This window comes from Pseudomonas sp. TE3895, from assembly GCF_056278855.1.
The window spans coordinates 172,664-284,991 of sequence record NZ_JBWBQE010000001.1; the positions used below are offsets into that span (position 1 = coordinate 172,664).

At 62.4% G+C, this 112,328-nt stretch carries 107 protein-coding genes and 1 pseudogene (2 of these 108 running past the window's edge); 57 read left to right on the forward strand and 51 right to left on the reverse strand.

Translation table 11 applies throughout. The annotated features are described in order from the left end of the window. Nucleotides 1–129, reverse strand: partial view of a DUF6515 family protein gene (locus tag ACZ889_RS00750; RefSeq protein WP_004576861.1) — the 5' end (the start) only. The gene continues 708 nt to the left of window position 1, outside the view; 129 of the gene's 837 nt are visible here — the first part of the coding sequence; the start codon lies at nt 127–129; its stop codon lies beyond the left edge, outside the window. Nucleotides 130–524: 395 nt separating this feature from the next. Here ACZ889_RS00750 and ACZ889_RS00755 point away from each other — a divergent pair, with 395 nt between their 5' ends. Together ACZ889_RS00755 and ACZ889_RS00760 are read left to right on the forward strand one after the other, a co-directional pair. Next, nucleotides 525–1,001 (forward strand): Lrp/AsnC family transcriptional regulator, encoded by a 477-nt coding sequence (locus tag ACZ889_RS00755; RefSeq protein WP_003249795.1) that lies wholly within the window; start codon nt 525–527, stop codon nt 999–1,001. Nucleotides 1,002–1,054: 53 nt separating this feature from the next. Continuing rightward, nucleotides 1,055–1,258 carry a DUF2788 domain-containing protein gene (locus ACZ889_RS00760; protein ID WP_003249787.1) on the forward strand — a complete coding sequence of 68 codons (204 nt, stop codon included), beginning with the start codon at nt 1,055–1,057 and terminating at the stop codon, nt 1,256–1,258. A 51-nt stretch (nt 1,259–1,309) separates the two neighbouring features. Here the strand turns inward: ACZ889_RS00760 and ACZ889_RS00765 are convergent, their stop codons facing one another. The 4 genes and pseudogenes from ACZ889_RS00765 to ACZ889_RS00780 form a co-directional block, all read right to left on the reverse strand. Further along, nucleotides 1,310–1,942, reverse strand: coding sequence for a pseudouridine synthase (locus ACZ889_RS00765; protein ID WP_476257120.1), 633 nt, complete (start codon nt 1,940–1,942; stop codon nt 1,310–1,312). A 6-nt stretch (nt 1,943–1,948) separates the two neighbouring features. Continuing rightward, entirely contained in the window at nt 1,949–3,412 is a 1,464-nt protein-coding gene (gene amn / locus ACZ889_RS00770) for an AMP nucleosidase (RefSeq protein ID WP_003249782.1), read from the reverse strand. Nucleotides 3,413–3,517: 105 nt separating this feature from the next. Then, entirely contained in the window at nt 3,518–5,170 is a 1,653-nt protein-coding gene (locus tag ACZ889_RS00775; RefSeq protein ID WP_144000449.1) for an acyl-CoA dehydrogenase family protein, read from the reverse strand. A 210-nt stretch (nt 5,171–5,380) separates the two neighbouring features. Beyond that, nucleotides 5,381–7,370, reverse strand: a pseudogene (locus tag ACZ889_RS00780) (sensor histidine kinase). Between the two features lie 265 nt (nt 7,371–7,635). Between ACZ889_RS00780 and ACZ889_RS00785 the strand changes: the two are divergent. From ACZ889_RS00785 to ACZ889_RS00800, 4 genes are all read left to right on the forward strand, one after another. Next, on the forward strand, nt 7,636–8,433 hold the full coding sequence (locus ACZ889_RS00785; protein WP_003249777.1) for a hydroxymethylpyrimidine/phosphomethylpyrimidine kinase: 798 nt from the start codon (nt 7,636–7,638) through the stop codon (nt 8,431–8,433). Between the two features lie 13 nt (nt 8,434–8,446). Beyond that, entirely contained in the window at nt 8,447–9,070 is a 624-nt protein-coding gene (gene thiE, locus ACZ889_RS00790; protein WP_004576913.1) for a thiamine phosphate synthase, read from the forward strand. Between the two features lie 16 nt (nt 9,071–9,086). Further along, nucleotides 9,087–10,370, forward strand: coding sequence for a glutamate-1-semialdehyde 2,1-aminomutase (gene hemL, locus ACZ889_RS00795; protein WP_003249773.1), 1,284 nt, complete (start codon nt 9,087–9,089; stop codon nt 10,368–10,370). Between the two features lie 244 nt (nt 10,371–10,614). Next, nucleotides 10,615–11,160, forward strand: a complete 546-nt coding sequence (locus ACZ889_RS00800) for a tetratricopeptide repeat protein (protein ID WP_014592525.1) — start codon at nt 10,615–10,617, stop codon at nt 11,158–11,160. Between the two features lie 3 nt (nt 11,161–11,163). Here ACZ889_RS00800 and ACZ889_RS00805 read toward each other — a convergent pair whose 3' ends face one another. Next, the gene (locus ACZ889_RS00805) at nt 11,164–11,490 is read right to left on the reverse strand and encodes a DUF1820 family protein (protein WP_003249769.1); all 327 of its coding nucleotides are present in this window, start codon (nt 11,488–11,490) and stop codon (nt 11,164–11,166) included. A gap of 231 nt (nt 11,491–11,721) precedes the next feature. Here ACZ889_RS00805 and ACZ889_RS00810 point away from each other — a divergent pair, with 231 nt between their 5' ends. Genes ACZ889_RS00810 through lnt form a run of 4 tightly spaced genes read left to right on the forward strand, consistent with a single transcriptional unit; the run spans nt 11,722 to nt 15,577 of the window. Further along, nucleotides 11,722–12,720, forward strand: coding sequence for a PhoH family protein (locus ACZ889_RS00810; RefSeq protein ID WP_014592526.1), 999 nt, complete (start codon nt 11,722–11,724; stop codon nt 12,718–12,720). Beyond that, nucleotides 12,713–13,186, forward strand: coding sequence for an rRNA maturation RNase YbeY (gene ybeY / locus ACZ889_RS00815; RefSeq protein ID WP_047604689.1), 474 nt, complete (start codon nt 12,713–12,715; stop codon nt 13,184–13,186). Before ACZ889_RS00810 ends, ybeY begins: the two co-directional genes overlap by 8 nt. Nucleotides 13,187–13,211: 25 nt before the next feature. Then, entirely contained in the window at nt 13,212–14,051 is an 840-nt protein-coding gene (locus ACZ889_RS00820; protein WP_003249762.1) for an HlyC/CorC family transporter, read from the forward strand. An 8-nt stretch (nt 14,052–14,059) separates the two neighbouring features. After that, nucleotides 14,060–15,577 (forward strand): apolipoprotein N-acyltransferase, encoded by a 1,518-nt coding sequence (gene lnt / locus ACZ889_RS00825; RefSeq protein WP_110160098.1) that lies wholly within the window; start codon nt 14,060–14,062, stop codon nt 15,575–15,577. A 145-nt stretch (nt 15,578–15,722) separates the two neighbouring features. Here the strand turns inward: lnt and ACZ889_RS00830 are convergent, their stop codons facing one another. After that, nucleotides 15,723–16,484: a YdcF family protein gene (locus ACZ889_RS00830; protein ID WP_409282846.1), complete on the reverse strand. Its 762-nt coding sequence runs from the start codon at nt 16,482–16,484 to the stop codon at nt 15,723–15,725. Nucleotides 16,485–16,618: 134 nt separating this feature from the next. Continuing rightward, nucleotides 16,619–16,933, reverse strand: coding sequence for a hypothetical protein (locus ACZ889_RS00835; protein WP_010955411.1), 315 nt, complete (start codon nt 16,931–16,933; stop codon nt 16,619–16,621). A gap of 227 nt (nt 16,934–17,160) precedes the next feature. Between ACZ889_RS00835 and leuS the strand changes: the two genes are divergently transcribed. From leuS to ACZ889_RS00860, 5 genes are all read left to right on the forward strand, one after another. Beyond that, on the forward strand, nt 17,161–19,767 hold the full coding sequence (leuS, locus tag ACZ889_RS00840; protein WP_476257121.1) for a leucine--tRNA ligase: 2,607 nt from the start codon (nt 17,161–17,163) through the stop codon (nt 19,765–19,767). 61 nt (nt 19,768–19,828) lie between these two features. Beyond that, complete coding sequence (locus ACZ889_RS00845; RefSeq protein ID WP_014592529.1) at nt 19,829–20,434, forward strand: LPS-assembly lipoprotein LptE; 606 nt, start codon at nt 19,829–19,831, stop codon at nt 20,432–20,434. A gap of 39 nt (nt 20,435–20,473) precedes the next feature. Beyond that, nucleotides 20,474–21,511, forward strand: coding sequence for a DNA polymerase III subunit delta (gene holA, locus ACZ889_RS00850; RefSeq protein ID WP_003249749.1), 1,038 nt, complete (start codon nt 20,474–20,476; stop codon nt 21,509–21,511). Between the two features lie 483 nt (nt 21,512–21,994). After that, the gene (gene arfA / locus ACZ889_RS00855) at nt 21,995–22,159 is read left to right on the forward strand and encodes an alternative ribosome rescue factor ArfA (RefSeq protein ID WP_180689202.1); all 165 of its coding nucleotides are present in this window, start codon (nt 21,995–21,997) and stop codon (nt 22,157–22,159) included. A gap of 60 nt (nt 22,160–22,219) precedes the next feature. Then, nucleotides 22,220–23,536, forward strand: a complete 1,317-nt coding sequence (locus tag ACZ889_RS00860; RefSeq protein WP_121784115.1) for a lytic murein transglycosylase — start codon at nt 22,220–22,222, stop codon at nt 23,534–23,536. A 33-nt stretch (nt 23,537–23,569) separates the two neighbouring features. Here ACZ889_RS00860 and ACZ889_RS00865 read toward each other — a convergent pair whose 3' ends face one another. The 13 genes from ACZ889_RS00865 to ACZ889_RS00925 form a co-directional block, all read right to left on the reverse strand. Next, a complete protein-coding gene (locus ACZ889_RS00865) occupies nt 23,570–24,508 on the reverse strand; it encodes a S66 peptidase family protein (RefSeq protein WP_476257122.1) in 939 nt (312 codons plus the stop codon). A 98-nt stretch (nt 24,509–24,606) separates the two neighbouring features. After that, nucleotides 24,607–25,623, reverse strand: a complete 1,017-nt coding sequence (gene lipA, locus ACZ889_RS00870; protein ID WP_003249742.1) for a lipoyl synthase — start codon at nt 25,621–25,623, stop codon at nt 24,607–24,609. 2 nt (nt 25,624–25,625) lie between these two features. Next, on the reverse strand, nt 25,626–26,273 hold the full coding sequence (gene lipB, locus ACZ889_RS00875; RefSeq protein WP_003249738.1) for a lipoyl(octanoyl) transferase LipB: 648 nt from the start codon (nt 26,271–26,273) through the stop codon (nt 25,626–25,628). Continuing rightward, on the reverse strand, nt 26,273–26,548 hold the full coding sequence (locus tag ACZ889_RS00880; RefSeq protein WP_003249736.1) for a DUF493 domain-containing protein: 276 nt from the start codon (nt 26,546–26,548) through the stop codon (nt 26,273–26,275). The genes lipB and ACZ889_RS00880 overlap by 1 nt, the downstream gene beginning before the upstream one ends. Before the next feature lie 73 nt (nt 26,549–26,621). Continuing rightward, the gene (locus tag ACZ889_RS00885) at nt 26,622–27,782 is read right to left on the reverse strand and encodes a D-alanyl-D-alanine carboxypeptidase family protein (RefSeq protein WP_003249733.1); all 1,161 of its coding nucleotides are present in this window, start codon (nt 27,780–27,782) and stop codon (nt 26,622–26,624) included. Nucleotides 27,783–28,002: 220 nt separating this feature from the next. Next, nucleotides 28,003–29,004 carry a septal ring lytic transglycosylase RlpA family protein gene (locus ACZ889_RS00890; RefSeq protein WP_180689201.1) on the reverse strand — a complete coding sequence of 334 codons (1,002 nt, stop codon included), beginning with the start codon at nt 29,002–29,004 and terminating at the stop codon, nt 28,003–28,005. Next, nucleotides 29,004–30,014, reverse strand: coding sequence for a lytic murein transglycosylase B (gene mltB, locus ACZ889_RS00895; RefSeq protein WP_476257123.1), 1,011 nt, complete (start codon nt 30,012–30,014; stop codon nt 29,004–29,006). Before mltB ends, ACZ889_RS00890 begins: the two co-directional genes overlap by 1 nt. 17 nt (nt 30,015–30,031) lie before the next feature. Beyond that, complete coding sequence (gene rodA / locus ACZ889_RS00900; RefSeq protein WP_003249727.1) at nt 30,032–31,135, reverse strand: rod shape-determining protein RodA; 1,104 nt, start codon at nt 31,133–31,135, stop codon at nt 30,032–30,034. Nucleotides 31,136–31,173: 38 nt separating this feature from the next. Continuing rightward, nucleotides 31,174–33,063, reverse strand: a complete 1,890-nt coding sequence (gene mrdA, locus ACZ889_RS00905; protein ID WP_003249725.1) for a penicillin-binding protein 2 — start codon at nt 33,061–33,063, stop codon at nt 31,174–31,176. A 16-nt stretch (nt 33,064–33,079) separates the two neighbouring features. Next, a complete protein-coding gene (gene rlmH, locus ACZ889_RS00910) occupies nt 33,080–33,547 on the reverse strand; it encodes a 23S rRNA (pseudouridine(1915)-N(3))-methyltransferase RlmH (protein ID WP_003249722.1) in 468 nt (155 codons plus the stop codon). A 10-nt stretch (nt 33,548–33,557) separates the two neighbouring features. Further along, on the reverse strand, nt 33,558–33,977 hold the full coding sequence (gene rsfS, locus ACZ889_RS00915; RefSeq protein WP_009685825.1) for a ribosome silencing factor: 420 nt from the start codon (nt 33,975–33,977) through the stop codon (nt 33,558–33,560). Nucleotides 33,978–34,020: 43 nt separating this feature from the next. Then, on the reverse strand, nt 34,021–34,713 hold the full coding sequence (nadD, locus tag ACZ889_RS00920) for a nicotinate-nucleotide adenylyltransferase (RefSeq protein ID WP_100773459.1): 693 nt from the start codon (nt 34,711–34,713) through the stop codon (nt 34,021–34,023). Next, complete coding sequence (locus ACZ889_RS00925) at nt 34,682–35,953, reverse strand: glutamate-5-semialdehyde dehydrogenase (protein ID WP_004576854.1); 1,272 nt, start codon at nt 35,951–35,953, stop codon at nt 34,682–34,684. The genes nadD and ACZ889_RS00925 overlap by 32 nt, the downstream gene beginning before the upstream one ends. A 329-nt stretch (nt 35,954–36,282) precedes the next feature. On the opposite strand from ACZ889_RS00925, the gene ACZ889_RS00930 reads away from it, so the two are divergent. Further along, on the forward strand, nt 36,283–36,951 hold the full coding sequence (locus ACZ889_RS00930; protein ID WP_180689200.1) for a DNA-3-methyladenine glycosylase: 669 nt from the start codon (nt 36,283–36,285) through the stop codon (nt 36,949–36,951). 2 nt (nt 36,952–36,953) lie between these two features. After that, entirely contained in the window at nt 36,954–38,270 is a 1,317-nt protein-coding gene (locus ACZ889_RS00935; RefSeq protein ID WP_180689199.1) for a bifunctional DedA family/phosphatase PAP2 family protein, read from the forward strand. A 111-nt stretch (nt 38,271–38,381) separates the two neighbouring features. Here the strand turns inward: ACZ889_RS00935 and ACZ889_RS00940 are convergent, their stop codons facing one another. Genes ACZ889_RS00940 through ACZ889_RS00950 form a run of 3 tightly spaced genes read right to left on the reverse strand, consistent with a single transcriptional unit; the run spans nt 38,382 to nt 40,057 of the window. After that, on the reverse strand, nt 38,382–38,972 hold the full coding sequence (locus ACZ889_RS00940; protein WP_003249708.1) for an LON peptidase substrate-binding domain-containing protein: 591 nt from the start codon (nt 38,970–38,972) through the stop codon (nt 38,382–38,384). 9 nt (nt 38,973–38,981) lie between these two features. Further along, the gene (locus tag ACZ889_RS00945) at nt 38,982–39,698 is read right to left on the reverse strand and encodes an LrgB family protein (RefSeq protein WP_004576852.1); all 717 of its coding nucleotides are present in this window, start codon (nt 39,696–39,698) and stop codon (nt 38,982–38,984) included. Further along, on the reverse strand, nt 39,695–40,057 hold the full coding sequence (locus ACZ889_RS00950) for a CidA/LrgA family protein (protein ID WP_012053815.1): 363 nt from the start codon (nt 40,055–40,057) through the stop codon (nt 39,695–39,697). Before ACZ889_RS00950 ends, ACZ889_RS00945 begins: the two co-directional genes overlap by 4 nt. Nucleotides 40,058–40,200: 143 nt before the next feature. On the opposite strand from ACZ889_RS00950, the gene ACZ889_RS00955 reads away from it, so the two are divergent. The 9 genes from ACZ889_RS00955 to ACZ889_RS00995 all read left to right on the forward strand — a co-directional run bounded on the left by ACZ889_RS00955 (nt 40,201) and on the right by ACZ889_RS00995 (nt 51,287). Next, nucleotides 40,201–40,656 carry a MaoC family dehydratase gene (locus ACZ889_RS00955; RefSeq protein ID WP_003249703.1) on the forward strand — a complete coding sequence of 152 codons (456 nt, stop codon included), beginning with the start codon at nt 40,201–40,203 and terminating at the stop codon, nt 40,654–40,656. Nucleotides 40,657–40,772: 116 nt separating this feature from the next. Next, on the forward strand, nt 40,773–41,651 hold the full coding sequence (gene prmA / locus ACZ889_RS00960; protein WP_003249700.1) for a 50S ribosomal protein L11 methyltransferase: 879 nt from the start codon (nt 40,773–40,775) through the stop codon (nt 41,649–41,651). Between the two features lie 42 nt (nt 41,652–41,693). Then, a complete protein-coding gene (locus tag ACZ889_RS00965; RefSeq protein ID WP_180689198.1) occupies nt 41,694–43,049 on the forward strand; it encodes a DUF3426 domain-containing protein in 1,356 nt (451 codons plus the stop codon). Nucleotides 43,050–43,256: 207 nt separating this feature from the next. After that, nucleotides 43,257–44,270, forward strand: coding sequence for a tRNA dihydrouridine synthase DusB (dusB, locus tag ACZ889_RS00970; RefSeq protein ID WP_047604682.1), 1,014 nt, complete (start codon nt 43,257–43,259; stop codon nt 44,268–44,270). Next, the gene (gene fis / locus ACZ889_RS00975) at nt 44,267–44,587 is read left to right on the forward strand and encodes a DNA-binding transcriptional regulator Fis (protein ID WP_003249693.1); all 321 of its coding nucleotides are present in this window, start codon (nt 44,267–44,269) and stop codon (nt 44,585–44,587) included. Before dusB ends, fis begins: the two co-directional genes overlap by 4 nt. A gap of 81 nt (nt 44,588–44,668) precedes the next feature. Further along, complete coding sequence (purH, locus tag ACZ889_RS00980) at nt 44,669–46,276, forward strand: bifunctional phosphoribosylaminoimidazolecarboxamide formyltransferase/IMP cyclohydrolase (RefSeq protein ID WP_003249687.1); 1,608 nt, start codon at nt 44,669–44,671, stop codon at nt 46,274–46,276. A 136-nt stretch (nt 46,277–46,412) separates the two neighbouring features. Further along, on the forward strand, nt 46,413–47,708 hold the full coding sequence (gene purD / locus ACZ889_RS00985; RefSeq protein ID WP_070096416.1) for a phosphoribosylamine--glycine ligase: 1,296 nt from the start codon (nt 46,413–46,415) through the stop codon (nt 47,706–47,708). Nucleotides 47,709–47,843: 135 nt separating this feature from the next. Next, nucleotides 47,844–50,615 carry a hybrid sensor histidine kinase/response regulator gene (locus ACZ889_RS00990; protein ID WP_010955433.1) on the forward strand — a complete coding sequence of 924 codons (2,772 nt, stop codon included), beginning with the start codon at nt 47,844–47,846 and terminating at the stop codon, nt 50,613–50,615. 75 nt (nt 50,616–50,690) lie between these two features. Next, a complete protein-coding gene (locus tag ACZ889_RS00995; RefSeq protein WP_012053820.1) occupies nt 50,691–51,287 on the forward strand; it encodes a MarC family protein in 597 nt (198 codons plus the stop codon). Between the two features lie 9 nt (nt 51,288–51,296). On the opposite strand, the gene ACZ889_RS01000 is transcribed toward ACZ889_RS00995, so the two are convergent. The 7 genes from ACZ889_RS01000 to cobG all read right to left on the reverse strand — a co-directional run bounded on the left by ACZ889_RS01000 (nt 51,297) and on the right by cobG (nt 57,793). Beyond that, complete coding sequence (locus tag ACZ889_RS01000; RefSeq protein ID WP_476257124.1) at nt 51,297–51,908, reverse strand: hypothetical protein; 612 nt, start codon at nt 51,906–51,908, stop codon at nt 51,297–51,299. After that, the gene (locus tag ACZ889_RS01005; protein WP_012053822.1) at nt 51,905–52,594 is read right to left on the reverse strand and encodes a hypothetical protein; all 690 of its coding nucleotides are present in this window, start codon (nt 52,592–52,594) and stop codon (nt 51,905–51,907) included. Before ACZ889_RS01005 ends, ACZ889_RS01000 begins: the two co-directional genes overlap by 4 nt. 59 nt (nt 52,595–52,653) lie before the next feature. Beyond that, nucleotides 52,654–53,334, reverse strand: a complete 681-nt coding sequence (locus tag ACZ889_RS01010) for a hypothetical protein (RefSeq protein WP_012053823.1) — start codon at nt 53,332–53,334, stop codon at nt 52,654–52,656. A gap of 92 nt (nt 53,335–53,426) precedes the next feature. Continuing rightward, nucleotides 53,427–55,124, reverse strand: coding sequence for a precorrin-3B C(17)-methyltransferase (cobJ, locus tag ACZ889_RS01015; protein WP_180689197.1), 1,698 nt, complete (start codon nt 55,122–55,124; stop codon nt 53,427–53,429). Next, on the reverse strand, nt 55,112–55,843 hold the full coding sequence (locus tag ACZ889_RS01020; RefSeq protein WP_047604704.1) for a precorrin-2 C(20)-methyltransferase: 732 nt from the start codon (nt 55,841–55,843) through the stop codon (nt 55,112–55,114). The genes cobJ and ACZ889_RS01020 overlap by 13 nt, the downstream gene beginning before the upstream one ends. After that, a complete protein-coding gene (locus ACZ889_RS01025; RefSeq protein WP_476257125.1) occupies nt 55,843–56,469 on the reverse strand; it encodes a precorrin-8X methylmutase in 627 nt (208 codons plus the stop codon). Before ACZ889_RS01025 ends, ACZ889_RS01020 begins: the two co-directional genes overlap by 1 nt. After that, complete coding sequence (gene cobG, locus ACZ889_RS01030; RefSeq protein WP_476258007.1) at nt 56,462–57,793, reverse strand: precorrin-3B synthase; 1,332 nt, start codon at nt 57,791–57,793, stop codon at nt 56,462–56,464. Before cobG ends, ACZ889_RS01025 begins: the two co-directional genes overlap by 8 nt. A gap of 243 nt (nt 57,794–58,036) precedes the next feature. Between cobG and ACZ889_RS01035 the strand changes: the two genes are divergently transcribed. From ACZ889_RS01035 to ACZ889_RS01120, 18 genes are all read left to right on the forward strand, one after another. Then, entirely contained in the window at nt 58,037–59,248 is a 1,212-nt protein-coding gene (locus ACZ889_RS01035; RefSeq protein ID WP_014861027.1) for a bifunctional cobalt-precorrin-7 (C(5))-methyltransferase/cobalt-precorrin-6B (C(15))-methyltransferase, read from the forward strand. Continuing rightward, entirely contained in the window at nt 59,241–60,335 is a 1,095-nt protein-coding gene (locus tag ACZ889_RS01040) for a cobalt-precorrin-5B (C(1))-methyltransferase (RefSeq protein ID WP_014754589.1), read from the forward strand. The genes ACZ889_RS01035 and ACZ889_RS01040 overlap by 8 nt, the downstream gene beginning before the upstream one ends. Beyond that, a complete protein-coding gene (locus tag ACZ889_RS01045) occupies nt 60,332–61,051 on the forward strand; it encodes a cobalt-precorrin-6A reductase (RefSeq protein ID WP_180689196.1) in 720 nt (239 codons plus the stop codon). Before ACZ889_RS01040 ends, ACZ889_RS01045 begins: the two co-directional genes overlap by 4 nt. Nucleotides 61,052–61,179: 128 nt before the next feature. Beyond that, nucleotides 61,180–61,617 (forward strand): NfeD family protein, encoded by a 438-nt coding sequence (locus ACZ889_RS01050; protein WP_003249659.1) that lies wholly within the window; start codon nt 61,180–61,182, stop codon nt 61,615–61,617. Between the two features lie 26 nt (nt 61,618–61,643). Then, nucleotides 61,644–62,498: an SPFH domain-containing protein gene (locus ACZ889_RS01055; protein WP_012053830.1), complete on the forward strand. Its 855-nt coding sequence runs from the start codon at nt 61,644–61,646 to the stop codon at nt 62,496–62,498. Between the two features lie 222 nt (nt 62,499–62,720). Next, nucleotides 62,721–63,110: a DUF2946 domain-containing protein gene (locus tag ACZ889_RS01060; RefSeq protein ID WP_476257126.1), complete on the forward strand. Its 390-nt coding sequence runs from the start codon at nt 62,721–62,723 to the stop codon at nt 63,108–63,110. 47 nt (nt 63,111–63,157) lie between these two features. Next, nucleotides 63,158–63,643, forward strand: a complete 486-nt coding sequence (locus tag ACZ889_RS01065) for a copper chaperone PCu(A)C (RefSeq protein WP_003249653.1) — start codon at nt 63,158–63,160, stop codon at nt 63,641–63,643. A 22-nt stretch (nt 63,644–63,665) separates the two neighbouring features. Beyond that, entirely contained in the window at nt 63,666–64,097 is a 432-nt protein-coding gene (locus ACZ889_RS01070) for a DUF2946 domain-containing protein (RefSeq protein ID WP_476257127.1), read from the forward strand. A 66-nt stretch (nt 64,098–64,163) separates the two neighbouring features. After that, complete coding sequence (locus ACZ889_RS01075; RefSeq protein ID WP_185279933.1) at nt 64,164–66,230, forward strand: TonB-dependent copper receptor; 2,067 nt, start codon at nt 64,164–64,166, stop codon at nt 66,228–66,230. 56 nt (nt 66,231–66,286) lie between these two features. Continuing rightward, nucleotides 66,287–67,654: a PepSY-associated TM helix domain-containing protein gene (locus ACZ889_RS01080; RefSeq protein WP_185279932.1), complete on the forward strand. Its 1,368-nt coding sequence runs from the start codon at nt 66,287–66,289 to the stop codon at nt 67,652–67,654. Nucleotides 67,655–67,875: 221 nt separating this feature from the next. Next, complete coding sequence (gene cycA, locus ACZ889_RS01085; RefSeq protein WP_003249645.1) at nt 67,876–69,282, forward strand: D-serine/D-alanine/glycine transporter; 1,407 nt, start codon at nt 67,876–67,878, stop codon at nt 69,280–69,282. Between the two features lie 94 nt (nt 69,283–69,376). After that, nucleotides 69,377–70,731, forward strand: a protein-coding gene (locus ACZ889_RS01090) for an IS3 family transposase (protein ID WP_374222554.1) whose coding sequence is annotated in 2 segments (ribosomal slippage) — nt 69,377–69,850 and nt 69,853–70,731 — 1,353 coding nt in all. Because the reading frame shifts where the segments join, the coding sequence is not laid out codon by codon here. A 235-nt stretch (nt 70,732–70,966) separates the two neighbouring features. Continuing rightward, entirely contained in the window at nt 70,967–72,232 is a 1,266-nt protein-coding gene (gene urtA / locus ACZ889_RS01095) for an urea ABC transporter substrate-binding protein (protein ID WP_003249642.1), read from the forward strand. Between the two features lie 140 nt (nt 72,233–72,372). Continuing rightward, nucleotides 72,373–73,860: an urea ABC transporter permease subunit UrtB gene (gene urtB / locus ACZ889_RS01100; RefSeq protein ID WP_476257128.1), complete on the forward strand. Its 1,488-nt coding sequence runs from the start codon at nt 72,373–72,375 to the stop codon at nt 73,858–73,860. Further along, nucleotides 73,860–74,939 (forward strand): urea ABC transporter permease subunit UrtC, encoded by a 1,080-nt coding sequence (urtC, locus tag ACZ889_RS01105; protein ID WP_004576470.1) that lies wholly within the window; start codon nt 73,860–73,862, stop codon nt 74,937–74,939. The genes urtB and urtC overlap by 1 nt, the downstream gene beginning before the upstream one ends. After that, entirely contained in the window at nt 74,936–75,793 is an 858-nt protein-coding gene (urtD, locus tag ACZ889_RS01110) for an urea ABC transporter ATP-binding protein UrtD (RefSeq protein ID WP_003249637.1), read from the forward strand. Before urtC ends, urtD begins: the two co-directional genes overlap by 4 nt. A gap of 153 nt (nt 75,794–75,946) precedes the next feature. Then, nucleotides 75,947–76,645, forward strand: a complete 699-nt coding sequence (gene urtE, locus ACZ889_RS01115) for an urea ABC transporter ATP-binding subunit UrtE (RefSeq protein WP_003249634.1) — start codon at nt 75,947–75,949, stop codon at nt 76,643–76,645. A 31-nt stretch (nt 76,646–76,676) separates the two neighbouring features. Continuing rightward, entirely contained in the window at nt 76,677–77,192 is a 516-nt protein-coding gene (locus ACZ889_RS01120; RefSeq protein ID WP_180689190.1) for a GNAT family N-acetyltransferase, read from the forward strand. Nucleotides 77,193–77,396: 204 nt separating this feature from the next. On the opposite strand, the gene ACZ889_RS01125 is transcribed toward ACZ889_RS01120, so the two are convergent. From ACZ889_RS01125 to cbpA, 3 genes are all read right to left on the reverse strand, one after another. Beyond that, nucleotides 77,397–78,751, reverse strand: a protein-coding gene (locus ACZ889_RS01125) for an IS3 family transposase (RefSeq protein ID WP_085983016.1) whose coding sequence is annotated in 2 segments (ribosomal slippage) — nt 77,397–78,275 and nt 78,278–78,751 — 1,353 coding nt in all. Because the reading frame shifts where the segments join, the coding sequence is not laid out codon by codon here. 274 nt (nt 78,752–79,025) lie between these two features. After that, nucleotides 79,026–79,331 carry a chaperone modulator CbpM gene (locus tag ACZ889_RS01130; RefSeq protein WP_003249630.1) on the reverse strand — a complete coding sequence of 102 codons (306 nt, stop codon included), beginning with the start codon at nt 79,329–79,331 and terminating at the stop codon, nt 79,026–79,028. Nucleotides 79,332–79,333: 2 nt separating this feature from the next. After that, nucleotides 79,334–80,293, reverse strand: coding sequence for a curved DNA-binding protein (cbpA, locus tag ACZ889_RS01135; protein ID WP_476257129.1), 960 nt, complete (start codon nt 80,291–80,293; stop codon nt 79,334–79,336). A 164-nt stretch (nt 80,294–80,457) separates the two neighbouring features. Between cbpA and ACZ889_RS01140 the strand changes: the two genes are divergently transcribed. After that, nucleotides 80,458–81,729 (forward strand): Hsp70 family protein, encoded by a 1,272-nt coding sequence (locus ACZ889_RS01140; protein ID WP_012053839.1) that lies wholly within the window; start codon nt 80,458–80,460, stop codon nt 81,727–81,729. Between the two features lie 502 nt (nt 81,730–82,231). On the opposite strand, the gene ACZ889_RS01145 is transcribed toward ACZ889_RS01140, so the two are convergent. From ACZ889_RS01145 to ACZ889_RS01155, 3 genes are all read right to left on the reverse strand, one after another. Further along, nucleotides 82,232–83,239 carry an AI-2E family transporter gene (locus ACZ889_RS01145; protein WP_014592570.1) on the reverse strand — a complete coding sequence of 336 codons (1,008 nt, stop codon included), beginning with the start codon at nt 83,237–83,239 and terminating at the stop codon, nt 82,232–82,234. Between the two features lie 69 nt (nt 83,240–83,308). Beyond that, nucleotides 83,309–83,596: a PsiF family protein gene (locus ACZ889_RS01150; protein WP_014592571.1), complete on the reverse strand. Its 288-nt coding sequence runs from the start codon at nt 83,594–83,596 to the stop codon at nt 83,309–83,311. Between the two features lie 63 nt (nt 83,597–83,659). Beyond that, nucleotides 83,660–84,448: an AraC family transcriptional regulator gene (locus tag ACZ889_RS01155; RefSeq protein WP_014861699.1), complete on the reverse strand. Its 789-nt coding sequence runs from the start codon at nt 84,446–84,448 to the stop codon at nt 83,660–83,662. 226 nt (nt 84,449–84,674) lie between these two features. On the opposite strand from ACZ889_RS01155, the gene ACZ889_RS01160 reads away from it, so the two are divergent. Further along, complete coding sequence (locus ACZ889_RS01160) at nt 84,675–85,556, forward strand: DMT family transporter (protein ID WP_010955459.1); 882 nt, start codon at nt 84,675–84,677, stop codon at nt 85,554–85,556. A gap of 1 nt (nt 85,557) precedes the next feature. Here the strand turns inward: ACZ889_RS01160 and ACZ889_RS01165 are convergent, their stop codons facing one another. Further along, a complete protein-coding gene (locus tag ACZ889_RS01165; RefSeq protein ID WP_180689187.1) occupies nt 85,558–86,448 on the reverse strand; it encodes an esterase/lipase family protein in 891 nt (296 codons plus the stop codon). A 123-nt stretch (nt 86,449–86,571) separates the two neighbouring features. Here ACZ889_RS01165 and osmE point away from each other — a divergent pair, with 123 nt between their 5' ends. Together osmE and ACZ889_RS01175 are read left to right on the forward strand one after the other, a co-directional pair. Beyond that, complete coding sequence (osmE, locus tag ACZ889_RS01170; RefSeq protein WP_003249613.1) at nt 86,572–86,913, forward strand: osmotically-inducible lipoprotein OsmE; 342 nt, start codon at nt 86,572–86,574, stop codon at nt 86,911–86,913. A gap of 42 nt (nt 86,914–86,955) precedes the next feature. Next, nucleotides 86,956–87,486: a ferritin-like domain-containing protein gene (locus ACZ889_RS01175; RefSeq protein WP_004576962.1), complete on the forward strand. Its 531-nt coding sequence runs from the start codon at nt 86,956–86,958 to the stop codon at nt 87,484–87,486. A gap of 38 nt (nt 87,487–87,524) precedes the next feature. Here the strand turns inward: ACZ889_RS01175 and ACZ889_RS01180 are convergent, their stop codons facing one another. Beyond that, nucleotides 87,525–89,591: an AsmA family protein gene (locus tag ACZ889_RS01180; protein ID WP_180689186.1), complete on the reverse strand. Its 2,067-nt coding sequence runs from the start codon at nt 89,589–89,591 to the stop codon at nt 87,525–87,527. A 340-nt stretch (nt 89,592–89,931) separates the two neighbouring features. Between ACZ889_RS01180 and ACZ889_RS01185 the strand changes: the two genes are divergently transcribed. From ACZ889_RS01185 to ACZ889_RS01200, 4 genes are all read left to right on the forward strand, one after another. Next, nucleotides 89,932–90,429: a phage infection protein gene (locus ACZ889_RS01185; protein WP_180689185.1), complete on the forward strand. Its 498-nt coding sequence runs from the start codon at nt 89,932–89,934 to the stop codon at nt 90,427–90,429. A 122-nt stretch (nt 90,430–90,551) separates the two neighbouring features. Further along, on the forward strand, nt 90,552–91,187 hold the full coding sequence (locus ACZ889_RS01190; RefSeq protein ID WP_003249603.1) for a TetR family transcriptional regulator: 636 nt from the start codon (nt 90,552–90,554) through the stop codon (nt 91,185–91,187). A 52-nt stretch (nt 91,188–91,239) separates the two neighbouring features. Next, nucleotides 91,240–92,340 carry an AGE family epimerase/isomerase gene (locus ACZ889_RS01195; protein WP_476257130.1) on the forward strand — a complete coding sequence of 367 codons (1,101 nt, stop codon included), beginning with the start codon at nt 91,240–91,242 and terminating at the stop codon, nt 92,338–92,340. A 105-nt stretch (nt 92,341–92,445) separates the two neighbouring features. Beyond that, nucleotides 92,446–92,694 carry a hypothetical protein gene (locus ACZ889_RS01200; protein WP_010955465.1) on the forward strand — a complete coding sequence of 83 codons (249 nt, stop codon included), beginning with the start codon at nt 92,446–92,448 and terminating at the stop codon, nt 92,692–92,694. 49 nt (nt 92,695–92,743) lie between these two features. Here the strand turns inward: ACZ889_RS01200 and ACZ889_RS01205 are convergent, their stop codons facing one another. From ACZ889_RS01205 to ACZ889_RS01230, 6 genes are all read right to left on the reverse strand, one after another. Continuing rightward, entirely contained in the window at nt 92,744–93,508 is a 765-nt protein-coding gene (locus ACZ889_RS01205) for an SDR family oxidoreductase (RefSeq protein WP_003249597.1), read from the reverse strand. Nucleotides 93,509–94,100: 592 nt separating this feature from the next. Further along, nucleotides 94,101–94,817, reverse strand: coding sequence for an ABC transporter ATP-binding protein (locus ACZ889_RS01210; RefSeq protein WP_004576969.1), 717 nt, complete (start codon nt 94,815–94,817; stop codon nt 94,101–94,103). After that, nucleotides 94,814–95,689 (reverse strand): ATP-binding cassette domain-containing protein, encoded by an 876-nt coding sequence (locus ACZ889_RS01215; protein WP_010955466.1) that lies wholly within the window; start codon nt 95,687–95,689, stop codon nt 94,814–94,816. The genes ACZ889_RS01210 and ACZ889_RS01215 overlap by 4 nt, the downstream gene beginning before the upstream one ends. Beyond that, nucleotides 95,686–96,987: a high-affinity branched-chain amino acid ABC transporter permease LivM gene (gene livM / locus ACZ889_RS01220; protein ID WP_180689182.1), complete on the reverse strand. Its 1,302-nt coding sequence runs from the start codon at nt 96,985–96,987 to the stop codon at nt 95,686–95,688. Before livM ends, ACZ889_RS01215 begins: the two co-directional genes overlap by 4 nt. Before the next feature lie 2 nt (nt 96,988–96,989). Continuing rightward, nucleotides 96,990–97,904, reverse strand: a complete 915-nt coding sequence (locus ACZ889_RS01225; protein ID WP_003249590.1) for an ABC transporter permease subunit — start codon at nt 97,902–97,904, stop codon at nt 96,990–96,992. 154 nt (nt 97,905–98,058) lie between these two features. After that, nucleotides 98,059–99,195, reverse strand: a complete 1,137-nt coding sequence (locus ACZ889_RS01230; protein ID WP_014860425.1) for a branched-chain amino acid ABC transporter substrate-binding protein — start codon at nt 99,193–99,195, stop codon at nt 98,059–98,061. Nucleotides 99,196–99,707: 512 nt separating this feature from the next. Between ACZ889_RS01230 and pncB the strand changes: the two genes are divergently transcribed. Together pncB and nadE are read left to right on the forward strand one after the other, a co-directional pair. Further along, a complete protein-coding gene (pncB, locus tag ACZ889_RS01235; protein WP_180689181.1) occupies nt 99,708–100,913 on the forward strand; it encodes a nicotinate phosphoribosyltransferase in 1,206 nt (401 codons plus the stop codon). A 3-nt stretch (nt 100,914–100,916) separates the two neighbouring features. Beyond that, nucleotides 100,917–101,744 carry an ammonia-dependent NAD(+) synthetase gene (gene nadE / locus ACZ889_RS01240; protein WP_003249583.1) on the forward strand — a complete coding sequence of 276 codons (828 nt, stop codon included), beginning with the start codon at nt 100,917–100,919 and terminating at the stop codon, nt 101,742–101,744. 102 nt (nt 101,745–101,846) lie between these two features. Here the strand turns inward: nadE and azu are convergent, their stop codons facing one another. Further along, the gene (gene azu, locus ACZ889_RS01245; protein WP_003249580.1) at nt 101,847–102,296 is read right to left on the reverse strand and encodes an azurin; all 450 of its coding nucleotides are present in this window, start codon (nt 102,294–102,296) and stop codon (nt 101,847–101,849) included. Nucleotides 102,297–102,645: 349 nt separating this feature from the next. Between azu and ACZ889_RS01250 the strand changes: the two genes are divergently transcribed. Further along, nucleotides 102,646–103,233, forward strand: a complete 588-nt coding sequence (locus ACZ889_RS01250) for an LOG family protein (protein WP_003249578.1) — start codon at nt 102,646–102,648, stop codon at nt 103,231–103,233. A gap of 137 nt (nt 103,234–103,370) precedes the next feature. On the opposite strand, the gene ACZ889_RS01255 is transcribed toward ACZ889_RS01250, so the two are convergent. Together ACZ889_RS01255 and ACZ889_RS01260 are read right to left on the reverse strand one after the other, a co-directional pair. Next, nucleotides 103,371–105,671 (reverse strand): YgiQ family radical SAM protein, encoded by a 2,301-nt coding sequence (locus ACZ889_RS01255; protein WP_088513281.1) that lies wholly within the window; start codon nt 105,669–105,671, stop codon nt 103,371–103,373. Between the two features lie 284 nt (nt 105,672–105,955). Further along, nucleotides 105,956–106,171, reverse strand: coding sequence for a DUF3077 domain-containing protein (locus tag ACZ889_RS01260; protein WP_019438726.1), 216 nt, complete (start codon nt 106,169–106,171; stop codon nt 105,956–105,958). A gap of 627 nt (nt 106,172–106,798) precedes the next feature. Between ACZ889_RS01260 and ACZ889_RS01265 the strand changes: the two genes are divergently transcribed. Beyond that, nucleotides 106,799–107,953: a YcaO-like family protein gene (locus tag ACZ889_RS01265; protein ID WP_476257131.1), complete on the forward strand. Its 1,155-nt coding sequence runs from the start codon at nt 106,799–106,801 to the stop codon at nt 107,951–107,953. Between the two features lies 1 nt (nt 107,954). Beyond that, nucleotides 107,955–109,610, forward strand: coding sequence for an ATP-binding cassette domain-containing protein (locus ACZ889_RS01270; RefSeq protein WP_180689179.1), 1,656 nt, complete (start codon nt 107,955–107,957; stop codon nt 109,608–109,610). A gap of 24 nt (nt 109,611–109,634) precedes the next feature. Here ACZ889_RS01270 and dnaB read toward each other — a convergent pair whose 3' ends face one another. From dnaB to ACZ889_RS01285, 3 genes are all read right to left on the reverse strand, one after another. Continuing rightward, entirely contained in the window at nt 109,635–111,032 is a 1,398-nt protein-coding gene (gene dnaB / locus ACZ889_RS01275; protein WP_003249571.1) for a replicative DNA helicase, read from the reverse strand. Nucleotides 111,033–111,145: 113 nt separating this feature from the next. Beyond that, nucleotides 111,146–111,592: a 50S ribosomal protein L9 gene (gene rplI, locus ACZ889_RS01280; protein ID WP_003249568.1), complete on the reverse strand. Its 447-nt coding sequence runs from the start codon at nt 111,590–111,592 to the stop codon at nt 111,146–111,148. A 20-nt stretch (nt 111,593–111,612) separates the two neighbouring features. Next, a protein-coding gene (locus tag ACZ889_RS01285) for a hypothetical protein (protein WP_003249565.1) crosses the window boundary here: on the reverse strand, nt 111,613–112,328 show its 3' portion. Its footprint extends 148 nt past the window's final position; the window shows 716 of its 864 coding nt (coding positions 149–864); the start codon falls outside the window, past its right edge; its stop codon occupies nt 111,613–111,615.

The following is a 112,328-nucleotide window of genomic DNA, read 5'->3' on the forward strand; positions in this document are numbered from 1 at the left end:
CCCACCCTCACCTTGCACCTGCTGACCACGTTCACCGGGCCCTTCGCCGGGCCCTTCAGCCAAGGCCCCAAGGCTGATGCTCAAACCCAGTAAACCAACACCTGCCAACTGCCAGATGCGCGACGTCATGGTGTTCCTCTCGGTAGAAAAAACTGCAACCAACGCCAGTCTACCGTGCCCACCACACAGGCCAATTAAAATTCCCGACATGAAAAAAGGGAGGCCACAGGGCCTCCCTTCAGGAATTGTCGTCCGTGCTCGGCACTTGTGGCGCCGGCTCACCTCACACCGTCTTCTGAAGGGTGTGTAGCCCGGGGGCCTGCAGATCCTGTTGGATGGCTGGCCGCGACCGCCCGCCTAGGGCGCGTCGCCGTGGACTGATGTCCGGGCAGTGATTCTGGTGATAAAGATACCGGACGGGTTGCGACAGAGGATTGCGAAGATTGCTCAGATAAATAGCACTTGCGCAATTTTTCACCCTGGATTGATAATTCGCAGCAATCCGAACAGAAAAGGCAAATGCCATGAGCAAACTTGACCGCTACGACCTGAGCATCCTCGCCGAATTGCAGCGCGATGCGCGCATTTCCAACCAGGAACTGGCCGAACGCATCGGCCTGTCGCCATCGCCATGCTCGCGTCGGGTCAAGCAACTGGAGGACGACGGCTATATCTCGCGCCAGGTGGCCCTGCTCGACCGCAAGAAGCTGGGCCTGAGCCTGACCGCCTATGTGTTGATAGGCATGGACCGCCACACCCCGGAGCGCTTTGAAACATTCGAGGCCGCCATCCGCAACCTGCCACAGGTGCTCGAGTGCAGCCTGGTCACCGGTATGGATGCCGACTATCAGTTGAAAGTGGTGGTGCCGGACATGGACCACTACCAGAAACTGCTTCTAGGCAGCCTGACCCGTATCGAAGGCGTCACCAGCGTGCGCTCGAGCTTCGTGCTCAACCAGGTGTTGGCCAGCACCGAGCTGCCATTGACCCACCTGCGTTAATTGCTTACCCAGCCGACGTATAATCGGACGCTCAACCCGCCTGGAGAACACCGATGGATCCCGCCGTATTCGAAGAATGGATGATGATCATTCTGGTCACCGTGTTGATCGGTTTCATGGGCTTCATCGTCTGGGACCTGGCAAAAAAGTCCAAGGCGGGTAAGTTCGGGACGCTGATCCTGTTCTTCGTGCTGGGCCTGGGGGTGCTGGCCTTCATCATCAAAAGCGTGGTGGTGGGGTTTCTGGAAGGCGTATAAAACATTTCGGGGCCATTTGCGGGCGTGCCCGCGAACAGGCCCTGACCTGAACTAAAGCTTGGCAGGGACCTCCCGCCAGCAACCCTGCTCCAGCCCATCCAGCGCCCAGTCACCAATCCGCACGCGCACCAGGCGCAAGGTCGGCAAGCCCACTGCGGCCGTCATCCGCCGCACCTGGCGGTTACGCCCTTCGCGAATCACCAGCTCCAGCCAGCTGGTCGGCACACTTTTGCGAAAGCGTACCGGCGGGTTGCGCGGCCACAGCTCGGGTTCTTCCAGGCGCCGCGCCTCGGCCGGCAAGGTCGGCCCATCGTTCAGCTCCACGCCATCACGCAAGCGCTGCAACTGCTCGTCACTCGGCTCACCCTCCACCTGCACCCAGTAGGTCTTGGCCAGCTTGTGCCTCGGATCGGCAATCCGCGCCTGCAACCCGCCATCGTTGGTCAGCAACAGCAAGCCTTCACTGTCACGGTCCAGCCGCCCGGCCGGATATACGCCCGGGATGTCGATGAAGTCCTTGAGCGTCGCGCGCCCTTCACCGTCGCTGAACTGGGTCAGCACGTCGAACGGTTTGTTGAACAGGATCAGGCGCGGCTCGGCGGGTGGCGCCTTGGCCTGGCGACGCGGGCCGGCGGCAGGCCGCGCCTGGGGGCGGCGCGGCTTGTTACGGGGTGGCAGTGACATGGATCCTCAGCGGAACGGCGGCTCATCGAAGCTGCGCAGTTTACGCGAGTGCAGCGAGTTCAGCTCGGTGCGCAGCAGGTCGAGGGCAGCAATGCCGATCTTCAGGTGCTGGCTGACCGCTCGGTTGTAGAAGGCGTTGGCCGAACCTGGCAGTTTGATCTCGCTGTGCAGCGGCTTGTCGGACACACACAGCAAGGTGCCGTAAGGCACGCGCAAACGGTAGCCCTGGGCAGCAATGGTGCCGCTTTCCATGTCCACCGCCACGGCACGCGACAGGTTGATCAGCGGGCGTTCCTGGGCCCAGCGCAACTCCCAGTTGCGGTCGTCGTAGGTCAGCACGGTGCCGGTGCGCAGGCGCTTTTTCAACTGCTCGCCACGCTCGCCAGTGACCTGTGCGGCAGCCTCCTGCAAGGCCATCTGCACTTCGGCCAGGGCCGGGATCGGGATATTCGGCGGCACGACCCGGTCGAGAATGCCGTCACGGCGCATGTAGGCGTGTGCCAGCACGTAGTCGCCGATGGTCTGCGACTGCCGCAGGCCGCCGCAGTGGCCGATCATCAGCCAGCAATGCGGGCGCAGCACGGCCAGGTGATCGGTGATGTTCTTGGCGTTGGACGGGCCGACACCAATGTTGACCAAGGTAACGCCATTGCCGTCGGCGGCGATCAGGTGGTAGGCCGGCATCTGGAAGCGGTGCCAGACCACGCTGGCCACCAGAGCCTGGGTTTCGCCATGGTCCATGCCCTTTTCGATCACGACGTTGCCCGGCAGCACCATACGCACGAAGCGCGAGTCGTCACGCAGCTGTTCCAGGCCATGGCTGATGAACTGGTCGACATAGCGGTGGTAGTTGGTCAGCAGGATCCACGGCTGTACATGGCGCCAGTCGCTGCCGGTGTAGTGCACCAGGCGGCGCAGCGAGAAGTCGACCCGCGCGGCATCGAACAATGCCAGTGGCATGATTTCAGCATGGTCCCAGTCGTACAGGCCATCAGCGATGTTGTCGGTGGCCGCCGACAGGTCGGTGCTGGGGAACACCCGCGCCAACTGCGCAGCAGTAATGCCGCTGCCAGCCAATTCGTCGCCCTGGTCGACCACATAGGGGTAAGGGATGTTCTGCTCGCTGACGCCGACTTCTACCGTAACGGTGTAGTCATGCATCAGCGGGCGCAGTTGCTCCAGCAGGTAGCCACGGAACGCAGCGGGCTGAGTGACGGTGACGCTGTAGGTGCCGGCAACCTGGACCTTGGCATAAGCGCGGGTGGTGGCGGCGACTTCGCCATGGCTGTAGTAGGTCAGGCGCAGTGCCGGGTAGCGGAACAGGTCGCGCTCATCGGTATCGGGCTCGGTACGGTCCTTCAGGTAACGCTTCAGGGCCTGACTCAGGGCACCTGTGGCCTGTTCATGCAAGGCCGCCAGACGGTCGACGGCCTGTTCGGGGGTATCAACGACTACAAAAGCGTGGCTCACACTGTGCTTCCTGTCTGGACATGCATGTGATCCATCTTGCCTGCCTTCTTGGTTAAATACACCCCCATTGATCGGTGTTGGGTGCATTCGCGGGCAAGCCCGCTGCTACAGCGGCCAGGCAGGCGTAGCCCTGGTTACCAATGCCATCACATCCACACCTCGCGGCAGCGCCCCGTACACCCGGCCACCACCGGCCAAGCGGCTGCCGATAAACGCATCACTGACCTCCGTATTCCCCGCCTCCAGCAGCAGCTTGGCCTGCAACGCCAGGGCAATATCCTCGGTCAGTTGCCGCGCGCGGTACTGCATGTCACCGGTGTCGGCAAATGCCCCCTTGAGGTTGCCGATATGCGCTGCCAGGCGCGGGTCGCCATGCCCGTCACCCAGCTCGACAAACAGTGCATCGAGTACGCCCGGCTCCTTGGACAAGGCCCGCAGCACATCCAGGCACTGCACGTTGCCCGAGCCCTCCCAGGTCGAGTTGACCGGTGCCTCGCGGTACAGCCGTGGCAGAATGCTGTCTTCCACATAACCCGCGCCACCCAGGCATTCGGCGGCCTCGTTGATCATGGCCGGCGCACGTTTGCAGATCCAGTACTTGCCCACCGCCGTGACCAGCCGGGCGAAATGCGCCTGCTGCGGGTCGTCCAGTTGCTCCAGCGCCTGGCCCATGCGCAAGCTCAGGGCAAGCGCAGCCTCGCTTTCCAGGGCCAGGTCGGCCAGCACGTTCTGCATCAGAGGTTGCTCATTGAGCACCCGCCCGCCGACCTTGCGATGCGCGCAATGGTGGGCCGCCTGCGTCAACGCCTGGCGCATCAGTGCGCTGGAGCCGACCATGCAGTCGAACCGGGTCATGGCGACCATCTCGATGATGGTCGGCACGCCGCGTCCCTCTTCGCCAATCATCCACGCAAGCGCACCGCGGAACTCCACCTCGCTGGAGGCGTTGGAGCTGTTGCCCAGCTTGTTCTTCAGGCGCTGGATATAGAACTGGTTGCGGTTGTCATCGGGGCGGTGGCGCGGCAGCAGGAAGCAGCTCAGGCCTTTTTCGGTTTGCGCCAAGGTCAGGAAAGCGTCGCACATCGGCGCCGAGCAGAACCACTTGTGGCCAACCAGCTCATAGGCCTGCCCCGGGCCCGGCGCACCGACCGGATAGGCCCGGGTAGTGTTGGCGCGCACATCGGTGCCGCCCTGCTTTTCGGTCATGGCCATGCCCAGGGTGACCCCGGCCTTGTGCCGGTCGCCAATGTTGCGCGGGTCATATTCGCAGGCAAGGACCTTCGGCAGCCAGTATTCAGCCAGCTCAGGCTGCAGGCGCAATGCCGGCACGGCGGCAAAGGTCATGGTCAGCGGGCAGCCGGTGCCGGCCTCGGCCTGGCTGTGCAGGTAGGTCATCGAAGCCCGTGCAACATGGGCGCCAGCACGGGGCTCGGCCCATGGCAAAGAAGGCAGGCCATGTTCGACGGCGGTACGCATCAGCTCATGGTAGGCCGGGTGGAACTCGACCAGGTCGATGCGATGGCCATAGCGGTCGTGGCTGCTGAACTCGGGTTTGTGCGCGTTGGCCAGGAAGCCTGCCTGCATCAGCGGGCCGCCGGCCAGGGCACCATAGGCGTCGATCCGCGACTCGGCCCAGCCCGCGCCAAAACGCCTTGACCATTCTTGCAATGGCAGGTCGAGGCGGTACAGGTTGGCACCGTCGAGCGGCGGCGGCTGGTTGGTGACTTCGTGGGTTTCAGCGTACTGGTGCAGGCTCATCGGGGGCTCCTGGATCCGGGTAGGCTTGAAAGACCCAGTGAAGCACTGCTTGCGGGGTAGTCAAAGGGGTATTAATGACTAAACGTGTGGTTGCTGGCGTGCGCGCGCGCGTAGGAGCGGGTTTACCCGCGAATACGGTGGTGGCGGCAACGGTGAACGGCGGGTGGATATTGGCCAGCAGACCCGGCCCTTTCGCGGGTGAACCCGCTCCTACAACGAGCGCCGCGCCTGCAACATGTGCGGGCTCATCTGCGCCTGCGAAATCGCCATGTTCAAACTCAACTCGAAGCGGCTACCCAACCCGCGCGTCGATTCATGTGCCAATCTGGCCCCCAGCAACTCTCCCATCTGCCGGCAAATCGACAACCCAATCCCCAAACCGCCATACCGCCGGGTCATCGAACCGTCGACCTGGAAGAACCGCTGGTACAGGGTCGACTGCTCCAGATCATCGAAACCGATACCGCTGTCGCTGACGGTAAAGGTCAACGCCAGATCATCCGGCCCCACCCGGCGGCCGCGCACCTGGATCATCACACCGCCCTGATGGGTGAACTTCAAACCGTTGTCCACCAGGCAACCCAGGCAGTGCGCCAGCTTCTGCCCGTCACCGAGCAACCCGTCCGGCAGGTCGGCCGGAATGTCCAGGCTCAGGTACAGGCCTTTGCCCAGCGCCTGCCCCGCATAACCGGCGCGCAAGCCCTGCAACAGGCTGCGTAGGCTGAACGGTGCCGGCTGCGCCCGCAGGCGGCCGGCCTGCAGTTCGGACAGGGTAAGAATGGCATTGACCATATCCATCATGCCTTGGGCAGACCCCACTGCCGTGTGATGGTACTGAGCCATTTCGGTATCCATCGGCAGGGTGTGCATCAGCTCGAGCGAGCCAATCACTCCGTTCATCGGGGTACGCAGCTCATGAGTCACGCTGGCGAGGAACTCGTCCTTCAGGCGATTGCTCCTGGCCAGTTGCAGGTTCAGTTGCTCCAGCGTACGCCCAGTGTCGCGCAAGGTCTGCGCCTGCTGCTCGCGCAGGCTGTTGATGCGGTCGGCCAACGCCAGCGACAGCAAAGCCACTTCCAAGGCCGAACCCAGCTGGCTGGCATACATGGTGATGAACACGTTCGGCAGGTAGCCCAGCACCATCAAGGTGTTGACCAGGCCACCCAGCAGGAACGCCGTCCAGGCGATGATGAACCAGCGCGCCACTCGCAAGCCGCGCCACCAGGCATACAGGCCGGCGCTGAAGACGCTTATGGTGAACAGCAGCGCCAGCAGCGTCGCCATGCGCAGCGCAATGCCGTAGGGCATGCTCACCGCCAGTACCATGACCAGCGCGCCACCCAGCATCAGCAGTTGCAACAGGCGGTCGAAACCACGGTTGATGCTGCCCAATTGCAGGAAGTGCCGGGCGAACTGGCAACCGAACAGGCCGGCAGCACCGATGAACAATGGCGTGGAGGCATTCGCCCACCAAGGGCTGTCTGGCCAGAAATAGGCTACACCGGCGCCATTCACCGAGACCTGGTAAAGGCCGAACGAAGCGATGTAAAGGATGTAATAGAGGTAGCTGACGTCACGCACGCTGAGGTAGATGAACAGGTTGTACACCAGCATCACCAGCAACACGCCGTAGATCATCCCCAGCACATACAGGCGCGTGGGCTGCTCTTCCAGATAGGCTTCAGGGGACCACAGCGCCAGCGGCGCTTGCACCGAACCCTGGCTTTGCAGCCGCAGGTACGCAGTGGTCACCTTGCCAGGTGGCAGTTGCAGTTCGAACAAGTAGTTGTTCTGCCGGATCTGCCGGCTGTCGTAGGGCAAGGCATCGCCCGTGCGCTGCGCCAGGCGGTACAAGCCGCTGCTGTCAGGCAAATACAGTTCGAGGTGATCCAGTGGCGGATAGGCCAACTCCAGCAGCCATTGCCGCGGGGCTGCGCTGGGCGCGGCAACGGGGCGCAGTTCGACCTTGAGCCAGAACACCGAGGTGGAGTAACCGGCGTTCAGCACATCCTCATGGTGGGGCTGAAAGTATTTGGCAAACCCGGGGGCACTGACCTGAGCGATGCTGGCATTGCCATCGGGGTCTTCATAAACCTGCATGGCCTTGCCCAGTGGGAGATGCCGGGTAGCGTCGTCGAAATCGACCGCTCCGGCCAGCACGGGCAGCAAAACCCATAAGCACAATCAGCAAATAGCGCATACAGCCCCAGCATGGCCTGCCCGGTCGCGTCGCGGTAGCCTCCAATCCGTTTGAGACGACGTGATCCTGCAGCACCCGTTTGTCGAGTTATCCGAGCACTCTAGCATAGCCTCACAACCTGGCAATCGGCCACATAAAAACACAAAGAAAAGGCTCTAAATCAATGCTTTCAATAGAAAAACAAACGACAACCTGACCGATCGATCAGTAAAACTCGTTTGTCGGACGATCCGCCCAAACAGGTTTGGTGGTAAGCTCGCCGACCATGAATACCTACAGCTCCCGCCCCGTTGTCCTCTGTCTCTCCGGCCACGACCCCAGTGGCGGCGCCGGCTTGCAGGCAGATATCGAAGCCCTGATCGCCCAAGGCTGCCACGCTGCACCTGCAGTGACCGCCCTGACCGTGCAGGATACCGTCAACGTTTCCGACTTCCGCGTGCTCGACCGCGAGTGGGTGCTGGCCCAGGCCAACGCCGTGCTGGCCGACTCCACGGTGGCCGCCGTCAAGTTGGGCATGCTCGGCTCGATCGAGATGGTCGACACCGTCGCCGAACTGCTGGCCGCCCACCCCCACCTGCCGCTGGTCTGCGACCCGGTGCTGCGTGCCGGTGGCGGTGGCCGCCTGGGCAAGGACGAAGTGGGCTATGCCCTGCGCGAACGCCTGCTGCCGCTGGCGACCATCGCCACGCCGAACCTGCCCGAAGCACGCATCCTCGCCGAACTGCCCGAAGGCAGCGCTGACGAATGTGCCGAGAAACTGTTGCCGTTCTGTAGACACCTGCTGATTACCGGCGGTCACGGCGACGAAGACGAAATCCACAACCGCCTGTACACCCAGGACGGCCAGCACTTCACCTGGACTTGCCAGCGCCTGCCAGGCAGCTACCACGGCTCGGGCTGCACCCTGGCCAGCGCCCTGGCCGGCCGCCTGGCGCTCGGCGAGCAGCTGGAAAGCGCCGTGCGCACCGCCCTGGACTACACCTGGCGCACCCTGCGTGACGCCGAGCAACTGGGCAAGGGCCAATACGTGCCGCGCCGCCTGCCCCTGGACTTCTGCTCCTGATACGAGGCCTTCAATGAAGCTACGCGGTCTGTACGCCATCACCGACAGCCAGCTGCTCGCCGGCCGTTTCCTGTCCCATGTCGAGGCGGCCCTGGAAGGCGGCGTGTGCCTGCTGCAGTACCGCGACAAGAGCGACGATGCAGCGCGCCGCCTGCGTGAAGCCGAAGGGCTGATGAAGCTCTGCGAGCGTTACGGCACCCAGTTGCTGATCAACGATGACGCCGAACTGGCCGCCCGCCTGGGTGTCGGCGTGCACCTGGGCCAGACCGACGGCCCGCTGACCCCGGCCCGCGCACTGCTCGGCCGTCAGGCAATCATCGGCTCCACCTGCCACGCCAGCCTCGAACTGGCCGCCCAGGCGGCCAGCGAAGGCGCCAGCTACGTGGCCTTTGGCCGCTTCTTCAATTCTGTCACCAAGCCGGGCGCGCCCGCTGCCAACGTCGGCCTGCTGGAGCAGGCCCGCGCCCAGGTGAAACTGCCGATCGCCGTGATCGGCGGCATCACCCTCGACAACGCCGCCCCGTTGGTCGCCCACGGCGCCGACCTGCTGGCGGTGATCCACGGCTTGTTCGGTGCCGACAGCGCGCAGGAAGTCACCCGCCGCGCCCGCGCCTTCAACGCCTTGTTCGCATCCTGATTCGAGAGATACTTCCATGTCCCGTTCCGAAGCCCTGTTCGCCCAAGCCCAGAAGCACATCCCTGGCGGCGTCAACTCGCCAGTCCGCGCTTTCAAGAGCGTTGGCGGCACGCCGCTGTTCTTCAAGCATGCCGAAGGCGCCTATGTCGTTGACGAGGACGACAAACGCTACGTCGACTACGTCGGCTCCTGGGGCCCGATGATCCTCGGCCACGGCCACCCGGACGTGCTGGACTCGGTACGCAAGCAGCTGGAGCACGGCCTGTCCTACGGCGCGCCGACCGCCATGGAAACCGAGATGGCCGACCTGGTCTGCTCGATCGTACCGTCGATGGAAATGGTGCGCATGGTCAGCTCGGGCACTGAAGCCACCATGAGTGCCATCCGTCTGGCCCGTGGCTACACTGGCCGTGACGCCATCATCAAGTTCGAAGGCTGCTACCACGGCCACTCCGACAGCCTGCTGGTAAAAGCCGGCTCCGGCTTGCTGACCCAAGGCGTGCCAAGCTCGGCAGGCGTGCCAGCGGACTTCGCCAAGCACACCCTGACCCTGCCGTTCAACGACATCGCCGCCGTCGAGAAGACCCTGGCCGAAGTTGGCCAGACCGTGGCCTGCATCATCGTGGAGCCAGTGGCCGGCAACATGAACTGCGTACCACCGGCACCGGGTTTCCTCGAAGGCCTGCGCGAGCAATGCGACAAGCATGGCGTGGTGCTGATCTTCGACGAAGTGATGACCGGTTTCCGCGTCTCGCTCGGCGGCGCCCAGGGCCATTACGGCATCAAGCCGGACCTGTCGACCTTCGGCAAGATCGTCGGTGGCGGCATGCCGGTAGGCTGTTTCGGCGGCAAGCGTGAAATCATGGGCTGCATCGCCCCGCTCGGCCCGGTCTACCAGGCCGGCACCCTGTCGGGCAATCCGCTGGCCATGGCCGCCGGCCTGACCACCCTCAAGCTGATCAGCCGCCCAGGCTTCCACGCCGAGCTGACCGACTACACCAGCCGCATGCTTGACGGCCTGCAGCAACGCGCCGATGCCGCTGGCGTGCCATTCGTCACCACCCAGGCCGGTGCCATGTTCGGCCTGTACTTCAGCGGCGCCGACGATATCGTCACCTTCGAAGACGTGATGGCCAGCGATGCCGAGCGCTTCAAGCGCTTCTTCCACCTGATGCTCGACGGTGGTGTATACCTGGCACCGAGCGCATTCGAGGCGGGCTTCACCTCCATCGCCCATGGCGACAAAGAGCTGCAGATCACCCTGGATGCGGCTGAGAAAGCCTTTGCTGCCCTGAAGTGATGGCCAGCCTGTACCGGCCTCTTCGCGAGCAACCCCACGCCTACACTCATGAAAGCGACACCCCCTTGTAGGCGCGGGTTCACCCGCGAAGAGGCCGGCACAGGCAATAATTACGCACGCACAATCAGCTGACTTCCCCAACCAAGCAGAAATTCGAGTAAAACTTTGTAAGGTTGGCGCTGCTTATCCCATAATGTGCCACCAGAGACATTGGCCGCAGCTTTGCAGAGGTAAGTCGATCCCCATGAACCGCACCGGCCGCGCCCTGACCCTGGGCTGCCTGTTGCTTCTTCAGCCCCTGCTAGCCCTGGCGGAGGGCGGTAACTCGTTGCTGATTCCGGCGGCGGGCCGCTGCACCTTGAACGTTCAGCCTGAAGACCTGGCAAACGCCCTCAAGGCCTGCGAGCAGACGGCGACTGCGGGGGATGCCCAGGCGCAATTCGAACTGGGCGAGTATTACTACACGCAAACGCCAAAAAACCTGGGCAAAGCCCTGGACTGGTTCCAGAAGGCATCGCTGCAAGGCCAAGCCGACGCCCAATACCGTCTGGGTGCCATGTTCTTCCATGGCGAAGGGGTCAAGGCCAACAACGTGCAGGCCTACATCCTGCTGAAAATGGCTGCGGTCAATGGCGCCGAAGATGCGCTGGACATGGCCGACGAAGTGACCGAGCAAATGCCCCGTGACGAACTGGAGCATGCCACCCAGGTGCTCGGCCAGATTTTCCGCAAGTACCTGCTCGAACTGCAGAACGCCGAAGGGCGCACGCCGTTCTCGCCGCTTCCCTGAAGGTCACTTTTCCGGCATTGGCATCGGGAACGGCATCACATTGCCGCCGCCCTTGGCCTCGCTGATCTTCGCCGTGCCCAGGCGCTCCACCTCATCGATGCGCACAATCGAGTGCATCGGCACGAAACTGCGGACCACTCCGTCGAACTGGCTCTTGAGCTTCTCCTCACTCGGGTCCACGACCAGTTGCGAGCGCTCTCCGAACACGAACTCCTCGATTTCCAGAAAACCCCACAGGTCACTCTGGTAGATCTGCTTGGCGTACATCTCGAAGACCTGACCCTGGTTCAGGAAGATCACTTTATAGATGGCGGGTTCGCGTTTGCTCATGTTCGGCCAGATAACACATGCGTAAGAAAAGGTGGGCATGATACCTGTTCTGGCCTGTTCACGGGTGAACCCGCGCCCACAGGATCCCCACCGGCCTTGCAGGAGCGGGTTGGCCAGGGGGAAGCCAGAACAGCCCGTACATACCGTTGAACGTTTCAGTGCTTTCGCCACTGCCATTCAAGGGTTATTCTTGAGTTCAACTCCATCGCCGTCGAGCGGCTAAAAACGACCTTGAACGCACCCATAGAACCCCATCGTTTCATCCTCGAACCCTTCGAGGCCCACCGTTTCGCCAACTTGTGCGGCCAGTTCGACGAGCACCTGCGCCTGATCGAACAGCGCCTGGCCATCGAGATCCGCAACCGCGGCAATCAGTTCGAACTGATCGGCGAACCCAGGACCACCTCCGCTGCCGAACAGCTGCTGCGCCGTCTCTATCGCGAGACCAAGGCCACCGACCTGTCACCGGAAACCGTGCACCTGTACCTGCAGGAGTCGGCTGTCGAAAACATCGACAACCCGGCCGTCAACGAGGTCAGCGTGTCGCTGCGCACGCGCAAGGGCAACATCCGCCCGCGCGGGCTCAACCAGCAGCGCTACGTCAAGGAAATCCTGGCCAACGACATCAATTTCGGCATCGGCCCGGCCGGTACCGGCAAGACCTACCTGGCCGTAGCCTGCGCCGTGGACGCGCTGGAGCGCGAACAGGTGCGCCGCATCCTGCTGGTGCGCCCGGCGGTCGAGGCGGGTGAAAAGCTCGGTTTCCTGCCCGGCGACCTGGCACAGAAAATCGACCCGTACCTGCGCCCGCTGTACGACGCCCTGTACGAAATGCTTGGCTTCGAACACGTGGCCAAGCTGATCGAACGCCAGGTGATCGAAATCGCCCCTCTGGCCTACATGCGTGGCCGTACCCTGAACAACAGCTTCATCATCCTCGACGAAAGCCAGAACACCACGCTCGAGCAGATGAAGATGTTCCTGACCCGCATCGGTTTCGGCTCTACCGCGGTGATCACCGGTGACATCACCCAAGTCGACCTGCCCCGTGGCACCAAGTCGGGCCTGGCGCACGTCATCGAGGTGCTGAAGGACGTTCCGGGGATCAGCTTTACCCATTTCCAACCCAAGGATGTGGTTCGTCACCCACTGGTTCAGCGTATCGTCGAAGCCTACGACCGCTTCGAAGCCCGCCAGCCCAAGCCCGAGGCGCCCGGCAAAGATGCTTGAACTTGATATCCAACGGGCCACGGATGCTGCCACTCCAGAAGACGCCGCCTTGCGCCGCTGGTGCGAATTGGCGTTGCGCCAGCGCAGCGCCGACTCGGAAATGACCATTCGCCTGGTCGACGAAGCCGAAGGCCGCGAGCTGAACCACACCTACCGGCACAAGGACTACGCGACCAATGTGTTGTCGTTCCCGGCCGATGTGCCCGATGACCTGCTCGATATCCCGCTGCTGGGCGACCTGGTCATCTGTGTAGCGGTGGTCGAGCGCGAAGCGGCCGAACAAGGCAAATCGCTGGAAGCGCACTGGGCGCACCTGGTCATCCACGGTTGCCTGCACTTGCTCGGCTATGACCACATCGAGGATGAGGAGGCCGAGGAAATGGAAAGCCTGGAACGGGAATTGCTGGCAGAACTGGGTCACCCTGACCCGTATGCCGATGATGAAACCGACTCAATCACACACTGATACACGAAGGATCACGAGAACCGCCATGAGCGAAGATCGATCGAGCAACGGGCAGAAGTCCTGGCTGGGTAAACTGACCCAGGCTTTTGCCCATGAGCCGAAAAACCGCCAGGAGCTGCTTGAGCTGCTGCGCGAAGCCCATCAGAACAAATTGCTGGACAGCGAAGCGCTGACCATCGTCGAAGGCGCCATTCAGGTCGCCGACCTGCAGGTTCGCGACATCATGGTGCCGCGCTCGCAGATGAACAGCATCAAGGCCGGCCAGTCGCCTCGCGAGTTCCTGCCGGCGGTGATCGACGCCGCGCACTCGCGCTACCCGGTAATCGGCGAAAGCCATGACGATGTGCTCGGGATCCTGCTCGCCAAAGACTTGCTGCCGTTGATCCTCAAGGAGAACGGCGACAGCTTCAACATCAAGGACCTGCTGCGCCCGGCCACCTTCGTGCCCGAGTCCAAGCGCCTGAACGTGTTGCTGCGTGAATTCCGCGCCAACCACAACCACATGGCCATCGTCATCGACGAATATGGCGGCGTGGCGGGCCTGGTCACCATCGAGGACGTGCTGGAACAGATCGTCGGCGATATCGAAGACGAGCACGACGTCGAGGAAGACAGCTACATCAAACCACTGCCCAGCGGTGATTTCCTGGTCAAAGCGCTTACCCCGATCGAGAACTTCAACGAGTTCTTCGACAGCGAGTTCTCCGATGACGAGTTCGACACGGTCGGCGGCCTGGTGATGAGCGCCTTTGGCCACCTGCCCAAGCGCAACGAAACCACTGAGATCGGGTCTTACAAGTTCCGTATTCTCAACGCCGACAGCCGGCGGATACACTTGCTGCGCCTGACCCCGATCACCCGTTAAGGACAAACATGCGTTGGATCACCCGCCCCGGCTGGCCCGGTAACCTGCTGGCCCTGGCGGCCGGTGCTTCCACCCTCCTGGCCCTGGCGCCGTTCGACATCTGGCCGTTGGCGGTGCTGTCCATCGCGGTGCTCTACCTTGGCCTGCGCGAGCTCAGCCCGCGCCAGGCCATGTGGCGTGGCTGGTGGTTTGGGTTCGGCCTGTATGGCGCCGGCACCTGGTGGATCTACGTCAGCATGAACACCTACGGCGGCGCCTCGCCGCTGCTGGCAATCGTGTTGTTGCTGGCGTTCTTCGCCGCACTGGCCTGGTTCTTCGCCCTGCCCACCTGGCTGTGGGCGCGCTGGCTACGGCGCAACGAAGCACCACTGGCCGACGCCCTGTGCTTCGCCGCCCTCTGGCTACTGCAAGAGGCCTTCCGCGGCTGGTTCCTGACCGGCTTCCCCTGGCTCTACGCCGGCTATAGCCAACTGGACGGCCCGTTGGCCGGCCTTGCGCCGCTGGGCGGGGTATGGCTGATTTCCTTCACCCTCGCCCTCACCGCCGCCCTGCTGTGCAACCTGCACCGCCTGCGCACCCGCCCCTCGTTCCTGGCCGTGGCCAGCGTGCTGTTGCTGGCCCCCTGGGTGCTGGGCCTGGCGCTCAAGGGCCATGCCTGGACCATTCCGGCAGGCGATCCGCTGAAAGTGGCGGCGATCCAGGGCAACGTCGAGCAGGACCTGAAGTGGGACCCCGCGCACATCGACGCGCAACTGGCGCTATACCGCGACCTGAGCTTCAGCTCCAGGCCGGTGGACCTGCTGGTGTGGCCGGAAACCGCCGTTCCGGTGCTCAAGGACCAGGCCCAGGGCTACATCGACGTGATGGGCCGCTTCGCCGCCGAGCGCCACTCGGCACTGATCACGGGCGTACCGGTGCGTGAAGAAGTGCACCACCAGCGCCGCTACTACAACGGCATCACCGTCACTGGCGAGGGCGATGGCACCTACCTCAAGCAGAAGCTGGTGCCATTTGGCGAGTATGTGCCGCTGCAAGACGTGCTGCGTGGGGCCATCGAGTTCTTCAACCTGCCCATGTCCGACTTCGCCCGCGGCCCGGAAGACCAGCCGCTGCTGCAGGCCAAGGGCTACCAGATTGCCCCTTACATCTGCTACGAGGTGGTCTACCCCGAGTTCGCCGCCGGCCTGGCTGCGCGTAGCGACCTGCTGCTGACCATCAGCAACGACACCTGGTTCGGCAAATCGATCGGCCCCTTGCAGCACCTGCAGATGGCGCAGATGCGCGCTCTGGAAGCCGGCCGCTGGATGATCCGCGCCACCAACAACGGCGTGACCGCGCTGATCGACCCGTTTGGCCGCATTACCACGCAGATTCCGCAGTTCCAGCAGGCTGTGCTGTATGGTGAGGTGGTGCCGATGCAGCAGCTGACGCCTTACCTGCAATGGCGCTCATGGCCGCTGGCGATTGTCTGTGCATTGCTGCTGGGCTGGGCGTTGCTGGCAGGGCGTATTGCAAAAACCGTCTGATTGGCGATACGCGACCACTGTAGGAGCGGGTTTACCCGCGAATACGGTAGTCGCGGCAACGGTGAACAGCGGGTGGAGATTGGCCAGCAGGGCAGGCCCTTTCGCGGGCAAGCCCGCTCCTACAGGGGTTATGTAAGCCGGTAAATCAGTAGAACACCCGATACCCCACCAACCCCACCACTTCATTGAACAACTGCCCGCTCTGCCACATCGCCCGGCTCTCTGGCAGCAGACCGCCAAACGGCCGCGCATGATCGCGCCCAAGGAACCCCACCGGCGCCGGCACCACCTCGAACCCCGCCTGTTCAAAACTCCAGCGTGAGCGCTGCATGTGCCAGGCCTGGGTCACCAGCACCACCCGGCGAAATCCCAAAGGCTGCAGCACCTTGGCCGTCAGCTGAGCATTTTCCCAGGTCGTGCGGCTGGCCTCTTCGCGCCATTTCACCTCGACCGCGAAATCTTCATGCAAGCGTTCCGCCATCAGCCTCGCCTCGCTGGGCGGCGTGCCGTAATGCAACCCACCACTGGTCAACACTGGCAGGCCCGAGGCCTTGGCCAGCCGCGCGGCAAAGCGCATACGTTCCAGTGCCGTGGCCGTGGGCTGGTCACTGCCACCCCAGGCCGGGTCCCCGCGCTCGCGCCCGGCGCCCAGCACCACAATGGCATCCGCCCGGCTCGCCAGGCCGGCCCAGTCGCTCACGGCCAGCGGCGGCTCACTTTCCAGCACACGGGCGGTTTCCTGCACCACCAGCGGCAGGCTCATCAACCACAGGCCACCCAGCCCTACGCTAAAGCAAAGCGCCGCCAAACGTGGCCGCCGCGTACGCAGCCACCATGCCGCAAGCAGCAGCAAGAACAGCACGCCCGGCGGCATCAGCCATTGTTTGATGAAGAATCGGATCGGCATCGGCCACACCTCCTTGGCAGGCGTGCAGCCTAGAAGGATCGACGCCGGTCAACAAGTGCGTACCGGCGTCGATCTTGAGTTGTGTGATAGTGAAGAACCGGCGCGCGATAGCCTGCGCCTGGCGTCCTGAACGGCTAGCGATGTGGCAGCGTCCTGGATCTCGCCGTACTGGCGGGGCGTTTCTTATCCTTGAGCCAGATGATCTTGGCCGATGTCGGCTCCGCTTGTGGGTAACTGCCGACAGGGGCATTGTGGCGCTCCGGAAGGGATTCCAGGTAGGCCTTGATCACTTCGAACTCTGCGTGGCTCAGGCCACGCAACTCAAGCTCAGCTGGCATCTCGTCGCGCAATCGCACCGAGGTCCTGGCCGTTTCCAGTGCCAGGCCAAGCCGGTCGATCAGGCGCTCGTAAAGCTCCGGTCTGATTGCGGGTAGCTGCGTCTCTCCCATCCGTTCACCTCATTGAAGGTAAGAATATCTCCCCCCACACCTGAGCTTAGCGTCGTTGCAAAAAGCAGCCGTGCGCCGCGACCAGCGGGCATTCGCAACGAAGGTTTCCCACGATGCGCGGCGCTGCTGTATGCTACGGCGTTCACTCTAAACGACACCGGAGTGCCGGACGCAGCGAGGTTCCGCTGCCTGGAACAAGGTCTCTTCTCTCTCAGCCAAAAGTAGCCATGCACGAACAATACACGCCCCGTGATATCGAAGCCGCCGCCCAGAAGTTCTGGGACGAGCAACAATCGTTCGCTGTTACCGAACAGCCAGGCAAAGACACCTACTATTGCCTATCGATGTTCCCGTACCCGAGCGGCAAGCTACACATGGGCCACGTGCGCAACTACACCATCGGTGACGTGATTGCCCGCTACCAGCGCATGCTGGGCAAGAACGTCCTGCAGCCGATGGGCTGGGACGCTTTCGGCATGCCCGCGGAAAACGCGGCGATGAAAAACAACGTCGCCCCGGCCAAGTGGACGTACGAAAACATCGACTACATGAAGACCCAGCTCAAGAGCCTGGGCCTGGCCATCGACTGGGCACGTGAAGTCACCACCTGCAAACCCGACTACTACCGTTGGGAGCAGTGGCTGTTCACCCGCCTGTTCGAAAAAGGCATCATCTACCGCAAGAACGGTACCGTGAACTGGGACCCGGCGGACCAGACCGTACTGGCCAACGAACAAGTCATCGACGGCCGTGGCTGGCGTTCGGGCGCGCTGATCGAGAAGCGCGAAATCCCGATGTACTACTTCCGCATCACCGATTACGCCGACGAGCTGCTGGAGAGCCTCGACGAGCTGCCGGGCTGGCCTGAGCAGGTCAAGACCATGCAGCGCAACTGGATCGGCAAATCGCGCGGCATGGAAGTCCAGTTCCCGTACGACAAGGCCAGCATCGGCCACGAAGGCACCCTCAAGGTCTTCACCACCCGTCCGGACACGCTGATGGGCGCCACCTATGTCGCCGTCGCCGCCGAGCACCCGCTGGCCACCCAGGCTGCGCAGGGCAACCCGGCGCTGCAGGCGTTCATCGAAGAGTGCAAGAGCGGCAGCGTTGCCGAAGCCGACATGGCCACCCAGGAGAAGAAAGGCATGGCCACTTCCCTGCTGGTCGAGCACCCGCTCACTGGCGAGAAGCTGCCAGTATGGGTCGCCAACTACGTGCTGATGCACTACGGTGATGGCGCGGTAATGGCCGTGCCGGCCCACGACGAGCGCGACTTCGAGTTCGCCCACAAGTACAACCTGCCGGTCAAGGCCGTGGTGCGCACCAGCGCTGGCGATGAAGTCGGCAGCGAGTGGCAGGCCGCCTATGGTGAGCACGGCCAGCTGATCAACTCCGCCGAGTTCGACGGCCTGGACTTTGCTGGCGCCTTCGACGCCATCGAAGCGGCCCTGATCCGCAAGGAACTGGGCAAATCGCGTACGCAGTTCCGCCTGCGCGACTGGGGTATCAGCCGCCAGCGCTACTGGGGCTGCCCGATCCCGATCATCCACTGCCCGTCCTGCGGCGACGTACCAGTACCGGAAGACCAGCTGCCGGTCACCCTGCCGGAGAACGTGGTGCCGGACGGCGCCGGTTCGCCACTGGCGCGCATGCCTGAATTCTACGAATGCAGCTGCCCGAAATGCGGTACTCCGGCCAAGCGCGAAACCGACACCATGGACACCTTCGTCGAGTCGTCCTGGTACTTCGCCCGCTACGCCTCGCCAAACTACGACAAAGGCCTGGTCGACCCTAAAGCCGCCAACCACTGGCTGCCGGTAGATCAGTACATCGGCGGTATCGAACACGCGATCCTGCACCTGCTGTACGCGCGCTTCTTCCACAAGCTGATGCGTGACGAAGGCCTGGTCACCTCGAACGAGCCATTCAAGAACCTGCTGACCCAGGGCATGGTGGTCGCCGAGACCTACTACCGCGTTGCCAGCAACGGCGGCAAGGACTGGTTCAACCCGGCCGATGTCGAAATCGAGCGTGATGCCAAAGCCAAGATCATTGGCGCCCGCCTGAAGACCGACGGCTTGCCGGTGGAAATCGGTGGCACCGAGAAAATGTCGAAGTCGAAAAACAACGGCGTCGACCCGCAGTCCATGATCGAAGCCTACGGCGCCGACACCTGCCGCCTGTTCATGATGTTCGCCTCGCCGCCCGACATGAGCCTGGAATGGTCCGACTCCGGCGTCGAAGGTGCCAGCCGCTTCCTGCGCCGTGTCTGGCGTCTGGCTCAGGCTCACGTCAGCCAGGGCCTGCCAGGCAAGCTGGATGTTGCCGCCCTGGACGACGCGCAAAAGGTCATCCGCCGCGCCATTCACGCTGCCATCAAGCAAGCCAGCACCGACGTGGGCCAGTTCCACAAGTTCAATACCGCCATCGCCCAGGTGATGACCGTGATGAACGTGCTGGAAAAGGCCCCGCAAGCCACCGAACAGGATCGCGCCCTGCTGCAGGAAGGCCTGGAAGCCGTCACCCTGCTGCTGGCGCCGATCACTCCGCACATCTCTCACGCGCTGTGGCAGCAACTGGGCCACGCAGGCTCGGTGATCGATGCCGCCTGGCCAAGCGTCGACGAACAGGCGCTGGTGCAGGACTCCATTACCTTGGTGGTTCAGGTCAACGGTAAACTGCGCGGCCAGGTCGAGATGCCTGCCGCTGCCAGCCGCGAAGAAGTCGAAGCCGCTGCCCGCAGCAACGAGAATGTCCTGCGCTTCATCGATGGCCTGACCATCCGCAAGGTCATCGTGGTACCGGGCAAGCTGGTCAACATCGTCGCCAACTGATGAAAACGCCCACCCGCATTGGCTGCGGGTGGGCGGAACAGGCCCAAAAGGGAGCAACAACATGATCAAACGCAATTTGCTGGTAATCGGCCTGGCGGTCATGCTCAGCGCCTGCGGTTTCCAGCTGCGCGGCACCGGCGCCACCGAGCTGAGCGTAAAGGAAATGGACGTCAGCGCGCGCAATGCCTATGGCCCGACCGTGGTCCAGCTGCGTGAAGTGCTGGAACGTAGCGGCGTCAACGTGCACGCCGGCGCACCGTATCGCCTGGTGCTGACCAACGAACAGGAGCGCGAGCGCTCGGCTACCTACAACAGCGGCAACCGTACCGCCGAGTACGAGCTGACCACCAAGCTGGATTACAGCATCCTGGGCCTGAACAACCTGGAGCTGATGAGCGACAAGCTGGAGGTGCGCAAGGTCTACGTGCGTGACGGCTCGAACATCACCGGCTCCGAGCAGGAAGCCAAACGCGCCCGCGAAGAAATGCGCCGCGACCTGGTCAACGCCATGGTCGTACGTTTGCAGATGCTGTCCCCGTCCCAACTGGATGAGCTGCAGCGTAAAGCCGACGAGCGCGCTCAAGCCGAAGCTGCCGCGCTGGAGGCTGCCCGCCGCCAGCAAGCCGAGACGCCTCAGCAATCGCCACTGGAAGTACCGGGCAACTAAGCCCGCGAGGGGCGCCCTCGGGCGCCCCGTCTGTTCCCCATGAAACTCGCCCCCGCCCAACTCAACAAGCACCTGCAAGGCGCCCTGGCACCGGTCTACGTGGTCAGCGGCGACGACCCGCTGCTGTGCCAGGAAGCCGCCGACGCCATCCGCAATGCCGCGCGTCAGCAAGGTTTCGATGAACGCCAGGTGTTCAGTGCCGACGCCAACTTCGACTGGGGCACCCTGCTCCAGGCCGGTGCAAGCCTGTCGCTGTTTGCACAGCGCCGCCTGCTGGAACTGCGCCTGCCCTCGGGCAAGCCCGGTGACAAGGGTGCCGCTGCGCTGATGGAATACTGCGCCAACCCCGCCGAAGACACGCTGCTGCTGATCAGCCTGCCCAAGCTCGACAGCAGTGCGCAGAAGACCAAGTGGGGCAAGGCATTGATCGAAGGCGCCCATTGCCAGTTCATCCAGATCTGGCCGGTGGATGTGCACCAGCTCCCGCAGTGGATCAACCAGCGCCTGCAACAGGCCGGCCTGTCAGCCCAGCGTGATGCCGTCGACCTGATTGCCGCGCGCGTGGAAGGCAACCTGCTGGCAGCCGCGCAGGAAATCGAAAAACTCAAGCTGCTGGCCGAAGGTAGCCAGATCACCGTGGAAACCGTACAGGCTGCCGTCGCCGACAGTGCCCGCTTCGATGTCTTCGGCCTGGTTGATGCCATTCTCAACGGCGAGGCTGCGCATGCCCTGCGCATGCTCGAAGGCTTGCGCGGTGAAGGTGTGGAGCCGCCAGTCATCCTCTGGGCCTTGGCCCGTGAGCTGCGCCAACTGGCTGGGCTAGCCCAGCAGTTCAGCCAAGGCGTGCCATTGGACAAAGCGTTCAGCCAGGCCCGCCCGCCCATCTGGGACAAACGCCGACCGCTGGTCAGCAAGGCCCTGCAGCGCCTCTCGGCGCAGCGTTGGGCGCAACTGCTGCAGGATGCCCAGCGAATCGATGCGCAGATCAAAGGGCAGGCTGAAGGTTCGCCCTGGATTGGCCTGGCGCGGCTGTCGCTGTTGATGGCTGGCCAACGCCTGGCCCTGCCTCCCGAGTAACTGCGGCCGTCGTAGGAGCGGGTTTACCCGCGAAAGGGCCGGGCCTGCTGGCCAATCTCCACATGCCGTTCACCGTTGCCGCCACCACCGTATTCGCGGGTAAACCCGCTCCTACACACGCATCGGTGGTTGGACGCAGGTCGTAGTAGGAGCGGGTTTACCCGCGAAAGGGCCGGGCCTGCTAACCAAACTCCACCCGCCGTTCACCGTTGCCGCCGCCACCGTATTCGCGGGTAAACCCGCTCCTACACACGCATCGAAGGTTGGGCGCAGGCCGTCGTAGGAGCGGGTTTACCCGCGAAGAGGCCGGGCCTGCTAACCAATCTCCACCCGCCGTTCACCGTTGCAGCCGCCACCGTATTCGCGGGTAAACCCGCTCCTACACATAGGCACCAGAGCCTCGACCATATACACAATCAATTGGCCCCCACCCTTCGGGGAGCCTACAGTGCGCCCGAACCCACCCAACCCGGGAAGCCCGCCATGAGCAAAAAGCCGAAAAAGCACGGCCACAACAAGGCCAAGTCCATCGTTGCCCAGCCACTGTTCCGCTGCCGACAGGAACAACCGAACAAGGGCAAAGGCAGCTACCGCCGCGAAGCCTTCCAATCGAGAGATTGGGAGGCTTCCTACTTTTTGGCTGCATGAAAGCATCGCAAGCGCAGGCATGGTATGGTCGTCACCTGACCTGCAACTCTGGATCTGTGCATGCTCTTCCGTCTTATCCCCCGCTGGGAAACCCGCCAGCTGATCGCGGCCTCCAGCTTCATTCTGCTCGTGGCCTGTGCGGAAAAGCCCACCGCCGCCGACGCGCTGCCGCTGGCCCCTGCCCAACCCAATCCCGTGGTGATCGTGCCCGGCGCAACGCCCGACGTCAGCACTGACATCCAGCCCCTGCAAACCTTCGCCCAATGGCAAGCGGGCTTCCGCGAGCAGGCCCTGCAAGCCGGCATTTCGCCGAGCACCTTCGACCGTGCCTTCCTCGGTGTCACCCCCGACCTGGACGTGATCAAGGCAGACCGCAGCCAGCCGGAGTTCACCCGCCCGGTGTGGGAATACCTCGAAGGCGCCCTGTCGCCCCTGCGTGTGCGCAACGGCAAGAAGCTGCTGGAGCAGAACGCCGAGCTGCTGACTCGCCTTGAGCAGCGCTATGGCGTGGACCGCCAGGTGCTGGTCGCGGTGTGGGGCATGGAAAGCAACTTCGGCCAGTTCCAGGGCAACAAGTCGGTGATCCGCTCGCTGGCCACTTTGGCCTATGAGGGCCGCCGACCACAGTTCGCCCAGGACCAGCTGATTGCCGCGCTGCAGATCATCCAGCACGGAGACATCCAGCCTGAAGCCATGCGTGGCTCGTGGGCCGGCGCCATGGGCCAGACCCAGTTCATCCCGACCACCTACAACACCCATGCCGTGGACTTCGACGGCGATGGCCGCCGCGACATCTGGAACAGCACACCAGACGCCCTGGCCTCAACAGCGCACTACCTGCAGAGTTCGGGCTGGAAACGCGGCCAACCGTGGGGCTTCGAGGTACAGGTGCCGGCCGGCTTCGACTTCTGGCAGGCCGATGGTGCACTGCGCAAACCGGTGAGTGAATGGCTGGCGATGGGCGTGAAACTGCCAGCGGGTACCCAGCTGCCGCCAGGTAGCAACCAGCTGTCTGCCGCCCTGCTGCTGCCGGCCGGTGCACGCGGCCCGGCGTTCCTGGTGCTGGACAACTTCCGCGCCATCCTCAAGTACAACAACTCGTCGTCCTATGCCCTGGCGGTGAGCCTGCTCGGGGATCGCTTCAGCGGCTGGGGCTTCATTGCCGGCAGCTGGCCGAAAGAGGACCTGCCGCTCAGCCGCAGCGAGCGCATGGAGTTGCAGAACTTGCTGAACAGCCGCGGGCATGATGCGGGTAATGCCGATGGCATTATCGGGGCCAATACCCGCAAGGCGATCCGCAATGCCCAGCAAGGGCTGGGATGGCCGGCGGATGGCTACCCGACCCATAAGCTGCTTGAGAGCCTGCGCCAGCAGTAAGCATTTCGGGGCCGCTGCGCGGCCCCGGTAATCTCACGCCCTGAACAGATCCTGCTCCAGCACCAGTGTTTGCTGAACACTGTCCAGCCTCACCCGAGCCCCTAGGGGCAAGCAGACATTCGGGTCACAGTGCCCGCTGCGCCAACCCGCCAGCACCGGCACACCCAGCGGTGCAAACGTATCCTCCAGCAACGGCGTCAGCGCCGCTGTGGTAATCCCGGCAAAGTCGCCCACCAACACGCCTTTGATACCCTCCAGCTTGCCTGCCAGGCGTAACTGGGTCAGCAGCCGATCCACCCGGTACAACGGCTCGTTGACGTCCTCGATGAACAGGATGCAGCCCTGGGTATCCAGCTCGGCAAGGGTCCCCATGGTCGCCCCCAGCATCGACAGGTTGCCACCCAGCAGCGGTCCGCTGGCCACCCCCGGCAGCACGCAGTCCAATGCGAAGCCCGCCGGGTGCGCGACCTGCTCGCCTGCCCTCACATGCCCACCCAGTTGCGCCAGCAACGACGACTCGGTCGGTGGCAACTTGGCCCCCAACAGGTCGGCATTGAGCATCCCCCCATGGAAGGTCAGCAGCCCGGCATGCCGGTAGATCGCCGTATGCAGCGCGGTGATGTCGCTGTAGCCGATCAGCGGCTTGGGGTTGCGCCGGATCAGTTCAAAGTCGAGCTGGTCAAGCAGGCGCATGCTGCCGTAGCCCCCACGCATGCACAGGATGGCGTCCATGGCCGGATCGGCAAACGCTCCATGCAAGTCCTGCAGGCGCTGCTGGTCCGGCCCCGCCAGGTAGCCCTGCGCTTGCAGGGCACCCGGGTAGATATGGCAACGGTAGCCGCGGTCAACGAACCACTGGCTAACCTTGTGCGCATCAAGCCGCGCCGCGCCCGCCGGGGCGACAATGGCAAAACATGCATTGGCCGGCAGCGCGGCTGGCAGGGTGGGTTGGAAGGTTTTGGCGCAGTACATCGCGGCTCCTTGCAGCGCATGGGACACAAACAAAAATGCCGATGCCGCCCTTGGGCGCGCATCGGCATCTGTGGCTCCGCTCTAGGCTAGAGCATAGCTCAGAGCTTGATCTTGGCTTCGTGGGCCTGCTGGTCGGCGTGGTACGAAGAACGCACCAGCGGGCCAGAAGCAACGTTCTTGAAGCCCATCTTGTAACCTTCCTCGGCGAACCAGGCAAAGGTGTCCGGGTGAACGAAACGCTGCACCGGCAAGTGGCTGCGCGACGGCTGCAGGTACTGGCCGAGGGTGAGCATGTCGATGTCATGCTCGCGCATGCGGTGCATCACTTCGATCACTTCCTCGTCGGTTTCGCCCAGGCCGAGCATCAGGCCCGACTTGGTCGGTACGTGCGGCACCAACTGCTTGAACTTCTGCAGCAAGTCCAGCGACCAGTCATAGTCCGAACCCGGGCGCGCGGCCTTGTACAGGCGCGGTACGGTCTCGAGGTTGTGGTTGAACACATCCGGCGGCTCTTGCGCGGTGATTTCCAGGGCAACGTCCATACGGCCACGGTAGTCCGGCACCAAGGTCTCCAACTGCACCCCCGGTGACAGCGCACGGATTTCCCGGATGCAGTCAGCAAAGTGCTGGGCACCGCCGTCACGCAGGTCGTCGCGGTCCACCGAGGTGATCACCACATACTTCAGGCGCAGGTCGGCAATGGCAACCGCCAGGTTTTTCGGCTCGTCCAGATCCAGCGGCTTCGGTCGGCCATGGCCAACGTCGCAGAACGGGCAACGACGGGTGCAGATGTCACCCATGATCATGAAGGTGGCGGTACCACCCGAGAAGCACTCGCCCAGGTTCGGGCAGGAGGCCTCTTCGCACACGCTGTGCAGTTTGTGCTTGCGCAGCAGTTGTTTGATGCGGTCTACCTCGGGCGACACCGGGATACGCACGCGAATCCAGTCGGGCTTCTTGGGTAGCTCATCGGTAGGGATGATCTTCACCGGGATGCGCGCGACTTTGTCGGCACCACGCAGCTTGACCCCAGCTTCCACCTTCTTCGGCGCTGGGCGCGGGGTGGCATCCTGGGTAGGTATCAGGTTCGGCACGGCTTCTTGCACAGTTGTCATATTCAGTCGATTCCGCCCGTGAGGGTCGTCTGCTCAGCGTAGTCGAGGTGCTTGACCAGCTGTCCGCGCAGCCTTGTCCTGACCTCGTCGAGTTCGATCGGACCTGCCAGGTCGCGCAGCTGGGTCATCGCCAGCCCCGCATAGCCGCAGGGGTTGATTCGGCGGAATGGCGCAAGGTCCATGTCCACGTTCAGGGCAAGGCCGTGAAACGAACGGCCGTTGCGAATTCGCAGGCCGAGGGAGGCGATTTTCGCTCCGTCGACATAGACACCCGGGGCATCGGGCTTGGCAGACGCCTGAACAGCATAGCTGGCGAGCAGGTCGATGAGGGCCAGCTCGATACGGCTGACCAGCTCACGCACGCCAAAGCCCAGCCGGCGCACATCCAGCAGCAGGTAGGCCACCAGCTGCCCGGGGCCATGGTAAGTGACCTGGCCGCCGCGGTCGGTCTGCACCACCGGGATGTCGCCCGGCACCAGCAGGTGCTCGGCCTTGCCGGCCTGCCCCTGGGTGAAGACCGCAGGGTGCTCCACCAGCCAGATTTCATCCTGGCTGTCCGGGCTGCGCTGCTCGGTAAAACGACGCATGGCCTCCAGCACCGGTTCATAGGGCTGCAGGCCAAGCTCGCGAAAACCGAGGCAGGCGGACATCAAAGCACCATTTTCACGATGCCGGTAGCGCGCAGGGCGCTGTTGATATCGTGCAACTGGTTCTCGCTTTCGGCAACGATGTGCAATTGCACGGTGGTGTACTTGCCTTCCTTGCTCTGGCGTTCGGCCAGGGTGGAAAGGTCGACTTTGGCGTGCTTGCTGAGAATCTCGATGACCGTGTCCTTGAAACCGACAACGGTGTCACCGATGACCTTGATCGGGTAATCGTCGCAAGGGAATTCGATCTTGTGCGACTTGACGTCTGGTTCGCTCATGGCGGAAACGGCCTCGTAAGCCGTGGCAACAACAACACCCCCGCGGTAGGCGCGGGGGCATGCAGGTCACGTATCAGTTGAACAACCCGTAGAAGAATAGACGGATGCTATCCCACATACGGCGGAAGAAACCACCTTCCTCGACGCCATCAAGGGCAATCAGGTCGGCGCTGTGAACCACTTTCTCGTCCAGTTTGACTTCCACTTTGCCGATCACGTCACCTTTGGCGATCGGTGCGGTGAGCTGCGGGTTCATGGTCATCGAAGCCTGCAGGCGCTTCAATTGGCCTTTAGGCATAGTCATGGTCAGGTCGTCAGCCAGGCCAGCCTTGATCTGGCTGGTAGCGCCCTTCCAGACCGGGGCCTGGGTCAGCTCGGTGCCCTTCTGGTAGAAGGTCTGGGTTTCGAAGAAGCGGAAACCGTAGGTCAGCAGCTTCTGGGTTTCGGCAGCACGCGATTGTTCGCTGTTGGTACCGAACACCACGGCGATCAGGCGCTGGCCGTCACGAACGGCCGACGCCACCATGCAGTAGCCGGCTTCGTCGGTGTGACCGGTTTTCAGGCCATCGACGGTCTTGTCGCGCCACAGCAGCAGGTTGCGGTTAGGCTGCTTGATGTTGTTCCAGAAAAACTCTTTCTGCGAGTAGATGGCGTAGTGGGCCGGGTCGACATTGATGATCGCACGGGCCAGGGTTGCCATGTCGTGCGCCGACGAGTAGTGCTCGGGGTTCGGCAGGCCGGTCGGGTTCATGAAGTGACTGTTGGTCATGCCCAGGTCGGCAGCCGTCTTGTTCATCATGTCGGCAAAGGCGTCTTCGCTGCCGGCGATGTGCTCGGCCAAGGCGACCGAGGCGTCGTTACCGGACTGGATGATGATGCCGTGCAGCAGGTCGCTGACCGTGACCTGGCTGCCAACCTTGATGAACATGCGCGAACCGCCGGTACGCCATGCGTTTTCGCTGACAGTAACCGGGTCGCTTTCACCGATCTGGCCGCGGCGGATGTCCAGGGTGGCGATGTAGGCGGTCATCAGCTTGGTCAGGCTGGCTGGCGGCAGGCGCTCGTCACCGTTGTTCTCGACCAGCACGTTGCCGCTGGACGCGTCCATGAGTACGTAGGACTTGGCTGCCAGTTGGGGTGGCGCAGGCGTCATCTGCTCCGCCGCGAAGGCGGCAGGCGTGATCAGCAGCAGTACAGGCAGGCAAAGTCGTTTGGCAAGGTTGGTGATGTTCATCCGTCTCTCGAAAATCGCTAATGGTCTGAGATGTTCCCTGGGCAAGATCATGTGCCCAGCGCCAGTCAGTCTAGTTTTATGGCCAATGGCCTGGCCCGCGAACGTGCGGCTTTATGTCGCTGCGGGCAAAAGCGGTCATTGTACATGGCCGCGACCGGCAATTCATGACAAAACCGATAGTTTGGTGTTGCCGTCTTCGCAGGCGCGCCCGCCCCCACAGTCAGTCTGTTGTGACCAGCTTTGCCTGCCCCAAGTTCGCCAGGCGAATGCTGTCTTGTGCTTGCTGGATCTCGCCCTGACTGCCGATCGGCCCCAGGCGCACGCGGTGCAGGGTCTGCTGGTTACGCACGATCGAGCTGATGAACACGGGTGCATTGACCATGGTGCTGAGCTTGGCGCGCAGCAACTCGGCAGCGTCCGGGTTGGCGAACGCGCCTACCTGCAAGAAACTGCCACCGTTACCGCCGGGCACGTTGTTGCCACCCACCTGCACCGGTACCACGGGCGCGGCGTGCTGCTGTGGCGGCGGGGTCCATTGCTCGACACGCCCGGTACTGGCCGGTATTGCCTGGGTCTGCGCCACTTGCGGCTCTTTCAGCACCATAGGTGGGGTCTGGCCACGCTGGGCCCACCACTGCTGCGGGTCGATGCCCTCGACGCGCACGTGCGCGGTACCGATCTCGGCATAACCGAGCTTTTTTGCCGCAGCATAGGACAAATCGATGATGCGGTCGGAATAGAACGGGCCACGGTCGTTGACCCGCAGGATCACGCTGCGGTTATTGGCGAGGTTGGTCACCTTGACGTAGGCCGGCAGAGGCAGGGTCTTGTGCGCTGCGCTCATGCCATACAGGTCGTACAGCTCGCCGTTGGCAGTGTTCTGCCCGTGGAACTTGGTGCCGTACCACGATGCCGTACCCTCGGCGCGGTAGTTGCGCGAGTCCTGCATCGGGTAGTAGGTCTTGCCAAGCACCGTGTACGGGTTGGCCTTGTAGTTACCGGTGTGCACGGTCGGGGTGGCATCGGGGATCTTGTTCACATCCACGTCCCACCACGGTGCGCCGTCCTTGTGCGCCCGGTTGATGTCCAGGCCCGGCTGGCTGCGCACGACGTTACCACTGCTTTTCGGGGCCGGCCGGTTGGAAGAGCAGCTGGCCAGCGCCACACCGACGGCGAGGCAGGTGAGCAGCTTGAAAGCGTTGCCAGAGATGATTGCGCGCATTACTTGACGCCCCGTACTTGAACCAGCTGTTCCGCAAGCTGATGTACCGCCATGGCATACATCACGCTGCGGTTGTAGCGAGTGATCGCGTAGAAGTTCTTCAGGCCCATCCAGTACTCGGGGCCGCTCTCGCCCTCGAGACGGAAGGCGGTAACCGGCAGATCATCGCGCAGCGAATCATGAACCGACCAGCCAAGCGTACGCAACTCCCCTACCGTTTTCACCGGCTCGATGCCGGTGGTCAGGCCTTCGTCGGCGCGCTCACCTTCCACCCAGGCGCGACTGACCACACCCTCGCCGGCCACCCAGCCGTGGCGCTTGAAGTAGCTGGCCACGCTGCCGATAGCATCGTCAGGGTTGTTCCAGATATTGATATGGCCGTCCCCGTCGAAGTCCACCGCGTAGTTGCGGAAGCTGCTTGGCATGAACTGCGGCAGCCCCATGGCGCCAGCGTACGAGCCCTTGAGCGTCAAGGGGTCGAGCTGCTCCTCGCGGGCCAGCAGCAGGAACTCACGCAGCTCCTTGCGGAAGAACTCGGCCCGTGGCGGGTAGTCGAAGCCCAGCGTCGACAGGGCGTCGATCACCCGGTAGTTGCCGGTATTGCGGCCAAAAAAGGTTTCCACGCCGATGATCGCGACAATGTACTGCGCAGGTACGCCGTACTCCTGCTCGGCACGTGCCAATACAGCCTCGTGCTGACGCCAGAAATCCACACCGCGAGCGATACGTGCATCGGTGATGAACATCGGCCGGTAGTCCTTCCACGGTTTGACCCGCTCGGCCGGGCGCGATATGGCGTCGAGGATCGACTGCTTGCGCTGCACCTCACGGAACACACCCATCAGTTGCTCAGGCGCAAAACCATAGTCGCGGCTCATTTCGCCAACGAACGCGGCTACCTGGGGCGAGCCGTCGTATTCGCCGGCATGGGCCAGCTGTACAGCGCCGAACAGGCCCACCGCACCGATCCAAGGCGCACAACGGGCAGCCCAGTTACGCACTGCTTGCATGAAATTGTTCACCTTATTCAAACCTGCGCGATCCATTTGCGGTGCGTATGGATCGACATCAAAACGCCAAACGCTGACAGCAGCGTCACCAACGATGTTCCGCCATAGCTGATGAAAGGTAACGGCACGCCCACCACGGGCAGAAGGCCGCTTACCATTCCGATATTGACGAACACGTATACAAAAAAAGTCATGGTCAGGCTGCCCGCAAGCAGCTTGCCGAACAGGGTCTGCGCCTGGGCGGTGATCACCAGGCCACGGCCGATCAGCAGCAGGTAGACAATCAGCAGCAGGCAGATGCCGACCAGGCCGAATTCCTCGCCGAGCACGGCGATGATGAAGTCGGTGTGGCTTTCCGGCAAAAAGTCCAGGTGCGACTGCGTGCCAAGCAGCCAGCCTTTGCCAAACACCCCGCCCGAGCCGATCGCCGCCTTGGACTGGATGATGTTCCAACCGGTGCCCAACGGGTCGCTTTCAGGGTCGAGGAAGGTCAATACCCGCTGCTTCTGGTAGTCGTGCATGACGAAGAACCACATTGCCACCGCGACTGGCACGGCTGCCGCCAGCACGCTGAGGATCCAGCGCCAGCGCAAGCCGCCCATGAACAGCACGAAGGCGCCGGAGGCCAGGATCAGCAGCGCAGTCCCCAGGTCGGGCTGACGTACGATCAGCATGAACGGCACGCCGATCAGCACCAGGCTGATCGCCACGTGCTTCAAATGGGGCGGCAAGGTGCGCTTGGACAGGTACCAGGCGATGGTCGCCGGCATGATGATCTTCATGAATTCCGAGGGCTGGAAGCGGATCACCCCAGGAATGTTGATCCAGCGTGTGGCCCCCATGGCGTTGTGGCCCATCACGTCCACCACTACCAGCAACAGCACCCCGGCCAGGTATGCCAGCGGCACCCAACGCGCCATGAAGCGCGGCTCCAGCTGGGCGATGACGAACATCGACACCAGGCCGATGCCAAACGAGGTGGCTTGCTTGAGCAGCAGGTCCCAGTTCTTGCCACTGGCCGAATACAGTACGAACAGGCTGCCGGCTGCAAGGGTCAACAGAATGATCAGCAAGGGGCCGTCGATATGGATGCGTTGCAGAAAGCTCGCACGCCGACGCATCACATCCTCGCTGGAGAGCATGCGATCGAAATTGTTCATCACAGGGCTGATTCCTGGGTAACGGTGGCGGGCGCGAACTCGGGTTTGAGCCGGCCATTTTCGTCGAGCAGCCAGGCGTCCATGATCTGGCGTACCACCGGAGCGGCGACACCCGAGCCGGACTCACCGTTCTCGACCATCACCGAAACCACGATTTTCGGGGCTTCGGCTGGGGCAAACGCGACGAACAAGGCATGGTCGCGGTGGCGCTCCTGGAGTTTGTTGCGGTCATACTTCTCGCCCTGCTTGATCGCCACCACCTGGGCGGTGCCGCTCTTGCCGGCAATGCGGTACTGGGCACCGGCTGCTGCCTTGCGCGCGGTACCGCGGGCGTTGTGCATCACCTGTTCCATGCCATGGGTGACCTTGGCCCAGTCGGACTTGTCACGCAGCACGATGTCTTCCATGGGGTTGTCGTCTACCGGCGGCAGGCCTTCGATGGTCTTGGCCAGGTGTGGGCGGTTCCACACACCTTTGTTGGCGATCAATGCAGTGGCCTGGGCCAGCTGCAGCGGCGTGGCCTGCATGTAACCCTGGCCGATGCCGAGAATCAGGGTTTCGCCGGGGAACCAGGCCTGGCGACGGGTGGCACGCTTCCATTCGCGCGACGGCATCAACCCGGCAGATTCCTCGAACATATCGAGGGAAACCCGCTGGCCGATACCGAACTTGTTCATGTAGCTGGACAACCGATCGATGCCCATCTTGTGCGCAAGGTCATAGAAGTAGGTGTCGTTCGAGCGCATGATGGCGGTGTCCAGGTCGACCCAGCCATCACCGGAGCGGTTCCAGTTACGGTATTTATGGTCGTAGTTGGGCAACTGGTAGTAGCCAGGGTCGAACACCCTGCTGCTGGCATTCACGACGCCACTGTCCAGACCGGCAATAGCCACCGCCGGCTTGATGGTCGACCCCGGCGGGTACAGGCCACGCAGCACGCGGTTGAATAGCGGCCGATCGATCGAATCGCGCAATTCGGCATAGGCCTTGAAGCTGATGCCGGTGACGAACAGGTTGGGGTCGAAGCTAGGCTGACTCACCATCGCCAGCACCTCGCCGGTTCGCGGGTCGAGCGCAACCACTGCACCACGCCGGCCTCCCAGGGCGGCTTCAGCGGCCTCCTGCAGCTTGATGTCCAGGCTCAGCACAATGTCCTTGCCCGGCTTCGGGTCGGTGCGCTTGAGCACCCGCAGCACCCGGCCACGGGCGTTGGTCTCGACTTCCTCGTAACCCACCTGACCGTGCAGGGCGGCCTCGTAGAAGCGCTCGATGCCGGTCTTGCCGATATGGTGGGTACCGCTGTAGTTCACCGGGTCGAGCGTTTTCAGCTCTTTCTCGTTGATCCGCCCTACATAACCCACCGAATGGGCAAAATGCGCACCCTGCGGGTAATGCCGCACCAGCTGGGCCACCACCTCGACACCCGGCAGGCGGAACTGGTTTACCGCCACGCGGGCAATCTGCTCTTCGTTGAGCTCGAACAGAATCGGCACCGGCTCGAATGGCCGGCGGCCTTGGCGCATGCGCTTCTCGAACAGGGCACGGTCGTCAGCGGTGAGCTCAAGCACTTCGACGATGGTATCCAGCACTTCCTGCCAGTTACCCGCACGTTCGCGGGTCATCGACAGGCTGAAGCTGGGCCGGTTGTCGGCAACGATCACCCCGTTGCGGTCGAAGATCAACCCGCGGGTCGGCGGGATCGGCTGCACATGCACCCGGTTGTTCTCCGACAGCGTGGAGTGGTAGTCGTACTGGATGATCTGCAGGTAGTACAGCCGTGCGATCAACACGCACACAAGCAGCATGATCGCGACTGCGCCGACCACGACGCGGTTGCGCACCAGGCGGGCGTCTTTCTCGTGGTCCTTGAGACGGATCGGCTGCGACATCGGACTGCTTACAGGCTCATTTGTGGTAAGGGTGCCCGGACAACACGGTCCAGGCGCGGTAGATCTGCTCGCCGATGAGTATCCTTACCAACGGGTGCGGCAACGTCAGCGGCGACAGCGACCAACGTTGCTCGGCGCGTGCGCAAACCTCAGGCGCCAGGCCCTCCGGGCCACCCACCATCAAATTCACCGTGCGCGCATCCAGGCGCCAGCGGTCCAGCTCGGTGGCCAGCTGTTCGGTACTCCAGGGCTTGCCATGGACCTCGAGGGTGACAATGCGTTCCCCAGGCTGCACCTTGCTCAGCATGGCTTCGCCCTCCTGACGGATCAGGCGGGCGACGTCGGCATTCTTGCCACGGGTATTCAGCGGGATTTCCACCAGCTCCAGCGACAGCTCGGCGGGCAGGCGCTTGGCATATTCATGCCAGCCTTCCTCGACCCACTTCGGCATGCGCGAGCCGACCGCAATCAGGCGCAGACGCACAGCGCTTTCCTTATTCGCGGTCTTTGAGCTTGTCGGAGTACTCGTGGGCATGGTCCGGGCTGTGGTGCTTGCCATCGGCGGCACGGCTTTGCTCGGCACCCTGCCACAGGCGCTCAAGGTCGTAGAACTGGCGGGCAGCGGCGGTCATCATGTGCACGATGACGTCGTTCAGGTCCAGCAGCACCCAGTCGCTGTCGCCCTTGCCTTCCTCACCCAGTGGCTGGGCGCCCTTGGCCTTGACTGCTTCACGGACCTTTTCGGCCATCGCGTTGATCTGGCGGTTGGAGGTACCGGTGGCAATGATCATGTAGTCGGTCAGGCTGTGCTTCTCGCGCACGTCGATGACCTGGATGTCCTGGGCCTTGACGTCTTCCAGCGCTGCCTTGGTCACTGCGACCAGTTCTTCGCCGTAAATTTTCTGCTTGGTCATATAAAACTCGTTCAACTCGTTGGATGAGGCGCCAGAGGCACCGTCAGTTGGGCGCACGATACAGTTCGTGCGCCTCGATATAGGCCAGTACGGCGTCCGGCACCAGGAACCTCACCGATTTGCCGCTGGCCAGCAGCTGTCGGATCTGTGTAGCCGACACCGCAAGCGGCGTCTGCCAGACGAACGAAATATTTCCCGCCGGGCCGGACATGGCGGTGGGATCGCTCTCCGAGCGCGCAGCCAACAGGTTGCGCAACTCGTCAGGGGGTTCTACGTCGGCATCCGGACGTTGCAGTACCAGGATGTGACAGTGTTGCAGCAATTCTTCCCAGCGATGCCAGGCGGGCAGGCCACAGAAGGCATCCCAACCCAGCACCAGGAACAACTGGTCGTGGCCGGACAGTTCGGCGCGGATCGATTCCAGCGTATCGATGGTGTACGACGGCTTGTCACGTTCCAGCTCGCGGGCATCGACGCTCAGGCAAGCGACGCCCTGCACCGCTTCACGGACCATGGCCAGGCGATCCTGCGCGGCCACCTGTGGCGTGTCGCGGTGCGGCGGCCGGGCATTGGGCAACAGGCGTAGCTCATCCAGCCCCATGAACTCGGCCACTTCCAGCGCGCTGCGCAAGTGGCCGATATGCACGGGGTCGAAGGTACCACCTAGAATGCCGATACGCCGGACTGCCTGGGCCTTGCTCAACTCAGCAGGACCCCTGACCGCGCAACTGGCCATCGCCGATCACCACATACTTCTCGCAGGTCAGGCCTTCCAGGCCGACAGGGCCGCGGGCATGCAGCTTGTCGGTGGAAATACCGATTTCCGCACCCAGGCCGTACTCGAAGCCGTCGGCAAAGCAGGTCGGGGTGTTGAGCATGACCGACGCCGAATCGACCTCAGCCATGAACTGACGGGCTTCACCCTGGTGTTCGCTGATGATCGAGTCGGTGTGGTGCGAGCCATAGTGGTTGATGTGCTCGATGGCCTGGTTCAGGCCGTCGACCACGCGAATCGACAGGATCGCATCGAGGTATTCCGTGTGCCAGTCGGCTTCGGTGGCCGGTTTGGCGCTGATGATAGCCTGGGTACGCTCGCAACCGCGCAGCTCCACGCCCTTCTCCACGAAGCGGCGGGCCATTTCTGGCAGGAAGCGCTCAGCCACTTGTTGGTCGACCAGCAGCGTTTCCATGGCACCGCAGATGCCATAGCGGTAGGTCTTGGCGTTGAAAGCCACATTCCAGGCCTTGTCCAGGTCGGCATGCTGGCTGACATAGATGTGGCAGATACCGTCCAGGTGCTTGATCACCGGCACGCGGGCATCGCGGCTGATGCGCTCGATCAGGCCACGGCCTCCGCGCGGTACGATGACATCGACGAATTCCGGCATGCTGATCAGCGCGCCCACGGCTTCGCGGTCGGTGGTTTCGACCACCTGCACCACCGCCGCCGGCAGGCCGGCTTCAGCCAGGCCACGCTGAATGCAGGTGGCAATGGCGCGGTTGGAATGGATGGCTTCCGAACCGCCACGCAGGATGGTTGCATTGCCCGACTTGAGGCACAGGCTGGCGGCATCAATGGTCACGTTCGGACGCGATTCATAGATGATCCCGATCACCCCCAGCGGGGTACGCATCTTGCCTACCTGAATGCCCGATGGACGGTAGCTCATGTCGCGGATGGCACCGACCGGGTCCGGCAGGCTGGCCACCTGGCGCAAGCCGGTGATCATGCCGTCGATACGCGCCGGGGTCAGCGCCAGACGGTCGAGCAGTGCGGGCTCCAGGCCACTGGCGCGGCCGGCGGCAAGGTCCAGCTCGTTGGCAGCGGTGAGTTCGGCACGGGCAGCGTCCAGCGCGTCGGCGGCGGCTTGCAGGGCGCGGTTCTTCTGCGCGGTGCTGGCACGGCCAATCACCCGGGAAGCCTCACGGGCAGCGCGACCCAGGCGGGTCATATAGTCAAGAACGGACTCAGTCATGGGTTCGGTGTCTTGGCGAAGGGGAAATCGGCTGATTATAACTGCCGCGCAGGTGTACGCCCAGCGGCGGGTGGCGGATGGTAGAAAATGGATGGGGCAATGTGTAGGAAAGATGTAACCGGGGTTATCGAGATTTCCATCTCCCGTTGCGGCCCTTTCGCGGGTGAACCCGCTCCCACAGGCATTCCACAGGGCCTGGCGCTATGCAATACCGGTGGGAGCGGGTTCACCCGCGAAGAGGCCGGCACCGCCAACATCAACATCCGATTCAGCCTCGATTAAGCCATTCATTGCTATCATCCCCGCCTCTCCAGCCACGAACTGCCCGCATGCCAGCCCTGCCCGACAGCTTTTTCGACCGCGACGCCCAGACCCTGGCCAAGGCCCTGCTGGGCAAGGTCATCCGTCACCGCCACGGCGACCTGTGGCTGGCCGCGCGGATCATCGAGACCGAGGCCTACTACCTTTCCGACAAAGGTAGCCACGCTTCGCTCGGCTACACCGAAAAACGCAAGGCGCTATTCCTGGATGGGGGGCACATCTACATGTACTACGCCCGCGGCGGCGATTCGCTGAACTTCAGCGCCCACGGGCCGGGCAACGCGGTGCTGATCAAGTCTGCCTATCCTTGGCAGGACACCCTCTCGGGGCCCGACAGCCTGGCGCAGATGCAACTGAACAACCCCGATGCAAGCGGCAAGATACGCCCGCAAGAGCGCCTGTGCGCCGGCCAGACCCTGCTATGCCGGGCCCTGGGCCTGAAAGTACCGCATTGGGACGCCCAGCGTTTCGACGCCGAACGCCTGTACGTCGAGGACTGCGGCAACGCCGTGCCCCGGGTGATCCAGGCCGCTCGCCTGGGCATCCCGCACGGGCGCGACGAGCACCTGCCGTACCGCTTCGTCGATGCCGGGTACGCCCGTTTCTGCACACGGAACCCGTTACGTCGCGGCCAAGTCGAAGGCCGTGATTTCTTCATTCTCGAACAAGGAAGCTGAACATGGGCCAATGGCTCGACAGCCTGACCGGCTGGCTCAGCGCCAACCCGCAGTGGCTTGGCCTGGCGATTTTCCTGGTGGCCTGCATCGAATGCCTGGCCATCGCCGGCATTATCGTGCCGGGCACCGTACTGCTGTTCGCCGTTGCGGTACTGGCCGGCAACGGCGCGTTCAGCCTGGGCGAAACGCTGCTCCTCGGTTTTCTCGGCGGCCTGCTGGGCGACGCCTTGTCTTACACAGTGGGCAAGTACTTCCACCAGAACATCCGCCGGCTGCCGCTGATACGCCACCATCCGGAATGGATCGGTAGCGCCGAAAGCTACTTCCAGCGTTATGGCATCGCCAGCCTGCTGGTAGGCCGTTTCATCGGCCCGCTGCGGCCGATGCTGCCAATGGTCGCCGGCATGTTCGACATGCCCCTGCCGCGCTTCATCGCCGTCAGCCTGCTGGCGGGTGCCGGCTGGTCGGTCGCCTACCTGCTACCCGGCTGGGCCACTGGCGCCGCCATGCGCCTGCCCCTGCCGGAAGGCTTCTGGCTGGACGCCGGGATCATCGCCGGCGCCCTCGCAGTGCTGATCGGCCTGAGCCTGAATACCAGCCTGCGTGACCAGCGCCACGGCACCCGGCTGGTTGCCGCGCTCAGCTTCATCGCCCTGGCCGGTGTATTCCTCGGCTGGCCCTACTTCCATGAGTTCGACCAAGGCGTGATGACACTGGTCCAGGAGCATCGCAGCCAGGCCATCGACAGCACCGTGGTGCTGGTGACACGGCTAGGCGATTTCCGCACCCAGCTGTTCCTCGGCGCCCTGCTGACCGGCCTGCTGCTGCTTGCCCGTCAATGGCGACACGCATTTTTCGCGGCGGGCGCGTTGATGGGCACGGCGATCGCCAACGGCACACTGAAATGGCTATTTGCCCGGGCCAGGCCGGAAGTACTGACCGACCCACTGACCAGTTACAGCATGCCCAGCGGGCACAGCTCGGCATCGTTCGCGTTCTTCCTGGTAATGGCCGTGCTGGCAGGGCGTGGCCAGCCACCACGGATGCGCCTGACCTGGGTGATGCTGGGGTGCATTCCGGCGCTGGCGATTGCCCTGTCGCGGGTGTACCTGGGGGCGCACTGGCCAACCGATATCCTGGCCGGGGCCCTGCTGGCCTGTTGCGTATGCGCACTCAGCCTGACATTGGTACAACGCCAGCAGACCCTGCCAGCCCTGCCGCTGCGGGTGTGGTGGCTGGTGTTGCCGGCATGCGTGGCGCTGCTGGCGTTCTTCGCCATGCATGCACTGCCGCAGGCGTTGGTCAGGTATCAATATTGATGTCGCCTGTGCCGGCCTATTCGCGGGTGAACCTGCTCCTACGCAGGGGATCGCGCTTGTCGTAGGAGCGGGTTTACCCGCGAATAGGCCGGCACAGGCAATACAGAACCATCAGGCGAACAACTCACCCTGAATCCGCTCCAGCAGCTTCTGGATTTCCCCCAGCCGCTGCTGCGGCGAATCGAGGGTCAGCAGGTCCAGCTTGTCTTCTTCCATGAACGGCAACAGGTACGCCAGCTGATTGGCCAGCGCCTGACGCCCGTCCACCGGGCGCGGCATACCCAGCGCTTCGACCATGGGGTGCTCACCCAGGGCCACCAACAGCGCCAGCAGGTCGTCATCGGCCTCCAGCAACGGGCTGTCGGCCTGCTCCGGCAGCCATTGCACCTGGCCCACCAGCAATTGGTCCTTCTGCACCTCGGAGCTTTCCAGATTGAAGCGCCGCACGCCCTCGACGCGGATACCCAGCAAGCCGTTATCCTGCTGCACGAAGTCGCGGATCACCGCTTCACAGCCGATCGAGGCGACCACCGGCGGCGCCTTGCCGACTTGTTCGCCCTCAAGGATGCACACCACACCAAACCCTTCGCCCTGCTTCATGCAGCGCCCGATCATGTCCAGGTAGCGCGCCTCGAAAATCTGCAAATCGAGGAAGCAGCCAGGAAACAGCACGGTATTGAGCGGAAACAGCGGTAGCGTCATCACAATTCCTCAAGCCACCAGGCTGACCGCCAGCGGCAGGAACACCGCTGTAGCCACTCCCATCAGGCTCATCGCCAGCGCGGCAAAGGCGCCGCATTCGTCACTTTCCTGCAGGGCCACCGAAGTGCCCACTGCGTGTGCGGTCACGCCCAGCGACATGCCGCGCGCCTCAGGGCTGTGCACGCCGAAGCGGCTCAGCAACGCCGGGCCAAAGATCGCCCCGATCACCCCGGTAATCAACACGAACACTGCCGCCAGGGCCGCCACGCCGCCAATCTGCTCAGCCACCAGCATGGCGATCGGCGAGGTGACGGACTTCGGCGCCATGGTCATCAGGATCATGTGCTCGGCACCGAACCACCAGCCCAGCACCAGGCAGCAGAGCGTGGCGAACAGGCCTCCGACTACCAGCGTAGTAAATGTAGGCCAGAACAGCTGGCGGATACGCCGCAGGTTGAGATAGAGCGGCACAGCCAGGGCCACCGTAGCGGGCCCCAGCAGGATGTTCATGATTTCGGTGCTTTTGCGGTACTCGCTGTAATCGATGCCGCACAGCAGCAACACACCGATCACCAGCAGCATCGATACCAGTACAGGTTGCAGGAAGATCCAGCGGGTTTTCTCGTAGGCTGCGAGCACTACCTGATAGGCCCCCAGCGTGATGCCAATACCGAACAATGGGTGATGAATGACCGCATCGAGTGCGCCCTGCCAGTCGAGCATCATGGCTGCTCCTCACGCTTGCCCTGGCGCTGGATGAGCTTTTGCATCAGCACACCGACGAACACCAGGGTCACCAGACAGGAGATCAGCAAGGCCCCGACAATCGCCCAGAAGTCGGCGGCAATGTCCTTGGCATATACCATCACCCCGACTGCCGGCGGTACCAGCAGCAGCGGGAGATAGCGCAGCAAGCTGCTGGCGGCCTCGTTCAGCGGCTTGCCGACCTCACCGCGGGCCATGAGGAAGAGCAGCAGCAACAACAGGCCGATGATCGGCCCGGGCAAAAACGGCACAAACAGGTGATTGATCGCCGTCCCCAGCAGCTGGAACAGTACCAGCCAGGTCAAACCACGCAACAGCATAAGCATCTCCCTCGGGCATGGCCGCCATTATAAGCACGCTCAGCTATAGACCGATATTCGCCGAAAAGCGGGCAACTTGACTGAAACGGTTCGCCGTGCTGATCTTGTACTTTCGTACCAACTGACAACCCGGAGAGTCCGCGATGCCCCATGTACCGGTTACAGAGCTTTCGCAGTACGTTGGCAAGGAGCTGGGCCACTCGGAGTGGGTGAAGATCGACCAGCAGCGCATCAACCTGTTCGCCGAGGCGACCGGCGACTTCCAGTTCATCCATGTCGACCCTGAGAAGGCAGCAAAAACCCCGTTTGGCGGCACGATTGCCCATGGTTTCCTGACCTTGTCGCTGATCCCCAAGCTGATCGAGGACATCCTCGTTCTGCCGCAAGGGCTGAAGATGGTGGTGAACTACGGGCTGGACAGCGTGCGCTTCATTCAGCCGGTCAAGGTCGACAGCCGGGTTCGGCTGAAGGTAAAGCTGGGCGAGGTGACCGAGAAAAAACCGGGGCAGTGGCTACTCAAGGCGATTGCCACGCTGGAGATCGAGGGTGAAGAGAAGCCTGCTTATATAGCCGAGTCGCTGTCGCTCTGTTTTGTCTGATACATGCCCGGGGGCTGCTGTGCAGCCCCCGATCCACAAATCCCCCGCACTCGCGTAAACTGCCAGCCTTCGCGCAGCCTAGGGCTGCCCCTGTCGATTTATCAAAGGTGCCCGCCATGCCCTGGCTGCAAGTACGCCTGGCCATCAGCCCGGAACAAGCCGAAACCTATGAAGATGCGCTACTTGAAGTAGGCGCCGTCTCGGTCACGTTCATGGATGCCGAAGATCAACCGATCTTCGAACCAGACCTCAACACCACCCCGCTGTGGTCGCACACTCACCTGCTGGCGCTGTTCGAGGCCGATGCCGACCCTGAACAGGTGTTCGCCCACTTGCGCCTGCTGACCGGCGCCGAGCTGCCCGAGCACCAGGCCGAGGTGATCGAGGATCAGGACTGGGAGCGCAGCTGGATGGACAACTTCCAGCCGATGCGCTTCGGCCGCCGCCTGTGGATCGTGCCCAGCTGGCACGATGCCCCGGAAAAGGACGCCGTGAACCTGCTGCTCGACCCGGGCCTGGCCTTTGGCACCGGCACCCACCCCACCACGGCCCTGTGCCTGGAATGGCTCGACGGCCAGCAGCTTGAAGGCACCCAGGTGCTGGACTTTGGCTGCGGTTCGGGCATCCTGGCCATCGCTGCGCTGCTGCTGGGCGCTCGCGAAGCGGTAGGTACCGACATCGACGTGCAGGCCATCGAGGCTTCGCGCGACAACGCCCAACGCAACGGCATTGCCGACGAGAAACTGGCGCTGTACCTGCCCGAACACATGCCGGCGATGCAGGCCGACGTGCTGGTTGCCAACATCCTCGCCGGCCCGTTGGTGTCGCTGGCGCCACAGTTGTCCGGCCTGGTTCGCCCAGGTGGCCTGCTGGCGCTGTCGGGCATCCTCGCCGAGCAAGGTGAAGACGTGGCCGCCGCTTATGCCGCCGACTTTGAACTGGACCCGATCGTCGTGCGCGACGGCTGGGTGCGCATCAGTGGTCGGCGTCGCTAAGCGGGCCTAGAATACTTTTCTGCACAGCTCCCGGATCGCCGCATGACCGACAGTTTCGTCACCCAGTGCCCGCATTGCCAGACCAGCTTTCGCGTCACCCACCACCAGTTGGGCGTGGCGCGTGGCGTGGTGCGCTGCGGTCACTGCCTGCAGGTATTCAATGCCGCCAAGCAGTTGCTGGAGCAAAACCGCGCCGCTACCACCAGCGCCCCCGTGGTGCCGGCACCGGTACCTGCAGTGCCTGCCGAGCCGCTGGCCGAGCTGGCGCCAGAGCCTGCCATCAGTGTACGCGGCACCCCTCCTGACCAGGACTGGGCGCTGACTGCCCAGGCGCTGGACGAGCTCGACCTCGACAAGGAACTGGAGCGCCTGGAGCGTCGCGGCCAACCGGCCCCGACCCACCCGGCCAGCCAGGATGACAAGCTGCAGGCACGGCGCGATGAACTTCACCCGGACGAGCACGCAGAAGACCTTTTCGGTACGGCTACCGATGAGCCCTACGCGCCGCAGGAACCGGCAGAGCCTACCCCGGTGCTACTGGAACCGGAACCTTTGGAGCTGGACCTGGAGCCTGCCCCCGGCGAACGTACCGAGCCTACCCTGGGCAGCAACCTTGACCTGGACATCGATGGCGAGCCGCCTGTGAACCGTGCGGCCGAACGCGATGACCAGCCCGCACTCAGCGAACCGCTGCGCATCAGCGATGACGAAACCCCGGAAAAAGGCCTGAGCGCCCGCGACGACGAACCACTGGCGCTGCGCCTGTCGGCGCACGACGACGAGCCCGTCGAGCCACTGCCCGGAGAGCGCCTGGAACCAGGCTTTGCTGGCAAGCCCGAGCGCCCCTCGCGCAAGGAGCCGCTGGTCGATGTGGTCGATGACCCGCTGCAGCTAGGCTGGGAAAAACCCGCACCCAACTGGGGCAAGCGCCTGCTGTGGGGCTTTCTGACCCTGCTGGCTGCCGGCCTGCTGGCGTTCCAGTACGTGTGGTTCCACTTCGACGAAATGGCCCGCCAGGACCAGTATCGGCCGATTTTCCAGCAAATCTGCCCGATGCTCGGCTGCCAGGTCCCTACCCGCGTCGATATTGCACGCATCAAGAGCAGCAATCTGGTGGTGCGCAGCCACCCGGACTTCAAGGGCGCACTCATTGTCGACGCGATCATCTACAACCGCGCACCGTTCGCCCAGCCGTTCCCGTTGCTGGAACTGCGCTTCGCCGATCTCAATGGCCAACTGATCGCCAGCCGTCGCTTCAAGCCCAGCGAGTACCTGTCGGGGGAACTGGCAGGGCGTGGCGAAATGCCCAGCCAGACGCCAATCCACATTGCCCTGGACATCCTCGACCCTGGGCCGAAGGCCGTGAATTACAGCCTGAGCTTCCGTTCGCCGGAGTAGGCGACAAGCGGCCAGCAGCAAGCGACAAGACAAGAAGCCCCAACCGCGACCGCTTTTTGTCCTGTCGCTTGCTGCTTGAAGCACAAAGGCATAAGCCGACAACTGTTCAGATTTTATCCAAATCCATCTTTATCCAGTCATCGAGAGCGGGTATCATGCCAACCCTTTTTCGAACTCCAAGATTCGGCCCCACAACAGGGATCACCTATGTCGGCGGTACGCATCGGCCAATACACACTACGTAACAACCTGATCCTCGCGCCCATGGCCGGGGTCACGGACCAGCCTTTCCGTACACTTTGCCAGCGCCTGGGCGCCGGCATGGTGGTGTCGGAAATGGTAAGCAGCGACATGAGCCTGTGGAACAGCCGCAAGTCGAGCCTGCGCCGCATCCATGAAGGTGATCCCGAGCCACGCTCGGTGCAGATCGCCGGCGGTGATGCGCAGATGATGGCAGCGGCGGCAAAGGCCAATGTCGAAGCGGGTGCCCAGATCATCGACATCAACATGGGCTGTCCGGCAAAAAAAGTCTGCAACAAAGCCGCAGGCTCTGCTTTATTGAGAGATGAAGCCTTGGTCAGCGAGATCCTCCACGCCGTGGTTAGCGCCGTGGACGTACCGGTGACCCTGAAAATCCGCACCGGCTGGGACCGGGCGAACAAGAACGGCCTGAACGTGGCGAAGATCGCCGAACAGGCTGGCATCCAGGCGCTGGCGGTGCATGGCCGCACACGTGCCGACCTGTACACCGGCGAAGCCGAGTACGACACCATCGCTGCCATCAAGCAGGCGGTGTCAATCCCGGTTTTTGCCAACGGCGATATCACCTCGCCAGAAAAGGCCCGGGCGGTGCTGGAAACCACCGGGGTCGATGGCCTGTTGATTGGCCGGGCTGCCCAGGGGCGGCCATGGATCTTTCGCGAGATCGAGCATTACCTGCGCACTGGCGAACATCTGCCAGCGCCGCAACTGGACGAAGTGGAACGCATCCTGCTGGAGCATCTGGCCGCGCTGCATGCCTTCTATGGCGATGTGATGGGCGTACGTATCGCCCGCAAGCACGTTGGCTGGTACCTGGCAACACGACCCGGCGGCAAGGAGTTTCGCTCCCGGTTCAACGCTTTGGAAGACACACAAGCGCAGTGCGCCAACGTTCGCGCGTTTTTCAGCGAACGTCGACAGAGCCTTGAGACAGAGGACGGACAAGGGGTGGCCGCATGACGATGATGACCGAGAATTTTGTGAGTGGAACAACGCCCGTGAGCGACAACGCCAACCTGAAACAGCACCTCAACACGCCGAGCGAAGAGGGCCAGACCCTTCGCGACAGCGTCGAGAAGGCGCTGCACAACTACTTCGCCCACCTGGAAGGCGCGACCGTGACGGACGTGTACAACCTGGTGCTCTCCGAAGTCGAGGCGCCCCTGCTCGAAAGCGTGATGAACTACGTGAAGGGCAACCAGACCAAGGCCAGCGAGATGCTCGGGCTGAACCGAGGCACCCTGCGCAAGAAGCTCAAGCAGTACGACTTGTTGTAAGCCAGAATCCCATCCAGAAAAGGCGACTCCCTGAACAGAGGCGCCTTTTTTGCTGACTCCACCGCGTTATTGGAACCCGAAATGACCGACCAGACTACCCGCCTGCCAGTCCGCCGCGCCCTGATCAGCGTCTCCGACAAGACCGGTATCCTCGAATTCGCCCGTGAGCTGCAGCAGCTCGGTGTCGAGATCCTGTCCACCGGCGGCACCTACAAGCTGCTCAAGGACAACGGCGTAAACGCGGTGGAAGTGGCCGACTACACCGGCTTCGCCGAAATGATGGATGGCCGGGTCAAAACCCTGCACCCGAAGATCCACGGCGGTATCCTCGGCCGTCGTGGCACCGACGACGCCATCATGAACGAGCACGGCATCAAGCCGATCGACCTGGTTGCGGTCAACCTGTACCCGTTCGAAGCCACCATTTCCAAGCCTGGCTGTGACCTGCCGACCGCCATCGAGAACATCGACATCGGCGGCCCGACCATGGTCCGTTCGGCAGCCAAGAACCACAAGGACGTGGCCATCGTGGTCAACGCCAGCGACTACGCCGGCATCGTCGAAGGCCTCAAGGCCGGTGGCCTGACCTATGCCCAGCGCTTCGATCTGATGCTCAAGGCGTTCGAGCACACTGCCGCCTACGACGGCATGATCGCCAACTACATGGGCACCATCGACCAGGCCAAGGACACCCTGAGCACCGAGGCGCGCAGCGAATTCCCGCGCACCTTCAACAGCCAGTTCGTCAAGGCACAGGAAATGCGTTATGGCGAGAACCCGCACCAGAGCGCGGCGTTCTATGTAGAAGCCAAGAAAGGCGAAGCCAGCATTTCCACCGCTGTCCAGCTGCAAGGCAAGGAACTGTCATTCAACAACGTGGCCGACACTGACGCCGCGCTGGAATGCGTAAAGAGCTTCGTCAAGCCGGCCTGCGTCATCGTCAAGCACGCCAACCCGTGCGGCGTGGCGGTAGTACCGGAAGACGAAGGCGGCATCCGCAAAGCCTACGACCTGGCTTACGCGACCGACACCGAATCGGCGTTCGGCGGCATCATCGCATTCAACCGTGAACTGGACGGCGAAACCGCCAAGGCCATTGTCGACCGCCAGTTCGTCGAAGTGATCATCGCCCCGAAAATCTCCCAGGCCGCCCGCGACGTGGTGGCTGCCAAACAGAACGTACGTCTGCTGGAGTGCGGCGAGTGGCCAGCCGAGCGCGCTGCCGGTTGGGACTTCAAGCGCGTCAACGGTGGCCTGCTGGTGCAAAGCCGCGATATCGGCATGATCACCGCCGATGACCTGAAGATCGTCACCAAGCGTGCCCCGACCGAGCAAGAGATCCACGACCTGGTATTCGCCTGGAAAGTGGCCAAGTTCGTCAAGTCCAACGCCATTGTCTACGCCAAGCAGCGCCAGACCATCGGCGTCGGCGCCGGCCAGATGAGCCGCGTCAACTCCGCCCGCATCGCTGCAATCAAGGCCGAGCACGCTGGCCTGCAGGTGCAGGGCGCGGTCATGGCGTCGGATGCATTCTTCCCGTTCCGTGACGGTATCGACAATGCAGCTAAAGTGGGTATCAGCGCCGTGATCCAGCCGGGTGGTTCGATGCGTGATGCTGAAGTTATCGCTGCTGCCGACGAGGCCGGCATCGCGATGGTCTTCACTGGCATGCGCCACTTCCGCCACTAATTTCAGCTGGTCGGGCGAACCTCAGCCCCTGTAGGCGCGGGTTCACCCGCGAATACGATGGTGGATTCACCGCCGCATTCGCGGGTGAACCCGCGCCTACAGGGGCCGAGGTTCGCCGCCAAACAGAGGTTTTGACATGAAAGTTTTGATCATCGGCAGCGGCGGCCGTGAGCACGCCCTGGCCTGGAAAGTCGCCCAGGACCCACGCGTCGAGAAAGTCTTCGTTGCCCCGGGCAACGCCGGTACCGCCATTGAAGCCAAGTGCGAGAACGTCGCCATCGACGTGTGCGCCCTGGAGCAATTGGCCGACTTCGCCGAGAAAAACGTCGACCTGACCATCGTCGGCCCGGAAGCACCGCTGGTTATCGGCGTGGTCGACCTGTTCCGCAGCCGCGGCCTGGACTGCTTCGGCCCAACCAAGGGCGCGGCCCAGCTGGAAGGCTCCAAGGCCTTCACCAAGGACTTCCTGGCGCGTCACAAGATCCCGACCGCCGACTACCAAAATTTCACCGAGATCGAGCCAGCCCTGGCCTACCTGCAGGAAAAGGGCGCGCCGATTGTGATCAAGGCCGACGGCCTGGCTGCGGGCAAGGGCGTAATCGTCGCCATGACCCTGGAAGAAGCCGAAGCCGCCGTGCGTGACATGCTGGCCGGTAACGCCTTCGGTGAAGCCGGTTCGCGTGTTGTGATCGAAGAGTTCCTCGACGGCGAGGAAGCCAGCTTCATCGTCATGGTCGACGGCCACAACGTGCTGCCCATGGCCACCAGCCAGGACCACAAGCGTGTCGGCGACCAGGACACCGGCCCGAACACCGGCGGCATGGGTGCCTACTCCCCTGCCCCGGTGGTTACCGCCGAGGTGCACCAGCGCGTGATGGACCAGGTGATCTGGCCGACCGTGCGCGGAATGGCCGAAGAAGGCAACGTCTACACGGGCTTCCTCTATGCTGGCCTGATGATCGACAAGGCGGGCAACCCCAAGGTCATCGAGTTCAACTGCCGCTTCGGCGACCCGGAAACCCAGCCAGTCATGCTGCGCCTGGAGTCGAGCCTGGTACTGCTGGTCGAGGCCGCTTTCGCCAAGGCGCTGGACAAGGTCGAAGCCCAGTGGGACCCACGCCCGAGCCTGGGTGTGGTGCTGGCAGCTGGCGGTTACCCGGGCGACTACGCCAAGGGCGACGTGATCAACGGCCTGGACGCTGCCGCCAAGATCGAAGGCAAGGTATTCCATGCCGGTACTGCGCTCAAGGATGGCAAGGTAACCACCAACGGCGGGCGCGTGCTGTGTGCCACCGCCATGGGCAGCACCGTTGCCGACGCGCAGCAGCAGGCTTATCGCCTGGCCAAGGAAGTCAGCTGGAACGGCAGCTTCTACCGTTCCGACATCGGCTATCGGGCCATCGCCCGCGAGCGCGGTGAGCACCAGCAGTAAGTACTACCGGTATGCCGTAGGGGTTTCAGCCTGCGGCATCCGGCTCGTCGACAGGGCCCGGAATGGGCCTTGCCTTCGACTTGGCGCGCCGCGCATAGTGAGTACCCGGCACATCGGCCAAGAAGGGATTTCGTAGTGCGTCGGCTTCGGATTGCCTCAGCTCTGATCGTCAGCTTGCTGACCCTGCTCTGCATGTTTCCGGCTGCGGCCGAACATGACGGTGGCTGGACCGTTCTGCTCGACGAACAGGCCAACCTGCAACTGAGCGATGTGCGCTCCGAGCGCTATCGCAACCAGTTCAGCCCACTGCCTCTCGCCGACCTTGATGCTGCCCCGGCTGGACAGGCCTTGTGGCTGCACTATCGTCTGGCACCAGGTGACCAGGAGCAACTGCTGCGGGTATTTGCCCCGGACCTTTCTGGCCTGGACCTCTACGCCCTCGAAGGCGAGCAACTTCTGCGTCAGCTGCACCACGGGCGCCAGGCCGGCAATGCCAGCCCGACCCTGCGTGGCAGCGACCATGTATTGCCCCTGCCCAACAGCAGGCAACCGCTGGACATCTACTTGCGCCTGGTCTCAGAGCACCAGCTGCGTCCGGCCATCAGCCTTGAACCTGCGGCCGAGGCAGCCTCGGACCAACGCCAGCCGCTGCTGTTCGGCATGCTGTTCGGCGGCCTGATCATGCTGATCATGCACAACCTGATCCGCTTCCTCTACACCCGCTCCAGCACCACCCTGATACTGGCGCTGTACCACGGCCTGATGCTGCTCAGCGGCCTGATCCTGTTGAACCTCAGCGGCCCTTGGTGGCATGTGTGGCACAGTGCGCAAACGCCTGCCGCCTATCTGACGCTGGTCCTGGCCGGCCTGTCCGGGTTGTACTTCACCCAACATTTCTTTTCGCCGTGCAATTCGCCACGGCTTAACCGCCTGCTGCAAGGTGAGATGCTGATTGTCGGGCTCAGTGGCCTGGTGCTGCTGTTCGTCGATACCCTGCCCCTGAACCTGATGACCTACGCCCTGATGGCGCTGGGCAGCGTGAGCATGCTGCTGGTCAGCAGCTACCACTGGTACAAGGGCTATGCACCCGGACGCCTGTTCAGCCTGGCCATGGTGGTGTTCAACCTCGGTGGCCTGGTCCTGCTGCCAGCCCTGCTGGGCCTGACACGCACTTCGACACCCTGGCTGCTGTGTATCCTGCTGGGCCTGACCGTGGTCAGTGGCCTGCTGCTCAACCTGGCTGTCAGTGAACGGCTGCGGCGCATAAGCGAGGAGCGTTTCAGCGCCAGCCGTGCGCTGGCCGCCAGCGATGCGGAAATCAACGCCAAAGCCGAGTTCCTGGCCAAGATCAGCCACGAAATCCGCACCCCGATGAACGGCGTGCTCGGCATGACTGAACTGCTGCTGGGCACACCGCTGTCGGTGAAGCAACGAGATTATGTGCAGACCATCCACAGCGCGGGCAACGAGCTGCTGACGCTGATCAACGAAATTCTGGACATTTCCAAGCTGGAATCCCGGCAGATCGAGCTGGATGATGTGCAGTTCGACCTTAACGCGCTGATCGAGGATTGCCTGAACATCTTCCGCGCCAAGGCCGAGCAACAGAACATCGAGCTGATCAGCTTCACCCAGCCACAAGTACCGCGGGTTATCAGCGGAGACCCGACGCGCCTGCGCCAGGCCTTGTCGAGCCTGCTGGAAAACGCCCTGAAAAACACCGACCAGGGCGAGATCCTGCTGGTGGTGGCGCTGGATCAACGCGGCGAGGTGCCACGCCTGCGTATCGCCGTGCAGGACAGCGGCGAGCCGTTGCCCGCCGCCGACCGTGAGGCCTTGCTGCAGGCCGAGTTGCACAGCCACCACTTCCTTTCCAGCAACAAGCTGGGCGGCCATCTGGGGCTGGTCATCGCCAAACAGCTGATCGGTCTGATGCAGGGCGAGTTCGGCATCAAGAGCAGCACCGGCATGGGCAACACCTTGTGGCTGACCTTGCCGCTGGACCCTTCGCGTCTGGAACAGCCACCGGCGGACCTCGACAGCCCGCTGCGCGATGCCCGCGTGCTGGTGGTCGACGACAACGACACGTGCCGCAAGGTGCTTGTACAGCAGTGCAGCGCCTGGGGCATGAACGTCAGCGCGGTGCCGTCAGGCAAGGAGGCTCTGGCCCTTTTGCGCACCAAGGCACACCTGCGCGACTACTTCGACGCGGTGCTGCTGGACCAGAACATGCCCGGCATGACCGGCATGCAGCTGGCCGCCAAGATCAAGGAAGACCCGAGCCTGAACCACGACATCCTGGTGGTGATGCTCACCGGCATCAGCAATGCGCCAAGCAAAGTCATCGCGCGCAACGCCGGGGTCAAGCGAATACTGGCCAAGCCGGTGGCCGGTTATACGTTGAAGACCACCCTGGCCGAGGAGCTGGCCCAGCGCGGCCGCGAACAGGCGATGCCCGCCAGCCTGCCTGGCATCCCGCAGGCGCTGGACCTGCCAGGCGACTTCCGCGTGCTGGTCGCCGAAGACAACAGCATCTCGACCAAGGTGATCCGCAGCATGCTCGGCAAGCTCAACCTCAAGCCCGATACCGCCTGCAATGGCGAAGAGGCCTTGCAGGCGATGAAAGCGCAGCATTATGACCTGGTGTTGATGGACTGCGAGATGCCGATACTGGACGGTTTCTCGGCCACCCAGCAGTTGCGGGCCTGGGAAGCTGAAAACCAGCGCCAGCGCACGCCGGTGGTGGCACTGACAGCGCACATACTGGCCGAACACAAGGAGCGTGCGCGGCTGGCAGGCATGGACGGACACATGGCCAAGCCGGTGGAGTTGTCGCAGTTGCGTGAGCTGATTCAATACTGGGCCAATCACCGGGAAGCCAAGGTGGACCCGGCACATACGTCCTGACCGATATCCAATGCTCTTGCAGGAGCGGCCTCGCGACACAAGGCCGCGCCGGCATAAACCCAAGGAACACTGCTCATGCTCCATGAGTTGTTCAGCGTCTACCTGAAAATGCTCGTGCTCTACAGCCCGTTCTTCGTGCTGTCGTGTTTCATCAGCCTGACCCGCGGCCACTCCAGCAAGGAGCGCAAGCAACTGGCCTGGAAGGTCGCGTTCGCAGCCTTGGTCGCCAGCGTGATGCTCTACCTGTTCGGGCGCGCGATCTTCGGAATTTTCGGCATCACCGCCGATGCCTTCCGCATCGGTGCCGGCAGCGTGCTATTCATTTCGGCCCTGGGCATGGCCCAGGGCAAGCCGGCGGTACAGGCCGACAACGTGCAGCAGGATGTGACCATCGTACCGCTGACCATTCCGCTGACGGTTGGCCCCGGCACCATCGGTGCGCTGTTGGTGATGGGGGTAAGCCAGCCGCACTGGGATGAAAAACTGCTGGCCATCGTCAGCATTGCCCTGGCCAGTTTCACTGTCGGCCTAGTGCTTTACCTGTCCCACGGTATCGAGCGAATCCTGGGCGACCAGGGCCTGCAGATCGTCAGCCGTTTGATGGGGCTGTTCGTCTGTGCCCTGGCGGCGCAGATCATTTTTACAGGGATCAAAGGGTACCTGGTGCCTTAGATGGCATAGTCATGAATGCGCGCCAGGGATACCTTGACGACGCTTTCCTGCACTTTTTGGCATTACGCTGTTCTCGAAGGCCAGAATATTGAACCGGACCAGCTCCGCACGCACATTCTTGTAACTGCGCTTGCGGCTGATGAACCCTGCACTGAAAACAGACTGCTTGTCCGTTTCGTGGTAAATCACCATGTCGACACGGTTATTACCGGCCGGCGCACAGGCCAACACTTGAAAGTGCTGCATCTCGAATGCCTTTTTCTCAAGTTCCTTCAGCACCGACGGCTTGGTCAGCAACGCTTGAATGGACACTTTGACCGACGATGCAAAGCTGTCCCCGGCAGTTTTGGACAGGGTCTGCAGCACCTGATCCGTCTGTTGCGTACGCGTCTTGTCCGGCCAATGGATCTGCTCAGCCGTTACCGCATCCCACCCCATGAATTTGAGTTGGTTACGGTAATAAGCGAACCAGTCTTTAATCAGCCCCTCTTTGAAAGCGGCCTCGGTGGCTCTTTCGGCCATTGCCAAGGCCAGCTTCACCTTGTTTTTCTGCGCGGCGTCGACGCCCGGCAAGAACGAAACAATCCCAGCGCCGATCACGGCAGACGTGGCTTCACTCATGATGCTGCTCCTGTAGGTTGTGCGTAAGGGTCGAACCGGTAAACGGCCTGTGCATCCTTGGTTTTCATCAAGGCCTGCAATTCATCACGCTGGCGTTGGAAGCGTCCTTCATCCAATGCCAGGGAAACGCCGTTGAACTCGGCCTCGCCCTCAAGTACTTGTTCGCCCAGAAATGTCTCCAGCGAAACTAGCGAGAGTGGCTTGTCGATTTGCAGCGAGATGCTGCACAAGTCCAGCGCCGGGCCCGGCTTGAGTACGCCAAGTTCGATGACCAGGGTGGAGCACTGCGCCTGATCATGCGCGCAGAAACTCAGCAAGTGCCGGAAGCCTTCAGCAGACTGGCCAAGGCCCGTCTTTATCGCCGCCAGCACGGCCTCATGGCGAAGCGAACGCATCTTCAGCCACGCTTCAAGTGGCTGTATATGCGCGTTGCGCACAGGTCGCCCCAACGGTTTCAGGTCATGAGTACTGGCCAGCTTGATCCAGCCCAGTTGGCGGTAGGCCTCCCGATACGCGGCATACCAGTTTTCATAATTGTCCACGCGTGAACCGGCGTGCTTGTTGGCTACCAACTGCGCGTACAGGACTGAATCGAAAGCGGCCTGGCGTTGTGCCTCGACTGCGCCTGGCGAATACAGCAATGCTGTTCCGCCAATCAACATCAGTTGCTCATCTGCTCTATCCATCGTGTTACCTCGTCACAAAGAACCGAACAAGGCGGCGTTGCGACTACGCCGCCGAGCAATCAGATGTCGTACTCGAGCACGTTCTCGACACTGCGCACGCCGAGTTTGTTTTCTACGGTTTCGCGGACTTTGTCGTAGACAAAGTTATTGAGGGTGAGCACTGCCGTGCCGGCGTAGTAAGCGGACCTGTCCAGCTTCCACTGGATGCCGAGCACATCGTCGTCCAGTGCTGGGGCAGATGCCTGGATGCAGCTCACCACCATGACCACATCGTTTTTTGAGGTTTCAATGCAGGAGGCCAGGCCGACCAGGCCCCTGGCTTTGTTCTTGCGCTTGTGGTGGAGCACCTTGGCGTCGTTTTCGACTGTGGTCATTTTGTCAAACGCCCGCTTTGCCACTTCACCCAGCTTGGTGCCGCCCAGCATCGCATTGCCGACCACACCTATCGCGCGGATGGCCACGGCGCCTACGGTGACGGACAGTTCCACCGAGGTTTCAAGTTCGAAGGTACGGCGTGGGATGGTAAAGCCAAGGTCTCGCATGACATCGATGAATTTGTCGTACCACTCCCGGCTCTGCTTTTCGGCGTCAAAAGCTTTGTCGGCGACCAACGTGGCGAAGTGGAAGGCATTCTTCACATCATGACGGCTTTGCGCAGACATGCCCGCGCCGAAGGCAAGCAGGTTGCCGTCTACCAGGATGGCGGCATCGGTGGTGGTGATTTGGGTTGCATCGGACATTGGAAACTCCTTGATGGTTGCCCCTTGAGTCAAGGGCAATCACCTTAGCCAGCGCGCTGGCCACAAAGCGCGCTGAAGAGTTTCCGACGCAACTAGTTGGCGGTGGGGTACCAACGCGGCGTGTAGGCCCACACCCCACCCGACAGGCGAGGGAATACACAGGTTGTAGAGGAGCCAACCAGAACCATGGTGCGCATATCGACCATTTCCGGCAGCAGCTCGGCCAAGGTGACTACCTTAAGCGTCTGCCCCGGCCTACCGATGTCGCGCCCAAGGACTACAGGCGTGCTCCCCTCGCGGTGGCGACGCACAACTTCCAGGGCCACACCGAGCTGGTGCGGCCTGGCCTTGGAGATCGGGTTGTAGAAGGCCAGCACCAGGTCGGCCTGGGCAGCCAGGTCCAGGCGCTTTTCAATGATCGACCAGGGCTTGAGGTTGTCCGACAGCGACATCACGCAGAAGTCATGCCCCAGCGGTGCACCTGCCTGGGCGGCGGTTGCCAGCGAGGCTGATACCCCCGGCAAGATCTGCAGGTCAACGCGATGCCAGGTGGGGTCGCTGGATTCGTGCAATGCTTCGAGCACCGCAGCGGCCATGGCGAAAACGCCCGGGTCGCCCGACGAGACCACCACCACCGAACGGCCTTGGGCCGCCAGTTCGAAGGCATGTCGGGCGCGCTGCATCTCTTCGCGGTTGTCGGTGCAGTGCAGCACCTGGTCGCTGCGGAACGGGCCAGCCATGCGCACGTAAGTTTCGTAACCGAGCACATCTTCGGCCTGCGCAAGTTCGGCCTTGACCGCCGGCACCATCAGTTCCGCCGCACCAGGGCCAAGGCCGATGACCGCCAGGCGACCGCGACGGCGGCCGACCTGCGCTACGTCGACCGGGGCAGACGCCACCGCGACCACGACTTCTTCAAGCGCTATCAACTCGGCATCGGGCACCGCCGCAGCGACCATGCTGGCCACATCGCCAAGGCCGGTGGCGAAGCGCAAGGGGACCCCCAAGGCCTGCGCAGCTTCGTGCAAGGCGCTGTCGGCCATGGTTCGCTCGTCGGCCAGCACGCAGGCTACCGAGGGCTCGGCGATGCCGGCCTGCTGCAGTGCTGCGCGAATACTGTGCAGATTGCCACCTGCAACGCCCACGACCACCAGGCGCGGGTGGATCAGCAGCTCGTCGCGGTTGGCCGGGCGCGCCTGATGCCCCACATGAATGGTGCGCTGCGCCGCTTCGCTGGCGGGCAACTGCGCCAGCTGCAGCCACGGGGCGTTACCTTCGATGCGCACAGACTCACCCGCCAACAGGTCGGATACAAAGCGCTTGCCTTGCTCGATGTCCGCCAATGCATAGCCCTGCGGCGGGTTCAGCAGGCAAGTCCCGAAGCGCAACTCGCCACTGGTGGTGATGGCGGCGGAAACGCCCAGCGCGTCAGCGATTTCGCGCGCCATCACGTTCACCCCGCCGAGGCCGCCGAGCAACGGCACTACCGCGCTACCATCCTCGGCCACGGCCAGTACCGGCGGCTCGCTGCCCTTCTCGCTGAGCAGGCTGGCCAGGCTGCGGATGACGATACCCGCGGCGCACAACGCGATGATCGGCGTGTCTTGCTGGTACAACCCCCGCAGGGTATCGCCAAACGACGCGTACGACTGGTCCGCACCCTCGACACGCCCCTCGAGGCCATGGATCGTGGCCTGTGGATAACAGGCCTGGATACGCTGCGCCGTCGCCAGGCTGCCCGGGCCGAGAATGACGATGGCTGGTGCCTTGTGCATGTTCAGCCCTGCCATTTTTCCCCCGGCACGATGATCAGCGAGAAGTAGGGCGACGACTGCGGGTCGACCTGGTCCAGCGGCACGATCTTCTGGTTGGCCATGGTCGCCCGTTCCACATACAGCGCACGCCCGTCCAGGCCCAGTTCGGCCAGCACTTCGCGCACCTTGGGGAAGTTGCGCCCAAGTTTCATGATCACCGCTGCATCGGCGTCGGCCAGACGGCGCTTGAGCTCTTCAGCGGGCAACACGCCGGACAACACCGACAGGCTCTGGTTACGGTACACCAGCGGTGCCCCTAGCACCGAAGCGCCACCGAGCATGGAGCAGACACCGGGAATCACTTCTGCCTCGTAGCGCTGCGCCAGGCGGTCATGCAAGTACATGTAGGAGCCATAGAAGAACGGGTCGCCTTCGCAAATCACCGCCACGTCGCGGCCGGCATCCAGGTGCTCGGCCACCTGTACGCTGGCTTCGTCGTAGAAGTCGCTGATCACTTGCTCATAGGACAGCGGCGCCGGCAGCACTTCGGTGGTGACCGGGTAGACCAGCGGCAGCAGGGTCTGCTCGGGCTGCAGGTGCGCCTCGATAATGCCGAAGGCATTGCCACGCTTGCCCTTGGCCACGAAGTAGCCGACCACCGGCGCCTCACGCAACAGGCGCAGGGCCTTGAGGGTAATCAGTTCAGGATCGCCAGGGCCCACGCCCAGGCCAAGCAGTCGTCCGCGCGGGGCCATCATTCCACCTCCGTGGCCAGGGCGTTGACCGCCGCGGCGGCCATCGCGCTGCCGCCCAGGCGGCCTTGCATGATCACGAACGGCACGCCACGGCTGTCGGCGGCGAGCATGGCCTTGGACTCGGCAGCGCCGACGAATCCGACCGGGAAACCGAGGATCAGCGCCGGCTTGGGCGCACCGGCGTCGAGCATTTCCAACAGGTAGAACAGCGCAGTAGGGGCATTGCCGATGACCACCACGCTGCCCTCCAGGTAAGGGCGCCACAGTTCCAGGGCTACGGCGGAGCGTGTGTTGCCGGCGTCTTTGGCCAGGCCCGGCACGCTGGGGTCACGCAGGGTGCAGATGACTTTGTTGTCAGCTGGCAAGCGGGCCCGGGTGATCCCTTCGGCCACCATATGCGCATCGCACAGGATCGGCGCGCCGTTGAGCAGCGCCTCGCGCCCGGCCCGGCCGGCACCGTCGGAGAACTGCAGGCCATCGATGGCGTTGACCATGCCACAGGCGTGGATCACGCGCACGGCGAGCTTTTCAAGGTCTGCGGGGATCCGCTCGAGTCGGGCTTCCTCACGGATGATCCGGAAGGAATTGCGATAGATCTCCTGACCATCGCGGATGTAGTCAATCATCAAGGTGCTCCGTCGGCAGGTCGAGCATGGCGCCTGCTTCATTCAAGGTAAGGTCGGTGGCGCGCAGGGCACCGAAACCCGGCTGGCGCGCATCACGCAGATACAAGTCGTAACGGCCCGGCGAACGGGCCAGCAAAGTGGCCGGGGCAACATAGGCCACAGCACAGGAACGGGGGCAGCCGGACAGGTGCACGCTGGCCGGCACGCCAGGGCCCAGCAGCGCGGCCAGGACAACGGCGTCAGCCTTGGTCTCGGCAAGGGCCTTGGCGCAGCCGCTGGCACCGGTGCAGGCGCTGATACGCGCCAGGGGTTCACGGTCGTGGCACAGCAACCCCAGCGCAGACAATTCGGCCAGGGCCTGATCGATGTGCTGCGCTTGCAGGTTGGTCAGCACCAGGCTTTGCCAGGGGCTAAGGCGCATGCTGGCATCGCCCAGTTCACGGGCAATACGTGCGGCGCCACGCAGCATCGCGGGGGTCAGGCGGCCTTGCGGCGGGGCAACGCCAAGGGCAATACCCTGCGCCTGCGGCAATCTGCCCAACCACGAGGCGCGGTGCTGTTCACGCCGCCAGGTGAGCACGGCAGCATCGCGGCGGATGTCCAGGCCGAGCCCAGCGACAAAATCAGCTGGCGGGTACACCTCAAGCAGCTGGCGCATGCGCGTCTGCGTCGGGGATGCCAGATCGAGGAAGCGCTCCAGCACCGCGCGCACCAGCATCAGGCCGTGCGCCAGCGGCACCGCACCGAGCGCCTGGCCCTCTGCCGGGCAACCTGCCAGGCCAAACGCCAGCCAGGTCTGCTGGTCCAGGTGCAGGGGCGACAGCCACAGGTCATGGGGGTGTTCGAGCATCGCCAGGCGCTCGCCTGCATCCAGCTGCACAGCGAACTTGGCCGACAGCTGGTGAAAGCGCGGGGTGCCTTCCAACAGGTCGAGGATCTGCCCGGCCAGCGGCCTGGCGTCCAGCAGCATGAGCGGGTCATGCCCGGCCAGTGGGCTGAGCATCACGTTGCGCACATCGTCACCCGCGACGTCGCGTGGTCCCAGGCCGGCTGCGAGCAGTGCCTCGACCAAAGCGCGATGCTCGCTGCCAATGCCGCGAATCTGCAGGTTGCCACGGTTGGTGGCCTCGATCACGCCGCCAGCAAAACGCTCCGCCGCCGCCGCCACGGCTTCGGCCTGCTCGGCCAGCAGCAGGCCACCTGGCAGCTTGATGCGGCAGATACCGCCATCACGGGCACTGACAATGCGCCACAACCCCGGACAGGCCGAGGGGCGGGGCGATACGTGGGGGGCATGGGCCTGCGTCAAAGGGGCATCCGGCAGTCTGTGAAAATGCGCTTGAGTGTAGAAGGCGCGGTATTATGCCTGCTTTGTCCGGCGGCATGAAAAGCCGGTGGTCGAGCATCCTCGGCGATCAAGTAGAAATTCAGGACCGCGTCGCCTTCTTCGCAGGCTCGCCCGCTCCCATAGGATCACTGCAGGCTGCACATGCTGCATTGTATCTGTAGGAACGGGCTTGCCCGCGAAGGGGCGCGAAGCGGCCCCAAAAATGGCGGATTGAAATACATGACACCCTGGCTGACAGTAGTAGGCATCGGCGAAGACGGCTTCAGCGGCCTGGGCAAACAGGCCCGGCGCGCCCTGCTGGGCGCTGGCCGGGTCTTCGGCAGCCCGCGCCAGCTGGCCTTGCTGCCACGTTGCGTGACCGCTGAACAGCTGTCCTGGCCCAGCCCGTTCTCGCTGGCCCCGGTGCTGGCCCTTCGCGGCGAGCCGGTGTGCGTGCTGGCCAGCGGTGACCCTATGTTCTACGGCGTCGGCGCCAGCCTGGCGCGCCAGGTGCCTGCTGCAGAAATGCGCGTGTTGTCGCTGCCCTCTTCCTGCGCCCTGGCCGCTGCCCGCCTGGGCTGGCCGCTGCAGGACCTGCAGGTGGTGTCGCTGGTGGCTCGCCCCCTGGCGGCGCTCAATGCCCACTTGTACAGCGGCATGCGCCTGCTGGTGCTGAGCAACGATGGCGACAGCCCGGCGGCAATTGCCGCGCAGCTGCGCGAGCAAGGCTTCGGCCCAAGCCGCCTGCAGGTGTTCGAGCACTTGGGGGGCGTGGACGAACGTGCACTGGCCGGCACCGCCCAGGACTGGCCGCACACCGATATCGCGGCGCTCAACCTGGTCGCCATCGAATGCCTGGCTACGCCCGATGCGCCCCGCCTGCACCGGCTGGCCGGGTTGCCAGACGACGCATTCCGGCACGATGGCCAGTTGACCAAGCGCGATGTCCGCGCCATCACCCTGGCGCGCCTGGCACCGCAACCCGGCGAACTTTTGTGGGATGTGGGCGCGGGCTGCGGCTCGATCGGCATCGAATGGATGCGCGCCCACCCGGCATGCCGCGCCCTGGCCATCGAGGCCGACGAAGGTCGCCAGGGTTTGATCGAGCACAACCGCGATGCACTGGGTGTACCCGGCCTGCAACTGATTCGCGGCAAGGCGCCAGCGGCGCTGCAAGGCCTGGAACAACCGGATGCAATCTTCATCGGAGGCGGCGTTACCCGCGCAGGTGTACTGGACCTGTGCTGGGCAAGCCTGCGCCCCGGCGGCCGCCTGGTGGCCAACGCCGTCACCCTGCAAAGCGAACTGGCCCTGGCACATTTTCGCGAACAGCACGGTGGTGAGCTGACCCGCATCCATGTCGCTCATGCCCAGCCCTTGGGTGCGTTCGACACTTGGCGCCAGGCTCTGCCGATCACCCTTCTCGAAGTACTGAAACCCGCCGATGCGTGAAGAAACCCGCGAACAGCCCGCGCCTCTGCGCAGCGGCCTTACCACCGGCAGCTGCGCCACCGCCACCAGCCTGGCAGCGGCCAAGCTGCTGCTCACCGGGCAGCGTGACGATGCGGTGGACATCACCCTGCCCAAAGGCAAGGTCGTGCAGATGCGCCTGGAATTCTGCCGCCTGATCGGCGAGTGCGCCGAAGCCGGCACCCTCAAGGATGCGGGTGACGACCCGGACGTGACCCACGGTGCCCTGGTCTATAGCCAGGTGCGCCTGCTGGCGGAACCTGGCATTGGTTTTGTCGCCGGCAGCGGCGTGGGCACGGTGACCCGCCCGGGGCTGGTGCTGGCTGTGGGTGAACCGGCCATCAACCCGGTGCCTCGGCGCATGATCAGTGAACACCTGCAACACCTGGCCGACGCGTACGGCTACCTTGGCGGCTTCGAGGTCACGGTCAATGTGCAAGGTGGTGAGCAACTGGCCCTGAAAACCATGAACCCGCGTCTGGGCATCCTCGGCGGGCTGTCGATCCTCGGCACCAGCGGCATCGTCCGGCCGTTCTCCTGCGCGGCCTACATTGCCTCGATTCACCAAGGCATCGACGTGGCCCACACCAATGGCTACACGCACATAGCCGCGTGCACCGGCAATGCCAGCGAAGACACCATGCGCCGCGTCTACGGTCTGCCGGAAATCGCCCTGATCGAAATGGGCGATTTCGTCGGCGCGGTGCTCAAGCACCTGCGCAAGGTACCGGTGCCGCGCCTGACCCTGTGCGGCGGCTTCGGCAAGATCAGCAAACTGGCCGCCGGGCACATGGACCTGCACAGCCGTCACTCCAGCATCGACTTGCCGCAACTGGCAGGTTGGGCCGCAGACATTGGCGCTGATGAGGCGTTGCAGGCTGCCATCAGCGGCGCCAACACCAGCCAGCAAGCGCTCGCCCTGGCTCATGCGGCCGGCATTGCCCTGGGTGACGCAGTGTGTGCCCACGCCCTGGCCTTCGCCCGTAGCGTCGTGCCGGCGCAGGTGCACGTGGAAGTGTTCGCCATCGACCGCCAAGGCGGCATCGTCGGCCAGGCGGGTGTGCAATGACTGCGCGCATCCTGTTGCTGGGAGGGGTCACTGAAGCCCTGGCGATGGCCCGCCAACTCGAGCCTCGACATGTCTACAGCCTGGCCGGTATCGGCCGCGTGCCGCAGGGCTTGCAATGCCAGGTGCGGGTCGGGGGCTATGGCGGTGTCGAGGGCCTGACCCGCTACCTGCGCGAGGCGGGCATCACCCTGCTGATCGACGCCACCCATCCCTATGCCGCGCAAATCAGCCGCAATGCCGCCAGCGCCGCACGCAACGTCGGCATCCCGTGCTGGGCCTTGCGTCGTCCCGCCTGGCAGGCGCAAGCAGGGGACGACTGGCGAGAAGTCGAGGATTGGGCAGGGTTGATCGAAGCACTGAAGCCGTTCCGCAGGCCACTGTTCACGCTAGGACGCGAGCCGCTGCAGCACCTGGACGAGATTCCGCCAGAGCAGTTCTGGACCTTGCGTGCGCTGGAGGCGTGCCCTGGCAACGAGCGCTGTGAAGTGATTGGCGCACGTGGGCCGTTCCATATCGAAGATGAGCGGGCGTTGTTCCAGCGCCGCCACATCGATGTGCTGATCAGCAAGAACAGCGGCAGTGTGGCGACCGAGCCGAAGCTGGAGGTAGCACGGGAGCTTGGCGTGCCGGTGCTTGTCCTGAAACGTCCGGCACTGCCGGAGGTGGACCGGGCATTCGACTCACTGGCGGACCTGGCAACAGCGCTCGCCCTCTAGGCGCTGCCCTTTCGCGACACACAGGCACTCCTACAACGGTTTCAGACTTTTCTTCCAACTAACCCAGTGGCCCGTTGCCGCTCTGCTGCCTTAAACTCGACGCCCCTCCCCCGGAAGGTTTCACCCATATGGAAATGCAATGGTGGATCTGGCTGGTCTTCGGCATCGCGCTGATCCTGCTTGAACTGGTCCTCCCAACGTTCTTCATACTCTGGTTCGGCATCGGCGCCGTGCTGGTCTCGCTTATCTCGCTCGCCGCACCCAGCCTGCAACTGGACATGCAGGTCCTGCTGTGGGTACTGCTGTCGTCGGCCACCACTGTGCTGTGGTTCAAAGTGTTCCGGCGCAAGCAGCCGGATGTGCGCTGGACCGCCGACAGCGTGATCGGCGAAGTGGGCCTGCTGACCGCTCCCGTGTCGGAGTTCCAGAAAGGCCGCGTACGCTTCCAGAAGCCGATCCTCGGCAACGAAGAATGGACCTGCATCGCCGATAGCCAGATCGCCGCCGGCGAGCGGGTACGCCTGACCGCCATCGAGGGGAACACCGCCCGCGTTATCCGGGCCTGAATCCGCATTAAAAGGAATTTTGCAGCATGACCAGCCTCATCGTCGTCGGCGCCATTGCCCTGTTCGTCCTGATCACCGTGTTCAAGGGGGTGCGCATCGTGCCCCAGGGCGAGGAGTGGATCGTCGAGCGCCTGGGCCGCTACCACAGCACCCTCAAGCCGGGCCTGAACATTGTCATCCCCTACATGGACGTGGTCGCCTACCGCCTGCCGACCAAGGACATCATCCTCGATGTGCAGCAGCAGGAAATCATCACCAAGGACAACGCGGTAATCGTCGCCAACGCCCTGTGTTTCGCCAAGGTAGTCGACCCGCAGAAAGCCTCGTATGGCGTGCAGGACTTCTCGTTCGCCGTCACCAGCCTGACCATGACCTCGCTGCGCGCCATCGTCGGTGCAATGGACCTCGACGAGGCGCTGTCCAGCCGCGAGCAGATCAAGGCCCGTCTGCGCGATGCAATGTCCGAGCAGACCGAAGACTGGGGCGTGACCGTGCGCTCGGTGGAAATTCAAGACATCAAACCTTCGGAAAACATGCAGTTGGCCATGGAACGCCAGGCCGCAGCCGAGCGTGAGCGCAAGGCCGACGTCACCCGCGCCGAAGGGGCCAAACAGGCGGCGATCCTCGAAGCAGAGGCGCGCCTGCAGGCGGCCAGGCTGGATGCCGAGGCGCAGATCAGCCTGGCCGAGGCCTCGGCGCGGTCGATTTCGCTGGTGAAGGAAGCGGTGGGCAACGAGACCGTACCGGCGATGTACCTATTGGGCGAACGCTATGTGGGCGCGATGGAGAACCTGGCGGGCAGCAGCAATGCCAAGGTGGTGGTGTTGCCGGCTGACCTGCAAGAGACCGTGCGCGGGTTGATGGGCCGCAACAAGGTTTGAGAGTGTCGGGGGCGCTTTGCGCCCCTATCGCGACACAGGGCCGCTCCCACAGGACAGCGCAGTATTCGAGGCTGCCGCAATTCTGTGGGAGCGGCCTTGTGTCGCGATGGGCTGCACAGCAGCCCCCATTACCAGGCCACCTGCGTCACTTCACCGCACCCCGGCATTTTTACCTATACTCCGCCTTACAATAGCCACCACGATTCCTGACCGGATCTCTCCATGCCCCCACGTCGGCACATTGCCTGGGTAGCCTGCCTTGCAGTGCTATTCAACTTGCTGGCCATGCCGCTGTCTTCTGCTGCGCCCAAGGGCTCGGCCGAGCAGCTGCTGTGGGGGGCTTTCTGTTCCAGCATGGCCAACAAGGCCAACGTCGACGTTCAGGCCCTGGCCAAGATCGACCTAGGCCCGCAAAGTGACGACAGCGCCGGCATGATGAACTGCTGGTGCTGCTCCGGTGCCGTGCCGTTGCTGGCCCTGCCCGGCTACCCGCCACAGTTGCACAACCCGCCGACACTGCTCAGCGGGCTGCTGCCGCCACCTGCCAAGTACACACCCACGCCCCGCCAGCTCTGGCCTGGGCTAAACCCTCGTGCCTCTCCGCTAGCCTGAGTTCATCATGCTGTCTGCCTGAACCAGAACGGAAACGGAGATTCACCATGCTCAAGCACGCCCTCGTCATGGCCGCCCTGCTGCTGCCTGGCGCCTTTGCCAATGCCCACGAATACAGCGTGGGTGACCTGCACATTGCTCACCCGTGGTCGCTGCAGTTGCCACCCAACGCGCCTAACGTCGCCGCGTATTTCGTGGTGCACAACAATGGCCAGGCTGATGACCGCCTGCTCAGCGTCGACAGCCCCATCAGCGATGACGCGCAACTGCACGAGCATGCCATGAGCGCCACTGGCGCCATGAAGATGCAACAGGTGCCCAGCGTGGTAGTGCCTGCCGGCAAGGACCTGACCTTTGCCCCCGGTGCCTACCATGTGATGCTGATGCAGCCCAAGGACCGCAGCCTGCTCAGCGACGGCAAACGCTTCCCGTTGACCCTGCACTTCGAAAAGGCCGGCGACATCACCGTCGAAGTGGCCGTGCAGAAGCAGGCGCCTGCGGACCAGCCGCAAGCCCACGAACACGCGCACTGATACCTGCTGACAGGCACGCGCCATGAGCCTGCCGCGCCACAGCATCGGCCGTACCACCCGCCCTGACCTCAGGCGCGCCGGTGGCGGATGGCTGAGCCTGTTCGCCATGTGGATGATTTTCATCGGCCCGCTGATTTCCCAGTCGATGCCGATGGACCACCGCGCGGGCATGAACATGCCGATGGACATGCCGATGGCGGCTGCCCATCAGCATGGCGGCGACGCCCATCACGGCCACGGCGGCGATGGCCAGTTGCATGTGATGTGGGAAAAGTGCGGTTACTGCAGCCTGTTGTTCAACTGCCCGGCCCTGCCCCAGGCCCTCAGCCCGCTCAGCGCCGGCAGCATCGTCCCCACCACCCACCTGCTTGCGCCAACGCACCAGGGCCATGCCCGGCAGGCTGTATTCCCTGGTGCGCGCAGCCGCGCCCCGCCTTCTTCGATCAACGTCTGAAACCACATTTTGCGCACGAAGCCAGGAGGCTTCGCGCTAACTCATGACTGATCGACTGGAATCATTATGTCAGGCTGCACCCCTGTTTTTGCCTTGTCCCTGCGTGGGACCATCGCCGCCCTGTGCGGCTCGCTGCTCGCGCCCATGGCCCTGGCCGCCGACCCTGGCCATGAAGACCATGTGCACGACGCACCCGAGTTGAGCCCGACGGTGATCACCGCCGTGGCCCCCAGTTCGCCGCTGACCGTGGTCACCAACCCGAAAGACCCGCGCCAGCCAGTGCCGGCAAGCGACGGCGCCGACTACCTGAAGACCATCCCCGGCTTCTCGGCAATCCGTGCTGGCGGTACCAACGGCGACCCGGTATTGCGCGGCATGTTCGGCTCGCGCCTGAACATCCTCACCAACGGCGGCTTGATGCTTGGAGCCTGCCCCAATCGCATGGACGCGCCCACGTCCTATATCTCGCCAGAAACCTACGACCGCCTGACCGTGATCAAAGGCCCGCAGAGCGTCATCTGGGGGCCCGGCGGCTCGGCCGGCACCATCCTCTTCGAGCGCGAACCGGAGAAATTCGGCACCCTCGGCAGCCGCGTCAACGCAAGCCTGCTGGCCGGCTCCAACGGCCGCTTCGACAAGGTGCTGGATGCTGCGGCCGGCAACAGTCAGGGCTATGCCCGCTTCGTCGGCAACCAGTCACGCTCGGACGACTACCACGATGGCAACAACGACACCGTGCCGTCGCGCTGGGAAAAGTGGAATGGCGATGTCGCCCTCGGCTGGACACCCGACCAGGACACCTTGCTGGAGCTGACTGCCGGCAAGGGTGACGGCGAAGCCCGCTATGCCGGGCGCGGCATGGACGGTTCGCAGTTCAAGCGCGAAAGCCTGGGCCTGCGCTTTGAAAAGTCCAACCTCGGCGAGGTGCTCGACAAGGTCGAGGCGCAGGTCTACTACAACTACGCCGACCATGTGATGGACAACTACAGCCTGCGCACGCCGTCGGGTAGCGGCATGATGGGCATGCCGATGGTCAGCAACGTCGACCGCCGCACCATGGGTGCACGCATCAAAGCCACCTGGCGCTGGGCCGACGTGCAGCTGATCAGCGGGATTGACGCGCAAACCAACGAACATCGCCAGCGTGGCGGTATGGGTGTGGACGCACACAAGGGCCAGGCCTGGACCAAGGACGCCGACTTCCACAACTACGGCGCCTTCAGCGAACTGACCTGGTACGTCAGCGGTGAGGACCGCTTGATTACCGGCGCCCGCCTGGACCGCGCCTCGGCGCGTGACTTCCGCAAAACCAGCGCCACCGAAGGCGACACCCGAGCCGACACCTTGCCGAGCGGTTTCATCCGCTACGAGCACGACCTGGCAGCCATTCCGGCCACCACCTACATCGGCCTCGGCCACGCCCAGCGCTTCCCCGACTACTGGGAGCTGTTCTCACCCAAGCTGGCACCCGCCGGGGCAGCCAACGCCTTCGACGGCATCAAGCCAGAGAAAACCACCCAGCTCGACTTCGGCATCCAGTACCGCACCGAGCGCCTGGAGGCCTGGGCTTCGGGCTATGTCGGGCAGATTCGCGACTACATCCTGTTCGACTACCGCACCGGCATGATGGGCATGAGTACCTCCCAGGCGCAGAACATCGACGCCCGCATCATGGGTGGCGAACTGGGCGCCGCCTACCAGCTGACTGAAAACTGGAAGGCCGACGCCACGCTTGCCTACGCTTGGGGCAAGAACAGCAGTGACGGCAAAGCGCTACCTCAAATGCCTCCCCTGGAAAGCCGCATGGGCCTGACCTACAGCCGCGACGTGTGGAGCGTCGGCGCACTGTGGCGGCTGGTGGCGGCGCAAAACCGCATTGCCGAAAACCAAGGGAACGTCGTCGGCAAGGACTATGACAAGAGCGCCGGCTTCGGCGTGTTCTCTCTGAACGGCGCCTACAAGGTGAACAACAACCTCAAGCTCAGCGCAGGGGTCGACAACCTGTTCGACAAAACCTACGCCGAGCACTTGAACCTGGCCGGGAACGCCGGGTTCGGCTACCCGGCTACAGATCCACAGCCGGTCAACGAGCCAGGCAGGACCTTCTGGACCAAGGTCGACTTCAGCTTCTGACAACAACGGGCGCAGCTTCGGTTGCGCCTTTCAGCTGGTCAAAAAAGGAGGTTCCCATGAGAGGAACACGCGTCTCTTTCTATAACCTGGCCTGGCGTTGGCATTTTTATGCGGGGCTGTTCGTGGCCCCGTTCATGATCCTGTTGGCAATCACCGGGATCATCTATTTGTTCAAGCCCCAGCTCGACCCGCTGCTGTACCGCGACCTGATGGTGGTCGAGGCCGGCCAGCACCGGCAGGGCGCAGACACGATGCTGGCTGAAGTGCGCCAGGCCTACCCAAAGGGCCACATCGCCCAGTACTTGCCGCCACTGAACGCCGAGCGCAGTGCGCAGTTCGTGGTGCATGACGGCGGGCGCGAACTGAACGTGTTCGTCGACCCATACAGCGGCAAGGTCCTCGGCGAACAGGACGGCAAGCAGAACCTGCAGGCCATCGCCCGCGCCCTGCATGGCGAGCTGATGGTCGGCACGGTCGGTGACCGGCTGGTGGAACTGGCTGCGGGCTGGGGCATCGTGCTGGTGGTATCGGGCCTGTACCTGTGGTGGCCGCGCGGGCGCAGTGGCGCTGGCGTGCTTTGGCCGCGGCTGTCGGCGCACGGCCGGCTGTTCTGGCGAGACCTGCACGCGGTAACCGGTTTCTGGGGTTCGGCCTTGCTGTTGTTGATGCTGGTCAGCGGCATGACCTGGACCGGCTTGTGGGGCAAGCAGTACGCTGATTTGTGGAACCGCTTCCCGGCAGCCATGTGGAACGACGTGCCCAAGTCGGACCAGCAGGCGCGTGAACTGAACAGCGCACACCGCCAGACCGTGCCCTGGGCCATGGAAAACACGCCGATGCCACAGTCCGGTGCACACGCCGAGCACGCCGGGCACCACATGATGTCGGACATGCCCGCAGCGCCCCAGGTGAGCGTGCAGCAAGTCGAAGACATTGCCACTTCGCGTCAGGTCGAGCCGGGCTACAGCATTACCCTGCCCACCACTGCCGACGGGGTGTTCACCATTGCCGTGTTCGCCGACGACCCGCGCAACGACGCCACCCTGCATGTCGACCAATACACCGGCAAGGTTCTGGCCGATGTGCGCTGGCACGACTACAGCCCGGTCGCCCGCGCCACCGAGCTGGGCGTGATGCTGCACGAAGGCAAGATGTTCGGGGCGCTGAACCAGATCATCATCCTGCTGGTGTGCCTGATGATTCTGCTGGGTTCGGTGAGCGGGCTGGTGATGTGGTGGAAGCGCCGGCCTGAAGGCGGCCTGGGCGTACCGCCTTTGCGTCATGACCTGCCACGCTGGAAGGCGGCAGTGGCAGTGATGCTGGTGCTGGGGGTGATGTTCCCGCTGGTGGGGGTGTCGATGGTGGTGATGTGGGGGGTGGATAGTTTGGTGGTGAGGCGCCGCCGGGTCTTGGCCAGCGCTTGAGCCTTGTGTTGCCTGTGCTGGCCCTTTCGCGGGTAAACCCGCTCCTACGAGGGGCCCTATTGCCTTTGTAGGAGCGGGTTTACCCGCGAAGAGGCCGGTACAGGCCAAATGCTGAGCTGCAAATGGAGAGTCGATCTGTCGCGCCCCGATCTGGAACGCGCGTGTTAGCCTAGCCGGCTACCTCTGACAAGAAGACTGGCCTTTACAAGGGAATGCAGCCTATGACGCAAACCTCACCCATAGCGACAGATGAACCGCACTTGCAACGCAACCTGACCAACCGCCACATCCAGCTGATCGCCATCGGCGGCGCGATCGGTACCGGCCTGTTCATGGGCTCAGGCAAGACCATCAGCCTGGCCGGGCCATCGATCATCTTCGTCTACATGATTATCGGCTTCATGCTGTTCTTCGTCATGCGCGCCATGGGCGAACTGCTGCTGTCGAACCTGAACTACAAATCGTTCATCGACTTTTCCGCCGACCTGCTCGGCCCCTGGGCCGGCTACTTTACTGGCTGGACCTACTGGTTCTGCTGGGTGGTCACCGGCATTGCCGACGTGGTCGCGATCGCCGCCTACACGCAGTTCTGGTTCCCCGACCTGCCGCAGTGGATACCGGCGCTGACCTGCGTAGGGCTGCTGCTGTCGCTGAACCTGGTCACCGTGAAAATGTTCGGCGAAATGGAGTTCTGGTTCGCCCTGGTCAAGATCGTTGCCATCCTCGGACTGGTCGCTACCGGCCTGTACATGGTCATCACCGGCTTCACCTCGCCCAGCGGGCGCACCGCCCAGCTGGCCAACCTGTGGAATGACGGCGGCATGTTCCCCCATGGCCTGATGGGCTTCTTCGCCGGTTTCCAGATCGCCGTGTTCGCCTTCGTCGGCATCGAGCTGGTGGGTACCACCGCCGCCGAAGCGAAGAACCCGGAACGCACCCTGCCGCGGGCGATCAATTCGATCCCGATCCGCATCATCGTGTTCTATGTGCTGGCGCTGATCGCGATCATGGCCGTGACCCCGTGGCGCGACGTGGTGCCAGGCAAGAGCCCATTCGTTGAGTTGTTCGTGCTGGCAGGCCTGCCGGCGGCAGCGAGCATCATCAACTTCGTGGTGCTGACCTCGGCAGCCTCCTCGGCCAACAGCGGCGTATTCTCCACCAGCCGCATGCTCTACGGCCTGTCGCAGGAAGGTGACGCGCCCAAGGCCTTTGAAAAACTGTCGAGCCGTTCGGTGCCGGCCAACGGCCTGTACTTCTCGTGCACCTGCCTGTTGCTCGGTGCGGTGCTGATCTACCTGGTGCCGAACGTGGTCGAGGCATTCACCCTGGTCACCACCGTGTCGGCGGTACTGTTCATGTTCGTGTGGACGCTGATTCTGCTGTCATACCTGAAGTACCGCAAAGACCGCGCGGCGCTACACCAGGCATCGAACTACAAGATGCCGGGCGGGCGCTTCATGTGCTACGTGTGCCTGTCGTTCTTCGCTTTCATCCTGGTGTTGCTGAGCCTGGAAGCGGATACCCGTTCAGCGCTGGTGGTGACGCCGATCTGGTTTGTGGTGCTGGCGGTGACCTACCAGCTCGTACGCAGCAGGCGCCATCCCCGCACGGCCGTGCGTAACGGCTGATGGCCTCGGGGGCTGTTCCCACGAAGGCACGGTGTACGCCGTCCGATGGACTGCCCCCAAGAAGTTGGACACCAATCCAACCCTTGGGGGATCTATGGGTAAGTACACCGAGCAATTCAAGCTCACAGCGATCACAGCCTACCTGGATGGCAGCAACGGTTTCCGAAAGGTGGCTCAACACTTAGGTATCGATTTCAGCCTGCTTCGACGCTGGGTGGCCAGTTATCAGGCCAATAATGGCATTGGTACAGGCTCGCATGGGCGGCGCTATACCAGTGATTTCAAACAGCAGGTGCTTAGCTATATGCACGAGCATCGGCTTTCGCTGCGCCAGACCGCTGCCCACTTTGGTCTTGGGCAGTCCTCTCAGATAGGCATTTGGCAGCGGCAGTACTACAGTGGCAGTCCTGCACCCTCTACTGCCATCAAGCCAAGAAAGCCAATCGACGTGTCGAAGAAGATCAAGCCTGCCAAACCCACCGATACCAATGATGATCAGAAGTCTCGAGATCAGCTGATGGCTGAACTTGAGTACCTGCGCATGGAGAATGCTGTCCTAAAGGAGCTCAAAGCTCTGCGCGAGGAAAAGGAACGAACACGCGGGAAAAAGTCCTGATCGTTTCCAAACTCAAGCGCAGATTTCCTTTGCCTGACCTCCTTCAACTGGTCGAGCTGGCGCGCAGCACCTTCTACTACCAGCTCAAAGCTCAGCAGAAGCCAGATCGGCATGCTGAGCTCAAGGCATTGGTGCATCGCGTCTACCACGAGCAGAAAGGGCTTTATGGTTATCGCCGTATCGCACTCGTAATCAGGAAGGAAAAGCGGGTGAACAAGAAGGTCATTGAACGGCTGATGGCTGAGCAGGGATTGAAATCAGTAGTGCGCCCCAAGAAATATCGCTCCTATCGAGGTACCGTCGGTAAAGTGGCAGCGAATGTACTGGAGCGAAATTTTATCGCTCAACGCCCAAACCAAAAGTGGGTGACTGACGTAACCGAGTTCAAAGTAGCTCAACAGAAGCTCTATCTGTCGCCCGTGATGGATTTGTACAACGGCGAAATCGTGGCCTACGAAATGGCCAGCCGCCCGTGCTATAGCCTGGTTGGGAACATGCTTGGCAAAGCGCTCGATTGCCTGGGAGAGAAACCGAAGCTCGTGCTGCATTCGGATCAGGGATGGCATTACCAGCAGGCGCAATACCGCCGTAAGCTAAGCGAATGTGGGGTAAAGCAGAGCATGTCTCGAAAAGGCAATTGCCTGGACAACGCGGCCATGGAAAGCTTCTTCGGCACGCTCAAGTCTGAGTTTTTCTACCTGAAGTGTTTCGAGAGCATTGATGAGCTGAGAGCGGGTCTGGATGAGTACATTCACTACTACAACCATGATCGCATCAAGCTGAGGCTCAATGGCCTGAGCCCTGTGGAGTACAGGGCTCAGGCTGCAGCTTAAAACTGTCCAACTTTTGGGGGGCAGTCCATCCCTGTGGGAGCGGCCTTGTGTCGCGATGGGCCGCACCGCGGCCCCAATCCTGTGCACACAATTCCATCAGGCACCAACCTGGATCCAACCAACGCCCCAACACCTCGCACAGCCCCTCTAAACCGTACCTTTTGCCACTAGGCACAGCCCTTGCAACGCCCTCCCCGCTTGCCCAACACCATAAAAAACTCAGCGGAGAGAGCACATGAAGCGTCGCAGTCTGATCAAGGCCCTTACCCTCAGCGCATCGATTGCGGCGATGGGCCTGAGCTGGAGTATCCAGGCCGCCGAGACCATCAAGGTCGGTATCCTGCATTCGCTTTCCGGGACCATGGCCATTTCCGAGACATCGCTCAAGGACATGGCGCTGATGACCATCGAGCAGATCAACGCCAAGGGTGGCGTGAACGGCAAGATGCTGGAACCGGTGGTGGTCGACCCGGCGTCCAACTGGCCGCTGTTCGCTGAAAAGAGCCGTCAACTGCTGACCCAGGACAAAGTGGCCGTGGTGTTCGGCTGCTGGACCTCCGTGTCGCGCAAATCCGTTCTGCCGGTGTTCGAAGAACTCAACGGCCTGCTGTTCTACCCGGTGCAGTATGAGGGCGAAGAGATGTCGCCGAACGTGTTCTACACAGGCGCCGCCCCGAACCAGCAAGCCATCCCGGCCGTGGAATACCTGATGAGCGAGGACGGCGGCAGCGCCAAGCGCTTCTTCCTGCTGGGCACCGACTACGTCTACCCACGCACCACCAACAAGATCCTGCGCGCATTCCTGCACAGTAAAGGCGTGGCCGACAAGGACATCGAAGAGGTGTACACGCCCTTTGGCCACGCTGATTACCAGACCATTGTCGCCAGCATCAAAAAGTTCTCCGCCGGCGGCAAGACCGCGGTCATTTCCACAGTCAATGGTGACTCCAACGTGCCGTTCTACAAGGAACTGGCCAACCAGGGCCTGAAGGCCACCGACGTGCCGGTGGTGGCCTTCTCGGTGGGCGAGGAGGAACTGCGCGGCATCGACACCAAACCGCTGGTGGGCCACCTGGCGGCATGGAACTACTTCGAATCGGTGGATAACCCGGTCAACCAGAAATTCGTCGCCGACTGGAAGGCCTACGCCAAGGCCAAGGGCCTGCCGGGTGCCGACAAGGCCGTGACCAACGACCCCATGGAAGCCACCTACGTGGGCATCCACATGTGGGCCCAGGCTGTCGAGAAAGCCAAGTCCACTGACGTTGACAAGGTCCGCGAAGCACTGGCCGGGCAGAGCTTCGAGGCGCCGTCGGGCTTCACCCTGACCATGGACAAGACCAACCACCACCTGCACAAGCCGGTGATGATCGGCGAGATTCAGGATGACGGGCAGTTCAGCGTGGTGTGGGAAACCGAGCAGCCACTGCGGGCGCAGCCATGGAGCCCGTTCATTCCGGGCAATGACAAGCGGCCAGATTACGCCGTGAAAGGTAACTGAGTGCATGGGGCTGCTTTGCAGCCCATTCGCGGGTGAACCCGCTCCTACAAGGACCGCGCAGGTTTCAAACCTTGCACCGTCCCTGTGTAGGCGCGGGTTCACCCGCGAAGAATCCAACACCGATTTCCAGGATTGCCCGCATGCTCAGACTCCTGCTCACCCTTCTCCTGCTAATCCCCCTGGCAACCCACGCCAGCGAGGGCGAATTCTTTCTCACCGCCAAGCCCGCCGAGCAGGCCGGCCTGCTCGAAGGCTGGGCAGCACAACCCGATGCCGCGCGCCTGCCGCTGCTGGAAAACCTGCGCCAAGGCCGCATCGCTGCCGACGATACCCGCAAGGTGCGCCTGAACAACCGCCTGCGCGGCCTGATCGACAACGCCCTGGCCAGCCATCAGTTGCTCAGCGACAACAGCGACACCCGCCTGGCCGCGGCCCAGCAATTACAGAAAAGCGCACAGCCCGCACAAATGGCCTTCCTCGACCGGCGCTTCGCCGCCGAGCCGGACGCCGCTGTACAGGGCGCCCTCGGCCTGGCCCTGGCCAACCTGCAACTGGGCGCCAGCGAGCCCGCAGTGCGCCTGGCCGCCGTGCGCCTGCTGGGTGAAACCGGCGACCCGCTGGCCCGCACCCGCCTCGAAGCCCTGCTGCAGCCCGATGCGGAACGCGACCCGGGCGTGCGCACAGCCGCCGAAACGAGCCTGGCCCAGGTCAAGCGCAAACTGCTGGTAGGCGAACTGCTCGGCCAGGCCTTCAGCGGCCTGTCGCTGGGTTCGGTCCTGCTGCTGGCAGCGCTGGGCCTTGCGATCACCTTCGGCCTGCTTGGGGTGATCAACATGGCCCATGGCGAGATGTTGATGCTCGGCGCCTACAGCACCTACATGGTCCAGGTACTGCTGCAGCGCTTCGCCCCAGGCGCCATCGAGTTCTACCCGCTGATTGCCCTGCCGGTGGCGTTCGCCGTCAGTGCCGGGGTAGGCATGGCGCTGGAGCGCACGGTGATCCGCCACCTGTACGGCCGGCCACTGGAAACCCTGCTGGCCACCTGGGGCATCAGCCTGATCCTGATCCAGGCCATCCGCCTGCTGTTCGGCGCGCAGAACGTCGAGGTGAGCAACCCAGCCTGGCTGTCTGGCGGCATCCAGCTGCTGCCCAACCTGGTGCTGCCATACAACCGCCTGGTCATCATCGGCTTCGCCCTGGCCGTGGTGCTGCTCACCTGGCTGCTGCTCAACCGTACCCGGTTGGGCCTGAACGTGCGCGCAGTCACCCAGAACCGCAACATGGCCGCCTGCTGCGGCGTGTCCACCGGGCGCGTCGACATGCTCGCCTTTGGCCTCGGCTCGGGCATCGCAGGGCTCGGTGGCGTGGCCTTGAGCCAGGTGGGCAATGTCGGCCCGGACCTGGGCCAAAGCTACATCATCGATTCATTCCTGGTGGTGGTGCTCGGCGGCGTCGGGCAACTGGCCGGTAGCCTCTGGGCCGCGTTCGGCCTGGGCATCGCCAACAAGCTGCTGGAGCCGCAGATCGGTGCCGTACTCGGCAAGATCCTCATCCTTGCGTTGATCATTCTGTTCATCCAGAAACGCCCGCAAGGCCTGTTCGCCCTCAAGGGACGGGTAATCGACTGATGAACCAGCCACTGCTTGTCACTGCTACGCAAAAGGCCGGCCCACGCCTGACCCTTACCCTCGGTGCCGTCGTCGTCCTGCTGCTGGTGGCTTTGCCACTGTGCTCACTGCTGCCGGCAGACCATACCCTGCACGTGTCGGCCTACACCCTGACCCTGGTCGGCAAGATTCTTTGTTACGCCATCGTCGCCTTGGCCCTGGACCTGGTCTGGGGCTATGCCGGGCTGCTGTCACTGGGCCATGGCCTGTTCTTCGCCCTGGGCGGCTATGCCATGGGCATGTACCTGATGCGGCAGGCCGCCGGCGACGGCCTGCCCGGGTTCATGACCTTCCTGTCGTGGACCGAGCTGCCCTGGTACTGGGCCGGTACCCAGCATTTCGCCTGGGCCCTGTGCCTGGTGGTGCTGGCGCCCGGGCTGCTGGCGCTGGTGTTCGGCTGGTTCGCTTTCCGCTCGCGGATCAAAGGCGTGTACTTCTCGATCATGACCCAGGCCCTGACCTTTGCCGGCATGCTGCTGTTCTTCCGCAACGAAACCGGCTTCGGTGGCAACAACGGCTTCACCAGCTTCCGCACCATCCTCGGCTTCGACATTGCAGCCCAGGGCACCCGCGCGGTGTTGTTCCTGCTGACCGTGGCCCTGCTGCTTGCCAGCCTGTACCTGTGCTGGCGCCTGACCCGCAGCAAGTTCGGCCGCCTGCTCACCGCGGTGCGTGACGCTGAAAACCGCATGATGTTCTGTGGCTATGACCCGCGCGGCTTCAAGTTGCTGGTGTGGGTACTGAGCGCCGTGCTGTGTGGCCTGGCCGGTGCGCTGTACGTGCCGCAGGTGGGCATCATCAACCCCAGCGAGATGTCGCCGACCAACTCGATCGAAGCCGCCGTCTGGGTAGCCTTGGGCGGGCGCGGCACGCTGATCGGCCCGCTGCTCGGTGCCGGCCTGGTCAACGGTATGAAAAGCTGGTTCACCGTGGCCTTCCCCGAGTTCTGGCTGTTCTTCCTCGGCGCGTTGTTCATCCTCGTTACCCTGTACCTGCCCAAGGGCGTGGTCGGCCTGTTGAAGAAAAGGAGCCAGCCATGAGAGGCGTGCCCCCAGTCCACCCGGAGTTCATGCTGGAACCGGTATTCGACAACCTCGGCGCCGGGCGCGATGCCATCGGCCTGGGCCACAGCCGCAAGGCCGGCCTGGATACCCGCCACGGTACGGTGCTGAGCCTGGAAGACATCAGCGTCAGCTTCGATGGTTTCAAGGCGCTCAACGCGCTGAACCTGTACATCGGGGTGGGCGAGCTGCGCTGCATCATCGGCCCCAACGGTGCCGGCAAGACCACGATGATGGACGTAATCACCGGCAAGACCCGCCCCGACAGCGGCACGGCTTACTTCGGCGATACCCTCGACCTGACCCGCATGAGCGAGTACCAGATCGCCCAGGCCGGCATTGGCCGCAAGTTCCAGAAGCCCACAGTGTTCGAAGCGCTGACCGTGTTCGAGAACCTGGAGCTGGCGCTGAAGACCGACAAGTCGGTGTGGGCCAGCCTGGCCGCGCGCCTGAGCGGTGACCAGCGCCAGCGCATCGAGGACGTGCTGACCACCTTGCGCCTGCTGCCGCTGGCCCAGCGCCAGGCCGGCTTGCTGTCCCATGGGCAGAAGCAGTTTCTGGAGATCGGCATGCTGCTGGTGCAGGAGCCGCAACTGCTGCTGCTCGATGAACCGGTGGCCGGCATGACCGATGCCGAGACCGAATTTACCGCCGAGCTGTTCAAGGGCCTGGCTGGCAAGCATTCGCTGATGGTGGTGGAGCATGACATGGGCTTCGTCGGCAGCATTGCCGACCATGTGACCGTGCTGCACCAGGGGAGTGTGCTGGCGGAAGGCTCGCTGGAGCAGGTGCAGGCAGATGAGCGGGTGGTCGAGGTGTATCTGGGCCGGTGACCGGATTTGAATTTTTGGCGCCTGTGCCGGCCTCTTCGCGGGTAAACCCGCTCCTACAGTGGGCGTAATGCCATGGGGCGGTTCCCGTCGTAGGAGCGGGCTTGCCCGCGAAGAGGCCGGCACAGGCACAGCATCCCTTTCAGGAACTCTCACATGCTCAAGATCGACACCCTGCACCAGTACTACGGCGGCAGCCACATCCTGCGCGGCCTGTCCTTCGAAGCCAAGGTCGGCGAAGTGACCTGCCTGCTGGGCCGCAACGGCGTGGGCAAGACCACCTTGCTGCGCTGCCTGATGGGCCTGGTGCCCGCCCGCGACGGCAGCATCGAATGGGAAGGCAAGCCGATCACCGCGTTCAAACCGCAGCAACGGGTGCAGGCCGGCATCGCCTACGTGCCCCAGGGCCGCGAGATCTTCCCGCGCCTGACCGTCGAGGAAAACCTGCTGATGGGCCTGTCGCGCTTCCCCGCCCGCGAAGCCCGCGAGGTACCAGCCTTCATCTACGAGCTGTTCCCCGTGCTGGAGCAGATGAAACAACGCCGCGGTGGCGACCTGTCTGGCGGCCAGCAGCAACAGCTGGCCATCGGCCGCGCCCTGGCCAGCCGCCCGCGCCTGCTGATTCTCGACGAGCCGACCGAGGGCATCCAGCCGTCGGTGATCAAGGAAATCGGCGCGGTCATCCGCCGCCTGGCCGAGCGTGGCGACATGGCGATTTTGCTGGTGGAGCAGTTCTACGACTTTGCCGAAGCGCTGGCTGACCAGTACCTGGTCATGGCCCGCGGCGAAATCATCCAGCGCGGCCGCGGCGAAAACATGCAAGCCGAAGGTGTACGCGGGCTGGTAACCATTTAATCTGCGAGCAACGACCTTGCGAGACGCTGTCATGAGCTACGAAATCCGCGATGCCCTGCCCACCGATGTGCCAGGCATACTCGACATCTACAACGACGCGGTGCTCAACACCACGTCGATCTGGAACGAAACCCCGGTGGACCTCGGCAACCGCCAGGCCTGGTTTGAAGCGCGTGCGCAGCAGGGCTACCCGATTCTGGTGGCGGTCGATGAAACCGGCGTGCTGGGGTATGCCTCGTTTGGCGACTGGCGGCCTTTCGAGGGCTTTCGCCTGACCGTTGAGCACTCGGTGTACGTGCGCAGTGACCAGCGTGGCAAAGGGCTGGGGCCGGTGTTGATGGCGGCGCTGGTCGAGCGCGCACGCGGATGTGGCAAGCATGTGATGGTGGCAGCGATCGAGCGTGGTAATGCAGCGTCGGTGCGCCTGCATGAGCGGCTGGGCTTCGTGGTGACCGGCCAGATGCCGCAGGTGGGCGTAAAGTTTGGCCGCTGGCTTGATCTGACCTTCATGCAACTGGTGCTGAACCCGGGCGCCGAACCAACCTGAAATGCGGTCCATTGTGGGAGCGGCCTTGTGTCGCGAACGGGCTGCAAAGCAGCCCTGGCAATTTTGCGGTGGAGCAAAGATCTGGGGCTGCTGCACAGCCCATCGCGACACAAGGCCGCTCCCACAGGGAAGGCGCCAGCTTTTAGAAATTGAGCAAGACAGTTGCTCCCACAGATTGGACTGCCCCCCAAAAGTTGGACAGTTTTAAGCTGCAGCCTGAGCCCTGTACTCCACAGGGCTCAGGCCATTGAGCCTCAGCTTGATGCGATCATGGTTGTAGTAGTGAATGTACTCATCCAGACCCGCTCTCAGCTCATCAATGCTCTCGAAACGCTTCAGGTAGAAAAACTCAGACTTGAGCGTGCCGAAGAAGCTTTCCATGGCCGCGTTGTCCAGGCAATTGCCTTTTCGAGACATGCTCTGCTTTACCCCACATTCGCTTAGCTTACGGCGGTATTGCGCCTGCTGGTAATGCCATCCCTGATCCGAATGCAGCACGAGCTTCGGTTTCTCTCCCAGGCAATCGAGCGCTTTGCCAAGCATGTTCCCAACCAGGCTATAGCACGGGCGGCTGGCCATTTCGTAGGCCACGATTTCGCCGTTGTACAAATCCATCACGGGCGACAGATAGAGCTTCTGTTGAGCTACTTTGAACTCGGTTACGTCAGTCACCCACTTTTGGTTTGGGCGTTGAGCGATAAAATTTCGCTCCAGTACATTCGCTGCCACTTTACCGACGGTACCTCGATAGGAGCGATATTTCTTGGGGCGCACTACTGATTTCAATCCCTGCTCAGCCATCAGCCGTTCAATGACCTTCTTGTTCACCCGCTTTTCCTTCCTGATTACGAGTGCGATACGGCGATAACCATAAAGCCCTTTCTGCTCGTGGTAGACGCGATGCACCAATGCCTTGAGCTCAGCATGCCGATCTGGCTTCTGCTGAGCTTTGAGCTGGTAGTAGAAGGTGCTGCGCGCCAGCTCGACCAGTTGAAGGAGGTCAGGCAAAGGAAATCTGCGCTTGAGTTTGGAAACGATCAGGACTTTTTCCCGCGTGTTCGTTCCTTTTCCTCGCGCAGAGCCTTGAGCTCCTTTAGGACAGCATTCTCCATGCGCAGGTACTCAAGTTCAGCCATCAGCTGATCTCGAGACTTCTGATCATCATTGGTATCGGTGGGTTTGGCAGGCTTGATCTTCTTCGACACGTCGATTGGCTTTCTTGGCTTGATGGCAGTAGAGGGTGCAGGACTGCCACTGTAGTACTGCCGCTGCCAAATGCCTATCTGAGAGGACTGCCCAAGACCAAAGTGGGCAGCGGTCTGGCGCAGCGAAAGCCGATGCTCGTGCATATAGCTAAGCACCTGCTGTTTGAAATCACTGGTATAGCGCCGCCCATGCGAGCCTGGACCAATGCCATTATTGGCCTGATAACTGGCCACCCAGCGTCGAAGCAGGCTGAAATCGATACCTAAGTGTTGAGCCACCTTTCGGAAACCGTTGCTGCCATCCAGGTAGGCTGTGATCGCTGTGAGCTTGAATTGCTCGGTGTACTTACCCATAGATCCCCCAAGGGTTGGATTGGTGTCCAACTTCTTGGGGGCAGTCCAGATACCGGCAAGGCCTGATCGTCAAACAGCCAGTACTCCGGCGTTCGCCCGGAAGGTTGAACCCGGGCGCCGGACCGACCTGAAATGCGGTCCATTGTGGGAGCGGCCTTGTGTCGCGAGCGGGCTGCAAAGCAGCCCTGGCAATGTTGCGGTGGAGCAAAGATCTGGGGCTGCTGCACAGCCCATCGCGACACAAGGCCGCTCCCACAGATGCCGGCAAGGGAACCTACATCTGAATAAACCGGCCCAGCCGCTGCTTCAGCATGTTGTTCTCACTGCGTAACTGCTGCACTTCCTGCAGTAGCTCCAGCGCCAGCGCCACCCCTTCCCACTCCAGTTCCAGCTCCTGGTGCAGCTTCACCGCTCGTTTGGTCACCAGCGGCGCCTGATCGTCAAACAGCCAGTCCTCCGGCGTTCGCCCGGAAGGTTCGACAATGCCATGTTCGACGATTTCGATCACGCATTCAGCCGTGACATCGGCTTCCTGACACAGGGTACGCATGTCCAGTTGAACGATCAGGGTGCTGCTCATGATCACTTACTCCATTGTGTCCTCGGGTTGAACGCAGCTTTCTCGGAAAGCTTGGTCCAGAGTTCGCGGGCAGATTCGTCCGACGCAGGCGGCATGACCACCTTGAGCTGCGCATAAAGGTTGCCGCGCTCTCCCTGCTTGTTCGCCAGGCCCTTGCCCGGTACACGCAGGCGCTGGCCGCTCTGGCTGTCAGGACGGATGGTCAGGTTGATCTTGCCATCCAGGGTCGGAACCGCCACCTTGGCGCCCAGGGCCGCCTCCCACGGTGCCAACGGCACAGTGATGATCAGGTCATGACCTTCGACATCGAACAGCGGGTGCGGTGCCATGCGGATGGTCAGGAACAGGTCACCGTTGGCCCCGCCACCACTGCCCGGCGCACCCTGGCCCTTGAGGCGGATGCGCTCGCCGTCGGTCACCCCAGCCGGAATCCTCACGTTCAAGGTCTTGGTGGTGAAGCCGGTGCGCTGGCCCATGGCATTGGTTTGCGGCACCTGGAAGCTGATCTGCTTGGACTCCTTGCTCAGGGTCTCTTCAAGGAACACTGCCAGTTCAAGCTCCACGTCCTGCCCCCGCCTGCCGGCACTGCGTTGCTGCTGCCGGGCGCCACCGAAGGGGTTGCCACCCGCACTGCGCCCACCGAAGATCGAGCTGAAGAAGTCGGAGAAGTCGCCGCCTTCGAAGCCGCCTCCACCGCCACGGTTTTCCCAACCCGGTGGGGCCTGGAACGGCCGGCCATGCTGGCCGCCGTACTTGCGGATTTCGTCGAACTCGGCACGTTTCTGCGCGTCGCCCAGCACCTCATAGGCCTCGTTGGCCTCCTTGAATTTCTCCTCGGCGTCGCGCTCCTTACTGACATCGGGGTGATACTTGCGCGCCAGTTTGCGGTACGCGGCCTTGATCGCCTTTTCGTCCGCAGTGGGCTCTACGCCGAGTATCTTGTAATAGTCTTTGAAGTCCATTTGTGGATCACCAATGTGAATGTGCGTGTTGCAACTGAAGATAGGGGTCAAGCATAGCCTTTCAAGACCGACTTGGGTTTGCCTCAAGGCAGACGACTGGTCTTGATTCTGTAGCCAACTGGCATACACTGCGCGGCCGTTTTGCCTCCGGAAGCCCATTTCCCATGTCTGACGTATCCCCGGCCCGCGCCCTGGGCATCGACTTTGGCACCTCCAACTCCACGGTCGGTTGGCACCGGCCTGGCGTCGAGTCGCTGATTGCCCTGGAAGACGGCAAGATCACCTTGCCCTCGGTGGTGTTCTTCAATATCGAAGAGCGGCGCCCGGTGTATGGCCGCCTGGCGCTGCACGAGTACCTGGAAGGCTACGAAGGCCGCCTGATGCGCTCGCTGAAAAGCCTGCTGGGCTCGAAGCTGATCAAGCACGACACCAGCGTGCTGGGCAGCGCCCTGCCGTTCAAGGACCTGCTGGGCATGTTCATCGGCGAGCTCAAGAAGCGCGCTGAAGCGGCCGCTGGCCGTGAATTCGACCAGGTGGTGCTGGGCCGCCCGGTGTTCTTCGTCGACGAAGACCCGGCTGCCGACCAGGAGGCCGAGGACACCTTGGCCGAAGTGGCGCGCAAAATCGGCTTCAAGGACGTGTCGTTCCAGTACGAACCGATTGCCGCAGCCTTCGACTATGAGTCGAGCATCAGCCGCGAAGAGCTGGTGCTGATCGTCGACATCGGCGGTGGTACCTCGGACTTCACCCTGATCCGCCTGTCGCCCGAGCGCCACCTGGTCGCCGAGCGCCAAAGCGACATCCTCGCCACGGGCGGTGTGCACATTGGCGGTACCGACTTCGACAAGCAACTGAGCCTTCAGGGCGTGATGCCGTTGTTTGGCTACGGCAGCCGCATGAAGAGCGGTGCGCTGATGCCGACCAGCTACCACCTCAACCTGGCCACCTGGCACACCATCAACGCCTTGTATTCGCAGAAATCACAGTTGGCGCTGGGTAGCATGCGCTATGACATCGAGGACAGCTTCGGCATCGATCGCCTGTTCAAACTGATCGAGCAGCGCGCTGGGCACTGGCTGGCGATGGAAGTAGAAGCCAGCAAGATCGAGCTGACCGAGCATGACAGCCGCCACATCGACCTGCGGCGCGTCGAGCCCGAGCTGACTGCGGAACTGACCCGCGCGCTGTTCGAAGAGGCGATCGAAGGCCTGCTGGAGCGCGTGCGCGGTAGCGTGACCGAGCTGCTGGCCAAGGCTGGGGTAAGCGAAGACCAGGTCGATACGGTGTTCTTCACCGGTGGTTCAAGCGGCATTCCGGCGCTGCGCAACAGTGTTTCGGCGATGCTGCCGAATGCGCGGCATGTGGAAGGCAACATCTTTGGCAGCATTGGTAGCGGGCTGGCCATCGAGGCGCGCAAGCGTTACGGCGCGGCCTGATTTGTCGTTTAGCCTGTACCCGCGAAAGGGCCGGGCCTGCTGGCCAATCTCCACCAGTCCTTCACCGTTGCAGCCGCTACCGTATTCGCGGGTAAACCCGCTCCTACGCACCGATCAGGGGTGGACACACATCGGTGATTGGCTATAGGCCGTCGTAGGAGCGGGTTTACCCGCGAAGAGGCCGGGCCTGCTGGCCAATCTCCACCCGCCGTTCACCGTTGCCGCCGCTACCGTATTCGCGGGTAAACCCGCTCCTACGCCCGATCGGGGGTGGACACACATCGGTGATTGGCTATAGGCCGTCGTAGGAGCGGGTTTACCCGCGAAGAGGCCGGGCCTGCTGGCCAATCTCTACCCGCCGTTCACCGTTGCCGCCGCTACCGTATTCGCGGGTAAACCCGCTCCTACGCCCGATCGGGGGTGGACACACATCGGTGATTGGCCGCAGGCCGTCGTAGGAGCGGGTTTACCCGCGAAAGGGCCGGTACAGGCCACTACATGATCAGACCAGCTCCGCCCGCTTCAGCTCGCTCTTCAGATAGGCATAGTAGATGGGCCCCGCCACGACACCAGGCAGCCCGAACGCCGCCTCGAATACCAGCATCGCCAGCAGCAATTCCCACGCCTTGGCACTGATCTGCCCACCCACGATCCGCGCGTTGAGGAAGTACTCGATCTTGTGGATGACGACCAGGTAACCCAGCGCCGCTGCCGCCACCCAGATCGACAGCGACAGGCCGACGATGGTGATCAAGGTGTTGGACATCAGGTTGCCGATCACCGGCAGCAAGCCCAGCAGGAAGGTCAGCACGATCAGCGTCTTGGTCAGCGGCAGGTGTACGTCGAACAGTGGCATCACCACGGCCAGGAAAATGCCGGTGAAGATCGTGTTGAGCAGCGAGATCTTGATTTGCGCGAACACGATGTTGCGAAACGCTTTCACCAGCAGGCTAAGACGTTCGAACAGCGCCGCCGCCAAGGGCTTGCGCCGTGAAATATCGGGAATGCGCTGCAAAGCGATGATGGCGCCGAGGATCATGCCGATGAGCATCGTCACGAACATGTGCGCCATGCCCTTGCCCACCAGCTGCAAATCGCTCAGGTGGCTCTTGATCCAGTCGCCGATGGCCACCTTGAACTCTGCGGCACTGGCAGGCAGGTAGCCCTCGATGAAAGGGGGCAACTGGCTGCGGGCTCGCTCGACCAAGGCCATGAACTTGTCCAACGAGGCGCCGGGGTTTTCCGCCTCGTGCAGCAGGAAGCTGAAGGCACCGGCAATCAGCAGTGTCAGGGTGCTGACCACCAGCGTGCCGAGCAGCGCCACGGCCAGCCAGCGCGCGCGTTGGCCAGCAAGCAGCGGTTGCAGGCGCGGGGTCAGCATGTTGACCAGTTCGAACACCAGCAGACCGGCCAGCAGGCTGGGCAGCAACTTCAGGGGCAAAGCCAGCAGCAGCCCAGCCATGACGATGATCAGGCTGGCCAGGGTGATCTGACGGGGGGTAAAGGTCATACAGCCTCGACGGCAGACAGCGGGAATGCCGCAGTCTGCCAGCCTTGGCGGCGCAGGCATAGGCGCAGGTCATTTCTTCTTCAGGCAATCGCTCATGAAGGCCTTGCGCTCATCCCCCTTCAGGGCTTTGGTGGTGGCGTCAGCATTGCAGGTCTTCATTTTCTCTTGCTGGGTTTGGGGCACATCCTTTTTCAGGCAGGTGCTCATGAACGCTTTGCGTTCATCGCCCTTGAGGGCCTTGGCAGTGGCGTCGGCGTTGCAGGTTTTCATCTTTTCCTGCTGCGCGGTATTGGCAGCGAAACCTTGGGCACTGAACAACACCGCCAGCGCCAGTAACGGGATTTGCAGCACTTTCATGGAGTGGTCTCCTTGGCTCCGCGCCCGATGCACGGGGATCGAGCTGAGTGTAGCCAAGAATGTTCAGCGCCCCGCCCGCGCCTGCCGGCGGTACTGCTCGGGCGTACACCGGGCCTGGCGCTGGAACATGGCGATGAACGCCGAAGCGCTGCTGTAGCCAAGGTCGAAGGCAATGGCCTGAATCGGCAGGCCGGCTTCCAGCGCTTCGATGGCACGCAGAAAACGCAGGCGCAGGCGCCATTCGCCAAAGCTGATGCCCAGCTCGCGCAGAAACTGGCGGGCCAGGGTGCGTTCGCTGACGTGTACGCGTGCGGCCCAGTCGGCCAGCGGGCGGTTGTCCCCCGGCTCGGCGCTGAGCGCGTCGAGCACCTGGCGCAAGCCATCGCTGTGGGCAAACGGCAGGTAGCAGGCCAGGGTGGGCGCCAGCAGCAACTGGTCAAGCAGTACCTGTACCAGGCGCTGGTCACGCTCGTCCTCGGCCACCTTCAGATTGCGCCGGGCGAAGTCACCGAGGATGGCCTTGAGGATGTCACTGATCATCAGGCTGCACGGGTGCGATGGCAGCGCTGCGCACAGGCTGCGGTCGAGATAGATGGAACGGTAGACGATGGCCTGGGGGTTGTAGCAGCCGTGCTCGGTGTCGGGCGGCACCCAAACGGCGTAGTGCGGCGGCGACAGGAAGCGCTGGCCGGCCACATCCAGATGCATTACGCCGTGGGCAGTGTAGTTCAGTTGGCCCCAGGCGTGTTGGTGCACGGCGCTGTGGGTGTCAGCAACGAACTCGTCGTGGCGGAAGTACACCGGGGCCGGCAGTTGGGTGAACTGGGGGATATCGAGGTATTTGCGCGGCATGCTGTCTGCTTTGCAGGGTCGGTTGTCTGGATAGAAGTATAGGCTTGTAGACAGACATTCGATAATACAGGCCTATCGAGGGCCTGCCTTGCAGGCCTTCGCGGGCTCGCCCGCTCCCAAAGGATCTGCGCCAGCCTCCAGGCCTGTGTATCCCCCGTAGGAGCGGGTTCACCCGCGAAGGGCTGCAGAGCAGCCCCAATCCAGCCCCCAACGAGTACCCTGCTGCATGAACTACCTGTTCCCCCTCACCGCCATCCTCATCTGGGCCGGCAACACCGTGGTCACCAAGATGTCCGCCGGTGCCATCCACCCTGCGGAGATCGGCTTCTACCGCTGGCTGCTGGCCGCCTTGCTGTTCACGCCGTTCCTGCTGCCCGCCGTGTGGCGCAACCGTGCAGCCATCCGCCCGCACCTGGCCAAGGTGTTCGTGCTCGGCGTGCTGGGCATGGCGATGTACCAGAGCCTGGCCTACTTCGCCGCCGGCATCACCAGTGCCACCAACATGGGCATCATCCTCTCGCTGATGCCGCTGATGTCACTGGCGCTGTCCATCGCCTGGCTGGGCCAGCGCCTGAGCTACGGTGCCCTGCTGGGCGCGGTGGTGTCATTCTTTGGCGTGCTTGAAGTGGTCAGTGCCGGCCACCCCGCCAGCCTGCTACAGCAAGGGCTGAACAGCGGCGACCTGTTGATGCTGGTGGCAACCTTGGCCTACGCGCTCTACAGCTTCCTGCTAAAGAAATGGCAGCTGCGCCTGCCGCCAATGCAGCTGCTGTACCTGCAGGTGCTGGTGGCCATCGTCGTGTTGCTGCCGCTGTTCTTGCTGTCGGACAAGACCGGCCTGAACAGCCACAACATCGGCCTGGTCCTGTATGCCTGCGTACTGGCCTCGATGATCGCGCCACTGGTGTGGATGCAGGCCGTACACCGCCTGGGGCCCAGCCGCACCACACTGTTCTTCAACTTGCTGCCGCTGGTCACTGCGCTGATCGCCGCCGTGGTGCTCGACGAGCAACTGGCCAGTTACCACCTGGTCGGCGGCTTGCTGACCTTGGCCGGCGTAGTGCTGGCCGAACGCTGGACCACGCCGATCCGCCGCCAAGGCACTTGAGCTAAAGCCCCGCCGCCTTGAGCCGGGCGGCATGTTCGGTGAATAGCCGCACAGGCTCCGCGCCTTTGCCCACGGCACCGAGCGACTGGTTGACGATGTCCAGGTGATCGAGCGGGTAATCGTCGCCGATCACCTGCCCCAGGTGCGAACTGAAACGACCAACCATGCCGTCGCAATCGCCCTTTTCCTTGATGAAACTGCGTGCGAACAGGCGGCAGAAGCGGCTGCTGCCGTCAAAGCGGTTGCGCCCCTGGTCTGTCAGGCCGGGTTGCAAGGTGCCGGACCAGGAGTAATAGCGGACGCCATTGACCTCATAGGCCCCTTCCCCACCCCAGGTTTGCGGCAGGCCCTGTGGATAAGCCTGGTTGAACAGTGCCACCCCGGCGCTGGTCAGCGACTGGTGCGAGGCGTGCACATCTACCGGCAGCGGGTCACGACGCCAGCCGGTTTCCAGCCACACCAGCAGCACGGCAAACCCATGCAGCACGGCCTTGAGGATGCGCCCCTGGGGTGAATGGCCCGGTGCCGTGCGTTCCAGGTGGTCGGCCAGCTCGGAGCCATGGTTGGGCCCCGCCACCGAGGTGACCGACGCCACCCGCCCCGGCCGTTTGGCCGCTGCGTAACGCGCGCTCAGGGCGCCCTGGCTGTGGCCGATGAGGTTGACCTTGTCGACGCCGGTACGTTGGCAGATATCGTCGATGATCGCCAGCAACTGCTCGCCGCGCACCTCGCTGGAATGCAGCGGCGAAACCTGCACCGGAAACACCTGCGCCCCGCCCTTGCGCAAGGCCGGCACAATGCCGAACCAGTAGGGGTAGAGCACCATCCGGACAAACCCGAGCATGCCCGGTACCAGCACCAGCGGGTATCGCGTGGCCAAATCCTGCTGCATTGCCGCAGCTCCTTTGCGTGGACAACGGGCCAACACTACAGCGGCCATCATGACCATCGCAATCGAACTCCTGGCGCGCGCTGTGGTTCAAAACCACACAGACCCTTTGCAAGGAGCGGGACCATGTACAAGCAGACCCTGGCAATCCTTCTGGCAAGCGCCACCCTGGCCGCCTGCGGCAGCCGCCCGGAAAACCCGGTGGATTACGTCACCTACCGCGATGAGCCGCTGGTCAAGCAGGTGGAGAACGGTATGACCATGCAGAAGGTCATCGCCATTGGCGGCAGCCCGTCGAGCGTGATCGACCTGCCACACGGGGGCACCTGCAACGACTACATCCTCAACCACGACGGCAAGCAGCAGCCCTATTACGTGCGCTTCGATGCCACCGGCCATGTGGATGCCAAAGGCTTCAAGACCTGCAAGCAACGCCAGGAGGACAGCGACGCCCTGCATGGCGCGTAAGCCTGTGTTCCGACCCGACCCTGACCCCTGCTGGAGATAACCATGAGCAATGTTGAACTGACCGATGTGAAAACCCTGCGCGAGCGTGCACGCCAGCATGTGGAGCAAGGCGCAGTGACCGAGGGTTACCACGCCGACCGTGAACAGATCCTGCGCCTGCTTAATGAATCGCTGGCCACCGAGCTGGTCTGTGTGCTGCGCTACAAACGCCACTACTTCATGGCCAGCGGCATCAAAGCCAGTGTGGCTGCCGAGGAGTTTCTGGAACATGCCAACCAGGAAGCCGAACATGCCGACAAATTGGCCGAGCGCATCGTGCAACTGGGCGGGGAGCCGGACTTCAACCCCGACAACCTGACCAAGCACTCGCATGCCCAGTACGTGGCCGGCAATTCGTTGAAAGAGATGGTGCTGGAAGACCTGGTGGCAGAGCGGATAGCCATCGACAGCTACCGCGAGATCATTCAGTACATCGGGGATAAAGACCCGACTACCCGTCGTATCTTCGAAGACATCCTGGCGCAGGAAGAAGAGCACGCGGACGATATGTCCGACCTGTTGCAAGGCCTTTGATTTCTGACACCCTCATGGGGCCGCTTTGCGGCCCCTTGCTATTTCCGCGCTTTCACCGCTGCCGGCGCCTTGCCTGCCTTCATCTGCTGCAACAACGGTGTGCACTGGTTCGGGTCATCCCCGCTGCTGGGCGCAATCAGCGCCAGCAACCCCGCCGCCGGCCCAGCCACCACACCCAGCGCAACCATGCCTGCGCCACGCAACGCCAGCGGCAATGCCTGCACACCGGCGTTCGGTTTGGCAAACGGTCCGCGCACATACAGGGGTGAACGCAACGAGAACAACCGCAGCCCTTTCGATTCCGGGGTGATGTTCAAATCCAGTTGCTCGGAAGCGAAATTCGCCGTGCCGTCGATGTAGATGATCGCGTTCTCGGTATCGAAGATGAACAGCCGCGTAGTCGCAAGGCCATCCTTGATGCCCACATCGGCCGCCGCACAGTTGATCTTCACGTCCTCATCACCAAACAGCTTGCCGACCACATAGTTGCCCACGTTCAAGCCGGCAATTTCCATCAGGCTGCGGCTGATGGCACCATCGTTGATCAGCATGCGCAAGTCGCCATTGGCTGTACCCAGCAAGGCGGCTACCGAGTTGCCACGGCCGCTGATGTCGGCGTCGCCATTGAGCTCACCAAAGCTGGTCTGCATTGGCGCAAAGGTGGGGAACAGTTGCTTGAGCTTGAAGCCCCGTGCAGTCAACGTCGCGCGCCCCTGCAAGGGCACGCTGCGCCCGTCCAGGCGGATGTTGGAGGCCAGGCTGCCGCCGGCCACGCCAAAGCGCAGGGGCTCCAGGCGCAACAGGCCGTCTTCCAGAACCACATGGGCCGACAGGTCAGTGAACGGCAGTTGCGCGCTGTGCACGATGCGCTTGCCAGCAAAGGTGACATCAGCGTCCATTGCCCGCCAACGCTCGGTGCGAAACGCCTCCACTGGCAGCACCTTGCCTGCAGGCTGCTTGCTGGCACCGCCGCGGGCCTTCTGTTCGGCATTGGAGTCGGCACCGATCAGCGGCGCCAGGTCCTTGAACAGCAACTGGTTCGATACCAGGTTGCCGGACAGTCTGGGCCGTGGCTGGCTGGCAACGAAGGCCAGGTCCCCATGGATATCGCTGTCGCCGATCTTGCCGTTGAAGCCCTGGTAATTGAACGACGCCCCTTGCGCCGCCTGCAGGTTGGCGCTTAGGCGGCCGTCGGTGGAATAGGCCGGGGTGTCAGGCAAGGTGACGCCGGTCAATGGGTAGAGGTTGCCCAGGCTGGCACCCGACAAACGCAGGCGCAGGTCGAGGGCACCAAGGTTGCGCGGGTCGGTGAGGGTGCCGGCGAGCACCACATGGGTGTCGGCGATGCGCACGTCGGCCTGCAGCGGGAACGGCTGGCTGGCGTCCTGCAGGGCCAGCAGGCCACCGATCTTGCCGGTGCCGGACACTGGCTGGCCTTTGTAGCGGCCCTGAGCCTTGAGGCCGAAGGCATAGTCCTGCGCACCGCCGGCCTTCTCGGCGCTGGCCTTGCCGACAATTTCACTGAACGGGATTGGTTTGCCAAGCGGGTCGATCTGCACCTTCATGCTGGTTTTGAGGGTCTGGTCGTCGAAGCTGACGTTGCCTTGGTCAAAGCCGATGGCGCCGATGTCCAGCTGCCAGTTGGAAGGTTCAGCGTTTTCATCCTTGGGGCCGAAGTCGAAGACCCAGTTGGCGCGGCCATCGGCCAGGCGAGTGAGGCTGGCAGTGGGCTTGGTGAGGTTGATGCGGGGTATGCTGATCTGCTGGAACACCAGCGGTAGCGGCGCCAGGCGAAACTCCACGCGCTCAAGGCCGACCATCTTCGGCTCCTTGAGCCACTCGGGGTTGCCCAGCGTCAGGTCTTCGGCAATGAAGTGCGGCCAAGGCACCCAGGCACGCCAACCGCCCTCTTCGGGCTCGGTACGCCAGTGCACGGCGAGGTTGCCGTTGATCGCGAAGGGCCGATGCAAGGCTTCGGAGACCTTCTCGTTGAGCAGTGGCTTGACGCGGTTCCAGTCGAAGGTGGCAATCACTACCACCAGGATCGCCAGCACGGTAAGCAGGCTGGCGAGGGTCCAGACGAGGATTCTGGCGGGACGCGTCATTGCGTATTTCTCCTTGCGGCATGACAGAAAACAGGCGCAGCGATGGCCTCAATAACTCCGACTGATGAAAACCCGTGAGGTTTTATCGGTGGCGCCATGATAGCGAAGTTTTTCCTGGCCTCTTGCTCAGAAATTTGTCTTACCAGACTGCACATGTTACCCACCGCCAACCGGGCAAGGGGATTGCCTGCATGGCTGCAATGGCCGGAATAGACGCCCTGAAAACCTCTATCAATATGGTCGATTGTTACCATTACCCGTATGAACTTCTCTCTGGCGTTACGCGGCGTAGCATTGGCTTCGTACCCACTTTCCAGCCCCCGAGAGGAGCACCGAAATCATGAAACGCCATCTGCTGACCCTGACCCTGTCCCTTCTGGCCGCCAACGCTTTCGCCCTGCCGGCGTCCGAGCAACACCTGACGTCCGAAGCGCGCTCCAGCGCTGCCGAAATCGCCCAGCCGCTGAAAACCGTCGCTGAAGGCGGCTCCGATCGCCTGATCGAACGTTCTGGTCGTGTTGCCGAAGGTGGCTCCGATCGCCTGATCGAACGTTCCGGCCGTGTTGCCGAAGGTGGCGCTGATCGCCTGATCGAACGTTCTGGCCGCGTTGCCGAAGGTGGCTCCGATCGCCTGATCGAACGTACTGGCCGCGTTGCCGAAGGTGGCTCCGATCGCCTGATCGAACGTTCTGGCCGCGTTGCCGAAGGTGGCTCCGATCGCCTGATCGAACGTTCCGGCCGTGTTGCCGAAGGTGGCTCTGATCGCCTGATCGAACGTTCTGGCCGCGTTGCCGAAGGTGGCTCGGATCGCCTGGTTGAACTCAGCCGTGTGAGCTGATCGCCATGGCCGAAAAGAACAACTTCTGTCACAACGCTTGCTCCCCTCCAGGCCCGGTCCATTGACCGGGCTTTGTTTTTTTATCTAGAGTGCCCAGCCTGACCGTTACAGAAGCCCGCATCATGCTGCCGCGCGCCGAACAGAAGCTACAGACCCGCCAGGCCCTGCTCGATGCCGCCTGCCTGCTCATGGAGAGTGGCCGTGGTTTCGGCAGTATCAGCCTGCGCGAAGTGGCGAAGACAGCTGGCATCGTGCCGACCGGCTTCTATCGGCATTTCTCCGACATGGACGCTCTGGGCCTGGCCCTTGTCGCCGAAATCGACACCACCTTCCGCCAGACCATCCGCCTGGTGCGCCAGAACGAATTCGAACTGGGCGGCATCACCGACGCTTCGGTGCGCATCTTCCTCGACGTGGTCGCCGCCCATCGCGCGCAGTTCCTCTTCCTGGCCCGCGAGCAATACGGCGGTGCACAGGCCGTGCGCCAGGCCATTGCCCGCCTGCGCCAGGATATCAGCGACGACCTTGCCACCGACCTTGCACGGATGAAGCGCTGGCAACACCTGGACAGCGCCGCGCTTGCGGTGATGGCCGACCTGGTGGTGAAGACCGTGTTCGCCACCCTGCCCGAGCTTATCGACAACCCGGAAGCGGGTTATCCACAGGCCCTGACACCCCAGGAAAAGATCACCCAGCAGTTGCGCTTCATCTTTGTCGGGGCGCGGCATTGGCAGGGGCTCGGCAACCCAGGCTACTGAAAACCCCACTTCTGCTACCATGGCGCCCTGCCCGACAGCGACGAGCGCCGAAATGTCCGACCCCCGCCCCACCCTGCCCGAACTGGCCCGCTTCAACCAGCACTTCGCCGAACGCATCGTGCCGCTGTGGCAAGGCCCGGGCTGGAACGCCGACATGGCCCTGCCGTACGAAGCGCTGGACGCCCAGCACCATCCGTTGCCGGTGCAGCGCTACCGGGCCATGGCCTGTGCACGCCAGCTGTATCTGTTCAGCAGCCGTATCGGGCAACCGGGCGCCGCGGAGCGTGCCGCAGCCCTGTTTCGCTCGCTGCAAAAGCACTTCCACGATGCCGAGCACGGGGGCTGGTTCTACAGCATCGACGCCCACGGCAAGCCGCTGGACCGGCGCAAGGACCTGTATACCCACGCCTTCATCGTGTTTGCCTGCGCGCACTACTGGGGCAAAGTGCGCGAAAGCCTGGTGGAGTCCACGTTGAATGCCGCGCTGGACATCATCGACCAGCAGTTTGCCCGTGACGATGGCCTGTACGAAGCCTGCCTGGGCGAAGACTGGGCCGACCTCGGCAGTGGCCCGCTGCAGAATCCGCAGATGCACCTGGCCGAAGCGTTCCTGCAAGTAATGGCTGTGCGTGGCGACGAACATGTCCGCCAGTCGCTGCTGCAATTGTGTCAGGCGCTCGAGGCGCATTTCATTGAACCGGCCCATGGCCTGATGCTGGAAAAGCCACGCGGGGCTGTGGATAACTGGTTCGAGCCTGGGCACCAGTTCGAGTGGTTCTATCTACTGCATACCTCCCCGCTGCTGCGTGACACGCCGCTGCATGCGTCAATAGATCGGGCCTTCGGCTTTGCCGAGCAGTTCGGGGTGAAGGATGCGGCAGTACTGGCCATGCTGAATGTGGATGGCCGGGTGCTTGATGCCTCCCAGCGTATCTGGGCGCAGGCCGAGTACCTACGGGCGCTTACATTGCGTGAAGGCAGTGAAGCAAAGCTCGCTGGGCAGTTAGGCGCCCTTTCAGCGCGGTTCCTGCGTGACGCCGGCTGGTATGAGTGCCGAGGGGGTGACGGCGCGGTGAGCAGGGATGACATGCCATCGACCACGCCTTATCACTTGGCTACCTGCCTGGAAGGGCTGAATCAGGCGAATTTCTGACTGTCCATACAACGAACCTGTCAGGGGTGAGCGTTTCCCTCTGCCGGAAGCATCTCCCCACGCCTATGTTGGTGCTCCTTTCTCGAACGTTCAGGAGTAACCAACATGGAAGCAGAAGCCTTCAAGGCATTTGTCGAAGAGCAGATCAACCGAGCGGCACAGAAGATAATCGATCACGGCCACCGCTATGACGAGCACTCCCATGGCAAACTCAGCTACCTGCTAAGCCTGCGCCGTGTCATCAATTGCGAAGCAACGGCCGAGGACATGGGCCGGCATGACGCGATCAACGATGTCCTTCAAGCGTTAGGCATCATCCCTGAAGGCAGAACCGGCTTTAGCTATATCAACTGAGCGATGCGGTTGTTTCGCGAACCGGGTCCTTCCGGTTCGCGGCGTATGCTTAGCCTTTTGATCGGTCGATCGAGAACCCTGCCCAGTCCTGGCTCACCGGCATCAGTTCCAGGCTGTTGATATTGATGTGCGCCGGCTGGTTAAGGATCCAGAAGATGGTCTCGGCAATATCCTGTGGCTGGATCGGCTCCGCACCCGCGTAGGTAGCATCGTACTTGGCCTGGTCACCCCCGAAGCGCACCAGCGAGAACTCGCTCTCGCACAGACCCGGCTCGATGTTGCTCACACGCACACCGGTACCGCGCAGGTCGCAACGCAGGCTCAGCGAGAACTGGCCGACGAAGGCCTTGGTGCCGCCATACACGTTGCTGCCCGGGTACGGGTAGTTGCCCGCCACCGACCCGACGTTCAGGATCGACGCGCCGCGGCCATGGGCGATGAGCCGTGGCAGCAGCAGGCGAGTGGTGTACATCAGGCCCTTGATGTTGGTGTCGACCATGGTTTCCCAGTCGTCCAGGCTGCAGTTCTGCGCAGCATCCACACCCAGCGCCAAGCCGGCGTTGTTGACCAGACCGCGAATTTTTTCAAAGCCGGCCGGCAGATTGGCAATAGCCTGCTCCATGGCTTTGCGGTCACGCACGTCCAGCACCAGGCCATGCACTTCGGTCTTGGCCGACAGTTCAGCGCACAGGGCGTCCAGGCGCTCTTTGCGGCGCCCAGTGAGTACCAGCTTCCAGCCGGCTTCTGCGAAGCGGCGGGCAGTGGCCTCGCCGAAACCGGAAGTCGCGCCAGTGATGAATACGGTGGACGTCATGCTGTGTTCCTCACGGTAGGTTGTCATGGCAGCTTTGCAGCATGCCCGCGCCTGGCCTTGGCAGCAAGCCGTTCAGGGGCTGTTCATTTTTTGTTCATATTCTGCAAACCCTTGCGGCAGAGGGCTCGCCGCCAGGTATACGCATGTTATCCACAAGGCTTTCCCCACGGATTGGGGGCAACTTGTCCACTGCACGGAACCCTTTCAGCAGGTTGTGGTCGGTGGATATCTTGGCGGTGATGGCGCAAGGCTTTCAAACATGCCGCCTGCAGCGGTCTGTCCAAGGTTTTTACACAGAGTTATCCACAGGATTGGCACTGCACTTGAAGCGCACACAGAGATTTTGAAAGCCTGGGAAAATCATCCACAACGGGGATATGAACAAAAAATGATCAAATCGCTACAGGGCTTGATACTCAAGGGCTTGAGCGATATGCCACCATGTTTTCCACAGGCGGCTCCACACTATCCGTGGAAAAGAGTTGGCCTGTGGAAACAATGGCTTGCGAAGGAATATGGGGGTGTTTCGGGAGAAGGGAACGACAAGTTTTCCACATTGAGAAGGGGCTGCATTGCAGCCCCTGCATACAACTCAGTGCCCGCCCAGATAAGCGTTACGCACTTCCTCATTGACCAACAGTTCCTGCCCGGTCCCGGTCATGCGAATCTGCCCGTTGACCATCACATAGGCACGGTCCGACAGTTTCAGCGCATGGTTGGCGTTCTGCTCCACCAGGAAGATGGTCATCCCGGTCTTGGCCAGCTCTCGCAAAGTCGAGAAAATCTGCTTGACCACGATCGGCGCCAGCCCCAGCGAGGGCTCGTCCAGCAACAGCAACTTCGGCCGGCTCATCAGCGCCCGGGCAATCGCCAGCATTTGCTGCTCGCCACCCGACATGGTCATGGCCCGCTGGTTACGCCGCTCCTTCAACCGCGGGAACAGCTCGTACATACGCTGCATGTCTTCGTCGGCATGCTTGTCGCCGATGGGGATGGTACCCATCATCAGGTTTTCCTCGACGGTCATGTCGGGAAACACCCGGCGCCCCTCCGGCGACTGGGCAATGCCGTTGGAGGCGATGTAGTGCGAGGATTTGCGGGTGATGTCGGTGCCGCGGTACACGATATGCCCGGATGCCGCCCGCGGCTGGCCGAAAATCGACATCAGCAGGGTCGACTTGCCGGCACCGTTGGCGCCGATCAGGCTTACCGTCTCGCCCTCGTTGATGTGCATCGAGACTTTCTTCAGTGCCTGGATCGGCCCATAGAACACGTCCAGGTCTTTCAGCTCGAGAATGGGTGCACTCATACCAGTTCCTCTTCGTCTGCACCCAGGTAGGCGGCAATCACCGTCGGGTTGTGGCGGATGTCCTGCGGCGCACCTTCGGCAATCACGTTGCCGTGGTCCAGCACCACGATATGGTCGGAGATGCTCATGACCATGCCCATGTCGTGCTCGATCAGCACCACAGTGATGTCGTGCTCGTCACGCAGCACACGGATCATGCGGCTGAGTGCTTCGGTTTCCTGCGGGTTCAGGCCCGCCGCCGGTTCGTCCAGGCAGATGATCTTCGGCCGCGTGCACATGGCCCGGGCGATTTCCAGACGCCGCTGCTGGCCGTACGACAGCTCGCCGGCCAGGCGGTTGGCGCAATCGACCAGGTCCACTACTTCCAGCCAGTAGAAGGCGTGGTCCAGCGCATCGCTTTCGGCCTTGCGGTAGGCCTTGGTATTGAGCACCCCGGCCAGCAAGTTGCGGTTGACCCACATGTGCTGGGCCACCAGCAGGTTCTCCACCACCGACATTTCCTTGAACAGGCGAATGTTCTGGAAGGTGCGCGCCAGACCGGCGCGATTGACCAAGTGGGTACCGCCGAACATCTTGTAGTACATACGGTTGGCAAAGCGCGCAGGCGACACGAAGTCGGCCGCCTGGAAGCGTTCGCCTAGCAGCTGGATGACGTTGGTGTGGCTGCCGCGCACGTTCAGTTCGATACGTCCGCCACTGGCCTTGTAAAAGCCGGTCAGGCAGTTGAACACCGTGGTCTTGCCGGCGCCGTTGGGGCCGATCAGGGCAAAGATCTGGTTGCGCCGGACCTTCAGGCTGACGTCGCTGAGCGCCTTGATGCCACCGAACTGCATCATCAGGTTGTCGACCGAGAGAATGATATCGTCGCTCATGGCGCCACTCCTTTACGTGGGGTCACACCGGTACGGCTGATACGGATCAGCCCACGCGGTCGCCAGATCATCATCAGCACCATCAGCACGCCGAACAACAACACCCGGTACTCGGAGAAGCTGCGCAGCAGTTCTGGCGCCACGGTCAGCACGAACGCCGCGATGACCACACCCACGGTCGAGCCCATGCCACCCAGCACGACGATGGCGAGGATCAGCGCCGACTCGAAGAATGTGAATGACGACGGGTTGACGAAGCCCTGGTAGGTGGCGAAGAACACCCCGGCCAGACCGGCAGTCGAGGCGCCCAGGGTAAAGGCCGACAGCTTGACCAGCACGTGGTTCAGGCCCATCGAACGGCAGGCGATCTCGTCTTCGCGCAGCGCTTCCCAGGCCCGGCCGACCGGCATGCGAGTCAGGCGATGCTTGATGTACAGCACTGCCAGCACGACCATGAACAGCACCGCGTAGATGAACACGAACTTGAGGCTGGCGTTGTACTCGAAGCCGAAGAACTCGTGGATCGGCACCCCGCCATCCTTGGCCCGGCGGCCGAACTCAAGGCCGAAGAAGGTGGGTGAAGGTGCCGGCATGCCGTTGGGGCCACCGGTGAACGATAGCCAGTTGTTCAGCACCAGGCGGATGATCTCGCCAAAGCCCAGTGTCACGATCGCCAGGTAGTCACCGTGCATGCGCAACACCGGGAAGCCGAGGATGCACCCCGCCAGCGCCGCAGCGATGGCCGCCAGCGGCAGCACGCTCCAGAAGCCCAGCCCCAGGTATTGATAACCCAGCGCCAGGCCGTAGGCACCGATGGCATAGAACGCCACGTAACCCAGGTCGAGCAGGCCGGCCAGGCCGACCACGATGTTCAGGCCAAGGCCCAGCAATACGTAGATCAGGCCGAGGATGACCACGGTCAGCAGGTACTTGTTGGCGAAGATCGGGAAGACGATGGCAATCACGATCAGCGCGGGGATGATATAGCGCAGGCGTGACTTGTAGTCCGGGGCGCTCACATGCACGCCCGATCCCCCGCTGTCGAAGCCCTGGAGCATGCGCAGCCCAGGGGCAGTCTGCAGGAACAGGCTGAGCAGGAAGCGCCCCACCATCACACCGCCGACCAGCCAGGCCACGCGGCGCGGCTCGGCATTGAAGGTGTAGCCGTCGAGCACCACACCAACGACCGGACCAAACACGATAAGTGCCAGCAGGCCAGCGACAATGGTCTCCAGCAGGCTGCGTTTAAGGTCGAAACCCTTGGTTTCGCTAACAGAGGCAGTTTTGGCAACGGACATGTTCACACCTTAGCCACGAGCGGGCGACCCAGCAGGCCTTGTGGGCGGAAGATAAGGATCATCACCAGCAGCGAGAAGCTGAACACATCCTTGTAGTCGGAGTTGATCAGGCCTGAGAACAGCGACTCGGAAATACCCAGGATGATCCCGCCGAGCATGGCACCCGGCAGCGAGCCGATACCCCCGAGCACTGCGGCAGTGAACGCCTTGATACCGATGATGAAGCCGGCGTAGAAGTCGAAGGTGCCGTAGTTCATGGTGATAAGCACGCCGGCCAGGGCGGCCATCACTGCACCGATGACGAACACGTAGGAAATCACCCGGTCGGTGTTGATACCCAGGATCGAGGCCATCTTGCGGTCTTGCTGGGTAGCACGGCACATGCGGCCGAGCTTGGTGTACTTGATCACGTAGGTCAGCAGGCCCATGCCGACAAAGGCCGCCACCAGGATGAAGATCTTGGTATACGTCAGTTGCACGAAGCCGGACCCGACTTCGACACGCATGGCGCCTTCCAGCAGGGTTGGCACGCCTTGCTGGCGGGCGCCCTGGCTGATCTGTGCGTAGTTCTGCAGGATCAGCGAAATGCCGATGGCACTGATCAGCGGTGCCAGGCGGGTGGAGTTACGCAGCGGTTTGTAGGCGATGCGCTCGATGGTGAAACCATAAACGCCGGTGACGACGATGGTGAACAACAAAGTGCCCAGCATCAGCAGGGGGAACGATTCGACACCGAAGTAAGCCAGCAATGCCAGGCTGATCGCCGCGAGGTAAGCGGAGATCATGTACACCTCGCCGTGCGCGAAGTTGATCATGCCGATAATGCCATAGACCATTGTGTAGCCGATGGCGATCAGGCCATAGACCGACCCGAGGGTCAGGCCGTTGACCAACTGCTGCAGGAAAATACCATCCATAACGCAATCTCACCTGATTGAGATTGCACGAGCGCCGACCACGGCGCGGGCCACCTGTGCGGGGCCCTCGCAGCGCAGAACTGTGCAGATCTACGAATAAAGACAGGTACCGCGGGGCTTGGGCCCGAGCAACCGCCCGGGCCGCGGGCCGTTGTTATTTTTGTTTTTCCAGCTGGTGGTATTTACCGGTCTTGTCCCACTGGTAGACCACGTAGTCGGACACGGTCAGGTCGCCCTTGCTGTCCCACTTCTTCTCACCCATGACGGTCTGCACCGGGTTGGCCTTGAGCCACTTGGCAGCGTCTTCGCCCTTGTTCGACTTCGCGCCATTGAACGCGGCAGCCAGAGCCTGCAGCGAAGCGTAGGCGTACAGGGTGTAGCCCTCAGGTTCGGTGCCAGCCTTGCGGAACTCCTCCACCACCGCCTTGCTGTCTGGCAGCAGGCGCGGGTCGGCACCGAAAGTCATGTACACGCCGTCAACGTATTGCGCGCCGCCGGCGGTAGACACCAGTTCGTCGGTGACGATGCCATCATCGGACATGAACTTGACGTCCTTCAGGCCCTGCTCGCGCAGCTGGCGTACCAGCGGGCCGGCTTCCGGGTGCAGGCCGCCGAAATAGACCACGTCGGCACCGGTAGAGCGGATCTTGGTGACCACAGCGCTGAAGTCTTTCTCGCCCCGGGTGAGGCCTTCGTACAGCACAGGCTCCACGCCGCGTTTCTTCAGCTGAGCCTTGGTCGCGTCAGCCAGGCCTTGGCCGTAGGTGTCCTTGTCGTGCAACACCGCGACCTTCTTGCCCTTGAGCACGTCGACGATGTAGTCGCCAGCGACGATACCCTGCTGGTCGTCACGGCCGCACATGCGGAACATGGCGCTCAGGCCGCGCTCCGTGACCGCTGGGTTGGTGGAGCCTGGGGTGATGGCGATCACGCCCGCCTCGTCATATACCTCGGACGCCGGGATCGTGTTGGAGGAACAGAAGTGGCCCACTACGCCGATCACCTTGTCCTGGTCGACCAGTCGGTTGGCCACGGCCACGGCTTGCTTCGGCTCACAGGCGTCATCGCCTTTGACCAGGACGATTTTCTCGCCATTCACGCCACCGGCGGCGTTGATCTTGTCGGCCGCTGCCTGCGCACCTTTCATGTACTGCTCGCCAAACGCTGCGTTGGCACCGGTCATTGGGCCCGCTACACCGATCTTGACGTCGGCCTGAACATACGAAGAAACACCCAGCGCCGTAGCTACGGCCAGAGCCAGGAAACCTTTCTTGTAAAACGTCTGCGACATGAGGTGGTGCTCCTAGAGTTTTTTTGGTTGGCACTACAACTACTCAGCCCTGTGCTCAGAGCAAGGGCCGTGCCATCGGTTTTGTATTCCGGGAAAACACACTGTGAAGGGTGCCGGTAGGCGACGGGCGGCCTTTTCTTTATTGAGCGTGCAACCGTCTGCCATGCGGCAGGCGCCACCACACGTACAGACAAGGAGCAACCGTCGAGTGCCATCATTGCAACCCTGGCAAGTGTTTACGTGCAACCGCCCTGTAACAGCGGACGTCACCGAACTGCACACCGCTGGTGCGCGACTGCTACAGGCGGCACCGTTTCAAGGCTAGCTGGTGCACGGAAAAACACCTCTGTTTTGGCTGTTTCGGCCTCTTCACGGGCACGCCAGCTCCTACAATAGGAGCAAGTCCCCGCACCGTGTAGGAGCGGGCTTGCCCGCGAAGAGGCCGGAACAGCCACATAAGGTGGAAAAGGCTGGCACAATGGCCGCCAATCGCCGCTTCCGGAGCCCCCTTGATGAGCGAAAGCGCATTCGCCGAGCGCATCGTGCACAACCTGCTCGACACCGACTTCTACAAACTCACCATGATGCAGGGCGTGCTGCACAATTACCCGGACGCCGACGTCGAATGGGAATTCCGCTGCCGCAACGGCGAGGATCTGCGCCCCTATCTCGGCGAGATCCGCAATCAGCTCGACTTGCTCAGCGACCTCACCCTGGATGATGGCCAACTGGCCTTCCTCGAACGCATCAGCTTCCTCAAGCCCGACTTTTTACGTTTTCTGCGACTGTTCCGCTTCAACCTGCGTTACGTGCACGTCGGCATCGAAAATGATCAGCTGTTCCTGCGCCTGAAAGGTCCGTGGCTGCATGTGATCCTGTTCGAAGTGCCGCTGCTGGCCATCATCAGCGAAGTACGCAACCGCAATCTGCACCCGCACATGCGCCTGGCCGAGGCGCGGGATCAGTTGTACCGCAAGTTCGACTGGCTGCGCGCGCATGCCAGCGACGACGAGCTGGCCGAACTGCAAGTGGCCGACTTCGGCACCCGCCGGCGCTTTTCCAGCCGCGTGCAGGCGGAAGTGGTAAGGGTGCTGCGCGACGACTTCCCCGGCCGTTTTGTCGGCACCAGCAACGTCGACCTGGCATGGAAACTGGATATCAAGCCGCTGGGCACCATGGCCCACGAGTGGATCATGGCCCACCAGCAGCTCGGCCCACGGCTGATCGACAGCCAGATCGCTGCGCTGGACTGCTGGGTACGCGAGTACCGCGGCCTGCTCGGCATCGCCCTGACCGACTGCATCACCATGGATGCCTTCCTCGGCGATTTCGACCTGTACTTCGCCAAGCTGTTCGACGGCCTGCGCCATGATTCGGGCGAGCCGGTAGCCTGGGCGGAGAAGGCCATTGCCCATTACCAGAAACTGGGTATCGACCCGATGACCAAGACCCTGGTGTTTTCCGACGGCCTCAACCTGACCCGCTCGCTGGAAATTTTCCGCGCCCTGCGCGGACGCATCAACGTCAGCTTTGGCATCGGCACCAACCTGACCTGCGACATCCCAGGTGTGGCACCCATGAACATCGTGCTTAAAATGACCGACTGCAACGGCGCGCCGGTGGCCAAGATTTCTGATGAAGCCGCCAAGACCCAGTGCCGCGACGAGAACTTCGTCGCCTACATGCGTCACGTATTCAAAGTCCCCAGCAAGGAGTAACCCATGCAAGCGGTTCAGCAAGAGATTGCCCAGGCGCTGAAGGTACAGCCGCCGTTCGCCGACGCGGCAGCGCTCGAGGCCGAAGTCGCCCGACGGGTGGCGTTCATCAAGGACTGTCTGGCCAATGCTCGACTCAAGACCTTGGTGCTGGGCATCAGCGGTGGCGTCGACTCACTGACTGCCGCCCTGCTCGCCCAGCGCGCCATCAACGAGCTGCGCGCCGAGACCGGCGACAAGGCCTACACCTTCATTGCCGTGCGCCTGCCGTACCAGGTACAGCATGACGAGCATGACGCCCAGGCATGCCTGGATGTGATCAAGGCAGATGAAGTTCACACGGTGGATATCGCCCCGGCAGTGCGTGCATTGGCAGCTGAAGTGGCGGCGTTGAAGAATGGCTCGCCGACGTTGGTGGACTTCGTGGTTGGCAACGTCAAGGCACGTACCCGAATGGTCGCCCAGTACACCATCGCTGGCGCCCGCGCAGGTCTGGTGATCGGAACCGACCACGCCGCCGAGGCGGTGATGGGCTTCTTTACCAAGTTTGGTGATGGTGCCTGCGACCTGGCGCCGTTGAGTGGGCTGGTGAAGAATCAGGTGCGGGCGATTGCGCGCAGCTTCGGTGCGCCGGAGTCACTGGTGGAAAAGGTGCCAACGGCCGACCTGGAAGACCTGGAGCCGGGCAAGCCGGACGAGGCGTCACATGGCGTGACCTACGCGCAGATCGATGCCTTCCTGCATGGGCAGCCGGTTGACCAGGCAGCGTTCGACATCATCGTCGCCACCTACCGCAAGACCCAGCACAAGCGCGAACTGCCGTTCGCTCCTTGATAAGTGGCCTGCAGGAGCGGGTTCACCCGCGAATACGAGGGTGAACCCACCGACGCATTCGCGGGTGAACCCGCTCCTACAGGGTTCGCCGTCAGCCTTTGATTACTTGACGATGACCTTGCCTTTCATCATCGAGATGTGGCCCGGGAAGGTGCAGAAGAAGCTGTAGTCACCACCGGCTTCCAGCTTGGAAGTGTCGAACTTCACTTCGGTTTCTTTCTCAGGCGCGCCGATCATCTTGGTGTGGGCGATGATCGCGGCGTTGTCAGCCTTCAGGTAGTCCTTATCCAGACCCTGGCTCATGCCTTCGGTGGCAATGGCCTGCATGTCGGCAGTCTTGCTGATCACCAGGTTGTGGCCCATGACGTTCTTCGGCAGGTTGCCAGAGTGGGTCAGTTTGACGGTGAATTCCTTGCAGCTCTTGTCGACAGTGAATTCCTTACTGGTGTAGGACATCTGGTCAGTCGAGTCGACAGTGACCGAGCACTCGGCGGCGAAGACAGAAGCGCTGGCGAGGGTCAGCAGGGATACCGCTACAGCTTTCGCAAACATCATGAATCTCCTTGGCAGGGTTTTATCAATTGCGAGACTGCCTGAAACCGTTCAGCCCCTTGCTGATATGGGTCAAGGGGGTGTCAAGCGGTCAGCCAGTAGAATTGTTCAATGGATTGTATACAACCAATCTAAGGGCACATCATGCCCTTTTATTAGACGATGGGACAACCTCTCATTTAGGAGCAATACCAAATGCCCATCTCCAACTTCCTCAATAGCCTGCTCGCTGCCTACGCCCACGGCGCCACAGGAGCCATCTGCGAATTCTCCCGACCAGAATGAACCCGGCCTTGGAAGCGACGGGCATGCGCCGTACCCTGTGCGCCTGAGTGACAGGAGATGAGCAATGCCCGTACGTTCCGTTTGTGTGTTCTGCGGCGCCAGCATGGGCGCCAACCCTGCCTACCGTGAAGCAGCCGTCGCGCTAGGCCAGGCCATTGCCCGCCGTGGCTTGACCCTGGTGTATGGCGGTGGCGCGGTCGGCTTGATGGGCGTGGTGGCCGACGCGGCCATGGCGGCCGGCGGCGAAGTGGTCGGGATCATTCCGCAGAGCCTGCTGGACGCTGAAGTCGGCCACAAAGGCCTGACCCGCCTGGAAGTGGTGGATGGCATGCATGCGCGCAAGGCCCGCATGGCCGAGCTGAGCGATGCCTTCATTGCCTTGCCGGGAGGGCTGGGTACGCTGGAAGAACTGTTCGAAGTGTGGACCTGGGGGCAGTTGGGCTATCACGCCAAGCCACTCGGGCTACTGGATGTGAACGGTTTCTACGACAAGCTGGGCGGGTTCCTCGACCATATCGTCGAAGAAGGCTTCGTGCGCCCGCAACACCGGGCGATGTTACTGCTGGGGCAGCAGCCGGACGAGCTGCTGGACGGGATGGACAGCTTTGTGGCGCCGGTCGCGCCTAAGTGGGTCGACAAGCAGCCTGATTGAAGCTGAGACTTTTGGGACCGCTTCGCGGTCCTTTCGCGACACAAGGCCGCTCCCACAAAAGCACTGCGTACAGCCGATCAATATGGGAGCGGCCTTGTGTCGCGATGGGCTGCAAAGCAGCCCCAATAGTCGATCAGTTAACGCGGAATGACAGGCTGACGCGGCTTCTTGTTGCCCTTGCCGCCCTTGCTCGCCTCTTTGCGCTCCTTGGCCGCCTGCTGGTTACGCGCAAACGCTTCGGCCTTGGCCTTCTCGCGCTTGTCCCACGGCTTGCTGCCATCGCTGCCACGCGGCGGCAGGCCGGTGTGCTGGGTCAGGATCTTCTGGTCCTTGCCCACCTTGTGGCTCCCCGCCGGGGTCGAGTTCTTGCGGCGCGCGCTCTGGTAGCTGTCGGTCTGCGGCTGGTGCGCCGGAATCAGCTGGTGCTTGCCCGGCCCGATCAGGTCGGCGCGACCCATACGCTGCAGCGCTTCACGCAGCATCGGCCAGCCCTTCGGGTCGTGATAGCGCAAGAACGCCTTGTGCAGACGGCGTTGCTCGTCGCTCTTGACGATCTCCACCCCTTCGCTCTTGTAGGTCACCTTGCGCAGCGGGTTCTTGCCTGAGTGGTACATGGCCGTAGCCGAGGCCATTGGCGACGGGTAGAACGCCTGTACCTGGTCGGCACGGAAGCCATTGCCCTTCAGCCACAGGGCCAGGTTCATCATGTCTTCGTCGGTGGTACCGGGGTGCGCGGCAATGAAGTACGGGATCAGGTACTGCTCCTTGCCCGCTTCTTTCGAGAACTTCTCGAACATGCGCTTGAAGCGGTCGTAGGTGCCGATACCCGGCTTCATCATCTTGTCCAGCGGGCCACGCTCGGTGTGCTCCGGGGCAATCTTCAGGTAGCCGCCAACGTGGTGGGTGACCAGTTCCTTGACGTACTCCGGCGATTCCACCGCCAGGTCGTAGCGCAGGCCGGAAGCAATCAGGATCTTTTTCACACCCGGCAAGGCACGGGCCTTGCGGTACAGCTCGATCAGGGAGCTGTGGTCGGTGTTGAGGTTTTCGCAGATGCCCGGGAACACGCACGATGGCTTGCGGCAGTGCTTCTCGATCTCGTGGCTCTTGCAGGCGATGCGATACATGTTGGCGGTCGGCCCGCCAAGGTCCGAGACCACGCCGGTGAAGCCCGGCACCTTGTCACGCATCTCTTCGATTTCGTGCAGGATCGACTCGTGCGAGCGGTTCTGGATGATGCGGCCTTCATGCTCGGTGATCGAGCAGAAGGTACAGCCACCGAAGCAGCCACGCATGATGTTCACCGAGAAGCGGATCATTTCGTAGGCCGGGATGCGCTCCTTACCGTAGGCGGGGTGCGGCACACGGGCGTACGGCATGCCGAACACGTAGTCCATTTCCTCGGTGCTCATCGGGATGGGTGGTGGGTTGAACCACACATCCACTTCGCCGTGCTTCTGTACCAGGGCACGGGCGTTGCCCGGGTTGGTCTCCAGGTGCAGCACGCGGTTGGCGTGGGCATAGAGCACCGGGTCGTTACGCACCTTTTCGAACGATGGCAGGCGGATCACCGACTTTTCCCGGGTCACGGCCGGGCTGTCGAGAATTTGCACCACCTTGGCTTCGTTCGGGTCTTCCTGGTCGCCCTTGGCCTGCTCGATGGCGCAGGCCTGGGTGTCCTGGGTGTTCACGTACGGGTTGATGATCTTGTCGACGCGACCTGGGCGGTCGATACGGGTGGAGTCGATCTCGTACCAGCCCTGCGGGGTATCGCGGCGCACGAAGGCAGTGCCGCGCACGTCGGTGATGGTTTCGATCTTCTCGCCGCTGGACAGGCGCTGCGCCACCTCGACCACCGCACGCTCGGCGTTGCCGAACAGCAGGATGTCGGCGCTGGCGTCGATCAGGATCGAGTGACGAACCTTGTCCTGCCAGTAGTCGTAGTGGGCGATGCGGCGCAGCGAAGCCTCGATGCCGCCGAGCACGATCGGCACATGCTTGTAGGCTTCCTTGCAGCGCTGGCTGTACACCAGGCTGGCACGGTCCGGACGGCTGCCGGCCAGACCACCCGGGGTGTAGGCATCGTCGGAACGGATCTTCTTGTCCGCGGTGTAGCGGTTGATCATCGAGTCCATGTTACCGGCGGCCACGCCGAAGAACAGGTTCGGTTCGCCGAGCTTCATGAAGTCGTCTTTCGACTGCCAGTTCGGCTGGGCGATGATGCCCACGCGGAAGCCCTGGGCCTCCAGCAGACGGCCAATGATGGCCATGCCGAACGACGGATGGTCGACGTAGGCATCACCGGTCACGATGATGATGTCGCAGGAATCCCAGCCGAGCAGATCCATCTCCTCCCTGCTCATTGGCAGGAAAGGTGCTGGCCCGAAGCATTCGGCCCAGTACTTGGGATAGTCGTAGAGTGGTTTGGCTGCTTGCATGTCAGTGACCGGTTCTGGTGTACAGGGAAATCGCGGGCGCGGAATATAGCACAAATTTTGACCAAATCCGACTGGATTCGTGGGGATTGGTGGGCGGGGCGACGGTTGGGGGATGGACGTGGCAGGTGGTTGGCTTGAGGGGTGTAGTGGGGTTGCCAGGTGTTCGACAGAATCCTTGCAGCGCCTGTGAGATCAAGCGCCGCGCGGGCGGCGCTCGATCTCATAGGCGCTGAAACTGTTGCGGCGAACTCCTGGCGGCCTTCATGCAACCTGAAGCCAACCCCTCACTGCCTCATCCACAGCTCAGCATCATCCATCAGCGCCTTGGCCATCGCACTCAGGTAATGGGCAGCCCAGATCATCATCGGCTTCTCATCCATCAACCCGGTGATGGTCAGTTCGCGCACATAGCCCATCAACTCCGAAGACTGCTCGCGGGCGTCTCTACACTGGATCCCGGGCTCGATGCGGAACAACGGGTGGGGTAAACCCGCTCCCACAGGTACGGTGCAACTCTTGAAGCCTATGGTGAACCTGTAGGAGCGGGTTCACCCGCGAAAGGGCCAGCCCAGGCAATCAACGAAGCCTTACAGCAGGCCCCTGCCCCTGCATCGGGTTGTCTTCAAGAAAAGGGGGATCGTGGGGTGGATCGGGGCAAGGCGATTACTCACAGGAAAACCTGAGCCTGCTTAGACCGATGGCGATCGCGCCCCCTGCTGAGCGATCGCAATTCCTTCAGATTTTTACTGAATGTTTAGCCTATCCAACCCTGAGAAAGTGCTAACCAGCTAATTATTGGTGCTTTTTTCTTTATCTATTAAGAATTGTAGGAATCAACCTTCTAGTCTTAGTAAAAAATCCTACATTAACTTTCCTCAACAAATCCCGAGAAGATCTTGAACCCCAAAAAAAACAAGTGCTACAACAGTGACGCGCTGAAAGGCGCACTCAAACCAACTCTATAGGAGCATTAGCCATGGGACGTCGTCGTTCTGAAATCCACACTCTGCAGATCCCACGCGTGATGAACTACACATTCACCGAGTCCGAGGTTGAATTTCTCAACCTTCTGTAAGTGACAAACCAGAAGGGGCTTAGCCCCTTCTGGCTCTACCAAGGAGCAGAACATGATCACCGAACGCGAGCTGAACATAGAAGAGGCCTACAACCGCTTGACAAGAATGCATCATCACTTAGGGCTTCAATCGAAAACAGAACTATCAAAAAAGAATAGCCTGGTCGCCACATGCCACTTATACGACAGCGCCTACAAAGAAGTTTCTTGCGGAGCAGGAAAAGGGGAGCATTGCGAACTAGGAGCCCTTGCCGAGAGCCTAGAGCATTACTTCGTCGACAAGAGCACTCCACCACTCATCGAAAGCGACCAAATTTTGCAATCGATAGCCCCATTTGACGATTGGCTCCTAAAATCCATTCCCCCGGATTGCCGAATACCTTATTTCAGTCTTCAGGCATTGAACAGCTACGACGAAATAGCCATTCCCGCGATATTGATAGCACCTTCCTCCAGAAACATTGATGAAATCGAAAAAACTGCAGCGGGCTTTCTTTCCAAATATTCGACTAACTCTGGTACAGCACTTGGCTGCACGGAGAACGAGGCTCTGCTCCACGCCATCAATGAAGCTATCGAACGTCACGCACTTTCTATGTACTACCTATCACTTTGTGGCCTGACTTCCCCACCCAAACTTTACCAACCTTCGAGTTCTTTTCTGGAAGAAACATTTGCCCATGATACCGAGCTTCTCCGCCGAGCCAAAAAACTAGAAATATACTTGACGCACGACTTCTACGAAGTTCCATTTTGCATTGCTGTTTCTCGTAGTAAAAAAGAAGGCTCACTCAGCAGCATTGGCTCCGGCAGCTCCATCAACCCCTCCATTGCAATGTACCGCGCCGTAACGGAACAGATTCAGTGCGAGCAGCTTTCTGGGGCCACAGAAAAACAAGAAGATCTCTCTGCTGAAAAAATGCTTACTCATTCAACCCGCCTTTCAGCACTTATACACCCATGCCCCACATATGCTGTACCCGCTTTTCACCCTCCGCATACCGATCTCAGCGTGCGCGGGCAAGTCAAGCGAACACTGATCAACTTGGAGAAACATAATAAGTTCGCATTCTATCGCACACTTTATGAGCACCCGAATCTCGCTACGGTTGTTCAGGTGTTCATACCCGGACTTGAACGCTTCCACCTGATCAGATCAGGTATTCCAGTCGCGCCACAGAGTGCACTCAAAGGCATAAGGCAATGACATGCAAATCTATAGAGGAATTCTCGCCGCCCTCGGCGCGACACTGCTCCTGAAAATCGCGACCGTCGTACCTGCTCTAGTCTTGGCCGACATCATTGACAACCTGGCCACCTCAGCCGCGTCTTCCCAGCTTCTGCTAGGAGCCTTCATATGCCTTGTCGCATTACAAGCCTCAATGACCCCTCTACAAGCCTGGTGCCTGGCGCGGCTTTGCCAGGAACGCGTGAAGCAACTTTCCATCCGCTGGTGCCGCGAATTGCTGGACAAGCGCTTCGAGGCCTATGGACAACTCCATGGCGGAACACTGGTAAAAGTACTGGATAGGGGCATTACCGCACAGGAGCGGTGGTTAGGCTTTCTGATTGGCTCGGCATGGCCGGTGCTAGCCGAAGCTGCAGTGCTGATAACGCTCTTCGCTTACCTGGGGGCTACTTCGGTATTGATCGGCCTCATCCCTTTGAGCCTGGCCTACCTGTGGGCCAACGATCGCCTGGTGCGCTGGCGCCGGCCACATATCGAGGCAGTGAACGCGCGCGAGGATGAACTGGCGGAACAATGGGTCGATACCTTCGCCAGCGCGGCAACGGTCAAACTGGAAAAGGCCGAGGATGCCGCAATGCTCCCGGTCAACCAGACACTTTCGCACTATGCCGACTCAGCAGTGCAGGTAGCTCACAGTGGGGGTTGGATTCAGAGCCTGCGCACCCTGTTCATAGGCCTGGGCAGTGGCGGTTTGCTCATGTGGGGTATCCATGATCAGGCTCTGGCAACACCGCAATTGAGCCTGGGCGAGCTGGTTGCTCTCTTCACCTTGGTGAGCGGATTGCTGGCAGGGGTTGCGCAACTTGCTGAGGCCTGGCGATTGCTAGACCAGTTTCGGCTAGACAAACGCAAACTCGAACACTGGCTCCAGCTCCCCTCGTTCGGCCCAGCATGCACTACTGAGGCGAAGTCCCAAGACAAGGACGCTGGCCTAAGCATCGCCCCGTGCCAGTTGAGCGCTCGAGATACTGTACAACTTCACATCGAAGAACCCTTGGTACTGCACAAAGGAGAACGGGTCGCACTGATCGGGCCCAGCGGATGTGGTAAATCGACACTTCTGCATACGCTGGCGGGAACGATATTCCCGTTGCGCAAGAATGTGCAGCTGCACGGCAGGTGCCTGGCGTCGCTCGACGCTAGTGAACAATTCAGTCGATTACGACTCTGCCCTCAGGATGCGCATTTCATACCCGGCCCCCTGCCCCGCGCGGTGCTGTTCGAGCAAGCTCATGATCGCGCTCAAATCGAACGATGGCTTGAACGGTTGGGCCTGAGCAAAGACTGGTACGAACTTGATCTGGATGCACGCGCAGAATCGATATCGGGCGGCGAAGCACGCAGGCTGACGCTGCTACGCCTTCTTAATCAGCCTGGGGAATTCAATTTCTTTGACGAACCCACAGCCGGGCTCGATGCCGCGTCGGCAGAGCGTACCTGGGACCTGTTGTTCGAAGCATTTAAAGGGCGAGGGCTGATTTGCGTGACGCATGATCAGAGCGCACTGTCGCGGTTTGACCGGGTGATCACCCTGAGCGAGGGGCGGATCATCAGCCAAGGGCAAACGAACATCGCTCAGATTTCAGAGCTAGCAGGCGCACCACAAACCTTGTAGGAGCGGCCTTGCTAGCTCAATGGGTTATTCATCATCATCAAAGTTGTACATCCCCGGCGCCAAGTTCTCGAACCGGGTGTACTTGCCGATAAACGCCAAACGCACGAAGCCGATGGGGCCGTTACGCTGTTTGCCGATGATGATTTCCGCCACGCCCTTGTGCTCGGTCTCGGGGTGGTACACCTCGTCGCGGTACACGAACATGATCACGTCGGCGTCCTGCTCGATTGCACCGGATTCACGCAAGTCGGAGTTCACCGGGCGTTTGTTCGGGCGCTGTTCCAGCGAGCGGTTCAGCTGCGAAAGGGCAATGACCGGGCAGTTGAATTCTTTGGCCAGGGCCTTGAGCGAGCGGGAAATCTCGGAAATTTCGTTGGTACGGTTGTCACCGGCCGACCCCGGAATCTGCATCAGCTGCAGGTAGTCGACCATGATCATGGCGATCTCGCCATGCTCACGGGCCAGGCGGCGGGTACGCGCGCGCATTTCCGAGGGGCTGATACCCGCTGTATCGTCGATGAACAATTTTCGGTCGTTGAGCAGGTTCACTGCCGAGGTCAGGCGCGGCCAGTCGTCGTCATCCAGCTGGCCGGAACGGACCTTGGTCTGGTCGATACGACCCAGAGACGAGAGCATACGCATGATCAGCGACTCACCTGGCATCTCGAGGGAGAACACCAGCACCGCCTTGTCGGTCCGCAGTACGGCGTTTTCCACCAGGTTCATGGCGAAGGTGGTCTTACCCATCGACGGACGGCCGGCGACGATGATCAAGTCTGCCGCCTGCAGGCCGCTGGTCTTCTCGTCCAGGTCGGTGTACCCGGTGGAGATACCGGTGATGTCACTGTCGGAGTTGAACAGCGTATCGATGCGGTCGATGGCCATGGTCAACAGCTCGTTGACGCCCACCGGGCCGCCGGTTTTAGGCCGCGCCTCGGCGATCTGGAAGATCTGCCGTTCGGCATCGTCGAGAATCTCGGCAGCGTTGCGCCCCTGCGGGTTGAACGCGTTGTCGGCGATGTCGGTACTGATGCTGATCAGCTGGCGCAACGTGGCCCGCTCGCGAATGATCGCGGCGTAGGCCTTGATGTTGGCCACCGAAGGGGTGTTCTTGGCCAGCTCGGCCAGGTAAGCCAAACCGCCGATCTGCGAGGACAGGCCTTCCTTGTCCAACTGCTCGTGCAGGGTCACCACGTCGAATGGCTGGTTGGCGTCGGCCAACTTGTGCACAGCGCGGAAGATCAGCCGGTGGTCATGCCGGTAGAAATCGCCGTCCGACACCTGGTCCAGCACCCGCTCCCAGGCATTGTTGTCCAGCATCAGGCCACCGAGCACGGCCTGTTCGGCCTCGATGGAATGCGGCGGTACCTTCAGGGCTGCGGTTTGCAGGTCAAGCTGTTCGGAGGTGGTGATCTCGTTCATGGCCACGAAAGAATTCTGGAGGATGAAAAAGACAAAGGGCACGGCCTGTCGAAAACAGGACCGTGCCCGATGTTAACCGCCTGACTCGCAAGGAGCCAGCCAGTTAGCGCAGCTTAGGCAGCTACGACGACCACGCGTACGGTGGCTTCAACGTCGCTGTGCAGGTGCACGGCTACGTCGTATTCGCCAACCTGACGGATGGTGCCGTTCGGCAGACGAACTTCAGCCTTGGCCACTTCAACGCCGGAGGCGGTCAGGGCGTCAGCGATGTCGTGGGTGCCGATCGAACCGAACAGCTTGCCTTCGTCGCCAGCGGTGGCAGTGATGGTCACTTCCAGCTCGGCCAGTTGGGCAGCGCGGCTTTCAGCCGAAGCTTTCTTGTCAGCGGCTGCTTTTTCCAGCTCGGCACGACGCTCTTCGAACGCAGCCAGGTTGGCGGCGTTGGCAACGGTGGCCTTGCCGAATGGCAGCAGGAAGTTACGGCCGTAACCAGCCTTAACTTTTACTTTGTCGCCCAGGTTGCCCAGGTTAGCGACTTTTTCCAGCAGGATCAGTTCCATTTGGTAAAACCTCTTAACTTTTAACCTTCACCGTTCGCGGAGTCTTTCCCCGGAGGGGACTTGCGACCGCGAAAATCAATCAGGCTGTCGACAATGGCCAAAACCATCAGCAACGGATAAATCAGCTGCATGATCAGCGGTAGCGTCACGTACATCCCCACCAGCCAGAAACCGGCCAGTCGGCCCTGTGCCACCAGCCCGTGCATCAAGGCGATGCCGGCCAGCACCAGTACCAGGCTGGAAGCCGATGCCAGGATGATGAACTGCGGGCCGATAAACGGCGCCACCACCATCACTGCCACCAAGACCGCCATGGTCTGTTTCGGCAACTTCAGTTCGCGAAACTCGCGACCGAAGCCTCCAGGGTTGTACAACGCTGCCTGCCAATAGCGCGCCAGCATCAACGCCAGCACACTGAACAATTGCACCGTCACTGCTGTGGAAGCGACCAGCACAGGGCGGATCAGCTCACCGGAGAGCACCGGTTGCCCTTCGATTTTCGGCATGGCTTCGGCAAACGCCTTGGCCAGCACATCGAAGGTTTGCGCCAGCGCCAGATCAAGCACGAGGCTGAAAGCCACGGCGAACACGGCACTGGCGAGCAACACCCGGCTCCAGGGATGCTCGGCACGCAACATGGCGGCCAGGGCCAAGGCACCCGCAATCACCAGAAAGGTGATGGGATCGCCCATGACCCACACGGCCAGCCCGGCCAGCAAGCCGCCGGCGATGACCG

Bases quoted from the DNA above. Each gene is read 5' to 3' on its own strand.
- ACZ889_RS00755 (WP_003249795.1), top strand. From the start codon at position 525: ATGAGCAAACTTGACCGCTACGACCTGAGCATCCTCGCCGAATTGCAG.
- ACZ889_RS00760 (WP_003249787.1), top strand. From the start codon at position 1,055: ATGGATCCCGCCGTATTCGAAGAATGGATGATGATCATTCTGGTCACC.
- ACZ889_RS00765 (WP_476257120.1), bottom strand. From the start codon at position 1,942: ATGTCACTGCCACCCCGTAACAAGCCGCGCCGCCCCCAGGCGCGGCCT.
- ACZ889_RS00775 (WP_144000449.1), bottom strand. From the start codon at position 5,170: ATGAGCCTGCACCAGTACGCTGAAACCCACGAAGTCACCAACCAGCCG.
- ACZ889_RS00785 (WP_003249777.1), top strand. From the start codon at position 7,636: ATGAATACCTACAGCTCCCGCCCCGTTGTCCTCTGTCTCTCCGGCCAC.
- thiE (WP_004576913.1), top strand. From the start codon at position 8,447: ATGAAGCTACGCGGTCTGTACGCCATCACCGACAGCCAGCTGCTCGCC.
- hemL (WP_003249773.1), top strand. From the start codon at position 9,087: ATGTCCCGTTCCGAAGCCCTGTTCGCCCAAGCCCAGAAGCACATCCCT.
- ACZ889_RS00800 (WP_014592525.1), top strand. From the start codon at position 10,615: ATGAACCGCACCGGCCGCGCCCTGACCCTGGGCTGCCTGTTGCTTCTT.
- ACZ889_RS00805 (WP_003249769.1), bottom strand. From the start codon at position 11,490: ATGAGCAAACGCGAACCCGCCATCTATAAAGTGATCTTCCTGAACCAG.
- ybeY (WP_047604689.1), top strand. From the start codon at position 12,713: ATGCTTGAACTTGATATCCAACGGGCCACGGATGCTGCCACTCCAGAA.
- ACZ889_RS00820 (WP_003249762.1), top strand. From the start codon at position 13,212: ATGAGCGAAGATCGATCGAGCAACGGGCAGAAGTCCTGGCTGGGTAAA.
- lnt (WP_110160098.1), top strand. From the start codon at position 14,060: ATGCGTTGGATCACCCGCCCCGGCTGGCCCGGTAACCTGCTGGCCCTG.
- ACZ889_RS00830 (WP_409282846.1), bottom strand. From the start codon at position 16,484: ATGCCGATCCGATTCTTCATCAAACAATGGCTGATGCCGCCGGGCGTG.
- ACZ889_RS00835 (WP_010955411.1), bottom strand. From the start codon at position 16,933: ATGGGAGAGACGCAGCTACCCGCAATCAGACCGGAGCTTTACGAGCGC.
- leuS (WP_476257121.1), top strand. From the start codon at position 17,161: ATGCACGAACAATACACGCCCCGTGATATCGAAGCCGCCGCCCAGAAG.
- ACZ889_RS00845 (WP_014592529.1), top strand. From the start codon at position 19,829: ATGATCAAACGCAATTTGCTGGTAATCGGCCTGGCGGTCATGCTCAGC.
- holA (WP_003249749.1), top strand. From the start codon at position 20,474: ATGAAACTCGCCCCCGCCCAACTCAACAAGCACCTGCAAGGCGCCCTG.
- arfA (WP_180689202.1), top strand. From the start codon at position 21,995: ATGAGCAAAAAGCCGAAAAAGCACGGCCACAACAAGGCCAAGTCCATC.
- ACZ889_RS00860 (WP_121784115.1), top strand. From the start codon at position 22,220: ATGCTCTTCCGTCTTATCCCCCGCTGGGAAACCCGCCAGCTGATCGCG.
- ACZ889_RS00865 (WP_476257122.1), bottom strand. From the start codon at position 24,508: ATGTACTGCGCCAAAACCTTCCAACCCACCCTGCCAGCCGCGCTGCCG.
- lipA (WP_003249742.1), bottom strand. From the start codon at position 25,623: ATGACAACTGTGCAAGAAGCCGTGCCGAACCTGATACCTACCCAGGAT.
- lipB (WP_003249738.1), bottom strand. From the start codon at position 26,273: ATGTCCGCCTGCCTCGGTTTTCGCGAGCTTGGCCTGCAGCCCTATGAA.
- ACZ889_RS00880 (WP_003249736.1), bottom strand. From the start codon at position 26,548: ATGAGCGAACCAGACGTCAAGTCGCACAAGATCGAATTCCCTTGCGAC.
- ACZ889_RS00885 (WP_003249733.1), bottom strand. From the start codon at position 27,782: ATGAACATCACCAACCTTGCCAAACGACTTTGCCTGCCTGTACTGCTG.
- ACZ889_RS00890 (WP_180689201.1), bottom strand. From the start codon at position 29,004: ATGCGCGCAATCATCTCTGGCAACGCTTTCAAGCTGCTCACCTGCCTC.
- mltB (WP_476257123.1), bottom strand. From the start codon at position 30,014: ATGCAAGCAGTGCGTAACTGGGCTGCCCGTTGTGCGCCTTGGATCGGT.
- rodA (WP_003249727.1), bottom strand. From the start codon at position 31,135: ATGCGTCGGCGTGCGAGCTTTCTGCAACGCATCCATATCGACGGCCCC.
- mrdA (WP_003249725.1), bottom strand. From the start codon at position 33,063: ATGTCGCAGCCGATCCGTCTCAAGGACCACGAGAAAGACGCCCGCCTG.
- rsfS (WP_009685825.1), bottom strand. From the start codon at position 33,977: ATGACCAAGCAGAAAATTTACGGCGAAGAACTGGTCGCAGTGACCAAG.
- nadD (WP_100773459.1), bottom strand. From the start codon at position 34,713: ATGGCCAGTTGCGCGGTCAGGGGTCCTGCTGAGTTGAGCAAGGCCCAG.
- ACZ889_RS00925 (WP_004576854.1), bottom strand. From the start codon at position 35,953: ATGACTGAGTCCGTTCTTGACTATATGACCCGCCTGGGTCGCGCTGCC.
- ACZ889_RS00930 (WP_180689200.1), top strand. From the start codon at position 36,283: ATGCCAGCCCTGCCCGACAGCTTTTTCGACCGCGACGCCCAGACCCTG.
- ACZ889_RS00935 (WP_180689199.1), top strand. From the start codon at position 36,954: ATGGGCCAATGGCTCGACAGCCTGACCGGCTGGCTCAGCGCCAACCCG.
- ACZ889_RS00940 (WP_003249708.1), bottom strand. From the start codon at position 38,972: ATGACGCTACCGCTGTTTCCGCTCAATACCGTGCTGTTTCCTGGCTGC.
- ACZ889_RS00945 (WP_004576852.1), bottom strand. From the start codon at position 39,698: ATGATGCTCGACTGGCAGGGCGCACTCGATGCGGTCATTCATCACCCA.
- ACZ889_RS00950 (WP_012053815.1), bottom strand. From the start codon at position 40,057: ATGCTGTTGCGTGGTTTGACCTGGCTGGTACTGTTCCAGCTGCTGGGG.
- ACZ889_RS00955 (WP_003249703.1), top strand. From the start codon at position 40,201: ATGCCCCATGTACCGGTTACAGAGCTTTCGCAGTACGTTGGCAAGGAG.
- prmA (WP_003249700.1), top strand. From the start codon at position 40,773: ATGCCCTGGCTGCAAGTACGCCTGGCCATCAGCCCGGAACAAGCCGAA.
- ACZ889_RS00965 (WP_180689198.1), top strand. From the start codon at position 41,694: ATGACCGACAGTTTCGTCACCCAGTGCCCGCATTGCCAGACCAGCTTT.
- dusB (WP_047604682.1), top strand. From the start codon at position 43,257: ATGTCGGCGGTACGCATCGGCCAATACACACTACGTAACAACCTGATC.
- fis (WP_003249693.1), top strand. From the start codon at position 44,267: ATGACGATGATGACCGAGAATTTTGTGAGTGGAACAACGCCCGTGAGC.
- purH (WP_003249687.1), top strand. From the start codon at position 44,669: ATGACCGACCAGACTACCCGCCTGCCAGTCCGCCGCGCCCTGATCAGC.
- purD (WP_070096416.1), top strand. From the start codon at position 46,413: ATGAAAGTTTTGATCATCGGCAGCGGCGGCCGTGAGCACGCCCTGGCC.
- ACZ889_RS00995 (WP_012053820.1), top strand. From the start codon at position 50,691: ATGCTCCATGAGTTGTTCAGCGTCTACCTGAAAATGCTCGTGCTCTAC.
- ACZ889_RS01000 (WP_476257124.1), bottom strand. From the start codon at position 51,908: ATGAGTGAAGCCACGTCTGCCGTGATCGGCGCTGGGATTGTTTCGTTC.
- ACZ889_RS01005 (WP_012053822.1), bottom strand. From the start codon at position 52,594: ATGGATAGAGCAGATGAGCAACTGATGTTGATTGGCGGAACAGCATTG.
- ACZ889_RS01010 (WP_012053823.1), bottom strand. From the start codon at position 53,334: ATGTCCGATGCAACCCAAATCACCACCACCGATGCCGCCATCCTGGTA.
- cobJ (WP_180689197.1), bottom strand. From the start codon at position 55,124: ATGGCAGGGCTGAACATGCACAAGGCACCAGCCATCGTCATTCTCGGC.
- ACZ889_RS01020 (WP_047604704.1), bottom strand. From the start codon at position 55,843: ATGGCCCCGCGCGGACGACTGCTTGGCCTGGGCGTGGGCCCTGGCGAT.
- ACZ889_RS01025 (WP_476257125.1), bottom strand. From the start codon at position 56,469: ATGATTGACTACATCCGCGATGGTCAGGAGATCTATCGCAATTCCTTC.
- ACZ889_RS01035 (WP_014861027.1), top strand. From the start codon at position 58,037: ATGACACCCTGGCTGACAGTAGTAGGCATCGGCGAAGACGGCTTCAGC.
- ACZ889_RS01040 (WP_014754589.1), top strand. From the start codon at position 59,241: ATGCGTGAAGAAACCCGCGAACAGCCCGCGCCTCTGCGCAGCGGCCTT.
- ACZ889_RS01045 (WP_180689196.1), top strand. From the start codon at position 60,332: ATGACTGCGCGCATCCTGTTGCTGGGAGGGGTCACTGAAGCCCTGGCG.
- ACZ889_RS01050 (WP_003249659.1), top strand. From the start codon at position 61,180: ATGGAAATGCAATGGTGGATCTGGCTGGTCTTCGGCATCGCGCTGATC.
- ACZ889_RS01055 (WP_012053830.1), top strand. From the start codon at position 61,644: ATGACCAGCCTCATCGTCGTCGGCGCCATTGCCCTGTTCGTCCTGATC.
- ACZ889_RS01060 (WP_476257126.1), top strand. From the start codon at position 62,721: ATGCCCCCACGTCGGCACATTGCCTGGGTAGCCTGCCTTGCAGTGCTA.
- ACZ889_RS01065 (WP_003249653.1), top strand. From the start codon at position 63,158: ATGCTCAAGCACGCCCTCGTCATGGCCGCCCTGCTGCTGCCTGGCGCC.
- ACZ889_RS01070 (WP_476257127.1), top strand. From the start codon at position 63,666: ATGAGCCTGCCGCGCCACAGCATCGGCCGTACCACCCGCCCTGACCTC.
- ACZ889_RS01075 (WP_185279933.1), top strand. From the start codon at position 64,164: ATGTCAGGCTGCACCCCTGTTTTTGCCTTGTCCCTGCGTGGGACCATC.
- ACZ889_RS01080 (WP_185279932.1), top strand. From the start codon at position 66,287: ATGAGAGGAACACGCGTCTCTTTCTATAACCTGGCCTGGCGTTGGCAT.
- cycA (WP_003249645.1), top strand. From the start codon at position 67,876: ATGACGCAAACCTCACCCATAGCGACAGATGAACCGCACTTGCAACGC.
- urtA (WP_003249642.1), top strand. From the start codon at position 70,967: ATGAAGCGTCGCAGTCTGATCAAGGCCCTTACCCTCAGCGCATCGATT.
- urtB (WP_476257128.1), top strand. From the start codon at position 72,373: ATGCTCAGACTCCTGCTCACCCTTCTCCTGCTAATCCCCCTGGCAACC.
- urtC (WP_004576470.1), top strand. From the start codon at position 73,860: ATGAACCAGCCACTGCTTGTCACTGCTACGCAAAAGGCCGGCCCACGC.
- urtD (WP_003249637.1), top strand. From the start codon at position 74,936: ATGAGAGGCGTGCCCCCAGTCCACCCGGAGTTCATGCTGGAACCGGTA.
- urtE (WP_003249634.1), top strand. From the start codon at position 75,947: ATGCTCAAGATCGACACCCTGCACCAGTACTACGGCGGCAGCCACATC.
- ACZ889_RS01120 (WP_180689190.1), top strand. From the start codon at position 76,677: ATGAGCTACGAAATCCGCGATGCCCTGCCCACCGATGTGCCAGGCATA.
- ACZ889_RS01130 (WP_003249630.1), bottom strand. From the start codon at position 79,331: ATGAGCAGCACCCTGATCGTTCAACTGGACATGCGTACCCTGTGTCAG.
- cbpA (WP_476257129.1), bottom strand. From the start codon at position 80,293: ATGGACTTCAAAGACTATTACAAGATACTCGGCGTAGAGCCCACTGCG.
- ACZ889_RS01140 (WP_012053839.1), top strand. From the start codon at position 80,458: ATGTCTGACGTATCCCCGGCCCGCGCCCTGGGCATCGACTTTGGCACC.
- ACZ889_RS01145 (WP_014592570.1), bottom strand. From the start codon at position 83,239: ATGACCTTTACCCCCCGTCAGATCACCCTGGCCAGCCTGATCATCGTC.
- ACZ889_RS01150 (WP_014592571.1), bottom strand. From the start codon at position 83,596: ATGAAAGTGCTGCAAATCCCGTTACTGGCGCTGGCGGTGTTGTTCAGT.
- ACZ889_RS01155 (WP_014861699.1), bottom strand. From the start codon at position 84,448: ATGCCGCGCAAATACCTCGATATCCCCCAGTTCACCCAACTGCCGGCC.
- ACZ889_RS01160 (WP_010955459.1), top strand. From the start codon at position 84,675: ATGAACTACCTGTTCCCCCTCACCGCCATCCTCATCTGGGCCGGCAAC.
- ACZ889_RS01165 (WP_180689187.1), bottom strand. From the start codon at position 86,448: ATGCAGCAGGATTTGGCCACGCGATACCCGCTGGTGCTGGTACCGGGC.
- osmE (WP_003249613.1), top strand. From the start codon at position 86,572: ATGTACAAGCAGACCCTGGCAATCCTTCTGGCAAGCGCCACCCTGGCC.
- ACZ889_RS01175 (WP_004576962.1), top strand. From the start codon at position 86,956: ATGAGCAATGTTGAACTGACCGATGTGAAAACCCTGCGCGAGCGTGCA.
- ACZ889_RS01180 (WP_180689186.1), bottom strand. From the start codon at position 89,591: ATGACGCGTCCCGCCAGAATCCTCGTCTGGACCCTCGCCAGCCTGCTT.
- ACZ889_RS01185 (WP_180689185.1), top strand. From the start codon at position 89,932: ATGAAACGCCATCTGCTGACCCTGACCCTGTCCCTTCTGGCCGCCAAC.
- ACZ889_RS01190 (WP_003249603.1), top strand. From the start codon at position 90,552: ATGCTGCCGCGCGCCGAACAGAAGCTACAGACCCGCCAGGCCCTGCTC.
- ACZ889_RS01195 (WP_476257130.1), top strand. From the start codon at position 91,240: ATGTCCGACCCCCGCCCCACCCTGCCCGAACTGGCCCGCTTCAACCAG.
- ACZ889_RS01200 (WP_010955465.1), top strand. From the start codon at position 92,446: ATGGAAGCAGAAGCCTTCAAGGCATTTGTCGAAGAGCAGATCAACCGA.
- ACZ889_RS01205 (WP_003249597.1), bottom strand. From the start codon at position 93,508: ATGACGTCCACCGTATTCATCACTGGCGCGACTTCCGGTTTCGGCGAG.
- ACZ889_RS01210 (WP_004576969.1), bottom strand. From the start codon at position 94,817: ATGAGTGCACCCATTCTCGAGCTGAAAGACCTGGACGTGTTCTATGGG.
- ACZ889_RS01215 (WP_010955466.1), bottom strand. From the start codon at position 95,689: ATGAGCGACGATATCATTCTCTCGGTCGACAACCTGATGATGCAGTTC.
- livM (WP_180689182.1), bottom strand. From the start codon at position 96,987: ATGTCCGTTGCCAAAACTGCCTCTGTTAGCGAAACCAAGGGTTTCGAC.
- ACZ889_RS01225 (WP_003249590.1), bottom strand. From the start codon at position 97,904: ATGGATGGTATTTTCCTGCAGCAGTTGGTCAACGGCCTGACCCTCGGG.
- ACZ889_RS01230 (WP_014860425.1), bottom strand. From the start codon at position 99,195: ATGTCGCAGACGTTTTACAAGAAAGGTTTCCTGGCTCTGGCCGTAGCT.
- pncB (WP_180689181.1), top strand. From the start codon at position 99,708: ATGAGCGAAAGCGCATTCGCCGAGCGCATCGTGCACAACCTGCTCGAC.
- nadE (WP_003249583.1), top strand. From the start codon at position 100,917: ATGCAAGCGGTTCAGCAAGAGATTGCCCAGGCGCTGAAGGTACAGCCG.
- azu (WP_003249580.1), bottom strand. From the start codon at position 102,296: ATGTTTGCGAAAGCTGTAGCGGTATCCCTGCTGACCCTCGCCAGCGCT.
- ACZ889_RS01250 (WP_003249578.1), top strand. From the start codon at position 102,646: ATGCCCGTACGTTCCGTTTGTGTGTTCTGCGGCGCCAGCATGGGCGCC.
- ACZ889_RS01255 (WP_088513281.1), bottom strand. From the start codon at position 105,671: ATGCAAGCAGCCAAACCACTCTACGACTATCCCAAGTACTGGGCCGAA.
- ACZ889_RS01265 (WP_476257131.1), top strand. From the start codon at position 106,799: ATGATCACCGAACGCGAGCTGAACATAGAAGAGGCCTACAACCGCTTG.
- ACZ889_RS01270 (WP_180689179.1), top strand. From the start codon at position 107,955: ATGCAAATCTATAGAGGAATTCTCGCCGCCCTCGGCGCGACACTGCTC.
- dnaB (WP_003249571.1), bottom strand. From the start codon at position 111,032: ATGAACGAGATCACCACCTCCGAACAGCTTGACCTGCAAACCGCAGCC.
- rplI (WP_003249568.1), bottom strand. From the start codon at position 111,592: ATGGAACTGATCCTGCTGGAAAAAGTCGCTAACCTGGGCAACCTGGGC.